The organism is Bradyrhizobium sp. ISRA430 (assembly GCF_029909975.1).
GTDB lineage: Bacteria > Pseudomonadota > Alphaproteobacteria > Rhizobiales > Xanthobacteraceae > Bradyrhizobium.
Map to the genome: position 1 here is coordinate 3,958,736 of NZ_CP094516.1, position 113,638 is coordinate 4,072,373.

Below are 113,638 nucleotides of genomic sequence, written 5' to 3' on the forward strand. Positions count from 1 at the left end.
ATGTCGTTGATCAACCCGGTGCGCGCGGCATGTTCGCGCGCGTCGCGAACGAACTCGCGCAAGCGCGCATCGATCCAGTCGCGGGCGGCGCGACCGCGCCGCAAGGGCAGTCCGGGCAGGTCGACCGGGGGCGCGACGATCAACTGCAGCAGTTGCCGGTACTTGCGACGCCATTCCGGCAGGTCCTGCGCGGGGATTCCCATGAGGCTGAAGATGAGCTTGAGCATCAGATCGCCGGTTTCGCGCAGGATGGTTACGTCGCCGCGGTTGCGCCACCTCTGCACCCGCGCCCGGATGACGGGCGCGAACAGCTCGCCGACGCCAGCCTGGGTCAGCCCCGTGGGCAGGAACGCCGCCTGGATCGCACCGCGCGCCTGCCGGTGCGCGCCGCCGTCCTGGGCGACCAACGTTCCGCCAAACAATTCGGGCGCGATATCTTCGATCAGCGCCGAGGACACGTCCTTGTGCCGGAGCAGTGCGATCGCATCCGGATCCAGACAGGTCACCATGTGTCCGGCAGGGCCGAAGTCCAGCCAGAAGTGGCTGCCCAGCGTCCGTTCCGCGCGCCGCAGCAGGCGCGGCAGGTCGCAGACGATGGCGGGAAGATGCCCGACCAAGGGGAAAGCGCCGGGCACGACCGGGATGTCGTGCCGCAGCCGATCTCGACGGTTCAGCGGGTTGAGCAGCATGTCCATCAGCAGCGCGGCGACGCAGCCGCTTCGGCGGTCTCGCCGGAAGGCCGCGCGACGCGGCTGTTCCCACCGTCGGCGTACGTCGGCACATGCGCCAGCATGCCGCCGTCGATGCACACTACTTGGCCGGTGATGAACGCAGCATCGTCGGAGAGCAGGAACGCCACCAGCGCGGCCACGTCCTCGGGGCGGCCGACGCGCGGCAGGAGCTGGTGCCGGCGCAGATGCCGTTGCATGCACTCGTCCAGCTTGGCCAAGAGTCGCTCGGTCATGATGAGACCCGGCGCAACCGCGTTGCAGCGGATCTGCGCATGACCGTACTGGGTGGCGAGCGAGGCCGATAGCATGTTCATCGCCGCCTTCGATGCGGCGTAGGACGTCAGCGCGGTGTCACCGCTGAGCCCCTGGCACGACGACATGTTGACGATCGCGCCACCGCCGCGGGCGATCATCCCTGGGATGGCCTGCCGGCAGCAGAGCAATGTGCCGCGCAGATTGGTTGCCATGGTCTCATCCCAGACCGCCAGGTCCAGGTCAAGGATCGCGCGGTCGCGCGGAGTCAGATGCATGGCGCCCGCGTTGTTCACCAGGAGGTCGACCGCACTGAAGTGCCGCTCCGCCGTATCGAACAGCGCAGCCACAGCCTGCGCCTCGGCGATGTCGATGGCCAGAGCCAGCGCGTGGCCCGCCTCGGCCGCGATTTGCGCGGTACACGCCGTGGCCGCCGATCCATCGATGTCGGCGACCACCACTCTGCCGCCCTCGCGCGCGATGGCGAGGGCGCATGCCTTGCCGATCCCGGCGCCGGCGCCGGTCACCACGGCCACCTTGCCTTCAAACCGTCCCATGGTGTCCTCCTGGATTGCGTTGGTCTCTCGCGGCATGCCGCTCCGCCTCCGCCGGAGAAGGCGCAGTGTCGGCGCTGGCGCGCTCGTCACCGCCAGCTTCGCTTCTGATGACCCGAATGGCGGCGACCGGGCACTGGCTGGCTGCGAGCCGCACGGCGGCGTGCAGCGCCTGCGGGACTGTCGCCCCGCACACTTCGGCCACGCCGTCCGGTTCGCGCTGGCGAAAAGTACCCGGTAGCGTCAGCACGCACTGTCCGCTGGTTCCGCACAGATCCTGGTCGACCACGACGCGCATCTCAGCCCCCTGCGCACGCAGCCGCACCGGCAGCGCGCGGAACGTCCTAAGGAACGCGGAGGGCTCCCGGGTCGGCAGCTCGGCCAATGCCAGCGTGGGGAAGCGCGCCTGAATCCGCGGCAAACTTTCGGCCAACTGCACCCGAGCCAGTTGCGCACCGAGGCAGAAGTGGATGCCGTGGCCGAAGCTCAGCATGATCTTCCCGTCGGTCGACATGCCGGGACTGGTGCCGTAGAACCGCGCGGGATCGAAGCGGTCGGGATCGGCGAAGGCGTCAGGGTCGCGATTGCCAGACGCGATCAGCACGCGCACGTCCGCGTTCTTCGGGATCACCACGCCGCCTAATTCGATGTCGCGCTGGGCGATACGCGGAATGGAGCTGAACATGGCGGGCGCGTCGCAGCGCAGGACTTCTTCGACGAATGCCTTCACCCCCATGGCGTCTCCCTGCAGCCAGTGCCGCTGTTCGGGATAGGCCAGCATCGCCAGGACCGCATGGTCGATGGTCGCAGCAGTGGTGGCGAAGCCACCCAGCAGCATGCCCCACAACATGCTGATCAACTCCGCATCTGACAGCGTGTCGGCATCATCGTCGTGTGCGCCGACCAGCATCGACACGATGTCGTGGCAGGGATCGGTGCGCTTGCGCTGTATGAGACCGCCGAAGTAGGCCTTCACTCTGGCACTGGCCGCGTCCGCCGCGGCGAGCCGGGGATCGCTGGCGTGGGGGCTCAGGCCTTCCAGAATGGCGCCGATGCCGGCGGCGAGCCCGAACATGTCGTCCTGGGGCATGCCAAACAGTTCGGCGAAGACCAGTATGGGCAAGGCCAGCGCGAATTCCCGATGCAGGTCGACGGCCTCCCCGCGCTCCAGCGCGGGCGCCATGCCGTCCAGCCGCGCTTCGACGATGCGCGCGATGCTCGGCCGCAGGTTGTCGATCTGGCGCATGGTGAAATCGCGCGAGATCAGCCGGCGCAGACGCGTATGCGTCGGTGGGTCCTTCATCGCTAGCGTGGAGGCCAGCAGATTGAGCGACAGGCTGGTCGCCGCATGCGGGAAATAGCGCGCCAGTTCGCCCGGCGCCGGTCCCCGAAACGCATCGCCCGTGGCCCTGAGGGCCCAGTAGATGTCGGCGTGGCGGCTCAAGAGAAAGAGGCCCGACGCCGCGCGATGCACCGGGTCGTGCTCGCGCAACCACCGCATGAACGGATACGGGTCGTGGATCCACGCCGGCGACGCCAGTTCGGCGAAGGCGTCCCGGCATGCTGCCGTGGTTTCTTGCACGTCCATCTTCGTTACCTGTTGGCTGGCTGATCTGAGCGGTGCACGGCGGGTGCGCCGGCAAACCGCGGACACGATCGCGTCCCCAGCGGCGTCCGCACATCACCAGAAAACCGGGAACTCCTCGAACCCGCCAGTGATGATCTCCTTGCGCAACTTCAATTGTTCGGGCGCGACGGCCAGGCGCAGCGCGGGAAAGCGCTGGAAGATCGAACCGAACACCGCCTTGAGTTCCAGCCTGGCCAGCTCCCCGCCGATACAGGAGTGCGGCCCGTAGGAGAACGCCAGGTGCGGCTTTTCCTGGCGCCCGATGTCGAAGATTTCCGGCTCGTCGAAATGGCGCGGATCGAACGACGTTGCCGGCAGGCCGACCAGCACCTTGCTCTCGGCGGGAATATGCACGCCCGCGATGGTCACGTCGGTTTTCGGATAGCGCATGATGCCGTCCCAGCCCGCGCCCGGCGGGTACATGCGCAGGATTTCCTCCACCGCCTTGTCCACCAGGGATGGATCGCCGACCAGGCGTTCGCGCTGTTGCGGATGGCGGAACATGGCCAGCAGGCCGCATTCGATCTGCGCGACGGTGCTCTCGTGCCCCGCCACCAGCATGCCTGCCGCCAGGCCGATGGCTTCTTCCTCGGTCGCCTTGCCCTGGTCGACCGCCGCGAGCAGATCCGTCAGCAGGTTGTCGCCCGGATCCTGGCGCTTGTCCCGCATCTTGTCGCGAATGTAGGCGCGCAGTTCTTCCCAGGCCGAGCGCGACGCCCTGCGCGGGCCGCTTTCATGCTGGTGCGTCATCACCTCGTCGGACAGCCGAGCGAAAAAGGCGTGATCCTCGTAGAGCAGGCCCATCAGGGCGCTGATGACCATGGCCGGAAGCGGAAACGAGAGGTGGCGCCGCAAGTCGGCGGGCTGGCGCTGGGCCGCCAGGTTCTCGAACAACTGCGCAGCGATCGCCTCGACATGCGGCGCCAGCAGCTTCACCCTGCGGCTGCTGAAGGCCGGCGCCACGAGCGTGCGTAACCGGACATGTTCGCCCCCCTCGTGCGAGACGAGCCACCCCGGCGAACCGAGAATCACCGAATCCGGGGTGAAAGCCGTCGGCGGCATTCCCGCCGGCCGGAACGCCGCGTCGGACAGCGCCGCCTTGGCCTCGTCGTAGCCTGTCACCCACCAGCCTTCGTGCCCGGACGGGAAACGCACGCGGTGTATCGGACCGTTGGCGCGTAGTGCCAACATCTCGGGCGAGGGCTCAATGTGATCGACGCGCCACATCGGCAGCATCGGGAGGGGTTGTTCGGACACGGTGGCACTTCACTCTCTAAGCGATGGAAGGGCGGAAGGTGCCCGCAGGCGCTGCGGTCACCGACTTTACGTGCGCTTGCGTTCACTTCTGTTGGTCGATGATGCGGCGAGGAAGGCGACCGAATCCTAGGGCGTCAAGTTGGCTTTAGCCAGCTACCGAATCTTGTAGTAGCCCCCTAAGCTAAGCGCCTGGTGCCGCAAAAATATGCGGAAACTCTGTCGCCACGCGCTACCATACGGAAACCTATTTCAGACCGGTATCCGCTCAGTTGGTTGACCTCATGCGCGTCTCAGAACACGGACCTGCAGCGCGATGCGCTGCTCGGCTCGCCATCGTGACCTCGCTCAAGGACAATCGGGTGGCGTTCCGCTCGCTGACCGAGAACCTGCACACGGCGACGCCCTCGGGCGAATTCCTATTCCGGGTGCGGCGCGCAAGCGCAGAGGGCGCTTTAATCTAGGAGCGTGTTGCAAGCCACTTGCGCACGTTCGCGTTGGCACCCGTGCCAAACTCGCGAAGCGCGTTCTCGTCGATGAAATACGCGGTCGCGGAATCCGGCGCGGCGCAACCTCGCCCGCCTCGGCTTCGTCATCGAACCCAAGGCCGGCTAGCTCTGCCAGCGCCCGCTTCAGACTCCGCGGGAGATAGGGGCCCCCTCGCTTGGGGACACGATGGCGTATTCGATCGCGGCCTCAACCTGATCGCGCGTCAGCGATGGAAAATCGTCGACAATCTCCTCGGCCGATTGCCCACGGGCGAGGGCGTCCACCATAGACGGGAACTCTCGTGTTCTTAATGATGGGTTGGTTGCGATCACCTCCGACTTGTACCCATCGACGCAGTTCAGACGATGAAGACGGCTTTTGAGGTCGGCGTCGATCTTGCCAAGATCAAGGACTAGTTCGCCAAAACGCGACTCGGTGCGCGTCGAAGGACAGCTACCGGATCGCTTCATACAAACGACCCCGGGTGAGATCTCTAAAGGTCCATGAATGCCTGGCTCAGCCCGCAGGAGAAAGCTACGGAAACACCAACCCAACAGCAGCTCGACGGACTGAAGCGGCTGAGTGGAATCGCCCGCGTCCCAAATAAATCCGAAGCCGTCACGTCAAATGAGGAAGCGGAAAAGCTCTACGGGAGCGACTAAAACTGGCAGTTTTCTCGCATATTGACTTGCGTCTATCTCGATGACCTCCAACGGAGAGCCTTCATGTACATACCAACCCACTTTCGAGATGACGACATCGAGAATATTCGAGCGACAATCCGCCGCGCCCGATTGGCCAACCTAGTCACAGCGACATCAGATGGGCCACTTGCGACGCCTCTTCCGCTCTTCCTCGATGAGAGCGAAGGCGAACACGGCGCGCTATACGGGCACCTGGCGAAGGGCAATCCGCAATGGCGCAGGGCCCCGATCGGAGAAGCTCTGGCGATCTTTACTGGCGCAGAGGCTTATGTGACGCCATCCTGGTATCCCAGCAAGCGACAAGCTGAACAAGTGGTGCCGACATGGAATTACATCGTGGTCCACGCCCATGGGTCGATTGAGTTCTTCGAGGATCCCACTCGCCTGCTTGAGGTTGTGACGCGTCTGACCAATATCCATGAGACATCACGTGCGACGCCCTGGGCCGTCAGCGATGCTCCCGCGGATTTCATCGCCGCCCAGTTGCGTGAAATCGTCGGCGTGCGCATCCCCATCACCATGATCGAAGGCAAACGCAAGATGAGCCAAAACCGCCCTGCGCCTGATCGCATTGGTATCGCCACCGGCCTAGCGGCGAGCAAACTGGCACGGGACCAGGAAGTTGCAGCTCTTATCTTGGTTCAGGACTGAGACGATAATGCGCATGACCAGCAGCGCCGGAGCCATCTTACATCTACAGCTCCCACAGACTCCAGCGGTCGGGCCATCAATTGCCTCGCGAAATTCACGAACGGAAACGCCAGCTCGGGCTTGCAGCACTGTGCAGACACCTGTCGGTATTCTGACAGAGGCACAATCTCGTGTCAGGTCCAGTACAACGCGCATAATAAGCGTTCAGACTTTCGAAAGCCGATCCGACTTTGCGGCTCCCCGCGCCGCCTGGGATGGCCATTGCTTAAAACAAAGCGATCCAGAAACAGAGCCACAGAGGCAGCAATGCTCACGCTCTCCAAACTCCCTCTCGCCCCGGAAGCAATTAGATTGTTGAACCAATTCGCGCACAAGTGCAAAAACTTGGAATCGAGACTCACGTCAGCGACATTTCGACATTTGCGAGCCGCGCAACTCAGTTTAGGAGCATGAGCAAGCAAGAGCGGCTGCGCTTGTATATGCAGGCCAATGATTTGTCCCCAGAAAGAACCGTCATCGTCATAGTGAGCAATATGCCAGTTGAGACAGAACTTGCCCGCAATCTCGGTCTCGTCAACGTATCAATCGTGGGATGATTTGTTTCCGAGGCGCGCTTCCGCGCGGCAGGGCCGGACTACATGATTCATGACCACCATAAATTATTACCAATTCTACAGAAGCATTGCTTTCTTCAACGCAGTTAGTGATTACAAAAGCATGACGGAAGATCTGCCGTTTGCTCGCTCCTGCTGTCCGCTTCGCGATTCGACATTCGAAGGGGTGAGCTCGGTGAGCGAGTTCTTTCGTCACTCGGCCCAACCATTGGCTCAGTTCGAGGACTCGCGCCAAATGCCACGATTCGTTTACTGCCCATTGTCGAGTACATGCTTGTGTTTCGCTTGGCACGATGCTTGCTGAAGATCATTTGTCCCAAGGGGCGAGGAAGAACTGCAAGGGCTTGGAAAAGCAACATGAGCACAAACGCTTTGATCGGAGGCGTCATTCCGAGCACCGATGTTGTGAAACGTGCAGCGCGCATCGGTGCCGAAGTCAAAAATATCAAGCTATCAGGCGACCTACCGGATCACACGATCGCCGCGATCAACAGCTTATTGCTCGAGCACAAGGTGATCTTCTTCCGCAATCAAGGACATCTCAATGACGCCGAGCATGAGCGCTTTGCCGCTCGTCTCGGAAAGCTAGTGCCACATCCGATGCTCGGTGCTACCAAGGGGATGGCGTCGCTCCTCGAACTGGACTCCACTCGCGGCGGCGGTCGCGCCGACGTTTGGCATGCGGATGGGACCTTCGCCGACGCCTATCCCAAGATTTTGGTCCTGCGGGCCGTTGTAATGCCAACGTTCGGAGGCGACACCGTGTGGTCGAACACAGCTGCCGCTTATCTTGGTTTGCCGCCGCCGCTACAACGGCTTGCCGAGGGCCTATGGGCCGTTCACAGCAACGTCTTCGATTACGCCGGGATCGCGCAGGTCCGCGAGGTCGACAAGAAACATTTTGACGAGGTGTTCACCAGAAGGGTTTTTGAGACCGAGCATCCCGTCGTACGCGTCCATCCCGAAACAGGCGAGCGGACGCTAGTGCTCGGCGCCTTGGTGAAGCACTTTATTGGAATCCGCAAATACGACGGACAAAAGCTGTTCGATCTGCTCCAGTCTCACATCACCGCGCCCGAAAACACTGTGCGCTGGAACTGGTTAGAGGGCGATATTGCTATATGGGATAACCGCGCAACGCAGCATTACGCGGTCAACGATTACGGGGACCAGCATCGCGTCGTGCGTCGGGCCACGATCGAGGGTGACGTGCCTGTCAGCGTCGATGGCCGGAGCAGTGTAACGCGCCTGAAGGTGACCGAATAACTGCACGTCGACGCCCAGCGCTCTCGCGTCTGAAAACCGAGAAAACCTGGTAATCGGAATTGTTTCGGGCAGACGCGGGAACACACTTTCCAACACGATATCTCAGCTCTTGCGCCAACTCGGCAGCGCCTAGGTTGACGCGCGCAACTATTTAGCGTCGACAAACAGTTTCGAGGAGACCTTGAGCATCACTGTCCTTCGCCAGCGGCCGGTACGTGGCCTTCACGTTTCAGTTTAGAAAATCCTCGATCCGTGGCCATAAAGCGCGCCAACATGGGGGCGATGAGTTTAGTCGGATCGACCACTTGACCACCCTGACGCGTAAGCGCTTCTGCATATGCAATGAGATCACGATGCACGGCCGCAGGCAGCTCCGTAGTCACTTTGACGGGCTTGTCGTCTGGAAGCTCTCCTATTTTGAGTTTTGGCATGTCGTCACCCTCTATACGGCGTAAGTATGAGGTCGTGATTGACAAGAACACGAACCGGGAAGCCAGGTCGCACGGTCAGAGTAGGCTGGATGCTGAGACTGCGGCGAACGACCTGCTGCCCGGTCTGGTTTAGTGAGTCCGAGGCGCCGTGTCGCAATGCCTGGATGATTGCACTGTCGTTGCTATTGGTGTCCGAGCCGGCACCCAGTTCGGTCCCGACGGCCAGAAACGTCGATAGTGCCGCAGCCTTGAACAACTCGCCCCAGTGATTGTCGACCTGATCTTCGAGACCTGCATACCCGGCAGTGTCAGCGCCAGGCTGCCGCTCGAGAACGATAGAACGTCCATTCGGCATGATCAGCCGTGTCCAGACGAGCAGGACGCGAGACTGGCCGAAAGTGACCTGGCTATCGTAGATGCCGATCAGACGCGCCCCCTGAGGGACAAGCAGAAAGCGGCCGGTCGGGGTGTCATATACGCTCTCGGTCACCTGGGCCGTAATTTGGCCTGGCAGGTCCGACCTGACGCCCGTGATCAAGGCTCCCGGAATGACCGTCCCAGCCTGCACCATATATGGTGAAGCCGGCCTGGTGACACGGTCAGGGCTGACCGTGCGACGGTCTACCGAGGCGCTCACGAAAGCAAGCTTTCGGTCCTGAGCGTTCTGCGCAGATGCGTCTTCGCCAGTGCTCGTTGCGTTCGGTGGCACGAAGCGATCGCTCCCAGCAGCCGCAGCGTCGGCGGGTCGCACGTCTCGCCCATTGGTCGCAGCGAACAAACGGCTGATGCGAGCGGCCTCGGTCTCTTGATCCTGGCGCTGCTGTTCCAGATTACCGCCGATGGTCGGCGACTGTCCTTGGGCAGCAAGGATTGGTCTGCCGAGGTCACCAGGGAGCGGCGGGCCAAGCTGCGGGGTTGGTTGCTGCGGAACGCCAGCGTAGTCCTTTGGCAGAGCCGTAATGCCATCGGCGACATTGCGATGGTCAGTGCTGTAGAGCTCATCGGCCGGCTGGCTTCGGGGACGATTGTTCTGCAGCGACCACAGGACCGCTCCACCGACCACAAGCAAGGCAGCCGCGCTCCCTGCCGCCAGGACTTTTCGGGACAACCGTGTCACGCGCGGATGCTCTGCTCTCAGGCGGAAGCTTTTGGACTGTTCCTCTTGTGTCTCCGGTGGAGCTGCTTGCTCCTGATCGTTTCCATTCTGAGCGTTCATGACGACGGTCTCCCGTCAGTCCTGACAATCCTGACCTTCTGCTGGTGCTCACCACCGAGCCGCAGTTCGGCGGCTGCGAACAGCCGATCAACGATCAACACGTTACTGTAGGCACGATAGTTGACGAGTTCGGTCTTGCCGTCGGGGCCGATGACAAAGAGCGGTGGCATCTCACCTTGCACGATGCCTTGCGGGAATTCGACATAGACCTTGCGGCCATCGTCATATACGGCGAGCGGCCGCCAGGGAGGACTGTCCCCTTCGATTGCGTAGCGAGAGATACGCTGCGCCGGATCCGGAAGAACGGGTTTCAGAGCGAGGGAGCGCGACCGCTCGCGGACTGTTTCGGGATAGTACCAGGCAACGGATGGCATGTATGGTCGCTCGCGGGAGCGGAGCTCGATGAGGTAGGTGCGCCGATCGGTATTGACGACCAGATTGGTCTCGATCGATGCGCGGGTCGGCTTGACCAGGATATGGACGCGTCGCGTGTCGCCGCTCCCGCTCTCGGTATCCCCAACGACCCAGCGTACGGTGTCTCCGGCCGCGATGGGCCCTGATCCCGTTAACTGCTCTCCTTCCTCGAGCGCGATATCCGTGATCTGCCCCGGTGCGGCGTAAATCTGATACAGCGCTCCGGGACTGTAGGCGTAGATTTGGGCTGCATTGAAATACCCCCGCTTGCGCGGTTCGACCCGGGCTGCGCTGTTTGCGGTCTCAACCCGCCCCACGGGTTCAGCGTCTTCCTTCCCTCCCGACTTGCCGCCGAGCGCCGGCTTCCAGAGGGGTGGAACATGAAGCGGTCGCGATCTGTCGTCGAGAGCCACTGGCGTCGCCGCCAACGGAGGAACTTCAGCGTCATAGCTGATCTCCGGCGGTATGTAGGTCGCGCACCCACCGAGCAGAGACGAACAAAGCAGAAGAGCGGATAGAAATGCACGCTTCGAGCTCACGAACTCGTGCCAAGCCGAATTGAGCCTGCTTTGCTGAAGGAAACATTTCGAATGAACGTCAGACGGCGTCTTGATCACTGACCCAACTCCTTTGACCAGTTGATGGCGCGAACATAGACGCCAAGGGGATTCTTGCGCAGACGTTCGGCATCGCGCGGCGTCTCGATCACGATCGTTAGGATTGCAGTCCAGCGCTCAGTCGAGCTCAACGAGCCGTTGTCGTAGATGCGCTGGGTCCACGCGACCCGAAAGCTTTCTGAAGATGCCCGAATGATGCTCGAGACGTCGACCGAGATCTGGGCCTTGCCCAGCTTGGCAAAGGGGTCGTTGTTGCGCGCATAATCGTTGAGCGCGGCGGCGCCGCGATCGGTCGTAAAATCATAGGCCCGGAGCCAGTTTTGGCGCAGAACAATGCCGTCCGCGGGCAGGCCTCTGACATCCTCGATGAAGCGCGCCAGATGGTAGGCGATCTGGGCGTCTGTGGGCTGATAGTCGATGTTCGCCGGCGCAACCCTTTGGGCCTGGCCGAGATGGTCGACTTCGACCACCCAGGGCGTGATCGAGCCCTGGCTCGATTGCCAAACCAGGCTACCTGCGAGACCGGCTGATAACATCAAGCAGCCGAACGCCATCAGGCGCCAGTTCTTAGCCTGCACGCGGGCCGATCCAATGCGTTCGTCCCAAACCTGCGCTGCCTTTTGGTAAGGCGTGATCGGCTCGGGCATGCGCCCGTAATGAACGGAAGGTCGTTTGAACATCGATAATGGCCCCCGGATCAGGTGATCGGCTTTGCTTCGCGTGGTATTCGGATTTGAGATGCGGCTGCGCGACCGCGGTAGAACAGCAGTGGTGCGTGTCAGCTCTCTCCCTGGGACAAATCGACGGAGGATCCGCTGCCGCCGTGATCTCCGGAGCGGACCGCGTGGCCAGCTGCCGAGGCACCATGCCGAATGGTCTGGGCGCGTTTCATGCGGCGCGCCCAGTCGGGCTGCCCTTCGGTCGAAGTGTTCGCGGCTTGCGCGCCGGCTTCCCCACCTCCGCCGGGCGCGGCAGCTGCACGACGCAACGGGCTCATGACAGCGGAAGCGCCCGCCTCCGCGACGCCAGCAAGACCACCGCTTCGATAGGCGGCTGATGCTCCGCTTATAACAGCGCCGCCACCGCGCGCGGCGCCTGCAATCGCGCCGCCAGCGAGACCAGCGGCGCCGGCGGCGACACCTGCGCCTGCCGCAATAATGCCGCCGGCAGCAAGGCCCGTTCCAATCGCGGCGCCGGCGCCGAGCTGCGGTCCGCCGGATACCAGGCCGTTTGCGATACCAGGACCAAAAATGCCGAGTCCCAACAGAGAGAGCGCAGCAAGGACCAGCGTCATTGCGTCTTCAATAGTCGGCTGAGCGCCGCCGAAGCCAACGGTGAACTGCGAGAACAAGGTCGATCCAATGCCAATGATAACGGCCAAGACCAGAACCTTGATCCCCGAAGATATGACGTTGCCCAAGACCCTCTCTGCCGCGAATGCGGTGTTGCCGAACAGGCCAAATGGAATGAGCACAAAGCCGGCCAGCGTGGTAAGCTTGAACTCGATCAGGGTGACGAAGAGCTGGATCGCCAGGATAAAGAAGGCGAGCAGCACCACGACCCACGCAAACAAGAGAACGACGATCTGGACGAAATTTTCGAAGAAACTGATGTAGCCCATCAGGTTGGAAATCGACTCGAGCAGCGGTCGGCCGGCGTCGAGTCCGACTTGGGCGATCTTTCCAGGTCGCAGGAAATCGGATGCAGACAGGCTTGCACCCGATGCTTTCAACCCAAGCCCCGCAAAGCTCTCGAAGACGATGCGCGCCAGGCTGTTCCAATTGCTGATGAGGTAAGCAAACACGCCGACGAAGAGCGTCTTTTTGACGAGGCGCGCGATGATATCCTCGTCTGGTCCCCAACTCCAGAATAGCGCTGCGAGTGTGATGTCGATCGCGGCAAGAATCGTTGCGAGATATCCGACGTCACTCCCCAGCAACCCGAAGCCGTTGTCGATGTAACGCGTGAACGTTTCCAGGAATTGGTCGATGATCCCGGTACCAGTCATGGCTTGCTCGCCTCAGGTGTCCCCGGTTGCGGATAACCTTGCGGGATCCGGCTCTGGTCTTTTGGGCCGGGCGCCAAACCTGCGGAATCATCTCGGCCAGGATCTGTGGGACCGTTCTTCTTGCCGAAGAAGCGACGCCGGTTTTCGGCCCAGACCTGTCTGCAATGCTGATAACCTGCCGTTTCCTCCGCAGTGACGCTGCGGCAGCGTGCGAGGTCAGAGCTGATTACATCTGTCGTCCGCTCCGCCTTCGGCGGCGCTGGCGACTCGTCGCCACCGCGAAGCTGAATCGTGCAGGCCGCGACCACTAATACGCCGATTGTCGTAAGCAGCGACAACGCCTTGAATGCCTTTACCTCAGTCATCAGTGGAACATCTGCACATTGGAGGATTGATAGCCCTGTCCAGGCGTCAGGAATCGTCTGAGCTGCTCTCGCCCCTGATCCTGGGCCGAGGCGCGCTGAGCCGCTTCGAGACTCTGCGCCCTGCCCTGCGCCGCCGCGGCCGCCGTGAGATCGGCAAGTTGTTGCGCTTGAAGCGCGAGGATCTGGTTACCGGCCTGAGTTGCCTGCAAGGTGCCACTGGCACTCTGGCTCGAGGTTACGAGGGCCGATGTCTGGATGCGATTAGTGTCGAGGTTGCCAACGATGCCTGCCTGGACACGAAGCGCGTCTTGCGTCGCGGCATAGGAATTCTGCCATCGCGATTGAGCGTTGGAGATCAGTAACTGGTTCGATTGGCTGCTGGTCGCTGGCGCGTAGCTGGTCGAGAACGCGCGATCGATCTGCTGGATGTCGTAGGCGATCCGCTGAGCCTGGGCCAGCAGTTGCTGGGTCCGCTGAATCGACGATTGCAGTTGCTGCAACGACGAATACGGCAGGTTAGCCAGATTCTTTGCCTGATTGATCAGCATCTGCGCCTCGTTCTGCAACGAGGTGATCTGATTGTTGATCTGCTGGAGTTCCCGCGCGGCGGTCAGGACATTCTGGACGTAGTTGTTGGGATCAAAGACGATCAGTGCCCGTGCGGGCGCCGTAACGCCAAGCACCAGCGCGAAGACGGCCGTAGTCGCCAATAGGCGAAGAGGTCTCATAGCGATTTCTCCAGATTGACGAGGTTGGGGATCAGGTCGAGGGCCCACGCGACGCCACGATGCTGGAGCCAGGCGGGCACGAAACCGTCGGGGCCATGTTCAGCGATAAGTTGCGTGATGGTGGCCTGGTCTGTCTTGGAAGAGGCTGCGGTGAATGCGAGCGCAATCTCACCAAGACCAAGTTCGAACATCCGGTTGCCGCGACGGGACTGACAGTAATAGTCGCGCTTTGGCGTTGCCCGGCTCAGAAGCTCGATCTGGCGGTCATTGAGGCCGAAGCGACGGTAAATCGCCGTGATCTGCGGCTCGATCGCTCGTTCGTTCGGCAGCAACAAGCGCGTTGGGCAGCTTTCGATAATCGCCGGCGCGATCGCGGAGCCGTCGATGTCCGAGAGCGACTGGGTGGCGAAGATGACCGACGCGTTCTTCTTCCGCAGCGTCTTCAGCCATTCCCGGAGCTGGCCGGCAAAATCCTCGTCATCGAGGGCAAGCCACCCTTCATCGACAATCAGGAGTGTCGGCCGGCCGTCGAGACGATCCCCAATCCGATGGAACAGATACGCCAGCACGGCCGGGGCCGCACTCGTGCCTATCAAGCCTTCGGTCTCAAACGCCTGGACCGAGGCCTCGCCAAGGCGCTCGAATTCAGCATCGAGCAAGCGGCCGGAAGGTCCGCCCAGGCAGTATGGTTGCAGGGCGCGCTTCAGGGAGTTCAATTGTAGAAGGACTGACAGGCCCGTCAGGGTGCGTTCCTCTCTCGGCGCCGAGGCAAGAGACGTCAGCGCCGACCACAGATGATCCTTGACCTCCGGAGTGATCTCGATCTTTTCCCGTGCGAGGATCGCGCCGATCCATTCCGTGGCCCATCCGCGCTCGGAAGGATCGTCAATCCAGGCCAACGGTTGCAGGGCAACGGGGCTTTCGTCCCCGCCAGACAGTGCGCCGCCGAGATCATGCCAGTCGCCATTCATGGCGAGCGCGGCCGCCCGGATTGAACCGCCGAAGTCAAACGCAAAGACCTGAGAGTTCGGATAGCGGCGGAATTGCAACGCCATCAGAGCCAGCAACACGGACTTGCCGGCGCCGGTCGGACCCACCACGAGGGTATGACCGACGTCGCCGACGTGGAGCGAGAAGCGGAACGGCGTTGAGCCCTCGGTCTTGCCGAACAACAGAGGAGGGCCCCTGAAGTGTAGGTCCCTCGCCTCGCCCGCCCACACGGCCGACATCGGAATCATGTGGGCGAGGTTAAGAGTCGAAATCGGAGGCTGCCGCACGTTGGCGTAAACGTGCCCGGGCAGGCCGCCGAGCCAGGCTTCGACGGCATTCACCGTCTCGATCATGCAGGTGAAATCGCGACCCTGAATGACCTTCTCGACCAGACGGAGCTTTTCATCGGCGGCACCGGGATCGCGGTCCCAGACGGTAATGGTCGCGGTGACAAAGGCCTGCCCGACCTGGTCCGACCCCAGTTCCTGCAAAGCCGCATCGGCATCGATCGCCTTGTTGTGGGCGTCGGTATCGAGCAGCGTCGATGCCTCGTTGGTCATGACCTCCTTGAGGATGGCGCCGATTGATTTTCTCTTCGCGAACCACTGGCGGCGGATTTTGGTCAGCAGCTTGGTGGCATCGGTCTTGTCGAGCATGATCGCGCGGGTCGACCACCGATACGAAAATGCCAGGCGATTCAGGTCATCCAGTATTCCCGGGGTCGTCGCGCCCGGAAAGCCGACAATCGTGAGAACCCGGACATCGGCTGAGCCCAGCATCGGCTCGAGCCCGCCGGTCAGCGGCTGGTCGGCCAACAGCGCATCGATGTACATCGGGATTTCGGGCACTCGTACCCGATGACGCTTGGTCGAGATCGTCGAGTGCAGGTAGGTCAGCGTGTCCTGATCATCGAGCCAGGCGCATTCGGGCATGAACCCTTCGACGAGTTGCAGCACACGGTTGGTTTGGTCGATAAACCCACGGAGGACCTCGCGCGCGTCGGCTCCGACGGTGCGGTCGCGGCCCTCGTAAAGCAGTTGCTCTGCCCTGGCGGCCCCTTCCTCTGGAGGCAGATAGAGGAAGGTCAGGAAGTAGCTGGACTCATAATGGGCACCCGCCTCCTCGAATTGAGCCCTGCGTTCCGCGTCAACCAGCGCAGACGCGACATCCGGAAAGGAGTTAGGCGGGTAGGTCCCCGCAAAATGACGCTGCGCTTCGACGAATACGGCCCAGCCTGATCCCAGGCGACGCAAGGCGTTATTCAAGCGACCCGCGACGGCGACGAGTTCAGCCGGCACTGCGCTATCCAGGTCGGGTCCGCGGAACTTTGCTGTCCGCTGGAACGAGCCGTCCTTGTTCAGGATGATTCCTTCGTCAACAAGGGCTGCCCAAGGCAGGAAGTCGGCGAGGCGCGCGCTGGAATGGCGATATTCGGCAAGGTTCAACATGACCGATAGCTCAGAGGTTGAGATGACTGGGAATGCGCAGATGTCGGCGCACCACATCGACGAAGGCGGGATCGCGCTTGGCGGCCCAGACGACGGCCATGTGGCCGATGAACCAGAGGACCAGACCCGCGATCCAGAGCCGAAGTCCCAGCCCCAGAGCTGCCGCAAGCGTGCCGTTGACGATCGCGACCGACCGCGGCGCGCCGCCCATCAGGATTGGCTCAGTGAGCGCGCGATGAACGGGCACGACAAAGCCTGCCACCTGATCATCCATCAGATCACCACGCCGCCGCCGAAGGAGAAGAACGACAGGAAGAAGCTCGAGGCGGCAAAGGCGATCGACAATCCGAACACGATCTGGATCAGCCTGCGAAAACCACCTGACGAATCCCCGAACGCGAGCGTGAGCCCGGTCACCACGATAATGATGACGGCGATGATCTTGGCGACCGGTCCTTCAACCGACTGCAAGATTTGATTGAGTGGCTGCTCCCACGGCATGTTCGAGCCGGCCGCCCATGCCGGCGCCGCTCCCAAAACCACCATGCCGAACACGGCCAACGATGCACCTCGAAGAAAACGCAATTGCCGACGCATGTCAGTCTCCCGCTGATGAAAGGCTGTAGTCGCCGGTGGCGCCAAGCCCGATGACGAGGGCGAGTTCAGCGAGGCGACGGTCAGCGCCGCGCCCCGCCAGCACTGCAACGAGGTTGATGGTCTCGGCGATCAGGGCACGCGGAACCGTGATGACGGCTTCCTGGATGAGTTGCTCAAGCCGCCGCAGCGCACCGAGCGCGGTGCCCGCATGAATTGTGCCGATGCCGCCGGGATGGCCTGTACCCCAAGCCTTGAGCAGATCGAGCGCCTCGGCACCTCGGACTTCGCCAATCGGGATGCGATCAGGTCGTAGGCGCAGCGAGGACCGAACGAGGTCCGATAGCGTGGCCACGCCGTCTTTGGTCCGGAGCGCTACAAGATTGGGCGCTTTGCACTGAAGTTCGCGCGTATCTTCGATCAGCACGACCCGATCCGTAGTCTTTGCCACCTCGGCCAGGAGCGCATTCGTCAGTGTTGTTTTACCGGTCGATGTCCCACCGGCGACCAGGATGTTCTTCCGTGCAGCGACCGCGCTCTTCAGGATCTTGGCCTCCTCCGAGGTCATGATCTCCTTGGCGACGTAGTGGTCGAGCGTAAACACTGCGACCGCTGGCTTGCGGATAGCAAAGGCCGGGGCGGCAACGACCGGAGGCAAAAGGCCTTCGAATCGCTCACCAGTTCCAGGCAGTTCTGCCGAAACCCGCGGCGCGCCGGCATGCACCTCGGCGCCGACGTGATGCGCAACCAGGCGAACAATGCGCTCGCCATCCGCAGCCGACAGAGTTTCGCCTGTGTCGATCAGGCCATTCGATAACCGATCGATCCACAACCGCCCATCTGGGTTGAGCATCACCTCTATGATCGTTTCATCTTCGAGGTAGCCGGCAATCGCTGTGCCGAGCGCGCTACGCAGCATTCGCGCACCGCGCGAATTCGCTTCCGATTGAAAGGAATGGACTGCCATCGTTCGCCCCCACCGAATGAGGACGCCCAAAGAGCGCCCTCAGATGGGGATCATTAGAAAATGCACCGATAGACTTGGCGCAACAACCGCTTTCAGTGATCGTAGGCTGGCGTAGAAAAAGGAAGACTGAGAACTGATATTTGACGGCTACTCAATCGTACCGGTCCACGGCGAGGTGTTGCTCACCACGCCGCATCGTCTTCCGCGGGTATGAGTATGACCGAATTCTCATACGAGCTTACTGACTCGACAACGTTGGAAACATTGGCCGGCACGAAGAACGGAATAGGCCTCGCCCATGAAGCTAGGTATCGGCCCCAAGGCAGCGCAAACCAGACCAACGCCGCGATCTGAAGTGCTATGTTGAGACCGAACGCGACTTGATAGGCTTGGACGGGCCTATGGCCACCATTCGCAGACCATTCCTCCAGGATCAGGCCAGTCCCGAATTGAGCCAAAAATGCCCAACCGAAGTGCAGGACGTTTAGGGCGCCATTGGCGCGACCAGCTAGCTCAGGCGGAAAGTAATCCGCTATCACCGCGAAGCTGGCCACAGTTGCCGTTCCGACAATGGCGACAACGGACCAGGGCACAATGGACGGCAGAGGTGCTCGCAAGATCAAGGCTAACTCAGCTGCGACAAACAGAACTGTTACCATCACTAATATCGTCTCCGCCCCGATTCCCCTCCGTTTGATGTAATGGACCGTCGTACCGAACAACCAGGCACCGCAGCTTAAGACGATCGACATCGTAAGAAGCTGTCGGACCAGACTTGCGCGATCAAGCCCCTCGACGTCTGTCAGCCATGGCGATGCCCACAAACCTTGCAGAGACCAGGCTGATCCAATGCAAGTCGCCGACAACGGTGCGATTCGCCAGAAGCGTCGATCGCCGAAAACGGAGCCAAGGGTGGCGTGCGCGGTTGATGGGACAATGGGTCGTTCAGGCACCATGACATAGATGAGAATGGCCGTCACACCCGTAGCGGCTGCCAGGATCTCAAAGAGCGGCCGCCAGCCCATCCAAGCGAGCAGGTGTTCGACCGGAGCCGTGGCGGTCACCGCTCCCAACGATCCCAGCATGACCATGTAGCCGTTCAGCAAGGCAACTCGTTCCCTGGGGAACCAAAGGATGATGGACTTCAGTCCTGCCGTGAGCGCCGCGGCCACGCCGAGCCCGATCATTGCACGCGCGATCAAAAGTGACAGGAAGCCGGTCGATACCGCGAACAACCCAGCGCCCACTGCTGCGAGCAAGAGCAGAACACTCTGGACGCGCCGCGGGCCAAAGCGGTCCAGCAATACTCCGACGGGGATCTGAGCCGCCGCGAAAACCAGGAAATAGACTGACGTCAGCAACCCGAGGTCGGCAGTCCCAAGCCCGGTATCCGAGCTGAGATAATTGGCGATCAAGGCGTTGATCGTTCGAAACAGATACGAAAGATAGTATCCAGCCGCAAAAGGGAGAAAAACGCGTGCGATGAGACGCCATGTCCCCGAGATCTGCATGCTGGCCCCTCTTGCTGTCAGCTCGTGCGAGCCGATAGCGCGACCAGATTTTCGTCAGTTCAGCTAAATCGCTGCGGGCGTAGGTTAGCGAAGAAAAAGAAGGGACCGGCGAAACGGTCTTTCTACATGGTTCAATCAAGCTTCTTCGGCCGCTTCCTGGCGGCGGATATCTTCTGGAATCTCGCGCAGAAAGCTTTGCCCTTTCTGCAAACGGCGCCCGAGCGCCTCGACAAATCCTTCAAAGCGCTCCCGACCCTTTGCCTGCGCGGCCGCCTGCGCGTCGTTGGGCAATGGCGGCGTTATTGTCAGCCAAAAGCGGATGAACAGGGCCAAGGTCTCGGCCATCAAACCCACGTCTCGCTCCAGCCTCTGCATCTGACGCGATAGCCGATCCAGGCGACGGGTAAACGCTGCCTCCCGCCTGTCCGCTCCATCCGGCGACAGAAACGAAGCAACGGCTGCCTCCACGATCGCAGACCGGGAAAGCTTTTTGCGATCGGCGAGGTCCGAGATCTGTTTCAGAAGCTCTGGCGGGAAGTAGACGTTCATCCGGTCGCGCATATTGCCTCAGAGCTCCATGCCGTCATTCGGGTCCATGGCAACCTGGCGGGCGACGCCACGCATCTGTTGGCGCATGAGCCGCGACTGACGGACGACATCCTCGTCATCATCAAGAACAACGGCAAATTCCTCTGCTGGCGTCGGTTCGATCGTCTCCTTGGCGATCGCAACGTGATCGGGGAGTTCGGGCTCACGACGGAGGCCGCTGTTCGCCGTGTCTTCCTCGACCTCGGCGGCCTTGTCAGTGTGACCTCCCGTCGGCTCCGGCGTTCCGAGCGATGACCATCCGTCCGTTCGCGATGATCTGCCAGCCCCCGCCGGATCGGGCGGCGGCAGAACCCGCTCGGTAAACCGCCGATCCTCATAGTAGCGAACCTTCTTTGCCCTTATCGGCGGCGTGCCCGCCACCATGACAATCTCGTCCATCGGCGGAAGCTGCACGACCTCACCCGGGGTCATCAGCGGCCTTGCCGTCTCCTGGCGCGAGACCATGAGGTGCCCCAGCCAGGGATTCAACCTATGACCGGCATAGTTCTTCATCGCACGCATCTCCGTCGCCGTGCCCAAGGCGTCGGACACACGCTTCGCCGTCCGCTCGTCATTGGTCGCGAAGCTGACGCGAACGTGGCAGTTGTCGAGGATGGCGTTGTTGGGCCCGTAAGCCTTCTCGATCTGATTGAGCGATTGCGCGATCAGGAAACTCTTGATGCCGTATCCCGCGATGAAGGCGAGCGCGGACTCGAAGAAATCAAGCCGCCCAAGAGCTGGGAACTCGTCGAGCATCATCAGGACTCGATGCCGACGGTCTCGGGCGTGCAGATCTTCGGTCAGCCGTCGACCGATCTGATTCAGTACCAGACGGATCAATGGCTTGGTCCGAGAAATATCCGACGGTGGTACCACGAGGTAAAGCGTCGTCGGGCGGCTATCTGCGATCAGATCGGCAATCCGCCAGTCGCAGCGGCGGGTCACCTGGGCCACCACGGGATCGCGGTAGAGTCCGAGGAACGACATCGCAGTGGACAGGACGCCGGAACGTTCATTCTCCGACTTGTTCAGGAGCTCGCGCGCGATCGAGGCGACCACAGGATGAGCACCCTGTTCGCCAAGGTGCGGCGTGGTCATCATCGCCTTCAGCGTCGCCTCGATCGGCCGCTTCGGATCGGAGAGGAATGCGGCGACGCCGGCCAGAGTCTTGTCAGCCTCGGCATAAAGGACGTGGAGGATGGCACCGACCAAGAGGGAATGACTGGTCTTCTCCCAATGGTTCCGCTTGTCGAGGGAGCCCTCGGGGTCGACCAAGACATCGGCGACGTTCTGTACGTCGCGAACCTCCCATTCCCCGCGCCGGACTTCGAGCAGCGGATTGTAGGCTGATGACTTTGGGTTGGTGGGGTCGAACAACAGGACGCGGCCATGCCGCGAGCGAAAGCCAGCGGTCAGTTGCCAATTCTCGCCCTTGATGTCGTGAACGATGGCCGAGCCGGGCCAAGCCAACAGCGAGGGGACCACGAGGCCGACACCCTTTCCCGACCGGGTCGGTGCAAAACACAAGACGTGCTCCGGTCCGTCATGGCGGAGGTAGTCACGGTCGAGCTTGCCGAGCACCACACCATCCGGACCGAGCAGCCCGGCCGCCCTCACCTCCTCCAGACCAGCCCAGCGCGCCGAACCATAGGTCTCGACATTCTTGGCTTCACGCGCCCGCCAGATCGACATACCAATCGCCGCTGCAATCGACACGAAGGTCCCCGACGCTGCTATGAACGCGCCCTCAACGAAGACTTGCGGCGCATAGGCGTCGTAGACAAACCACCACCAGAAGAAGACGGGCGGGTAGTAGACCTTGAAGCCTAACAGTTCGAACCAGGGCCGCCCAAGCTCCGGTTGCCAGGCGAGCCGCCAAGCCGTCCACTCGGTTGCTCCCCAGATGGCGAGCAAAACGATCAGGCCGACAACGATCACCTGTCCCCAGAGGATCTTGGTTCCGGACATCCCGAACGTCCTTCCGTAACTGAATTGGTGAGATACCTAGAGGCCGAGGTCGCGCTTGCGACCAAAACCCCATTCGATGCCGCCGCCGTCCTTCACGACGCCGGTGACGTGTTGGCCGAGCCGCTTTTCGAGTTCGCGCGACCAGGGCACGAGTTGGAAGCCGAGCCCATTATCGATCATGGCGAAGCGTCCCGAGGTGAGCGTCAGACGCTGGCGATACGTGCCCGCTACATGCTCCCCGGAGGCGGCGGCCACGTGAGGCAGGCCGGTGTCGGCCGAGACCTTTGCCGCCACGTCGTCCAGTTCACGTCGGCGCAGCGTGTTCAGGAGGTCGCGCTGCAAGATGATGCTTTGGCCCTGCCGTCGCGCCAGGCCCCCCTGGAACAGATGCTGGGTACGGGCTTCCATGGCGTCGCGGGTCTCGCGGCCGAATCCGCCCATGGCGAGCGGCATGCGGTGGCGTTCAACCAGCCGATGGTCGAGCCAGGTCGCGCCCTTCGCGCTGACCTGCTCGTGCAGATCGAGATCCGAGCGGGTCGCCAGCATCAGAGTCGGCCGCGGATCGCCGGCTTGACCGAAGCGTCGCACTTCAACGATACCGCCGATCGGCGGTGCATATTCAAATGCCTCGACCCCTCGGAAGCGCACGTGATGCGCGCGTCCGTCTGTTCCGTCGATCATGGCGTACGCCTCACCCGTCAGTTCGTCATGCAGTCCACGGTCGACCAGTCGTCCGATAATCTGGGACGTCGGCTGTCCACCTTCGATGACGAAGTCGGCAACGCCGCGCGCCTCCCCACGCTCGGTAAAGGTGCGGTGCATGGTCTTGATGATGTCGCCGCGCATGCCGAGGTCGCGCAAGCTGCGCTCGGCCTCGAGCCCAACCATCCATTCCCCAGGCGCGGCGGATGCGGCAAGACCCATCTTCTCCAGGTGTTGAAGGCGGCCAACCATCAGGCGTCGGATCTCAGGATCGGAGCTGCCTGGGTTCTCGGGGCGAAGATCGATAGTGCCGGTCTCATCGGCTGCCAGCCGGATCTCCCGATCGAGCCGCGTCCATCGTTCCGCCGTGACCTCCCTCTCCAGCGAATTGCGGATCTCGTGCTCCGGTTTTGAACCGAGTTCAATGGCGGCCAGTTCCTCGGCGCGTGAGCGCAGGCCCTGGCTGACGTAGTCGCGGGAGATCACGAGATCCGCCCCTTCCTCATCTATTCCCCGAACGAGAAGATGGACGTGAGGGTTGTCGGTGTTCCAATGATCGACGGCCACCCAATCGAGCCGGGTGCCAAGGTCGGTCTCCATCTGCTTGGCGAGATCGCGGGTAAAGGCCTTCAGGTCGGTCATGTCGCCGGCGTCCTCGGGTGAGACGATGAACCGGAAATGATGCCGGTCATCCTGGCACCGTTCTGCGAAAGCCGCGGTATCGGCGCGGTCGCAGCCCTCATCGAACATCTCGGCCCGCTCACCACTTCGGGTCACGCCATCGCGCTTGAGATATGAGAGGTGGGCGGTCAGTGGCGCTGAACGGAAGGCTCGCCCCTTGTGCCGGACAACACGCGCCTTCACCACAACGCGCCGTGTCGGGCTGAACAATCTGGCGCGGCTAAAGGCGAGGCGCCCGCGGCCAAACGTGGAGCGCCCATAGGCCACAGAACGCCTGCCAGCCGCGGCCGGCCCCGAGGTGTGTCCTGCTTTCTTCGCGGCGCGCAGCACCTGGTTGATGAAGCTCTTCGGCTTCGGCACGCGGGTACTGCGAATGCGCCCGGGTCGAATACGCAGATCGCTGTCGCCCACGCTCACGGCAGGGCCTCCCAACGATCCAAAGCGCACATGGTGCCGAAAATGCCTTTGATTGCATTCGTCAAAATGCACGGCGCGGCACGCGCCGCGACCGACCGGCACGGTAGAACGCAAGCCATGTCAATGGCTTGCGGTTCGACCGGCGAGCCCCTTTTATCTCGCCCTCTTAATCGGTCGTGTGTAAGCGTCCGACTCCCGCACGTCTTTCGCATATTCTGTTCTCGTTTCATTTCAGGTTCTCTGCTGCAGTGGAGAATCTCCGATGCCGCCTCGCTCCTGGGCAAAAGCCAACAATCCGTACTGGTCGACACACGTCGCGACCTGGTATCGCGGCCATCAGGACGCGGAGGAATATTGCCGCCGGCGCAAGCTTTCGATCGCGACATTTGAACGATGGATGCGCCATCTCGTTTGCGCGGAGGATCTGAGCAAACGCGCGGAATACTTGCGTAAATTGCGCAGCAAAGAGCTTGAACGGCAGGGCAAGAAGGGGCCATCGAAGCGACGCAAAAGGCCGCCGCGCTACCGCTACAGCGTGCGTACGAACAGCAAACCGATTGCACTTCGGGCGTTCTGGGGCATGCATGTCGAGGCGATGAACTGGAGTGGCATGGGGCATGCCGAGTACGCTGCGGCGCTCGGTCTGTCGCCGCATGCCCTGCGCATTTGGCGCGATCGCCTCGAAGAATCCGGCGACGAAATGGACTGGCGATCGTTGCTTCATCCGAGTGCCCGGGCTCAATTAAGCAGCGCTGCTAATTGCGCGCGGCGCAAATACCGCTTGACACCGCAGGCGGTGGATGGGCGGTCGAACCGGCGCCGCTTCAGCGACGAGCAGAAGCGGGCGATGGTGCAGGAGACGGAGAAGCCAGGGGTTGCCGTGGCGGAGGTCTGCCGCCGCCACGGCATCGCCACCAGCCTGCTCTTCCGCTGGCGCGTCCAGTTCGGTCTGAACGCTCGCAAGGCGCCGCAACTCGCGACGGTGACGCTCGCCGACGGCACGGCGAGTGAGCCGGCGGCGCTCACGGCCTTGCGCGATCTCGTCAAGGCGCCGGAAGGGATGATGGCGTTCGTACTGGATGATGGACGGCGCGTCCTTGCGCAAGCGGGCAGCAGTCCGGCGGAGCTGAAGCGGCAGTTCGCCGAAAGGGGGAAGGCATCATGATCGCTGTTCCGGCAGGTGTGAAGGTGCACCTCGCGCTTGGCCATACCGACATGCGCAAGGGTCTCGATGGACTTGCGACGTTGATCCAGGAACACCTCAAGAAGGATCCCTTCTCGGGCCATCTGTTCGTCTTCCGCGGGAAGAATGCTTCGCTTCTGAAGATTCTGTTTTGGGATGGGACGGGGCTGTGTCTGTTCACTAAGCGCATCGACCGTGCGACGTTCATGTGGCCACGCGCGGCGGAGCCTGGCGGTACGGTGACGCTGACACCTGCGCAACTCGCGATGTTGATCGAGGGCATCGACTGGCGTGCACCCGAGCGCTTCTGGCGCCCGCTTCTTGCAGGCTGAATCGCAAATACTAGCGCAATATAAGTCGAAGTTGCTTCTTCGAATCAGCGTGTTCGAGTAGATTCGGACATGCAGCTCGATCTCGACAATCTCCCGACAGAAACAGCACTTCTGCATCGCCTCGTTCGCGATATTGTCGGCACGATTGAACACCGCAACACTGAAATCGAGCGCCTGAAATCTATCATCAAGCAGTTGCAGCGCGCGCAGTTCGGCCGCCGCTCCGAGCGCCTCGATCCCGATCAGCTCGCGCTCGGTCTTGAAGATCTGGATGGCGATCTCGCCCGCGAAGAAGAGAAGCGTCCGCGCATCGCGGAGCAACAGGCCGAACGGTCTTCTCATCGCAAGCCGCTGCCAGATCATCTGCCGCGCACGGATGTGCGGCTCGACATTGGCGGCGTGATTTGCGCCTGCTGCGGCGGCGCGCTGCACGTAATCGGCGAGAGCGTGAGCGAGATGCTGGACTGGATTCCAGCACAACTGCACGTGATCCGCACCACCCGCTCGAAATACGCCTGTCGGACCTGCGAGACAGTGGTGCAGGCGCCGGCTCCGGAACGGGTGATCGTCGGCGGTGTCGCAACGCCGGCGCTGCTTGCTCAGGTATTGGTCAGCAAATACTGCGACCATACCCCCCTCTATCGGCAGTCGCAGATCTTCGCGCGGCACGGCGTCGATCTCCCGCGGTCGACGCTCGCTGGATGGGTCGGCGGCGCTTGCTGGTGGCTCGAGGCGTTGCACGACCGCATGTGCAAGAACGTGTTCGCCTCGGATCATCTGTTCGCCGACGACACGCCGGTTCCGGTGCTCGATCCAGGACGTGGACGCACCAAGACTGGACGTCTCTGGGTCTATGCCCGCGAGCAGCGCGGCTGGGGCGGACCGGAGCCGCCCGCGGCAGTTTATCTGTTCGCACCAGACCGCAGGGCCGAGCGTCCGGCTTCGCACCTCGAGCACTTCAAGGGTGTTCTGCACGTCGACGGCTATGCTGGCTTTGAGCCTTTGACTGGCAAAGGCGACGTCGTGCTCGCTGCATGCTGGAGCCATACGCGGCGACGATTCTACGAGGTGGCGCAGGCCACCAACGCGCCAATCGCGACCGAGGCGCTGCGCCGGATCGCCGAACTCTATGCCGTCGAAGCTGAGGTCCGTGGTCAATCGGCTGCGCATCGGCTTGCAGCACGCCGCAACCGATCGAAGCTCATGGTCGATGCCATGCGGCTCTGGTTCGAAACACAGATTCTCCTTGTACCAGGCCGTAGCACCCTGGCCGAAGCGATCCGCTACGCCCTCTCGCGCTGGGATAGTTTGACACGCTTCCTGCAAGACGGCCGCATCGAGCTCGACACGAACCCAGTTGAACGCGCAATCAGGCCTGTTGCCCTCGGACGCAAGAATCACCTCTTCGCGGGCAGCGATGGCGGCGGCCATCGATGGGCCGTTCTCTGTTCCTTGATTGAAAGCTGCAAGCTTAACGACGTCGAACCCTACGCCTATCTGCATGACGTGCTCACGCGGATGGTCGACGGACACCCTGTCAACCGGCTCGATGAACTGCTGCCGTGGGCTTGGAAAGCCGGGAATTCTGTCAAGAGCTGAGCGAAGTGCAGCGGCCGGACGCTTACGGTCGTGTCGTTGGCTTGCTCTCACCCATTTTCGCTTCCTTTCTCGTTTGCGACAAGGCCCGCTGCGCCACGCCATGACACGATGCGCCGCGATGGATCCGAGTCCTGATGCGCCGTGCAGTCTTCCGCGCTCGGCGACGGCACGTAGTCGCTGCAGCACGGCAGCGCGGACGCCGTCGCGGCGCATCTTTCCATCGGTGTGACGGAGCCACATCACAGGCAATCCGGCGCGATCGGCCGCCATCCGAAGATGCACCGTCGCAGGCAAGATAACGTGCGTTCCGTCGTATTTGTGCTGCACCAGTCCTCATCCGCCCGCGGCGGAGCTCCATGTTCAGGACGCGGCGATCACCGCGTCATTGGTCGGTCGTAGATCAAGTCGCTCATGCGTAAGCCCCGAGCAATTTGCGCTGCTTGGCAGTCCGCTCGGCGCGTCTCTCGGTCGCGGAGGCGTCCGGATCGCCGCAGTAGAACGTGCCGCTGGTCCACATGGCGTGCATGATCACGGCAAGCTTGCGCGCCACCGCGACCGTCGCCTTGCGGTGCGAGGACCGCTTCGCCAGCGCCAGCCCCCACGTCTTGACCTTGTCCTGCTTCTTGTAACGGGTCAGCAGCGCGCTGGCCGCCTCATACAGCGCCCGTCGCACGTCGCCGTCACCCGCCTTGCTGATCCGACCCTTGACGTCGATCGAGGAGCCGGACTGCCAGCGTCGCGAGGTCAGGCCAAAATACGCCGCCACGTCGCGCGAACGCCTGAAGCGCGAGGGATCATCGACCGCGGTCATAAAGCTCAGCGCTCCGATCGGACCGACACCGGGAATCTGCATGAACCGCCGGCACAGCTCGTGGCCGGCGACCAGGCGCACCACCAAATCGTGCAGCCGGCAGTACTCCTTCCACAGTGCCGCGCGCGCATTCAGCATGGCGTCGGTCAGCTCACTGACCAGCGCATCGCCCGCCACCGCTTCGCGCACGGCTTGCGCAAAGCCGCCGCGCCCGACCCGGTTCAGCCGGATGCCAAACACCTTCAGCGAGTGCCGGATCGCGTTCTCCAGGTCCAGAAACTTGCGCTTCAAATTGCGCCGGTGCGTCAACAACAGGCGCAGCCGGTAGCAGGCCTCGCTCTTGATATGCGCGCGTCTGAACCAGCCGGTGCGCATGATGTGGGCGATGCCGAGCGCATCCGCTTTGTCGGTCTTGTTGCGCTGCGCCTTCAGCGCTGCACGAACGTGGAGGGTCTCCAGGCACACCGCCGGCAGGCCGAGTTTTAACAGTTCCGGATGCAGCCAGGGCGACAGCGAGCCTGCCTCGTGGCCGAGCCGCCGCAAGCGGGAAAGATACGGCGTCAGCGCCGCCTTGATCGCGTCGGGATCGGTCACCACCGCCGTCTCCAGCATCAACTTGCTGGTGGCGTCCACCACGCAGATCGCTGTCTCGTCCATGCCGACATCCAAACCACAGAAGAATTCCATCGCTCGCCTCCCGCGTTGCTGAGGCGGCGCAGTTTGCGCGTTATTCATCGCGCAGACCACTTGCGCTGCTGCCGCAAGTCCCGGCGCAGCCCGATTACGGGCGGCAGTCCTGCCGTCGTGCGGTAAGCGTCCGAATCCTGCACCACTCTTCGATAGTGTGTTCTCGTTCCATTTCGGGTCCTCTGCTGCATTGGAGAATCTCCGGTGGGTCCAAAACATTTCCAGAACAAAGCCAGACGTGAATGGTGGTCGATTCACATCGAAGCCTGGCAGCGCAGCGGCCTTTCGCAGAGGGCGTATTGCCGTCGACATCGCTTGGACCAGGGGACGTTCGCGCGTTGGCTGAAGGCACTTGCTGGCGAGGAAGCTGCACGCAAGCTCGCGAAATATCAGACGGAATTGCGCCGAGAAGAACTGAAAGGAGGACCGAGAAGGACACTGCGGCAACGCTTCTCGATCAGCACGGACGTGCGTCATCGCGGTTTGCAAGCATTCTGGGCAATGCACGTCGAGGCGATGAACTGGAGCGGAATGGGTGCACGCGAGTGTGCCGCGGCACTGTCCCTGTCGCCGTACGCGCTGCGCAAATGGCGCCACCGGTTGGACGCCGGCAAGCTCGAAATCGACTGGCGTGCGCATCTTCACCCTTCAGCCCGCCCCGTCGCTAGCACTAGTGCCAAGGAATCGACCTCCCAAAGCAGCTTGACAGACGCCTCGAACGACGCTCCGACCATACCAGCGACGCGGGCCCGGCGCTTCTTCAGCGACGAACAGAAGCTGGCGATCGTGATGGAAACCGAGCAGCCGGGCACCACGGTCTCCGGCGTTGCCCGCAAGCACGGTATCGTCACGGGGTTGCTGTTCCGCTGGCGGGTAGAGTTCGGCTTTGCGCAGAGGAAGCGCGCAAAGTGTGCATCAGTCGCGCTGGCGGACGACACGACGGCCGCTCTCGTTCTACGACCGCCAGAAGGAATGATGGCTATTGGTCTGCCCGATGGGCGGTGTGTCTTTGCACCGATCGGCAGCGATCCCGATGTTGTGCGGGCGCGTGTTGAGAGCGGAGAAATCGCGCCATGCTGATTGTTCCTGCTGGCGTCAAAGTGCACCTGGCGCTTGGCTACACGGACATGAGGAAAGGCATAGATGGCCTCGCCATGTTGGTCCAGGAAGTGAAGAAAGATCCGTTCTCCGGTCATCTGTTTGCCGTCCGCGGCAAGAAGGCATCGATGTTGAAGGTCTTGTTCTGGTTCGGCAACGGTCTTTGCCTGTTCACCAAGCGGATCGACCAGGGTCGCTTTGTCTGGCCGGTAACGGCAGGTTACGATGGTTCGATCACGCTGACACCGGCGCAGCTTGCGATGCTGATTGAAGGCATCGACTGGCGCGCACCCAAGCGCGTGTGGAAGCCGGCCATCGCAGGCTAAATCGCAAAAGCCTGCATCGAACAAGGCGAAGTCGCTTTTTCGAATCGGTGTGTTCGAGTAGAATCGAACATGCAGTTCGATCTGACCAATCTTCCGCCAGACACAGCTCCTCTGCATCGCCTGGTTCGCGACATTGCTGCGGCCGTCGAGCACAAAGATAACGAGGTCGAGCGTCTCCAGTCGATCATCAAACAGCTTCAGCGAATGCAGTTCGGACGTCGTTCCGAGCGCATCGACCCAGACCAACTGGCGCTCGGTCTGGAGGATGTCGATAGCGATATCGGCCGCATCCGGGAGAGCCATCCAACGATCGTTACGGACAATCCGGATACGCCGTCGCGGCGCAAGCCGTTGCCCGCTCATCTGCCTCGCGAGGACGTCTTGCTCGATGTCAAGGACAGGGTCTGCGCTTGCTGTGGCGGAACAGTGCATGCCATCGGCGAGAGCGTCAGCGAAATGCTGGACTGGGTACCGGCACAACTTCGTGTCGTGCACATCACTCGTCCAAAGTACGCGTGTCGCTCCTGCAATAAAATGGTGCAGGCGGCCGCGCCGGAGCGGCCGATTGCAGGTGGGCTGGCATCGCCGGCGCTGCTCGCGCAAGTGCTGGTCAGTAAGTATTGCGACCACACTCCGCTTTATCGGCAGTCGCAAATCTTTGCCCGACTCGGTGTCGATCTCACCCGTTCGACGCTGGCCGGCTGGGTTGGTGGCGCGTGCTGGTGGCTGGAAGCCCTGCACGAACGATTGTGCAAGAACGTGTTTGCTTCCGATCATCTGTTCGCCGACGACACGCCCGTTCCTGTGCTCGATCCCGGCCGAGGACGGACGAAGACCGGGCGTCTTTGGGTCTATGCTCGCGAACAGCGGCCATGGTGCGGGCCTGAGCCGCCGGCCGCGGTCTATCTGTTTGTTCCGGACCGCAAAGCTGAGCGTCCGGCAGCTCATCTTGCCGACTTCAAAGGCGTCCTGCATGTCGACGGATATGCCGGCTTCGAGCGGCTCGCCATTAATGAAGACGTTGTTCTGGCGGCCTGCTGGAGCCACACGAGGCGCAAGTTCTATGAGGTAGCCGGGGCGACCGGATCGCCCGTGGCGACCGAAGCCCTGCGCCGGATCGGCACACTCTATGCCATCGAATGCCGTGTCCGCTGGCAGTCGTCGGCTCATCGGCTCGCCGAGCGATGGTCCTTCTCCAAGCCAGTCGTTCAAGCATTGCATTCCTGGCTGGAGATGCAGCTTCTCCTCGTCTCTGGCCGCAGCACGCTTGCCGAAGCGATCCGTTACGCGCTCTCGCGCTGGGAGGGGTTGACGCGATTCTTGCATGATGGTCGCATTGAGCTCGACACAAATCCGGTCGAACGCGCGATCAGGCCTGTGGCGCTCGGCCGCAAGAACCACCTGTTCGCCGGGAGCGACGGCGGCGGACATCGCTGGGCTGTCGCCTGCTCGCTGATCATGACCTGCAAGCTCAACGACGTCGAACCTTACGTCTACCTGCGTGACGTGCTGCAGCGGATTGTCGACGGACATCCCGTCAACCGTCTCGACGAATTGCTGCCGCGGACCTGGAGCTCCGAAGGAGCCCCCGCTACCACCGTCTGGGCAAAGCCAGACTCCCGCCAAACGGCGAACATGGGACCGTAGGCAATTGCAATAGTCGTCTTTTGTAACGATATTGCCTGACGGACCATAATTGCGATGTGATGGGGTTAAAGAGGTGACGCAGTCTTCCCGTAATGAGGCGGATGCCAAGCTGCTCTCCGAAGCCATTGCGGCGCTTCGTGAGTTGGTCTCACGCGCGCAAGACGCCACAGACGAGTCGTACGATGACGGCGAATCGGTTGATACTTGGAAGAGCGAGGAGTTCCGTGCCGCGATAGAGCGCGCCGAAGCGGTGATCGCGAAGGCGGAAGCTGCCATGGCAGAGCCCCGCACAAAGTAGGAGCTCGCCGAGTCGGCGCCTTGCCGACCAAGGGCGCTAGTCTCGTCAAGACATGACGTCATGTGCAGTCTCTGGACGCATACTCGTGGTCTCCCGGTCGCTAGTTCCCAAGGGCCAACTTCCAAGCCAACAGACTCTCGGTCGCGGCGATTTGCGACAGAATGCAGTTCGGGTCATTGCGGTAGATCCTTCAATAGCGCCTGCCCGAACACGTCGGCTGGTGGCCGATTCATTGCGAATGAGTCGCCGCGACTTGGCAGTTGACTTGCGAAGCCCCACTGTTTGCGAGCGTTTGCGATAGCGGTCGTTACCCGAAGGGCCGAGACACCCGCAGGGCGGTGAGGAGCGAAGCGACGAGTAGAGCGCGGACCGAAGGCATCGCCCGTATGCTATCAACACGTGCCACTTGCTCGGTGAAGCACGCCAAGGCTTGCGAACCGCACACTTGGTCATTGCGATACCTCCGAAGCCGATTGAGGGACGAACACGCCAATAGGCCGGGGGACCATGGGCGAAACATCGGACGCCAAGATTGCGGTCGTGACACCGCTCGACGGCATGAGCGCCAGCAACCGATCGCGCGTTTTCATTAGATTGGATCGCGTGACGAATAGTGTCGCAGCTGCTGATGGCTGTCCGCTGGACGTCCACCTCGGCGGCAGTTCGATGGCAAGCAGATTTGCAAGCTTTGCGACGTATGCTCGCGTCTCGTCTGGCAAAGGGCCGCCTGCGAGATGCTCTTCATAGCGACATGGTCCCGCGTTGTACGCGGCAAACACGCCAGGCGAGCCATACCGATCGAGCAGTTCGCGCAAGTAAGCCGTACCGGCCAGAATGTTGTCGTGCGGGTCGTAGGGATCGTTCCCGAGATGGTAGCGCTTGCGAAGTTCCGCCCAAGTCGCCGGCATGATTTGCATCAGGCCCATTGCGCCTTTCGGCGATCTGGCGTGCACGTCCCCAGCACTCTCGATGCTTTGGACTGATCGGATCCAGTTCGGCGCAATCGCAAAGCGTTGTGAAGCTTCATTGATGAAGCCAGCAAAGGAGCGAGCGGTCTGACTGATCGCCGGCTGGGCGGTTGATCCGCTCTGGGCCAAAGCAACACTGTCGAGCGCGGCCAGAAGAAGCATCAGGGGCACGACAGCACAAACGCGCGTGCCCAACTGAGCCAAGCACTCTGTCGCGCACGCGCTGGCCTTGCAGACCTTGATCGAGACGGAGGAATGATCCGGCAATCGATCGAACAAGGAAATAGCGCGGAGAACGCGTCGAATACGCACGATCACTCCTCCCACGTCCACACCGGCACCGCACGACCGATCACGCTGGATGCCCGAAGGAACCCAAAATACCGACCGTCAAGAGAGTCGTCCGACTGCCAGTTCATCAGAAACAGCTCGCCGTCGCCGACGACGCGGCAGCCCTGCCATTTCGGCAGCGGCCGGCCGCGTCCGTCGCGATCCCTCGCCTCGCCCACCGCGACGTCGTCGATCGAAATCGTGAGACCGGTTCTGCAAACACGCTGCCCGGGAAGGGCGAGCACGCGCTTCAGCATGGGGACGCCAATGGGCAAATAGCCGTTAAAGTCGAGGAATGTCGCAAGCGGTTCCGGCGGCTGCACGGCGACCAGCTCGGTGACATGTAAGCTCTCTGTCGGTCGTAAGCGATAGAGACCGATCGGCACGCTCGCGGATGCATTCCAGATGTAAAGCGGAAGCGGCTCCAGGACGATCGTCGCGACGAGCGCGGCAGCGAGCCCAATCGTCGCGGCCAGCATCATGAGGCGGCCCGTCATCGCATCACCCGTTGGCGATGGAGCCAGGCCTGATGGCGCGCTTTCGTATACGGGCGCGGGTTTTCGTTAACCGACAGGCGGTTTTGAACGTGATGCCAATGATCAGGCGCGACATCAGCGGGATCGATGCCGAGCGCCTCAACGGCATCGATCATCTGCAGCACGCGCTCGACCTTCGGCCAACCTGACAGGCGCAGCAGAATCTCACCGCCGGGTGTCACATAAGGAACGGTCGAGCAGCGCTGTCCCGGCGCCACCGCGCGCAAGATGTCGATGCGCGAAATGATCGTGCCAAAGTCGTTGGACGTCCAACGGACGAACGCAAAGATGCTGCCGGGTGCAAATGACAGGACACGCCGGTGACGATCGAGTTTTCTTTCCTTGACAATGCGACCGAACCGAATGCGGTTTTCGATACGCTTCTCGAGCCACAGCACTTCCACTTCTGTCAGATCGCTCATGCTGCCGCTCCCTGAAGCTCGAGCTGGGAGCAACGCGTTTTGGGAGCGGTGAAGTGCGTGTACGGTCTGTGAAGATCTGCGTGAGTGGCGGCCCGGCGTTGCCGGTCACACGTCATGCGCTTTGCGGCCCGGTCCGTTAGAAGAAATCCGAAGGATTTCTGGTTAGCCGGGGTACTGACCAGTGCCCCCTCGCCGGCCGCGCTGCTGCGAAAATGCCTCGCAACGATTCGCGAACGGAGCGCGCGGTGCGGTCCGGCGGTCGGCGGTGGAGGCGAATGATGGACTTCTATGCAGGGCTCGACGTGTCGCTGGAGGCGACGAACATTTGCGTGGTGGACGGCGACGGCCAGGTCGTCCGGGAAGCGAAACTCGATGCCGATCCGGACGCGATCGAGCTGTTCCTGGCGGAATGGGGCATGCGCCTGAAGCGCGTCGGGCTGGAAGCGTTCTCCTACTCTGCCTGGCTGTTCACGGCGCTCGCCGAAAAGGGCCTCCCTGTGACTTGCATCGAGACCCGGCATGCCAAGGCGGCGATGAACGCGATGTTGAACAAGACGGATAGGAATGACGCCAGGGGCATCGCCCAGATGATGCGGACCGGCTGGTTCCGTGCGGTCCATGTCAAATCGGAGAGCGCGCAAACGCTGCGGGCGCTGCTGGTCGGCCGCAAGGCGCTGCTCGGCAAGGTGCTCGACATGGAGAACATGATCCGCGGCCTGTTGCGCCCGTTTGGCTTGAAGGTTGGCGAAATCTCGGTCGGCCGCTTTGACGCGCGGGTGCGTGAGATGATGGCCGGGAAGAGGGATTTGGAGGCCATTGTCGCACCGTTGCTGGACGCTAGAAGCGCGATGCGGCTGCAGCTGGCAAAGCTGCACCGCCTGGCGCTGGCAGCGGCGCGCAGCGACAATGCTGTGCGGCGGATGATGACCGTGCCCGGCGTTGGCGCGCTCGTGGCGCTGACATTCCGCGCAACGGTCGACGACCCGGCGTGCTTCAAGAAGTCGACCAATGTCGGCGCGCATTTCGGCCTGACGCCACGGCGCTACCAATCGGGACAAACCGATCGCATCGGCAGCATCTCCAAATGCGGCGACGAGCTGACGCGGGCGATGCTGTATGAGGCGGCGATCGCGATCCTCACCCGCATTCCGAAGAACTTCAAGCTGCGACTGTGGGGCCTGCGGCTGGCCAGGAAGAAGGGTTTGAAGCGCGCGGCAACCGCCGTGGCGCGCGCGCTCGCCGTGCTGCTGCACAAGATCTGGACCAGTGGCACCACGTTCCGGTTTGGCGCCGGCGGCAAGCGCGGCCGGGTCGCTGCGGCGATCTAAGGGCCTCCGCAACCCGGCCGCTTCCACGCGCGCCTTTTCCTTCCGCCACGGCGGAGCAGCGTCTCCCGAGGAGACGGGGACTTGGGTGAGATCGCAACTTTTCTTGCCGGCGGCTTCATGCAGACGATTGAAGCCATCAAGCACGGCGCTGGTTAGCCTGACCGCCCATTCCTCAGATTTCGGCTTGTGGTGGCCATCGTGCCAACCACGGATGTTAGCGAGTTCTCCTCGACGAGCGAGTGGCTGCAAAAGGACGTGACGCGCACCAGGCGATGATGTTGACGATCGCGCAGATTTGCGCGCGATCGCGTTTTCGCGCGTGCATTGGCGATAAGAATCGCATTGCGGAGAAGCTTTGCGCGTGAGAGAGTCGAGGCATGAGGCGTCCTTGTTGCACGCGCAGCCGACTTGTTCACAACGTACTGATTCACAACAAGAAGTTAGTGTCAGTATGTTAGTAAAGTTAGATCGGCTGGAAAGCGCGGAGAAACAAGCTCTTAAGCTCGATTCCGGTCCCCGATAGCACGATGATCGGGTCCCCGATAGCACGAGGGTTGCGGTCCCCGATAGCACGAGCTGATTCACAGATTGTCCTCCGAATTTGGAATGAGACCGCGGCGGCGCAAGCGGGCCGTTAGGGGATCAGCAGGCGTAGGCGCGAAGTTCAGCCGCTCGGTGCCATCGGGATCGCGCGTGAGCACGAGCTGATAGCCAGGCAATGTCTGGCGCTGGACGATCTGGCGTATGTCGTAAGCAAAGTGCTTGAGCGGCGAGAGGATACCGGACTTGGCATGGAGATGCACAAGGTCAAAGCTCCAGCCGCCATCCTGGCGTCCACCGTGCTTGCGCACGAGCCGGTAGAGCCACCGCTCAAGCCCGCCCGTCAGATCGAAATAAGCGCCGTCGATGGTCAGCACGAGCGCGTCATCGATGACGCCGGCATAGAACCAATCAGGCAAGATCAATTCGAGACCAAATGGGCGGCCATTTGCATCGGCCGTCTCCTTCCACTCGTTGATCCAGGAGAAGCGGTGCCGCCGCCGCTCTGCCGGCTGACGGATCGACGTCAGCACGGTCGTTGACTGAAGTCTGTCAAGACCAGCCTTCAGGCGGTCATAGTCACGTGCACTGGTGCCACGGCCCACGAACGTCAAAATCTCGTAAGGCGTTGCAGCCATGAGGCGCGACGTCTTCAAGCCGGCGTCACGGGCTTCGACGATCTGGGAAGCAGCCCAGATCAGAACATCTGCATCCCAGATGGTCGCCATGCCACGCTCCGGCACGGCTTCGACACGAATTGCAATCGCGCCGGCGCGGAAATCGATTGGTACGATCCGCTTTGTTTTTGCGAGCGAGAAGAACGGATAAGCCATCAAATCCTGCGCGTCGCGGGGCGCAAGATCGCCGGGTAGCGCCCGAAAGAGCTCAAGCTGGTCGCGCTCAGAATGATGTTTGCGCCGCATGGTCACTGCTCTCACGCGGCAATCAGCGACGTTCCTGGCCCGCATACGGCCGCAGCGCCGGGTGCTTCTTGGCCGGCAGCACCGTTCCCTTGCCGGGATCGGACGTCGACGTCTTGGCGCCGCGGTCGGCCCATGCTTTCAGGTCATCGACGGCGTAGACGACGCGGCCACCGATCTTCCGATACGTGGGCCCAGTACCGTACGTGCGGTGCTTCTCTAGCGTGCGGCCGGACAGGCCAAGATAGCGGGCGGCCTCAGGTGTACGCAGGAATCGCGGGGGAAGACCGGCCATCGGATCGGGCATTTGAGAACTCCAGGAGGACAGCGCACCACGCCCGGCTAGGCCGGCGTGTGTGCGGTCATCATGGAGAAGCGCGATATCAGCAGGGGATGCCGAACATGGAGGGGACGATTTTCGGCACCCCCGGAGACTGCGCTACTCGTCCTTGCGCCCGGGCCGCAGGAGTTTGCGGTAACCACCGCGCATCAACTCGATGCCGCCTTGCACCAAGCGGATTGTTCGATTGCGCAAATCATGCGTCTTCCAGGCGCGATCGGGGATGCGCTTTTTGCCGAACAGCGCTTCGGCGATAATGCGATAGCTTCCGCCGGCGCTATGAGCATCGAGCGCGCGGATCGCGGCGCTCAAGCGTTCGCGCCGCTGTTTGGATAGCGTGTGAAATCCCGTACCTGGCACGCGTCCATTCATCGCGCGCCATAGTCTTCGGGCTGCATAGGCACGTGCGCCGAAATCGCCATCAAACGGCAGTTCGGCTGTGTATGACGCGTCGAGCACCGGCGGCTCTTTGAACCAGACACGGTGATCTACCGCACCGATGCGCAGCACGGCATGCCAGCCGTCGACAGCGCGGCGCACCTGGCCAGCTGTAAGGTCAAGCAGTGGCTGAGACGCCGACACGAGGTCGGCCGTCGAGGCAACCTTGACCGGAACGACCGTCGCTAGAACCTCCGGCGCCCAAAAGATCGTCTGCTCGTCGAACGACCTCTGCGGATCATGGGCGAAAGCAGATACCCCATTTCCTCCTGAATTCCTGGGTCACTGCACCATCTGGGCTGCTTGCGATCATCGCTTCGTACTCGCGTCGATAGCCTGCGTTACGACGGAGACATTCCCAGGCGATGTCGGTGACTTCCGCGTCTTGTAGGCTCTTGTAGGATTCCGGCGACCGCCAGTCGAATTCAGGCATTGCTTCCGCCCCATTGCATGCTGCTAACAGCGATTGCGCCGCAATAGGTATGAACGAGACGGTTGTAGGAAGCCCCTAGTTTGGCACCACGTGGTGCACCGGAATGACCGCCGATCAGCAAAAGAAAATAGTTCTGCCTGCAAGTCGCCAGCCGGCGATTTTCTTCTATTTGGAGCCAGTGCCACGTAGTAGGCGGCCCTGCTCGGTCAGCCATTTGGCCCGCGCAAGGTGGCTCTGATATGCGCTCCGCGCACGGTCCGGCTCTCGCTCGGGGTCCAAATGCAAGACCACTCGAGCCACTTCGCGCCAGTCCGCTCCCTCACCTTCGGCCTGCAGAAGGCGCATGTACGTTACGACATGCTGTTCGTCATAGGTTGTGAGCGTCGGCTCATTCGGCGCGACATCCGCGACGTCAGGATCTAGCGGCGGCTTCGACATCAAAGACGACAATATGCGCGAGATTCAAAATCAAATGGCGAGGCACCAGCATCGCTGGCTCGAACAATTCCCTGCTGTAGCATATGGCATGCCACCTGCTCGGGCGAGCGTTCAAGAAGCTGCATTTCCCACATTTTCCTCAATTAAGGCTCCGTCCGAGACCTAAAGCAACCAGCTCCGCGTATTATAACACGTAGCGCCAAAATACGCGATTGCTTCCTATCCTGCGGATGGACATTCGCAAGGTCTTTGGAGCAAACGCGCGTCGATTTCGGCTGGCCCTTGGCTTGAGCCAAGAGGCCGTAGCGGAACGCATGGGCGTCGACCGGGCCTTCGTGAGCAGCATGGAGCGAGGGCTCCAGAACGCGACACTGCTCACAGTCTGGCAGATTGCCCAAGCGTTGGGGGTCAGGCCGGCCGATCTGCTTGAGGAGAGGGTGTCCAAAGCTCGGTCCTGACTTTCCTGAGCCGGGCACGCGACCTTGGGAGTCCCGATGTGGACACTCGTTACGACTAGCGATCCAGCTTGCTGCAGCGCCAGCGATCAGCTTTCAAACAGGCGATGTTCCAGTGGGCGCGCGGAGTAAGCACCAGCACAATGGTTCAAGGGTCGATCCCTCGGCCGATGGAGGATCTGAAAAGCCCCGCCCGGCGGACCGGACGGGGCTTGATGGAGTGGGCTTACTCGCCGGTCTTGCGCGGCCGCGACCACAGAAGGGTGTAGCCCTCACCGCCTTCGTCGTCGAACAGGTTCGCGTAGATAGGCGCGTTGAACGAGGGGTCGTCGAGCTTGAGCGAGAGGTAGTCGCGGCCCTCCTCGGAACGCTTCGACCAGGCCGCGCCGATCTCCGCGCGACCCACATAGATGCGGTGGCTGGGAGCGTTGTCGTTGGATCGGTTGGTCTCGGCGACGATGCGGACGCCCTTGGCCTTCAGGCTCAGGGTCACGATCTCGCCCTGGAATTCGTTGCCGACCTTCTTGAAAGAACCGATGCTAGCCATGTCACTTCTCCTGTTGTGTTTCGAGCCCGCGACCACCGCGGCCTTGATGGCGGTCTAGGGCCGAGGACGATCGGCGACGCACCCGCTCGGGCCGGAGCGCAGCGGAGGACGTCGTTGTGGCGACTTTCTTGTCTCGCGAGGAATGGGCGAAGCCCAGGGGAAGAAAGTCGCATCAACGGCGTTGCGGCTCAGACGATCGAGGCGAAGCCGGTCTTCGGCCAGATCAAGCCATCAACGAGGCCACGTGCGTCCGGGTGCTGGACCACAATCCTAAGGAGAAGCGTCGCTATCTCGGTTTTGATGAACAAGAGTTCGGAACGACTCAGCGCGGAAAGAGAAACAATCTCCTGCAAAGGGCGGTATCGCCTCCCAAGAACGGATCGAGGTAACATCGCTCCGCCGCGGCTACGTGGGCCAGACCTTGCCGGCAGCTTGGTCGAGGCGCTCCGAGGAGGATAGCCTCTCCCGCGCTCAGGTTTCGATCATCGCCGTTCAACCGCGCCGATCTACGCGAACCTGCTCGACGACGAAGGCGGTAAACGGTCATCCCCTCGGGCCATGCGGCCGTAAGAACCGGTTAGGACGGATTAATCCACCACCCCGCCCGCCTCTAACGGGCGGGTCTCCACCAAAACCATCGAGCGCGTCCATGACATAACGCCAATGCAAACTGCGCCGAGGCAAGCGAAGACCTCACGCCAAGCCAGCGAAGGCACCCCGATCTGGGACAGGGCGAACACCACATGATAGCCTGCGACGGCGGCGGGAGCAGCGAATGCTGTGGCGATCGCGACGCGCAAGGCGGAGGACCGAGTAGCAGCAAACGCGACCTGGCTAAGGACGAGCGTCAGCGCACCGCCGGCGGTTGCGATAAGTAGCGCGCCAAGGAGGCCGGCGCCGCTCTGAAACGCAGTCATCCCGATACTCAGGGCGACGAAAAACGGCAGGGCATACACTGCGAGCGCGAAAATCGCCCAGCAGAATAGGCCGATGCCGAGTGTGTTGAGAACAAGTCCAATAGCGAGCATGGTGGTGGCTCCATGTGCATAGATGTACCAGTTGCGCCTTCCACCACCACCACGGCGCAACTCTGGATATGAGACCGAAACGAGGCGGAGTTGCGGCGCGTGCAACTCCGCCTCGATGGCTTGGACGCGAGATGGCCGCGCTCACGCGCCGCCGAACCTCCAGACGGGGATGCCAAGCCGCTTCGCCTTGTCGGCGAGGTTGCCCTGGATTCCCGTGCCCGGGAAGTGCATGATGCCGATCGGCAGGAGTTCGAGCATGGCATCGTTGCGCTTGAACGGTGCTGCCTTGGCATGTTTCGTCCAATCGGGCTTGAAGGCGATCTGGGGCACCTTGCGGGTGGTCGCCCATTTGGAGGCGATCAATTCGGCCCCCTTCGGTGAGCCGCCGTGGAGCAGGACCATGTCGGGATGCTTGGCGTGAACCTTGTCGAGACGATCCCAGATGAGGTGGTGGTCGTTGAAGTCGAGCCCTCCGGTGAGCGCGATCTTCGGTCCTGGCGGCAGCATGACCTCGGTCTCGGCGCGGCGCTTCGCCGCGATGAAGTCGCGGGAGTCGATCATCGCTGCGGTCAGCGTACGATAGTTCACTAGCGATCCCGATCGGGGGCGCCAGAATGAGCCGGTGTGAGTCTCAAAGCGCTCGATGGCCTGATCACGGAAGAGCTCCAGGCAGTTGCGGCGCTCGATCAGCGTGATGCCTTCCGCCGTGATGCGTTCGAGTTCGACCGATCGAACTTCGGAACCGTCCTGCTCGCGCTGGCTCTTCTGCTGCGCCTGTTCGTTGTCGTCAAGTTGACGCCCGATGCGGTCGACGGCACGATGGAACAGGTTGACGGTCGACCAGAGCAGATCGTCAAGGTCCGGCTCGAGCCGCGTGTCGCTCAACGTCGCGACCAGAGCATCGAAGATGTCGGCGACGGCGCCGGTTATGCTCTTGCCCTCGGGAAGCGGCCGTGGATCGGGCTGGTCGTCGAAGGGGCGGTAACCGAAGAGTTGCAATTCGGTAAGAACGTGTTCGGTCGCAGAAGCGGCATGCGGCGGTTCGATGTCGTCGTGGTCGGTCATGGAGGCGATCCTTTGCCGGATCGGCCGCGACCATCGCGGCCTTCGTGGCGATCACTCAGACGGCAGGCGGAACGGGCCAGAACCCAGAGCAGAGCGGAGGGCCGAAGCGCAGCGGAGGATGGCGGAGGCCGGCTATTTTGCTTCGCGATGCAAAGCGCGCTCGCCAGATGGCTAATGTGTCTTCTCGTCGCCGGCGCGCGGCGGAAAATAGCCGGACGCAGCCATTGCCGGCCCGAGCCGCTTGCCGTCCGATCGCCCTCTAGAAGGCCGTGGTCGCGACCTCTTCCGGCAGCGGCCGCACCGCGACCGGCCTGTCGACGCCATCGAATTGCCGGGGCTATTCCGCGGTTGCCATCGACGAATGCAGGAAACGGAGGACGTCCTCCGGTACGAGTTGCAGTAGCAACGCTGCTCTGAGGGCCTCGAGGCCGAAGATGTGCAGATCTTCATTGAAGTCGCCCAGCCGGGGCGACAATGCGATCGCTTCAATGCCGGCGGCTTCTGCGCGCTGGGTAAGAATAGCCTGTACGGCATCTCCGGCGGCGTCTGCGTCACGGGCGATATAGAGTCGGCGTAGGCCAGACGGCAGCAACATGGCTGAGAGGTGATTGGCCGAGAGCGCAGCGGTCATGGGCAAGGTCGGCAGTACATAACGCAGCGACAGCATGGTCTCGATCCCCTCGCCCGCAGCGAGCACGTCGTCCACCACGTCGAAACGAACGGCATTGCCGAGCAGGTCGCCCATGGCCCGCCGTGGCGTATCGATCGGAGCCTTGCCGAGCCGCGTGCGGTCAAATCCGTATGGATCGAGCCAGGTGCGGTGCACGCCGGTGATCCGTCCCTCGAGGTCCGTGACGGAGGCAATCATTGCGGGCCAGGTTTCGGTCGACGAATGCTCGTCCGGCCGGTAGTAGCAACGCGGGTGGAAGCGGAGGCTGCCACCATGGTGGACGCGGGCTATTCCGCGACGCTGCAAATATCTTTCAACCATCGTCCCTTCGATCGGGCTGGATATCGCAAAGAGCCGACGGGCGGCTTCCTGCGATCCGGCCGACACTGCTGGACGAACGGGTCTCGGGGGCGGTTGCTGCTCGGAACGAGGTAGCTTCAGAAAGCGCTTCGCCTCCTCAGCGGCCTCGCGGAAATCGCGCAAACCTCGGCATTCGCGGATGATGTCGAGGAGATCGCCATGCTCGCCGGTCGCCGCATCAGTCCACTTGCCGGCGGCGCCCTTCGGCGATTCCTGGAGTCGCACGAAGAGCGATCGGCCCGGCGTGTTGTGGACGTCGCCGACCACCCAGTATCGCCCCGCCCGCTTGCCATTGGAGAGATAGTGTCGGCACACCGCCTCGGCCTCGCGCGCGAGGCGACCTGCCAGTTCGGAGATATCGCGGGACATCACGCCGCCTCCCGCTCGCTGATGCGCGCAACCGGATAGGTGTCGAGCACCTTCGACAGGATCTCGGCGCCGCTCGCGTCCATGGGCACGAACATGCGCAGCTTCCAGGAGATGATCTCCCCAAAGAGACCGTACGCTCGCAGTCGATCGCGCATGGTGTCGGTGAAGCCCGACAGCTCGATGCGGTATGCGCCCATGACCCGGACACGGCGAAGCTGGAGGCCTTCGGCGAGGTCGAAGACGGTGCGCCCCTCCATCAGCGCGGCAAATACGGCGTCCGGCGTCAGCGCGGGCGCGTCGGCCGCAAGGACGCTTGCGACCCACGCGGCAGAAACCGTGCGTCCGATGATGCGTTCGCCCGCATCGGTCTGGAGCCGATAGACGCGGGTCGATTCGTTCGGTAGCCGCTTCCAGATCGGTAACAGCAAGCCCGCCACGACGTGGATCGTGCTTTCCGTGAACTCGGGCAGCTCGGCAAGCTCCGCCTGCCAGGTCAAGGCAAAGCGTTCACGATCCGCTTCGCTCCAATGACTTTCGGCCATGGTGGTCAAGGGGACCGTGTGCTGATCCATCGGCCGGATCAGACGGACGCGCCGCTCGATCTCGCCGTCATCGAGCATGACGCTCGCCGCGGGGACCTGCACGGCGGCTCGTCCCGAGCGCTCATTGACGAGCAGGACGGCCTGACGATCGGAAAGACGAGCAAGAGCGTCATCCAGGCTGACCGGACGATTGCGCTGGCGCTGCGTGATCGTGAGCAGCCTGGTCTCGGCGCCGGTCCCCGGATGGTCATAGATCGTCCGCCGGTCGGTGACGACGAAGCTCTCGGCACGGAGGGTTTCCAACCCCACGTCGTAGGTGCCGGATGCAACCGCGCCTTCGATCCGAGCGGTCAAGAGCTGCTCGAAGGCGGTGAACAGCACATTCTGTAGGTCGATGGTGAGCGCCAATAACCTGTTCAGAAAGGTCGTGATCGGCGGCAGGTCATCCCTGAGCCCATTGGCATCCATGAGCTTCAGACCGGTCGCATCCTCGAACCTTCCAAGCGAGCAGTCGTCGACCTTGCCTCGCGCGAGCAGCGTGTAGAGCTGACGCAACGCATCACGTCCGTACTGGCTTTCGAGATTGTCCTCGGGCCGGAACAGGCCCTGCCCTCCGGTCTGACGTTGGCCGCGCGTAATGGCTCCCAACGTGTCGAGCCGGCGGGCAATGGTGCTGAGAAAGCGCTTTTCGGCCTTCACGTCTGTCGCAATCGGACGAAACAGCGGTGGCTGCGCCTGGTTGGTCCGGCTGGTCCGGCCGAGGCCTTGGATTGCGGCATCGGCCTTCCAGCCGGGCTCGAGCAGGTAGTGGACTCGCAAGCGGCGATTCCGCGCCGACAGTTCGGCGTGATAGCTCCTCCCCGTGCCGCCGGCGTCGGAGAAAACGAGGATAGGCTTGACGTCATCCATGAAGCCTGAGGTCTCGGCGAGGTTGGCCGAACCGGCTCGGTTTTCGACCACCAGCCGGTCGCGCTTGCGCACGATGCGGCGCGAGCGGCCGGTGACCTCGGCGACCATGTCGGTGCCGAAGCGCTGGACGACCTGATCCAGCGCGCCGGGTACCGGCGGTAGCGAGGCAAGCTTGTCGATGAGGCGGTCGCGGCGTGCGACGGCTTCCCGGCTCTCGACCGGCTGGCCGTCGCGATAGACAGGCCGGGAGCAGAGGTTGCCCTCTGAATCAGTGAAGGGCTCGTAGAGCTGGACCGGGAAGGAATGGGCGAGATAGTCGAGGACGTACTCGCGCGGCGTGATGTCGACCTGGACGTCGCCCCACTCCTCGGTCGAAATTGCCGCAAGCCGACGTTCCATCAGCGCTTCGCCCGTCGACACGATCTGGATGACGGTCGCATGGCCAGCATCGAGATCGCGCTCGATCGAGCCGATCAGCGACGGCGTCTTCATCGAAGTCAGGAGATGGCCGAAGAAGCGCTGCTTGGCGCTTTCGAAGGCGGACCGTGCCGCGGATTTTGCCTGGCCGTTCAGCGTTCCGGTTTCGCCGGTGATGTTGGCGGCGCGCATCGCCGCATCCAGGTTATTATGGATGACGCTGAACGCACCGGCATAGGCGTCGTAGATGCGAACCTGCTCCGGCGTAAGCTGGTGTTCGACCAGTTCGTACTCGACGCCCTCGTAAGAGAGCGAGCGGGCCGTGTAGAGGCCGAGCGCCTTGAGGTCGCGCGCCAGCACCTCCATTGCCGCAACGCCGCCCTCCTCGATCGCTGCAACGAACTCGGCACGGGTGGCGAACGGGAAGTCGGCGTCGCCCCAAAGGCCGAGGCGTTGGGCATAAGCGAGGTTATGGACCGTGGTGGCGCCCGTCGCCGATACATAAACGACGCGAGCATTCGGCAGCGCGTGCTGGAGTCTCAAGCCCGCGCGCCCCTGCTGAGAGGCCGCCTGGTCGCCGCGCTCCCCCTTGCCCCCGACCGCATTCTGCATGGCGTGGCTCTCGTCGAAGACGATCACTCCGTCGAAGTCGGAGCCCAACCATTCGACAATCTGCCGGACACGCGAAAGCTTTTCGCCGCGCTCGTCGGTCCGTAGCGTGGCGTAGGTGGTAAATAGGATGCCTTCCGAAAGCCGGACCGGCGTGCCCTGCCGAAACCGGGACAGCGGCGTAACAAGCAGGCGCTCCATGCCGAGCGCGGACCAGTCGCGCTGCGCATCTTCGATCAGATATCTAAACTGTCTAGGGTGTCTCACCGCCTTTTTTGCTGTTGGCGTCATGGTTCTTTCTCCGGAATGGCAGGATGTTGGCGCGCTCGGCGCGCTGCGCTTCTTGCCTTTTGTGCAGGGCGCGGGCCTGTATGTGCTGGGCGAGGATGTGAGCGTTGCGGCTCTCCTCTCCCGCGCCTGCAAAGGCAGCCTCCACCCGCGCCCCTCTCGCTCTGCGGCCGGCCACTGCGCTCCGGAACTCCGCCAGCACTGCGGTTGCCCGATTGGCGGTGGCGCGACTGACGCCCGCCTCGATAGCCAGATTGACAACGGTGAAGCGGCCATCCGTCTTGACGGCGGAGCCGGACAGGAGACGCTGCATGGCTGCGCGAAGAGCCTGCTCAGTCGACTGGCTGACGGGCGCGGTCATGACGCGCCTCCAGCCTTGAGCGGGGCGACCAGCTTGCGCTTGCGATCGTTATCGCGCTGCAGGGCCTCGCGCTGGAAGCGCGGCACGCGTTTGTCCTGCAACAGAAGGTCCGCTTCGGCGATTGATGCCTCCCAGACCGGCAGATGCCGCTGGGTGATGCAGGCGTTCGGACAGCGGTCCGGTGCGCAGCGCGATAGAGCCGGGCCAGTCGGTCGCCCCTTGCCCTTGTCGAGGCACAGCGCCGTCGCCTGCTCGAAGAAGCAGTCGTTCAGATGGCCGACATGGAGCGTGCGGGCCAGATGGGCGAGCATCGCGCGCAGCCGTCCCATGTCAGCGATACGTCCGGGGAATGGCTCAAGTTCGCGCTGAACGCGATCGTACTCGGCAGCAAGGCGCGAGGCGGCAGGTCCGGCAAGTTCCTGGCCACGACAATGTGCCTCGTATTGGGCGACGACATCGTCGAGCTGGCCGAGCGCGCGCTCCTGCTCGACCTCCTGCCGGAAGCCTGATGCCGAGGAGCCCGCATAGCCGTCGAACATCGCGACTGAAGCGTGCTTGTACTGGATCTTGCCGGCGACCACGCCAAAGGGGCGATTGGCAATATACCAGGCTAGCGTGCGTCGGAACTGCCGGGTGGTGAACGACCAGGGCTGTCCATCGACGGTCGGGATCGCCGGTTCTTCCTCTCCGCCATAGTTCTCGTCGAGGTGGACGCGGAATCGGTTGATCTGGTTTACGATGCCGGGAATGCCCCGGCCGGCGGATCGGCTGCGACGATCGAGTGTAAGCCAGAGATCGTCCTCGTTGCGCTGCCGTCGATGCTGTGCGGCGAGACGTTCTGCGATGGCGACGGCGCGATCGACGGGTTCTATGGTGATCCACTCGGCGGGCTCTCCGCGTGTTCCGCGGTGCTTGTAGATCGTGCTGCGCAATGCGAGACGTTCGATCATGCCATCAGCGCTCAGCGAGCGGGCGACACAGCCGGGGCGCATGGACTGCACTTCGCCGTCACGCATGCCGGTCAGATAGGAGCAAAGCACATAGGCGGCCGCTTGCAGATGCTTCTCTTCTTCGGCAAGGCTCAGATGATCAAAGCGACCGCGCCAGGACAGACCGGTGTCAGGATCAATCGAGATTGCGCTGTCCAGTCCTCCCCGCTCGACTCCCAGTTCATCGACAGCCTGGAACAGGCGCAGCCGCGCTTCGTCACTCTCATAGATCGCGGTGTGGTTGAGGCCGCTTTGAAGTCCGATGAGCCGCATATTGAGGACTTCGCCCTTGAGCTTGCCGTCGGGCGAGAGCCTGCGGGCGGTGCCGCCGATCCCGGCCGGATCGCTCCAGACCGGAACGCCACGGGCCATGCGTCGCCGCCGATCGATCCATTCCGTCATGCTGGCGACCACGTCGGGCGTGCGGCCTCGCCGGGCGGCAAAGCGCGCCTCGAGCGCATCCAGTTCGGCTCGTGCCGCGAAGATGTCGGTTGAGAACAGATCGATGTATTTGAGCGACCAGTGCAGCAGCGCTCCGATCACCGGTTCGGGAATGCGTGGCGTCCGGTTCTCGTCGCCTCTCGGTCCGCAGCCGGCGACGCGATAGAGCGTGCGCCCGCCCCAGGGCAGGAAGCTAAGTCCGCCGCAGGTCAGCCAGGCGGCAAGACGATGCAGTTCAATGATCGGCTTCAGATACCGCGTGATCTGCCGGGCGCTCGTCGAGGTCGCCGCAACCAGCGACGATCGGTAGGCATCGATCAGATCCTGATTGATCATGGCGGCGTCGAAGCGGCCCCGTTGTTCCCGCACGAATGCCATAAAGCGGGCGAGATCGCGAAGAGCGACGCGCGCCGATGCGGGACGCAACCGGGGTCGTCCGTCGGACAGGCGTTCGTTGAGGCCAGCGTAGATATATTCCTTTGCGGTCAGGCGTTCGGCCGGGCAATCCATCCCGGAGAAGTCGAGTTCGTGGTAAACGTGGCGCGCGCGAGTCTGGAAGATTCCCGGCGCCATGTCCCAGCAGTCGTCACCGAACCGTGACAGGCAGCTGCGAGCCGTCCCGTCACGGAGCGGCATCGAGGCAAGCACGATATCGGTCGCGGAACGATAACGCGATCTGATGGAAAGGCGCGTGACGGGAGTCTGCTGGTTCAAGATGCATACGCCTCTGGCGGCATGTAGATGAGGTTGGTGTCGGGCTTCTCGGCCGCAGCGCGCGCTTCGGCTACGACTTGTGGCGGGAATGCCGGCAATATCTGTTCAACGATCCGGCGATGAGCTCGGCCGAACCGGGCTGCCCAGCTTCGTTCGTCCATCAGGGCGCGCTGACCGATCATGAACGTGTCGAAGGCGATCAGCGCCGGCAGCTTCCGGGCCGTGATCACGGCGTTAGCGCATTCGAGACATCCCCAGAACGGTGTAGGACAAGCTTCTCCCGGTTGCCCGAAGGGGCTGGCGTGGAAGCCGGCGCAACTTGCCAGCCAGACGTCCTGCTCGCCGTCGAGGAGCTCGCCGACCTGATCGGGTGGAACCGGCAGTCCCGACTCTTCCGGGCTGGCGCGGACCGCCTTCTCGATTGCCGGCGGCATGAGCTTCGGCTTTAGCGCCGAGTCAAGCGCATCTCGGAGTGCATCGGCGATCGTGTTCTCGTGGACGTGTCGCAGAGCCGGGATATCGGCATAATGACGCGCCGCGACTGCAATAGTGTGGCCGACGGCAAAGTCCTCAAGCTGCCCCTGCGTGTGCAGATAACGTTCTGCCTTCTGCGTCTTGCGTAACCGCGACAGCTCCAGATGAAGCGGGCTTCCGTCATCCGCGGTCAGGCCATGCCGGGCGACGAAGGCGAGAATGCTCCTCCGGCTGATCTTCGGACCGCGCAGGCCATATCCGTTCCACCACGCCCATAATGCGTCCGTTCCGAGGTAGCGGCGGGCGCGTTCGGTCAGACGTATCGCCTGCCGGATGATGCCGCCGGGTGTCGAACTGCCGCCATCACGGACCCGCAGTCGCTTCCATTCCGCACCTCGCGCGCGACGCTTGCGATACTCGATCTCGACATAACCGCGCGACGGATTACGCAGGCAATCGGCCTTCAGGCTCCTCAGGCACTCGATCTCCATGCCTGTCTGCAGCGACAGGGCGACGAGGAAGCCGATCAGGTCGATGCGTGTCAGATACAATTGACCATGCAGGTCCTCCGACGACAGAGCCGGCATCTTGCGGTTCCACAGCGCGCCTTTGAGCCGCCAGAACGTCGGATTGTGCGTGCCAAGCGATCCTTCTCTGGCGAGCAAAGCGATGACGTCGTCATGGTGGCGATGCAGCGCCGGGCATGCCTCGATATCGCCCCGGCGCGCGGGCATGGCCTCGTCGATAAGCACGCGCTTGGCAGCTTCGGCAACCTGATTGCGGGCGGCGGTCCTCAACGCGGCTGTGACACCGCTGCTGTAGGCATCGCGCGGGCGACTGCCTGCAAGCTCTCCTCGACCGAGCCAGGTCAAACGGTTTGCCAGCGCCTTTGGGAACCGGTCGGGTTCGTTCTCGACCGCAAGGCGCATGATTCCGATCAGTGGAGCGATCAGGCGGCGTACAGCAGCCTGGCTTGGTGTGTTCTGCTCCAGCCAGTCCTCGTAACGGTCGATCAGATCGGCCGTGACATCATCGATGCTGCAGAGTGTTATTGCGGCTTCGTCGAGGAAGCGCCAGAAGCGCCGTAAGTCGAGAACCTTGCAACGAACCGTGCGCATGACCGGCGCGGGACCCATTCCGCGGACAAGCTCCTGCAAGATCGGCGCAATGGATGCCGTGAACGACGGATGCGGCCACGACGACAGATCGAGCGCCAGCTCGCCGCCACCATCCACTCGCACGCGGAATCGTCGGGAATCGAGCGTCCGGACAACCGCTCCCGAACCGACTTCTGCATCCTCGTCGTCAAGATCGGGGAAACTCGCGCGACGACCGCGACCGCTCATGCCACGTCCCTGACGGATGCAACATCCAGTCCCCATTGCTCGACTGCCGCGTCGACAAGCGCCTGACTATCATCGAGATGATCGAGATAGATGTAGGTGCTCTCGATCCGGCTATGCCCCATCAGCCGTTGCAGCTTGAGCAGCGGATCGCCGATCAGGCGGCGATACGCGGGACTCATGCGCCCGGCGCGTTCTTCCAGCATCCAGCCAATCTGCTCGCGCAACAGCAGGGTCAGCATGTGGACCGCAAAGCTGTGGCGCAGCATGTGCGGCGTCACCTCGATGTTGATGCCGAAGCCGCGGCAGCGTGCGCTTGCGCGGCGGAACACCGCCTGCCACGAGGTCATCGGCATCGGCAGGCCGCCTTCGGTCAGCCACAGCGCCAACGGCTCCTTGCCTTGCTCATGGAGAAGCCGGCCGCGCTCTCCGGGATTGAGCCGATCGAAGCGGACGCGGCCATGATCGAGATGCAGCGATTGGCGGTCATGGCCGGTGACCATCATAGGCGCGTCGATCCGCATCCATGAGCGGCGCTCGCGCCAGCGCGCGAGAGCGTTCACCCGCTCCACGTCCGCATAGTCGCGTAGCCGTTCGAGCAGACGCGCCGGCAGCCGAACCTCCCGAGCCTTGCTGCCCTTGGCGGTTGCAGCCGCCAGCCGGAACGGGACAGAGCGCTGCCCTTGGTGCCGGTCCGGGGCTGGCAACTCTACCGTCAACAGGTGTGACGCCTCCTGCAACCTGAGACCGGTCGTCACCAGAAGCTCGGCGAAAAGGGCATTGCGCTCGCCGTTGCGTCCTCGCCACGTCGCGTCCTCCCGCCCATCGGGTAGTCGGCCGCGCAGACCGACATCTCGAAACAGCAGATAGCGGTCCAGCGACACGAAGCGCATGTCGCCGTTGCGGGCGGCTGTCTCGCGCGCCATGTTCGCCGCGACGCTGATCGCGCTTCCGTCCAGCGCGCGCGTCCAGGCCTGCCGATATGTGAACGGCGCCTTGGCGATCAGCTTCTCTTCGACAGCCCAGCGGTAAAGTTTGTCGAGAGCCGCGACGGCGCGGTTCCACGATGATGCCGAGATACGATGCGGCGGGGGCGACAGCCGGCGTGCCTCATGGAAGGCGGCGATATCGTCGCGATCTACCGACCAGACCGATTTGCCGTCACGCCGTTCGGCAAGGAAGCGCAGCCACACCACAATATCGCGCGCGTAGGCACGAAGGCTGTTCAGCGATCGCACGCCCATCGTGGGACAAGCCCGGAAGAAACGGTTGAGATCGTGATCGTAGCTGCCGTCATGTCCGAGGATGAACGGCATCCCGTCCACGAGGCCGGAGCTCTCCGCCCCTGCAATCACCTCTTCGGAAAGTTCATGAGTAACGCCATCGACAATGGCCGGGCGGCGCAATGCGCCAAGATCGGTAAAGTAAAGCTGCGGCATACGTTCTCAAAGCGGAGCGCCTTCGGCGCACTCTTTTTGTTTAGGATGCGAGGGGTTCCCCTCGCGCTCTCCCGCTCGCCGCGTGGCAGGGTTGCAGGACTTCGCCTGCACCCTTTGACTAGCTTGTGGTGGCGCCGCCGCGTCAAGCGTTGTCCTCGCTACGCTGCGGGAACGCTTGACTCGGACGTCTGAAGAGCTCCACCGCAATACCGGTGACGCCGCTCCATGCCTGATTCTGAGACAGGATCACACTGTTAGGATAAGATCAGCTTGTCGGACTTGCTGATCCAGACCGCGCGGCGGCGGCCCTTGAGCCAGTTGTCGAGCAGGACGCCGCCGACCTGCCGCCCCTTGCCCGCGCCGGTGCCATCGCCCAAGAACCAGCCGCGGCGAAAGCGGACGGCATTATCCGCGTCATCGCGCGCGGCGGCCACAACATCAAAGGTCGCGTCGACCGTCCAGGAGCCCGCGAGAAACTCAGAATGCGCCTCTCCGGCATAGATGACGCTCTCAAGCTGGGCGTCCGATAGAATGCTATCCACCACGAGGTTGGCCGGCAGGTGCGGACGGTAGGATGGCTTCGGTGGCGCAACGGACGCCATCGCCGCGGATTGCACGAGTTTGGTCGGGTGTGCGCACGATCCGGGAATACGGATCGACTGCAATCCATACTCCTCGTAAAGCGCATCGGTCAGCCGGGCGCCTTCCGGCGGCGACCATTCGACCGTCTCGTACGCAAGTTCGACACCTTCTGGTGCTGCGCTTATCGAAGAGGACGAAGAAATTGGTGCAACGGCGCCGACCGATCGTGACGTCGCTGGCCGCCCGATAGCCGCGATCTCCGATGGTGGGGCGACGGGCAGCCTTGGAGACACATGCTGGGTCACCCAACCAAGCAAGGTAGCGGCATCGGCCGCCACGCCTGGCGAGGCAGGAAAAGCCGTCGGATCGGCAGCGGGCAGCTTGTCGATCACAAGCAGCCGTGTGTCGATTTGTGTTCCGTGCTTCGCGTAGAGGGCGCCGTCGATTGCCGCAGAAAACACCACCCGCCCGCGTTCCTGGAGCCGCACAAAGGCATCTCGCCATGCCGGATTATCCGGCGCGAAGCTTGCGCCAGCGATGGCGACGAGGCGTCCGCCGTCGCAAAGACGCGCGAGCGCTGAAGCCATGTGGCGGAGAGCCGCATCCGCCATCCGTCGATCGACATTCGCCACCGGGGAGAACGGCGGGTTCATCAGGACAACGCTAGGTGTGACACTCGTATCAAGATGATCATCGATCTGAGCGGCGTCGAACCGCGTGACCTGAGCGTTGGCGAAGAGACGGCCGAGCAGCTCTGCGCGGGCCTCGGCCAGCTCATTCAATACCAAGTCGCCCCCGGCGAGCTCGGCAAAGACGGCGAGCAAGCCCGTCCCCGCGGAAGGCTCCAGAACGCGATCGACCGATGTAATGCCGGCTGCGGCGCATGCCGCCAGCCCAAGCGGGATCGGCGTCGAGATTTGCTGAAGCGCTTGGCTGTCCTCGGAACGCCGCGTGTGGGTCGGCAGACAGCTCGCGATCTTCGCGAGCATCGGCAGCATTGCTGCCGTCGAGCCGGCCTTGGCACGCATCGCGGGGCCGAACTTGCGAAGGAACAGAACCGTTGCCGCCTCGCAGACGTCATAGGCGGTCTTCCAATTCCAAACGCCAGCCGTGTCTGAGGCGCCGAACGCAGACTCCATGGCGCTACGCAGAACAGCGGCATCGATGCGACGGCCGCGTTCGAGCTCGGTCAGGACCTGTCGCGCGGCCCTGACAGCGGCAGAGGTGAGATTTGCAGCCGCACGCATGGAGAGCGGCGCGGCGGCGCCTCCGGCAAGAAATTCGGTCATGGCAGGGTTTCTTTCGGAGAGCAGGAATGGGTCGAACCATCAGGCGCTCTCCTCTGACCCCGACGGCTCAAACCCTTCCCGGCCTGGCTCTCCCTCTGAGCCCTCGCCCATAAGAATGGGGACCAGCGCTGCGCACCGGTCCCCAAGCAACCGCGGGACGGCCGGAGCCGTCCCGCTCTGTAATTTCACTCAGCCGCGTCGAGTTGCTGCGGATCTTCGTCGCCGCCGTTCTCCGGATCCTCGTCGTCGGCGAGAAATTCGGGCAGCGGGCCCGCTTCACCCTCCCGCTCCACTGGCGCCGCATTGAGATCAACGAGACGCAGCGGCTCCGGCAACCAGCCCGAGCCATCGAGTAGACGCTCGGCCTCCTTTGCCATCCCAGCCTTCTTCAGATGGTCGATCAGTTGCGCCGACGACTCGCCCTTGGCTTCCCGCACCGCCTCCAGAATGCGCGGCTTGGTAACCCGGCCGAGATAGTTGTCGACGGTCGGTCGCCAGCCGGCCTGCACCATGTCGAGCCCGACCGCGCGCGCCGGCACATCAGCCTGGTTGAGACGGGTGCGGACACCCTGAGCGGAGACGCGCCCCTGATTGTAGCGATTGGCGGGGCCGAAACGGCCGGCGGATGCATTACGCGGCCTCCTCGTCGACAGAGGCGATCGGCCGTTGCTGAAAGCCAAGCAGGAAATCGGCGGCCTTCGACGCCGCGCTCGCCGCCCGTACAACGGCGCGGTTGTCCTCACGCAGCACCTCCAGCCAGGAGCCGATATAGTCGGCGTGGCGCACGGTCGGCACGATGCCAAGTGAAGCACAGACGAACGCACCCGCCATCTCCGCGACCAGTTCCTCGCGCGCGTAAGATTTGGAGCCGAACGACCCCGAAAGATCACGAGCAAGCCGGGAAACAGCTCCACTCCAATGCGACAATTCGTGGAACGCGGTCCGATGCCAGTTGATCGGCTCGAAATACGCCGCTGGCGGCGGGACCTGCACAAAATCGCCGGTCGTATTGTAGTAAGCGCGCACTCCGCCAATCCGGAAGTCGGCGCCGGTTGCGGCGATCAGCGATTCCGCCTGCGGTTCGATCTGATCCGGTGGCGGCGGGACGACCGAGCCGGTGACGTCCTCGGGCAAGCCGTCACACTGCTCTATGTTGAAAACGGTAAAGCGCTTGAGAAACGGGATCGTGCCCGGCTCCTCCCCGGTCTCTGCGGTACGTCGACGCTCGTCCTCGGGAATGAAGCGATCCGCGTAGACAACGGTCGTACCTCGCTCTCCCTTCCTGACATGGCCGCCGAGCCCGAGCGCCTGACGAAAGGTCAGCCAGCTCTGGCTGGAGAAGCCGCACTCAATAACGGCACCCCACAAAATCAGCACGTTAATTCCGGAATATCCCCGCAGCGTCGAAGCATTGCGCGGCATGGCGAGCGGCGCCTTGATTGCCGCCGTTCCCCATGGCTGCACCCAAGGGATACGGCCGGCCTCCAGTTCTGCGATGATCTTGTCGGTGATTTCAGTGTAAAGGCTCGCCCGGTCATCGCCAACGCGAGCTCGTGTGTGTCTGGACATCGCGGTTCTCCACGACAGGCGCCGGAAGTCTCTCTCCCGACCTTCGACCCGTCACGAGGAACCCGGTCCGTACTCTCACTCTCAATCTCGATGACGGCGCGCGGCCGGAAGAGAGTTGCACGCGCGGTAGACCTCGAACCGAATGGGCCACGTGTCCGGCCCGTCTGGACAACCTGCAGCCCGATGCCGAAGATTATGAATCACGCCGCGCCCCCACCCGTCTGAGGGCCCACGGCGTCTAAGCGGCGAGGTGGTGGCGGGCGTGATCAGGAAGCTTTGTGCCCGAGGTGCACGGCTCCCGTCATTAATATGGAAGAGAAGCGTATGGGGCGGAGCCAAGCGGAGACCACTAAGGGTCGCGAGACCCGGCTAAGAGGCACCCGCAGGAGGGTCAGCATAGCGCCGACGCGTAGCGGCGGGACCCGGGACCGAGTGCAGTCGCGAGACCGGTTAAAAAGGCACCCGAGCTCGGGGCAGTGATAGCGACGCCGGAATGCAATGACGGCGGGACCCGAGAGCGAGTGCCTCCGGCGAGCGACTCAATGCGGATTCGCATCTCATTGGTATCAATTTTGCTTTTGTGATAACGTCTCACTCGTGCGCATGTCTATGCACGGCGTGGGCATGTTCACTGAGAGCCAATTCTTACAGAGGACGACATGGCCAAGAAAGCGAAGAAGGCAAAGAAGACCGCGAAGGCAGCTACCAAGAAGGTGGCAAAGAAGACTTCAAAGAAAAAGAAGTAGTCGTATCGGCTACTGATATATTGCCGCCTCCGGGTCGAAACCCGGATGAAAAGCGAGACCTCCCAAAGGATATGAAGCGTCCTTTGCAGCCGTTTGGTATCGCGGCACGCTAAGACAAGGCCGGGCCTTTGTGCAGGTGGCTGCTGCATAAAGGTCCGGTTTTTCGTTTCTGCCCCCGCGAGGGCGTGACTTGCTCGTGCGCGCGGGATCGAAGCCGCATGGCGTGCGCCGTTGAGGCGTGGAGAAGAAGGGAGTGTTCGAAGGAATGGAGCCTGCTGGTTATGGCTCTCACTTGCCCGGCTTACCGGTGTCGGAAACGACTGGACCAAAGCATGCCGGGAAACGTCTCGAAATCGGGCGCCGCAGCCCGGTGGAGAGCGCAGAGTAAGGTGTGCATGGTGAAAGCTGTATTGCCTGAATCCCAGTTTCCAGTTGCCAAAGGGCTGGCCGTAGCGAACGCGGCTGACACGCTATGCCACGCGGGGCAAATCGCACCGGCCAGTGCAATCTGCCACCAGTCCGCGTGGGACGACCACCATCCCTGGGTCAAGGAGACGAATGGGACACCTAAACACACCGCAACTTCCTACACACGCAACTACGGGATCGCCTGCAGCAGGCTCTTTCAAGGACCTGTATGGCGACGGAGCCGTCATAGTACCCAAATGCCCGGCGTAATGGCCGGGACAGCCGCCGCGAGGTGGACGATCGCGCGCATAAGGCCGGGTGACCGGACCGAAAGCGCCTCCGATCGGGGGAAGGACGATGCCGCTAAAAACGGCATTTGCAGTTCGCGTAGAAGAGATTCTTCGACGGAGAGGTTCTGCTGATGCAGGCCGCTACCATCCAGAGAAGAATTGAATCACTGCCGACTTTGTCGCGGTCGGGTATTCTGCCCCATCCTCCGTGATAGCGCGCCAAATCCAGGTCCAGGAGCGTGACATGCGGTATGCCAAGCCCATGCAGCAAACGCCAGAAATGATTGACGTGTCGCCCGCCTAAAGGCACGGCCGATATCGACTCGTCATCGACCAGGATTCCCTTGGCAGCGAGCAGCCGCGGCAATACGACTTCCTCGCTATCGCCCTGTCCGAGAATGACGAAGCGCGAGAAATAGAGCTCCGGAAACGCCTGAACGCCCTCGCGAACGAACTTGAGCGCTTCTTGATCTTCGGGCAGCTCGATGCGCTTGACCACAGTTTTGCGCCGCTTGTTTAAACGCATGTACCGGATGTTCTCAGGCGGCACACGACGCATCAACGAAGGCGAATGTGTCGCAAGCGACGCCTGAGCGTCCCGACCGGTCGCGAGCTGCTCCATAGCCCTGACGACGCGCCCGAGATAGTGGCGACAAGCTATTCTCAGGCTCCTCTATCGCAATCATCGTGAAGATGGCCAGCCTCAGCTTGTCGATGTCGAACGCCTCGGCCAATTCCCCGCTGAGGACTTTGGCACCGATGTCATGCATCCCAAGCACGATTGACAGATACAGGATTGATTGTTGTCCATCGCTCAGTCGCGAAAAATCGACGAATTGCTCGGGATCAGCGAGATAGTTGCCTATGTGCAAGCTGCCCCACTGTTCAGTCAACGCCGTCGTCATCCCCTCGATAGCGGCGTTGTCTGCAAGGGTTGAGCTGATCTCCGACGTCAAGCTCGAGACCTTGTCACGCTCTCCCGCCCAGTTCGCCGCGCGCAACGCCCGTCCCAAAAGCGCGTTGGCCGAATAGGAAATGGGCGCCGCCGGATCGCGACGCGCATGGGTTTAAGAGGCCGCCGCCGAGCTTGCGGCAGGGAGCTGACGAACTGAAGAGTTGCACGTGCTGTGCGGCTCAGTCTTCCCACAGCCATCCGCTGACCACGACAGCTGCAACCATCCCGGCGAGTTGGGCTACGATGAACGCCGCGACACCGCCGGGCGCGATGCCAGCGAACGTATCAGACATCGAGCGCGCCACAGTCACCGCCGGGTTAGCGAAGGACGTGGAAGCGGTGAACCAGTAGGCCGACGTGATGTAGAGGCCCACCGCATATGGCACTGCCTCGGATTTTCGAGCGACACACCCGAAGATGGTCAACAGAAGGCCAAAGGTGGCGACCGCCTCCGCGAGCCACTGGCCAGCACCAGTGCGCACCGTGAGCGAACTTTGCCACAGCGGCTGTTCAAACATGAGATGTGCAAGCCACACGCCGACCACCGCGCCTACAAGCTGCGCTGCAATGTACACGAGTGCGAGTGTCCAGCCGATGCGTCTCCTGATGGCAAATGCCAAGCTGACCGCAGGATTGAAGTGCGCACCTGAAAGCGGTCCGAAGATCAGGATCAGAACGACAAGGATTGCCCCTGTGGGGATGGTGTTGCACAACAATGCCAGCGCGACATTCCCACCGGCGAGCTTCTGGGCCATGATCCCAGAACCAACAACAGCAGCCAGAAGGAACGCCGTGCCGATAAACTCGGCGGCTACTTGTCGGCTCCCGTGGACCATCAGGTGGCCTCGGAGATGCGCGTGGCGCCTTCCATCTGCCCTATTTCACGGAGCTTGTTCTTGAGGGCAAGCTGGTCGAGCGACTGGATGGGCAGTGAGGCAAAAGCACCGATCCGCTGGTTTAGAAGCCGGTACGCTTCCTTGAAGGCCGAGGCTACCTCGGCAGGCGTTCCCTTGGCTTCCGCAGGATCAGCAATCCCCCAGTGGGCTGTTGTTGGATGACCCGGCCAGATCGGGCAGGCCTCCGCTGCTGCGTTGTCGCAAACGGTGAACACAAAATCGATCTTCGGGGCGTCAGCCTTGGCGAACTCATCCCACGACTTGGATCGCAGGTCGCTCGTCTCATAACCAAGGCTCTCCAAGAGCTGGATTGCATGAGGGTTCACCTGCCCCTTGGGCTGACTACCGGCGCTATAGCCACGGAGCTTTCCAGCCCCGACCTTGTTCAGAATGGCCTCTGCAAGGATCGAGCGGGCGGAGTTGCCGGTACAGAGGAAAAGAACATTGTGCGACTGATCCGACATGCCGACGCTCATCAGTTGCAGCAGCTCGGGGCGCAACATGCGGAGCCAGTGCTTGGCTTCACTGCCCGAATGGAGGCGCCCATGAACTTCCCGTCCACCTCGTGGGCCATAGCGTCCACGTCGATCCCTTTGCCCGCCAAGAACTCTCGCATATCTTCCACCGTGTAAATTCGGGTCGGCTCGATGGAAGGCTTCTCGAAGCCCACGGCCGTCAGTTTCGACGTGTACTCGTTCTCTTCGAGAGCGCCTGCAATGCAACCGACCCACAGCAGCATGTCCTTGCGAAGCTGCTCTGGGACAGCGCCCTTGGTCACCACGTCGGAGACAGCGAACCGGCCACCGGGCTTCAAAACGCGGAAGGCGTCACGCAGCACCTGGTCCTTGTCACCAGAGAGATTGATCACACAGTTGGAAATGATCACGTCAACCGAGTTGTCGGGCAACGGGATGCGCTCGATTTCGCCCTTGAGGAACTCGACGTTCTTGGCACCTGCCTTCTGCTGGTTCTCCCGAGCCAGCGAGAGCATCTCATCGGTCATGTCGAGCCCATAGGCCTTACCAGTGGGGCCTACACGTCGAGCGGATAGCAGCACGTCAATTCCTCCACCCGAACCCAAATCGAGCACCGTCTCTCCCTCTTTCAGCTCCGCCAACGCAGTTGGATTGCCGCAGCCCAACGAGGCGAGCACAGCGGCTTCCGGCAGCTCGCCCGTTTCCTTGTCGGAGTAGAGGTTGGAAGTGATCGGACTGGCCCCCTCTAACGCAGGTGTGCCGCAACAGGAGCCTACGCGCAGGGCTGCCTGGCTATACTTCTGGCGAACCGCTTCCTTGATGTCGGACATATGGGCCTCCTCGGTGACGCAGTGGTGTTCAGGCGGTGATCTTGGTTCGTTTGCGCGCGGGCTTACACTCGGCGGCAGGCCTGCAGGTGACACCGCCGCAGCAGTTCTCGGTCATGTAGGCCAGCAGCGCGTTCATGGTCTCGTACTTGGCGGTGTAGATCATGGAGCGACCTTCGCGGCGCACGGTGACAAGCCCAGCGATCCGCAGGCGGTCGAAGTGGAAGGTCAGGGTGTTCGGAGCGAGGTCGAGTGCTTCGGCCACGGCTCCCGCAGGCATCCCCTCAGGTCCGGCCTGTACGAGCAGCCGGTAGACATCCAGCCGATTGTCTTGCGCGAGAGCGGACAGGGCTGCGACAACATCCGATTTTTCCATATTTCAACGATTATGGAAATAACGTGACAAGTCAATCGTTATTTCGAGAACTATGGAAGTATTTAGGGTTCCTCATGAGCGGCCTTAGACGGCCGAACAGGGCGTCAGTGGGTACCACGGGGGTTGGACTGTGGAGACGAGCCCCAGCACCCAGAGCGCTACAGGGGCCGCGTGGGCCCTTCGATGCGGGACGGGCACCGGGCAGTCTGGCTTCCCAAGGGACGGGAACAACCATGCGTCTGCGCCATCCGCAGCGCGACGAGCCTCAACGTAGCTTAGGAAGCCCAAGCGTACGGCCTCGGGGTGGACAGGCACGACGCGCTCTGAAGCGTCCGCCTTGGTCCGCTTACCTCGTGCTTTCTTGGTCTCGAAATGGAGCAACGCCACGCCCGCTCGGCGTCAACCTTCACGTTGTCTGCTGATTCCGATGATCTCGCCCGGGTGTACCGATTTGATCTCGCCCAGGATTCCGAGATGATCTCGCCCACCATTCCGATTTGATGTCGCCCGGGGCGTGAGGCGTTCTGGCTGTCTGGTTTCTGGCATCGGCGAAGCCGCGTGGTCAATCTTGAATCGCGGCTCGACGGGCGGGTTTTTCTGTTGCTCCTGCTGTGGGCATGTGGGCAACGCCCTTCGCGTTGTCCAAGCGTAGCGGCATGTCCACAGCGCCACAGGCTCAGGCCTTTCGGTCGGGTTTGCGGGTTCGCCGCATGCTTTCGCCGTTGAGATCGATCCGGTGGGCGTTATGGACCAGGCGGTCGAGGACGGCGTCAGCGTAGGTGGGATCGCCGATCAGCGCGTGCCATTGATCGACCGGGAGCTGGCTGGTGACGATGGTGGAGCGGCGGCCGTAGCGGTCCTCGAGGATCTCCAGGAGGTCGTGGCGGGCCGCGGCGTCGAGCGGCTCGAGGCCCCAGTCGTCGAAGATGAGGAGATCGACGCGGCCAAGCGCGCGCAACAGGCGGGAGTGGCGGCCATCGCCGCGCGCCAAAGCAAGATCGGTGAACAGCCGCGGGACGCGCTGGTAGAGCACGGAGCGATTGTCGCGGCAGGCCTTGTTGCCGAGCGCTGAGGCGAGCCAGCTTTTGCCGACGCCGGAGGGCCCGCAGATTAGCAGATTGGCGTGGTCATCGATCCAGCGGCCTTCGACCAGCATCGTCAGCAGGCTGCGGTCGAGGCCGCGTGGGGTGCGGTAGTCGATGTCTTCGACGCAGGCCTCCTGGCGCAGCTTGGCGTATTGCAGCCGCTTCGACAGCCGCTTGTCGCGTCGCAATGACGCTTCGCGTTCGAGCAGCAGCGCGAGCCATTCGGCGTGGCCGAGGCTTGCGGCCTCGCCGCCGGCTTCGATGTCGGCGAAGGCCTTGGCCATGCCATGCAGGCCGAGCGCGTAGAGTTGATCGAGGGTCGGATGCGTAAGCAAGACGTGATCTCCTAATTGTAGTAGCGCGGCCCGCGGATGTTGGGATGAAGGATCGGCGCGTCGTCCGCGGAGCGCTTGGGTGAAGGACGCCGATCGAGATTGTTGGCAAGGATCGATTTGACCGAGCCGTAGGTGCGCGCGCCAATATCGATCGCCCGCATGGCGGCGGCATCGAGCCGCTCGTGCCCGTAGGATCGGGCGAGCCGGATGATGCCGAGACAGGCGCGGAAGCCCTGTTCCGGATGCGCGCGCTCGTCGAGGATCAGGTCGCACAGCGCCGCGGTGGCCGGCCCGATCGAGGCTGCGTCCTTACGGATGCGCTCGATAGTCCAGCCAGCGTAGCGCCGATGACTGGAGGCCATGTGCTCCGGCACCGTCGTGTGCTTGTGGTTGCCGCTCATGCGCTGATGCGCGGCGATCCGCTCACCCTTGTGGAAGATCTCGACGGTGCGAGCCGTGAAGCGCACCTCCACCTCGGCGCGGACGAAGCGATGTGGAACGCTGTAGTAATGCGCCTCGACCTCGACGTGATAATCGATGCTGACCCGGCAGATCCGCCACTCGGCGAACACGTAAGGGTTCTCCGGCAAGGCCTTGAGCGCGGGCCAATCGATCTCCTCCAACAGCTTGCGGCGGGTCACGCCGAGCCGCCGGATCGGCCGCTCCTCGTTGAGCCGGGTGAGCAACTCGGCGATCGCCGCATTGACCTCGGCGAGGCTGTGGAAGATGCGGTGGCGCAGCCGCCCGAGCAGCCAGCGCTCGACCATGAGGACCGCCTGCTCGACCTTCGCCTTGTCTCGTGGTCGTCGCGGCCTGGCTGGCAGAATGGCCGAGCCGTAATGCGCCGCCATGTCGGCGTAGCTGCGGTTGATCTGCGGATCGTAGAGGCAGGCCTTGATCACCGCGACTTTGGTGTTGTCCGGCACCAGCAGCGCCGGCACGCCGTTGATCGCCTCGAAGGCGCCGACGTGGCCGCTGATCCAATCGGCGAGCCCCTGCGTCCAGGTCGCCTGCGCGTAGGTGAAGCTGGAAGCGCCGAGCACCGCGACGAAGATCTGCGCGGCGCGCCGCTCGCCGCTGAGCCGGTCGATCACGACCGGCACGCCGTCACCGGCATAATCGACGAACAGCTTGTCGCCGGCCGCATGCGACTGGCGCATCGTCACCGACAGCCGGCCTTCCCAGGCGCGGTAGAGCTCGCAGAAACGCGAATAGCGATACCCGCCGGGCTCGCTTGCGATGTACTCCTCCCACAGGATCGACAGCGTCACGTGCTTGCGCCGGAGCTCGCGGTGCACCGCCGCCCAGTCCGGCTCCGCCTGCCGGCGATGGCCCCGCCGCGTGCCGGAACCCGCACCGGCGCTGGCGAACAGCCGGGCCTCCAGATCAGTGTCGGTGACGTCATCGGGCAGCGGCCAGGTCAGCCCCGATGCCTCGAACCGCCGGATCGTCAGCCGCACCGTCGAAGGCGCCGTCCCCAACCGCCGCGCAATCTCGCGGGTCGGCATCCCAGCCGACTTCAATCTGATCACTTCGCGCACATGGCGCATCGCAAGCCTCTCCGTCGGCATCCAGGTCCCCCTTCGCAAAGCCGAAAGGCGGGACCGTATCGGAGCCAGAAGAGGCCTCGTCACCCCGGGCGACATCATCCCGGAATGGTGGGCGAGATCATCTCGGAATGGTGGGCGACATCAAATCGGAACGGTGGGCGAGATCATTCCGGAATGGTGGGCGACATCGAGCGGAATCAGCACGTTGTCGGCGTTGAGGCGGCCTAGCTCCGCCTGCCTTGCTCCGGTGTAGAGCGCAAGCACAGGAAGCCAGAACCCGGCCGCTCCGTGGGCACCAAGGGGGAAGCGGTGTTCAGTGAACCGCGGTGCGTTGAAGAGGGACTGCAACTCTGCAATCTCAAACGACGTCCGCTCAGAGCGCTCCGTGGGCAGTCTCAACCTGCTGAAGGGGTCGGTCCACTGCACGTCATCAGGGATCAGGCCATTATCGCTAGCCCAGACACAGATGGCCTGCACGCTACCTAGTTGCTTGTTGATGGTCGCGGCGGTGATCCGTGGCGCCTCGGGGTGCTCCCTGGAGACCTTACGGATGTCAGGCCGGGCTCGTCTGCATGAGCAGGCGTTATCGCACCAGTTTCGCACCAGAAACGACCCAGCCGGGGCGCAACGAACGCGATCAGATTCAAACAAAAAGTCAGCAAAATCAACGAAGCCAATCGCTATCCCGCCGCTCATAACGGTCTGGTTCCTGGTTCGAATCCAGGCGGGCCCACCAGCGCAGCAGCAACAACAAAAAACAAGAAGAACAAGATCAAGCGCAGCTCGATCTGCAACGCTTCAGTCGAAGCGCTGCGGTGCCCCTGACGACATATCCGCCGGCAAACGGTTCATTTCAAACTGTCCGAAAGCCATGCCGCTCGAAGGCAGTCGCGGCGAGAGCAGTTGTGCTCTGTTGGCATGACGTACCCCGCAAGTCGCGGATGCATATGTCGTCTTCAATAGGTCCGAAAAATGCGTGCAGGTCAAGAAGTAGGCCCCACCCGCACGACGTTTGGAAACAGCCGATGATGTCAGTTAGCGCATGGTGATAAGGTACCCGGTACTCGACCAATCTTTGGAAAAGCGTCTTTGGATCCAGGCGATGGATCGGAGTCCCGTCGAGCATCGACTCGAAAATCACGGCTCATGGAACGGACCAAATAACACGCCTTTCGGATCTCGATTCAAGTCGGCGACGTATCGACAGCGTGTCGCCGCGATCGTGTGATTCCCAATTCAGGCAGGAAGTAGGAAGTAGGAAGTAGGAAGTCGTAGACCTCCGGGAGATGCCAGTGGGTGTTTCTTAGCCATTTTCGCTGAAGCTGCGTGAAAGCGGCCTCAATCGATGGCGGAACGAAGGTGCCGCTGTGGGGAATACTGGCAATCACCGGAACGGACGTTCCTGGCGCAGATTGCCCGACCCGATACAGCTGTGGGCAATTTGCTTCTGCTCCCCGATGCCCTCCGATGATCATGGTCATCTCATCGCGCCTCACATCAAGATAGCCGAGCATCGGCTCGGCGATCGCCGTCCAGGCGAGCGAATGCGGGGATAAATAGGCGCAGCCGGGCTCGTCGCTCTTGTTCGCCGCGATCCAGCGCGAACTCACGCATATGCGTCGCATTTCGTTGCCGAAAGCGGGAAAAGAGCAGCGAACGTAAGCTGGAGATGTATCAAAGTACATAATCTCAATGCTGATTTTGAGCAAACTCTCTGGGGGCTTCGAGATGAAGAGATTTCTGTCACTGTTGCTGCTCGCCCAATTCTTCTTTCTTTCCGGCGAGGCCATGGCGCAGGGGCTTCCTGCTCCCTCATACTGGAAGAATGAACGGGGTTCGGAACTGTTCGTTTGGTCCGCCAATGGCGGAGCAGTACAAGGGACTTTCACAAACCATGCTCAAGGGTTTGCGTGCCAGGGCATTCCTTATCCTGCATCGGGAGCCGTTAGTCCAGCCGGCTTGTATTTTGTTGTTACTTTTGCCCAATGCAATTCCTTCACCCGGTGGGTTGGAAAAATCAGCGGGTCTCAAATGCCGACATCATGGACGCTGTTCTACGTTGATAAGAACGGTAAGCCTGGCAAGTTGAAGGGCGCCGATACATTTACGCGCGTATGGTAGTTTTCAACCTTCGTGCGACATCGCGACCTTGACGTTTGCTCTCTCCGGTCTTGGGGCCCGGCTGCCTTTGAGATGAGTAAGCTCCTTTTCGCAAGTCTCCGGCGCTGTCCAGGGTCACTCAGCTTCGATGCTTGACAGCCCGTATGGTCTGCTGGAGCGGTCCGGGAATAACATCAAAAGGCCTCTCCCAAGATCCGAAAGGACAGTCTAAGCTTGCGTCCAGATTGCGGGACGATTCGTGCATTAGCATTGCTTTTCAGGGTCTTTTTGAAGCCGAGTGCGGGGTCCAGCAAGTGCCGCTAACATGTGCGGCATTAGTGTTGGTGCGTTTGGTTGGCGGATGTGAGTTTTCAGCTCTCGATACTTAAGATTCTCGCCGGCCAACGGGAGGGCCGGGCCAGTCTCGCTGTCCTGAAGCACTACTTGGCGGTGTTCTACACCAGCGGTCCGGAGTGGACGGCCCGTATGAAGCGATTGGCAGAGCTGGCGCCAAATCTCGATCTTTTCGGACAGAAGCTGGTTGCGCGAGAATCCGGGCAGTGGATCATAACGGAAGGCGGCCGGGCCTTTCTCGCTTCGCTGGAACAGGCAGCCTTGCTGGCTACTCAGGAGCGAGCGCTCGAAGAAACGACTGAGAAGCGTCTCCCAAGCAAGCTTCCCATGCTTCCCCTGACGCCCCAACGTCGCAGCGCCAGTCGCAGGCATCGCCGCCGGAAGCAGCCGATCGCGCAAGGTCGGTCGGCCTAACCGTTCCGCGAAGCTGGTTGCGATTGTCACTTTATTTGCACAGCGACAAGATCGCACGCGTAAATCGCCCTTACCGAGCCACTTTTAGAGATGCGCCAACTGTAATTCGATGACATCACCGTCCCATGCCTTCGCTTCATTGAACTCCTCATGATGACAAAGGGTTGAGAACGTCGTGCGCAAGCCATGGGCGCGATGTTCGGTCTTAGTGCAGATGCCGAGCGGACGCAGCCGATGACCGAGCGTCGCGTTTGACCGCGGTCAAAGTACTAGGCATTTCGAGCAATGGCTGCCGGCTCCGTTGCGATCGCCAGCTAAGGCGAACGCAGAAGCGCTGCCCCTCAGCTTGCTGCGTCACGCATTTGCCACGTACAGGCGCCAAGGGTAGCTGATCTCGAACATGAAGGCGCTTACGCCCGAGAGCAAAAGCAGCAAGCAGCAGGCCTGACGTCGCTGGAATCCCAATAGCCCTATGCCGCGCGGATAGGCAGCGCCCTCGCACCATCGACGACGATCAGGTTGCTGAGGTAATCGAGCGAACATTACGTACGACGCCGGCCGACGCGACGCACTGGTCGATCCGCTCGATGGCCGCGGAAACTGGCTTTTCCCACACCACGATCCGCCGAATGTGGTCGGCGTTCGGCTTGCAGCCGCACCGTAGCCAGACATTCAAGTTGTCGAGCGATCCGCTGTTCGTCGACAAGGTACGCGATATCGTCGGCCTTTATCTCTCCCCACCGAACCGAGCCCTTGTCCTCAGCATCGATGAGAAAAGCCAGATTCAGGCGCTCGATCGCGAGCAACCGGTCTTGCCGATGATGCCTGGCGTGCCGGAACGTCACACGCACAGCTACGTGCGGCACGGCACGACCACGCTTTTTGCAGCGCTCGATGTCGCCACGGGGTTCGTCATCGGCAAATGCTACAAGCGCCATCGGGCAGTCGAGTTTTTTGAAGTTCCTGAAAGAGATCGACACACAAATCCCTGAGGGGCTCGCTGTCCATATCGTCATGGACAACTACGCCACCCACAAGACGCCAAGATCAAAGCGTGGCTCGCTCGCCGACCGCACTATCATGTCCACTTCACGCCGACTTCGGCATCCTGGATCAATCAGGTCGAGCGCTGGTTCGCTGAACTCACTAGAAAGCAAATCCAGCGAGGTGTTCACACCTCCGTCAAGCAGCTCGAGGCCGACATCCATACCTTCATCGACCTGCACAACAAAAATCCGAAGCCCTTCAAATGGCCAAGTCCGCTGACCAGATTTTGGCTTCCGTCAAACGCTTCTGCCCCAAAGCCCACCAGACTTTATGTGGTGAACTTTAGATTCACGTGACTAGGGACGGTCCCATTTGGGATGTTCGCAAAACTCTTTCTCATCCAAATGGATATTAATGGAAGGAACGGATCGTAGTTCATGACGCGGCTCGGCCACGGTCGCGCAGAAGGCAAGCGCGTTTTGTCCGGTCCGCACATAGTCAGCGACTTCTCATGTGATCGCCTTCGCACCTCGCCATCTCTTAGTTCAAACGCGGTCGGCGCCCAAAGCCCCCGGCTCATCGATAGGACGCCGCTCAACGTTTGGTCACCAAGAAACTTCAAGCATCTCCATAATGCGACTCGCTGGCCCGCATTGCCTCACTCGGATCAAGCGAGATCATCCCGAGCCACCAGCGTGGAAGCAAGATCGCACCTCAGATGCTGCGGCACGGTCCATCTCATACGCCCATTGTCGAACGGCTTTGGCGAGCGACTGTCAGGCACAAGTCAATCCTAAGCGCACCGGAGAAACTGCCGTCTCAGGTCTATTTCAGGAAAAAAGCCCCCAGCTTTTGTCCCCCCGTCCAGGCGATGTTATCGTCCATCAGAGTCAAAGTTCACTGATTTCGGTGCCTCCAACTTAGAAATTCTGCGCCAGATGGGGGACAATGCGCAGACTCTCATGAGACCAACCTCAACTCTTAGTCGGCGAGGCGCCAGATGCGCCCTGAGATTCCTAACCAACGCGTTGGACAATACAGCATCGCGTCTCAACCTGGCGCTGTGCCTCGATTCTTCCGGTTGCCGACTGCCCTCTCCCAACCTGCTACGGCGCTTCACGCTCTATCCACCCTGCGTTCCGCAAGGCATATTGCCGCAAACTGCGCCGGGGGAGAATCGTGTCTTATTTCTCAGACAATTATTTGAGGCTGACATTTCCGTTAGCAGAGGGTGAGAGGCCTGGATTTCGCGAGGCCCAGCGCGGCGCTCTTTTCGCTATCGGTGCGCATTTCAGTGGTCGCAATGACGCGGCGATCATCACGATGCCGACAGGCGCGGGCAAAACAGCGGTCCTGCAAGCCAGTGCATTTCTGCTGCAAGCCGGCCGTGTCCTGGTGCTCACGCCAAGCCGGCTTGTGCGCGAGCAGATAGCCGAAGATTTCCAGAAGCTGGGCGTCTTGAAGAGACTTGGCGCCATTCCCGCCGACCTGCCTGAGCCCCGCGTCACGGCGACCGCGAGCCGCATCACCGCCCCCCTTCAATGGGAAGGTCTCCGGGAATTTGATGTCGTTGTCGCCACCGTACCAAGCGTCAGCCCGCACCTCGAACAGGTGCCGAAGCCGCCTGAAGATCTTTTTGACGTAATATTGGTCGACGAGGCGCACCACAGCCCGGCCGTGACGTGGACGGCGACGTTGAACATGTTTCCGAATGCTCGCATGGCCCTGTTCACTGCAACGCCATTCCGACGGGATGATCGGGAAATTCTTGGCCGGTTTGCTTACACCTACGATCTGAAGCGGGCTTATCAGGACGGGATCTTCGGGCACATCCAATTCGAGCTGGTGGACAACATCCCCGCCGGCGAGAACCGGCAGCAATTGGAGGACATCGCCATAGCGCGGGCGGCCGAGCGTAGGCTTGCGGCCGATAGAGCTGCCGGGTTCGATCATTTGCTTATGGTCCGCACCGATAGCAAGAGGCGCGCGGGCGAACTCGTCGAGCTTTACGAGGACCATACCAAGCTACGGCTCAAGCTGGTCCAGGGAACGCACTCCTTGAATCACGTGCGCCGGGTTCTTGCCTCGCTGGCTGCGAACGAACTCGATGGGATCGTTTGCGTGAACATGTTTGGCGAGGGTTTTGACATGCCTCGCCTGAAAGTCGCCGCCGTGCACTCGCCGCATCGCTCGCTGGCGGTGACATTGCAGTTCATCGGACGATTTGCGCGGACAGCAGGAGAAAGGCTCGGCGAAGCGACCTTCTTGTCAACGGCGTCGGGCGTGAAGGTCGAAGCGGAGAAGCTGTACTCGTCGGGCGCCGTCTGGGCCGAGATCATCCCTAACCTGAGCGCTGCCCGTGTTCAGCGTGAGGTCGAGGCGCGAGAGTTTATCGAAACATTCGAGCACGATGTCGGGACGATTCCGGACTTGTCGGACATGTCGCTGTACTCGCTGTCGCCTTACGCGCATGTGAAGATATACCGCCTGCGCGAAGCCTTCGACATCAACGCGGTCCCGAATTTCGGACCCGATAGGGAGATGATTTTCGGACGCGTGAGCGAAGATAAGGATTCAAGTGTCTACGTTACGCGAATGGTGTCGCCAGTCCCCTGGTCGACTGATGACGCCCTTGTTGACGTCGAGTACGATCTTTTCATTTTCTACTTCGATCCGGCCTCGTCGCTGCTCTTCATATGCGCGTCCTCGCGCGGCGATGGCCTTTATCGACGAATAGTTCGCGACCTAGTCGGCTATGACCCTAAAATTTTGGGGCTTTCGGAGATCAACCGCGCGCTTAAAGGCCTAGAACAGGCGCGCTTCTTCAACGTTGGCATGCGGAACCGTCAACATTCGAGCCTGGTTGAGTCTTACCGGATGCTGACCGGCTCTCACGTAGATGAGGCGATTCGCCTCGAAGATGCACGACTGTTTCACCGCGGCCATTGCTTTGGGAGCGCCCTGGAAAACGGCAATGAAATTACAATTGGCTTGAGCAGCGCATCCAAGATCTGGAGCAATACGTCTCTTAGCCTGCCGGAGCTCCTGGCTTGGTGCAAAAGCCTGGCGGGGAAGATCGTCGATGACCGAGCAGCAATAACAGGCAGCAATCTCGATCTGTTGCAGATGGGGGAGATTGTTGGTGAAATGCCCGCGAAAGCTCTGTGGGCCGAATGGGACAAGGACATCTATATCGACCCTCCAACGGCGAATTACGAGATTGATGGGCGGGCTTACGGAGATGCATTGACGCAGTTCGACCTGGTTGTCGAACACTCGGATCAACACGGCGCGATGCTGGTGCTGGAAGGGCCGAGCCTGGAGACCAGGATACAGTTCAAGATCGCCGAAAGCCCTCAATTCTCCTATGCGACGGAGGATGAAACGCGTGTCGAGCTTGCCTTTGGTCGCAATGGTGAAGACCTAGTCGATTACCTGAACGACAATCCATTGAACCTCATGCTGGAGGACTGGTCGCGGATTTGCGGCGAAGAACACTATCGCGCGCCTGCCGAGCCCTACGATCCGTTCAACCATGATCGCATCAAAGCCGTCGACTGGCCGGGCGGAGGCGTCGATATCACCGTTGAGTATGCTGTTGAGCGCGGGCGAGTGGTGCCCGCCTCAATCCAAGCTTTTCTGGAGCGTGAACTCAACATCGATGACAATACCATTGTATTTTGGGATCACGGGAGCGGAGAAGCAGCAGATTTTGTCGTTATGCAACAGACTGCGGACGGCGGCGTCAGCGTTACGCTGTACCACTGCAAAGGCGCAGGTGGCGATGCTCCTGGCAATCGCGTCGGCGACCTGTATGAGGTCTGCGCGCAGGCCGTAAAGTCCATCATCTGGTGCGATCTCCGGCGTCTCGTCGAGAGGCTGACGGATCGGCTGCGGCGTAAGAAGGGCGTCGCCAAACTCGTGCGGGGCAACGTCGAAACAATGTACGAATTTGCGAAGTGCCGCCCGGTCAGGTTCGGCATGGTCGTTGTTCAGCCCGGCGTTACCAAAGCAGGGCTAGAACCACGCCTCGCCGAGGTGCTCGCTGCAGCCAACTATCACCTGGTGCGGTCCGGCCACGCTGAACTGGAAGTTTGGGCTAGCGCTTAAAGAACGGCGAACGCGTATGCTGACATCTGCTGTCGGGCTCGTTCGATTGAAAGACTGCAACCCGCACACCGCAAATTCGCGCTCCCAATAGCCAACACGTTTCCGACCACGTCATCTGCGTGCATCAATCGGAAGAAAAAGAACGCGCCTTGGAGACGGTATAAGTCCGATTAGGTCGAAACAGCGCCACTTGGCGCGGCGCTGGCCTTATCCGCGGAGCCCGATTGGATCGCGTCGTCGCCTCCACTGGCTTCGAAGTATTTCTTTGCTTTGAGATGGTTCTGCAGTGCGACAGGTCTGTAGGGCCCGTAGCTCGTAAAATTACGCACCGACTTCATCGCGAGCCGCTCATAGACGGTGGGGTGAAGTTGTGCGGTATCGGGTACCTCCCGAACCGCCTTTGCCCACTTGAACGCCGTGCCGCCCATACCCACCATGCATTCATCGTGCATCATGCCGTCGGTCGACGGATATAGTCTTAGCAGGTCCTTGTCGACCATGACGCGGCCTGCCTCCGGAATCTTCTCGGTGATAAACTCCAGCATCCAGGCCAGCGTGATGTCCGAGAGGCGGGATTCGTTCTCGGGATAGCTTCCGCCGATATCGGAGTGATTGCCGGCGAACCAGATCTGATCGAACTGCTCCGGTTCACCCTGTCTATCCGGCCACTTTACGGTTCCGCTTCCTCCCCAGGGCACCCGCTTAAAGTCCTTTCGGCCTTCATCGATTGATTGCAAGTGCCGCGCGTATTGGATGTCGGATGGGAAATGCCGATCGTAAGCCCAGTCTGGAAAAAAGCGTTGCCAGCCGATCGCGGCCACGGCGTCCCAAATCCCGATGAAATAGGCGGAAGCCCCCGCGCCGCGCCCGACCTGTGAACAGTAGGCATCGCGGAACTGGAGCGCTCTCTTTTCCACTTTCGCGCCTTCCCTGGGCATCCCAAGCCAGTAGATGGAGGATACTGCGTCCTTGGCGACTCTCCTCAGTGAACTCGGATCCAGATTGATCGGCTGGCCATTCCGCTCCTTGGTCGGAATACCGCAGAGCTCGAGCACGCGTGCGAGACACCTGGCGGTGTAGGCGCCGCGGCTGAAACCGAACAGGTAGATGCGGTCTTCCGGCTCCCAGACGCCGACGATTGCGACGTAACAATCGATTATCTTCTTCGTAATGCCGAAGCCGAACATCTGCTGTACCGTCTCTTTCACCCCGTCCCAGCTGTTATTATGTCCAGGCACCGGCGTCCCAATACCGGGAATGTAGAGCGCTAACTGCTTCTTCGGGTCGATGATCGAATCAGGTCCGGTGCGCGTTGCCCGATAAAGTTTGTAGACGTTAGTGCGACTCTCGTCTGGCAGGAGACCGCCTTCGTTGCCCGTGCCATCCGCGAACACCAGGATGTTCTTAGCCATTTCGGTCTCCCTTTATCACGTGACGAGAGGTTCGAGGGATGCATCCGCGACGATGATGCCGGTCGCATCGGCGAAGATGGCAGCGACGTCCCTAGCCTTCTGACGGTATGCATCGTAGGTACTTTGGCCAACCAGCGGGATCGCCTCTGCCAGGCTCACGACCTGCCCCTGCTTGGCGGCCACCGCGGCAGCCTTGAGTTTCTGCTCGTCAGAACGGAGACCGGCAACAGCCGCATTGAGATCGGAAATGTTGGTCGGCGTCACCAGCTTGCCGCCGATATAGACGAGTTGGCTAAGTCCAACGATGCCCAGGATCGTGTCGGGAACAACGAACGTCGAAAGCTGGTTCACGCCTGCCGCGATCAAGCCTCCGATCACAACCAATCCGAAAATGAAGCTCTGGTAGCGATACACATCGAAGATGCCATCTGTGGAGAAGAAGTCACGCCAGGTCGCGTTTGACGGGTCGACGATCGTCTTGGCCATCGGAAGCCAATTGCGTCGCAGTAGCCAGGCCCGGTTTTCAGCCGACAGCGTGTTGCGCTGGCTATCAGTCCCCTTGGCTATAGTGGCGCCGACGCCGCTGATGCCCAGAAGCGTCAGGATCGATCCGGAGAGATCGACCAACGTTCCTGTCTGAAGCAGCAGTAGAGAGATCAGAGCAGCAACTGCAAGAGAGAAGGCCAGCGTCTGGAACGTCGACAGGCTTCCTTTTCCGTCCGCCCCTGCCGAAACCTGTGCGGGGTTCAACGCGCGCAGGAAGGATCCCAACGTGTGATCCTTTTTGCGGAGCGCGAAGGCCATCCAGAAGTAGAGGACCAGGACCTCGACAAGGACGGCGCCAATGCTGAACCAATACGGGCTGAGGCGGACGCTTACGGACGACACGCGCCAAGGAGACTGACCGACCGGGCTGTCGCAGGTATAAAGATAAAGATCGACCCTACTCCAAAACCAAGCCAGATCGTCTGCCATATTCAATGTGACAATTGTCTGGTCGGGCTCAAGCAGATGCTTCTTGACCAGCGTGTCCGATTCCGTCGCGCGGTGCGTGACGACGTCCTGCCGCTTGAAAAGGTAGGTTTCGTCTCCATAGTCGATGCCCGCGAAATAACGCACGCCATCGACAAATGGCGCACGCACGCCGACATCAACGCGCTGGTTGGTGGGCAAAAAGTTCGTGGCCAGCACGATTGGTGCGCCTACCGGATTGCGACCAGATCGAAGTTCGATGGCGAACTCTCCTGGCTTCACGCACTGCTTCTGAGGATCGCTCGGCGCGATCTGAGGGGCGCCGGCGCCTGTCGGCTGCGCTGGCTTTTGAAGCGATGGATCAGATCGCGGCTCGCCGGATGTCGATTGCGAGACCGCAGGGTTCTGTCCGTCACCTTGTGTCGGTTGAGCCTGCTGCACTCTCGCTGGCGAAGAGAGAAGCACGGTTGTCAGCGCAACGACGCAAGCAGCAAGGATGCGGGATCGAACCATTTGTTTCACCAGCGGGCAGGAACACCACCAGATCATTTACCCGTGGTTGTTGGGGCCACGCAAGCCAACTTCTACGATTCGCTTCCGTTTCTCCCCAAGTGAGCAATCGATCGAGCAGTCAATCGGTCCGCAGTCTCTCGAGCTCGGTTCGCGGTCTCGATCCTCGAGCTTCGCCACTGACCGAGCGAGTTATGAATATGAACTCGACGGCTGGAAACACCGCATCATAGACACCGACGAGCTTGGCGAGCGTCGCGACATTGGCGCCGCGAGCATGTCACGAGCTTCGGATCAATGTTGCGCATCCCGATTCGACAAAGTTTGGCGGCGGAAACAGGGGCCAATTTGCCGGAAATCTGCGTCATGTACGTGGTAGCGGAAGCAAATCCGAACAGGCGGGGCAGAAGGCATTTTGCGACGGAATGCAGCGGCGGGAGCGACATTCAATGCTTTCTCAAATGTCTATTCTCGGCCGAGCTGATCGCGGGCCGTTGAGGAGATCTGCATTGCGAGACTATCGACCCGGCCTCGCCAGGGACGAATTTCGATGACGAAGACGAAAGACCGTCACGCGGTCTCGGTTGACTGCTGTCACCTGCGTGGCGATTCGCCGGAAGCGTTTGACACATTCGCGGGAGCCCCGCCTGAGGTAAGCAATTGTGCTTGCTCCGCTCCGTAGAGGCATAAGGCTTCGTCAGGTCGAGCAGGTTCGTCGCCCCCCAAAATTAAATGGAAAGTAGGACCATGGCCACTTACCGAATCGATTGTGTTCATAAGCCGAACCGCATGAGTCGGCATGAGCACATCACGGATGTCGGCGGCCCCAAGCCCGAAGGCGGAAGATGGCGGGACAAAGTGGAAAATGTTGTTCGTTTTATCGAGAACAAGCAGCACCGGTTCTACACGCAAGACGGTAATTCGACCGCTTGGGTTGCCGTGCGAAAAAGCCCCTCGGGACGGAAATTCATTCAGACCCATGTAGACGGGGTCTGGACTGACAATCTGCTTGCCTTCGGCGAGTGCTCGACCTAGGCGCTGCGCCGATGGGCGCATCGGGCATACTTGAATGACGGCGGGCCCCTTTCCCGAGTGCCCACCGGCGAGGAGCTCCGCATCCGTTTGCGCGAGGGATCGACGCCGCACGGCCCTGTAGTACTAGGATAGAAATCGCTCAATCCGCTCTCGACCTCAGTAACCAGGCTTGAGCAAAAGTGGGGCTGACTTGAATCTGCACGAACTGAAACTGCTGCTGCAACGTCACTTCTCTGACGGGTTGGTGACAGTTGTAGGCTCGGGCTTGTCCTGTGCTGAGGGCTTACCTGGAATGGGTGCCCTCGCCGCCCATCTCCAATCGACAATCGAGACCGACCTGTCGGCGGATGACAAGCTGGTCTGGTCGGAATTGTCGCCACAGATCTCCGCCAAAGGCTTTGAAGCAGCACTTCTGGCAAGACCGCCAACCTCCACGCTTGAAGCCGCGATCGTCGCAAAGACTGCAGAACTGATTGCCCGACGAATGGAGGCGTTTTGGTTTCTGCACTCATCACGAGCGCGGCGACGGCAAAGCGCATCCAAAGCACGATGCGACTCGGGACTGCGTACCTCGATGTCGATTTTGCGGTACCACCGCGGGTGAACATGAAGTTTGTTGGCTCGAAGGCCGCTGAAAAAGATGAACCGATCCGCGACCCGGACGAGCTGGAAATATCGTGTAAGTGATCACTCAACCGAACGCTTAGTCTTCCGTGCCGATTGCAAAGCCCTAACCGATATCGACGTCCCCTCCCGGCAATAGCGAGGATGCCTTGATATCCTTCAGGCCGCTCGGTCTTCCTTGAGCTGATCAGCGGCCGTTTGGATGGCTCTATCAGGCTCCCATTCGGGGTAAGCGCATAAGGCGGTCACGAAATCGATGGTGTTGGCAAGATCGCTTTCTGCGATCAACGATGGGTTTTCGGCTGCACGCTCGTGTCCTTCTCGTTCATCGATTTGCGACCTGAGCTCGTCGGCTCGCGCGAGATATGCCTCTATCTCCGGAGCATAAACCGGTTTTGCGCCTTCTTCATCGGCAGACGTCCGCTCTTGTATGTGGCCAGGATCGCTGCGGCGGCATCGGGTCCGACGTCGAGGACGAGGTCGAGAAACGACCTGTCTCCGCTGCGCTCGGCAGCGGACAAGAGGTCGCCTTCGAGAGGGCGTCGCGTCTTGATTGGCAAGATGCCTGGAAGGCTGGCTAGGAAATCCGCCAGGGAGCGCATCCGTCAATACGTCACTTATACGGTGGGAATCGGCTGATGTACATTTCGAGGACTGCCGCCCTAAGGGGCAAGGATGGGTACCATTTCCTCGATATGTGCATCGATCCGCTCGAGAACCTGCCCAGGCACGACGTCGCGTTCTGGGAGAACTGACCACTTGTCGCGCACGGCCGCCGCGGTCTCAGCTACAGCCGTCACCACTGCCCCTTCCGGAAGACGGCTGCGGTTCGCGAAATTGCGCCAGCGCTCTGGAGTTAAAGCCTTGAATGACTTTTCGCCCGCAAGGCTCAATGCTAGACCGTCTTTCGGGATATACGGAACTGTTGAGAGCACGTCGTAGATTGGCGCCAACGTAGGCGTCCGTCCGTCTCCAGGATACAGTAGCGACCAATTCTTGAGATGCATGTCGCCGTTGCCCGTGATCGCGGTGAGCGCAAGACGGCGGACAAATTCGATCGCGGAATCGAACGAGACACCGCTGTTCAACGCCGCCGCAATATTGTGATACGCCGCACCAGTATATTTCTCGGACGGATAGCGGCCGAAGACTTGTGCAAAGTCCTCCATATGCACGCGCGCTCCATCGGCACCGCGATCGAAGCGACGGACAAGAAGCACTTTCCCCGTGGACATGGTGTTGAACTCTTCCGGAATGCCGGCGAAATCCGTCTTTTCGACGAGCTCGCGCGCAGGCACTTCCATCCCTAGCGCTTCCGCCAAGGCCAGGATCGCGAATTCGTTTTCCGAAAGTCCAATATGGGTGAGGGATGGAAATTTCGCGATGTACTGTCCTTGCTCATCGTCGACGGCGAGCGTGATCCCCCCTTCTTTTCCGGCATTTTTCATAACGGAGAGCTTCATCTGGACACCGGCGAGCGAAAAGCGCACCTTCTTCTTGCCCTCGGCCTCCGGGCCGGCTGGAACTGGCGTACCGTCACTTGGTAAGGCGCGCACCGCCCCTGGCAGGTTAGTCCCCAGCGCAGCCAAAAGATCGAAGTCGTTTCCAGGTCTTACTGACGCTGCGTGGTGCTTTTCCATCGCCTCGCGCAGTTTCTCTTCGGGCAGCAAGTTCGCGAAGAACGGCGGCAGCGCGCCGCGTATGGGTTTGGGATCCCGGCGGAGGCTGCCATCCGCCGAGCGAAGCGATAGGCTGAAGATCGGTGGGTTTTTCAAGCTCCGATACGCGGGCAAGAGATTGAATGCGTTGTAGTCGCCCGGCGTTCGGACGAGCGTGCCGACGGCAAGATCGTTTAATGAGATGTCGAGTGATCGGATACGTTCAGCCGCGAGGACAGGTTTATTCATGCTCCTGCACCTCAACGTCTGACATGAACGCAGGATGGTCATCATCGCCCGTAGCTGGCTGCAGCATTGATTGAATAGCCGGTACCATCGCTTGCGGAATCAGCATCATTTCCATGCCAAGGGCGCGGGCAACGTTGACGAGTGTCGTTGCGCGGGCTGCAGCGGTACCCGTTTCAATGTCACGATAGCGGGGTCTGCTAATGTTCGCCCGGAGGGCGATTTGCTCCTGCGATAAACCAGCAGCCATTCGTGCTCTTCGAAAGTGCAGACCAAGTTCCTTGAGCAGCGGGTTCGGGGTCGAAGGCATGGACACGTTCTCGGATCTTTAGGGACTAAATGATACGTAAACAGATCATTTAGCGCGGTCAAGGGGAAACTAAACAGATCTTTCTTGTCCATAATGATTCGTAAACATATCTTTCCGATGATGGTTCCGACGGCACCCGTCGTCTGAACTGTTGATCTGTCGCCAGATCGCTTTTTGCGCCTGACGTGATGAAAGACGTAGATCTTATCCGCCAAGGTCGACCAAAATTTCCATGGCGCTCGCGTGCATTGGTCGCGCAGCAATGGTCCGTCAGAGAACGAACCAATCCTGGAACGCGGTGCCTCGCTTTTATGGAACGCCAATCGAAAGCGGTCGGTAGATTGATCGTCCAAGTTCATCCATGACGCCGTCCTGGTGGCGTCGAGTCGTTTCCGTGAGGCGCCTTTGGCGCGGAGCAAGTCCGTATCACCAAGTCAATTCCAATGTCTCGCTTTCAATCATTTGAACAACAACGCTGCTACGATATAACTTTCAGGTTATTGGCCATCAGTGGAAGCAAACCGGGCGTCATGACCGGCCGCTGACGTGGCCACCTCGCAGTGCCGCAATGTGAGCGGCGTGGACTCAGCAACTTTTCTTCTATTCGCGTTGATATCCAATCCTACGACGCGCAATTGACGTGTTCCAATGCAACATCAACCGGAGCATGATGGTCGGATCGGCGGCACTCGACAGGCAAAGTTCGACGACCGCGTGATTCTCGTGACGTTTCGCCCAAGAAGCGACAGGCGATTACATAAGAGCCTCGCTCGCTTCAACCGTGAGAGTTGACGATGGGCCAATCGAAGGAGACGCTCCGCACCATGAAGCGACCTCGGAAGAATCGTGGCATGCCACCACCCGCGACGTTCGATATCGATTCGCTGCCGGGCAGCTCTAATTTAACGGCATTAGAGACGGCCTCCGTCATCCGGCGCACGCCTGGAGCTCTGGAGCTATGGCGGCGCAATCCGAACCATCCGCTGAAATGGCGCTACGTCGATGGCCGCCCGCTTTACCGTGTCGATGCGGTGCGCGACTATCTGGCCGGACGCGATAAGACAACTAAGTCGCCGCAGCCGCATAATGCTCGCGAAGACGGCCAAGCAATTCGGCCTTGATGGGATCGAGAGGATTCGTCCGCTGCAGTCGTACGATCTTCCCCGCCCGTTTCGCGCCGACCAACTCCGCGATGTAGTCATGAGCAGCTTCGAACGCCATCTTGCGGATGATCCACTGTTCGTCGTGATTGTAGACCTGATCGATTCCGCGCGGCTTTTGCCCGACACACAACCGCTGGATTTCGTTGTCATAGCCGCAGCGCGACATGATGGTTCGCAAGCTGCGCCTTAAGTCATGCATGGTGAACTTGGCGGCGCCCGCTTCCTTGACCAGGCGGTCGACCATCTTTGTGAAGCCCGACATCTGGCCGCCGGTCTTCGGTGACGGGAAAACATAGTCCGACGTCGCACGCTGAAAATGTTTCGCGGCCGTAAGCACCTCGTCAACGAGGTGAGTGCGCGGCACGTCGTGGTGGAGGCCCATCTTGGTCCATGCTGCATCGAAAGTGATGCGGTCATCCATGACGTGATTTTGCCACTCGATCATGGTTGGCTCGCTGCGGCGCGGTCCACCGAGTAGGCACATTCGTGTCAATAGCCCAAACGTCCCGAGCTTGCCGGATGCGTGCCAGACCTTGATGATCTCCTCGTCGGTCAGCGCCCGCCCCTTCGTTCGGCGCCCAACCCGCTGCGCGCGTGTCTCCTTGGGCGCACGAAAGCCGGCGAGCACGTTGTGCTCGACGTAGCCTTCGCCAACGCACCATTCGAGGAACGTATGCGTGTGCTTGCGCAAGTCCTTGGCTGCGCCGCGCTTACCGGTCTTGGCGATCCTGTCCACCGCTGCCATGATTTGCCGTCGTGTCAGCTCGGCGATGGCGAGATCGAAATGATCTTTCAGACCGCGTCGGAGTGCCGACATGGCCGGTTTCCAGTTGACGACCTGGCGCCCGGTCAGGGACATTTCGTAGGGGCCATCTTCAACGATCAGGATCGCCAGTGTGGTGCACTGCCGCTCAGCCAGCGCTCGCCGCTTCGCCTCGCGTTTGGCCTCATTGGGATCGACCCCAATGACCACCTCCCCAGCCACGACCGTGGCGGCCCTGCGCGCGGCCTTCTCATTGAATTTGGGCCATGCACCCAGCGTCTTGCGTTGGGTGCCTTTCGTCCCAGGCTTTGTGAACATGAAGACCCACGTCCGGCCACCAGTCGCGCGCATCCTGATTGCGAGCCCCGGCTGCTCTATATCGTGCAGATAGTGCTGCGACTTGCCCGGCGGCAGCGTTGCCGCACGGATCGCCGCGTCAGTGAGTCTCAGGTAGTTCGTCGTTCCTTCAGCTCTGGGAGCTTCTTCGCTCTTTTCCATAGTTTGTGCCCTTGCTCCTTGCGCCCTGGGACGGGTCGAGGCGCGCCCCTAGAAAAGGACCACAAGCCGTTCCCTCCACGTTCCCAGTTTTGCTGTGCCCAGAGGGAATTTCTCCGCAGGGCACAGCAGGGACATACAAAATGTGGTAGGGCCAGCCGAGGCCAATGATGGGCCGATATGGCCGCAAATGCCTGCTCTACAAGGATTTTTACAATCAGACTATGGCTGGATTAGGTTGACTACAGTCTACCGATTGTGGTTCACACGGGAGAGGTCCAAGGTTCGATCCCTTGTGCGCCCACCATTCAGCCTCCTGAACCATACCGGGTGCGGACAATCATCGACGCCAAGCGGTCGCTTGGTGGCCTTCGTGACGGCCCCCATCAAAATATCGAAAACAACCCCATGCAAAGTAGCCGGCGGCTGCCGGCATCACGGCTACGTCTTTTCCGAAGCAGCTTGACGCGTCGGGCAAAACAGCGGCACGATGCCATCATCCAAGGAGAGGCGCACGGCACCGGCGATCGGGCCGAGGTCGACCTCATTGCACCCTGGATTCCCAACTCACCTGGAAACGCCTTTCGGCCGAAACCTTGCTGGCTCCTTCCGTCGGGCCGGAAACACCGCATCGTCGGCTTAAGGGCGCATAGTTCAGCGGAGAGCGTTCGCTTCACACGCGAGAGATCCATGGTTCGATCCCATGTGCGCCCACCATTCAGCTTAGATTTCAAGAGTCGTTCCCTGCCGAAGCGTGCGAATGAAATCAGACACCAGACCGTCATAGTCTCGAACGGGCCCTTGTAAGTTCAGGGCATCGTGGTGAAAGCCGCATGGTAATCGTGCGGCGGACAGAGGCCGACGGCGTCCTCAATCTCCTACTTGAGGCTTGCCCGAAAAGAAATTGGCCAATTCCTCGGGTGGTACCGGCGGACAAGCACCATTGAGCCCGCGAAGGACGTCACTTGGGATCGGATCGACCGGATTAGGAAGCCAAACAACAAAGTACAGGCGTCCTGGGCGATATTTTTTCGGATCGTACGCGGCTGTGGAGCTTAATGGGCCGTTCAAGTGCCCAATGAACCAAGCTTTTCCAGGTAGGGATGTAAGTCCAATTTGCGGTACCGCTGCTGCATAATTGAAGCTGATGCCACCCCCGCGGGACGCTGTCTCAAATTTATTACTTCGATCGCCAAATTGGCCCTCGACGTTGGTGAACTCTCCGCCCCACGCGCGGAGAACAGCGTGCATAGCTGCGATCTTGACGTAGGGAGATGAGCTATTTCGAGATACCTGCACGAACTGCGCCAACAGCGCGTCTTCTATTTTTTGCCTTTCGAAGGTCGATTTCCATCTCAGCGATCGAGCGGCAGAAAGCATCCCCCGATATTCGGCGTTAGTTACTGATCCGAACGAACACTCATCCTGCTCATGATGCAATGGTATGACTGAAGAGAAGATGATGGTAATCAGTCCGGCAATTGGAAGCGCGAGCAGAATTGAAAGGACGATATTCTTGCGTGACCAGTTCATTATTCAACCTTCGCGGGAGGCTGTTAATTCATTCCTAAATCCGGAATATAGTGCGCATCAGTTGGCTTACTCGATAGCTCAATCGCCTATTTTTGGCCGCATGATCATGCTGTGCGGACAGACATAACGAGAACGCTGGTGGACCTCTCCTCATTTAAGGGAGCGCTCACTCCTTGAGTAATTTCCAAAAATCACGGTGTGCAAAACGTGTGCAGTCGTCGCCCGATCATCAAAATAGCCTATTACTATAGGCCGTTTTGAATACGCCTCCACCTTCACACGGAAGGGTCCATGGTTCGATCCCATGTGCGCCCATCATTCAGCTTAGATTTCAAGAGTCGTTGAAGGCTCCCTGCCGAGGCGTGCCGACGTCCGCTTTACCCCCGCGGGCAGAAATCAAGCAGCCGACCGACATAGTCAGCTAAGGGCCCAAGAGTCGACACCAGGGATTTGCGATCGACCCACAACCGGGGGGCTGGTCGCCTGGAACTTCCGCGACCGGAGGCTGTTGTAGCGCACAGAGGGTCTCGTGCATGGACGTGGTCGCGCACGTTCGCGGTTTGGATGCCGCTCCATCGGGCCGAATTTCTCCCGTGAACTCACACAACGAGTGGGACACGCTGGAGGAAGTGATCGTCGGAAGGCTTGAGGGTGCGGTCATCCCATCCGATCATCCGGTCGTCACCTGCAACATTCCGGGCATGGCAGCGCGTGCTCAGTCGCTGCTCGCAGGCTTTCGTTACCCAAGGATCATGATCGAACCGGCGCAGCGTGAACTTGATGGCTTTGTTGCGCTGCTACAGTCGCTGGGCATCGTCGTAAGACGGCCGGACGCTGTCGACCACAGGAAGCGCTTCAGCACACCGGGATGGTCCTCGCGCGGCTTCTGCAATTCCTGCCCGCGCGACAGCATGCTCGTGATCGGCGACGAGATCATCGAAACCCCAATGGTTTGGCCCTGTCGCTACTTCGAGACGCAGTCTTATCGTCCGATCCTGAAAGACTATTTCCAACGTGGCGCGCGGTGGACGAGTGCGCCCAGGCCGCAACTGTCGGACGAACTGTTCGACCCTGACTTTCGCGTTCCGAAGAAAGGCGAGCCGATCTCATACATTCTCACCGAATTCGAACCGGTCTTTGACGCTGCCGACTTCTTTCGCTGCGGGCGCGACTTGTTCGTGACCCGCAGCAACGTCACCAATGCGTCCGGCATTGAATGGCTGCGTCGTCACCTTGGCGACGGTTATCGCATCCATGAGATTGAGAGCCGCTGTCCGAATCCAATGCACATCGACACCACCATATTGCCGCTTGGGCCCGGCAAGATTCTGATCAATCCCGAGTACATAGACGTCGACCATCTTCCGGCTGTCTTGAAAGGGTGGGACATCCTCGTAGCTCCCGAGTCCGACCCAATCACCGATCCTGTACTCAGGATCACTTCACTATGCGGGAAATGGCTCAACATGAACGTATTGATGGTCGATGAGAAGCGCGTCATCGTAGATCCGCATCATACCGCAACGATGCGTGCGTTTGAAAATTGGGGATTCGAACCGATTCCCTGCAACTTCTTACACTATGCGGCGTTTGGTGGTGCCTTCCACTGCGCTGCTCTCGACGTCCGACGGCGTGGCACGTTGGAAAGCTACTTCTGAGCCGACTTCCAACAGGCCTCATCGCAGCATCTTCAGTCCGATGATGCCCAAAAGAATAAAGCCGATGCAGGCTAACCTAAGCAACGTCAGGGGCTCATTAAATAGATAGATGCCGAGCGCCGTGGTGCCAACAGCGCCAATGCCCGTCCACACCGCATAGGCCGTACCGACCGGCAGCGACTTAAGGGCGAGTCCGAGGAACCCAAGGCTGGCCGCCATAGCGACGACCGTGCCGATTGTTGGCAAAAGGCGCGCGAAGCCTTCCGTGAATTTGAGGCCGATCGCCCAGGCGATTTCGCACAGGCCAGCAATGAGCAGAAAGAGCCAGGCCATGGGAATACCTAAAATGCTTGAACCACGAGCAATCTCTCTCTTTCGATATGCTCCAAATCAATGCTTTGAAAATCTGCAGTAGGCATCGGGGCAAGCTGTCCCAAAGAGATCGAGCATTGCTCCCAATGCCGTCTTGGTCGCCCTGCGTAATTTCAACGCCGCATGCTAACGGCCTTACTGACGGGCTTGATGGGCGCCGGATTCATGTTCCACTGTTTGCTGAGGCTCGGTCGATCGCGTCAAACTCGGTCTCACTCAAGCGCCAGGCGAGTGCATCGAGATTGGCCCTGGCGTGATGAGGTTTGGTCGCGCCGGGGATGGGGATCACGCGACTGTCGCGCGCCAACAGCCAGTTCAGCGCGACCTGACTGATGCTGGCGTCGTGCGCGCGGGCAATTTCGGCGAGACACGTCAGCAGCGCTTTCGTGCCCCTGCTGTCCGACGGCCGCGTGAGGCGGCCAGACGCAAGGGGAAAATACGCGACCAGTGCCACATCGAGCTCACGGCAGGCTTCGAGCACGCCATTTGTTTCCGCTCCTCGTCGGAGCAGGCTGTAGTTGACCTGATTGGCGGCGAGCGGAACGCCTGCCCTTGCGAGGTGATCGGCGATGCGGCGCATCTGGTCCGCATTGAAGTTTGCCACGCCGACCGCGCGTGCCTTGCCGGACTTCACCGCTTCGACGAGCCCTTCGGCGAACCCTCCCACGTCGATCAGGGGCAACGGATAATGGACATAGTACAGATCGATTGTCTTGAGGCCCAGGCGCGCAAGCGAACCGTCCAGCGCGCTCATCAGGCGGCGCGGCGAGGTTCGGCCCGGAAAGGGAAGGAATTTCGATGCTATCACCGCGCGTGTGGGACCTGCGCGCAAGCAGTCGCCCACGACGCGCTCCGAGAAATAGATCTCAGCGGTGTCGATCATGCACGGGCCAGCGTCGTGAATGGTCCTGTATGTTTCCAACACGGCCCCACGATCGGCACGCCGCCACTTGTTCGTGCCGATGCCCAAGGGCAGCACATGGATGCCGGTTCGACCCAAGGGCCGCGTATCATGATCTGCGGGCATCGCTGGACCTCACACAAGGAGAAAGCGCCGTTGGCTGGTTGGCGTAATGGCGCTGGCGTTTCAAGGTTACGCCGTAGCGACTCTGGCCGCATCATCTTCTGCGGCTACGTCCTGCCGGCGCGCACGTCAAAAAGGCGGCCGCTCGGGCCGCCTTTTTCCTCGTCTTCGCGTCGAAAGGGATTACTGGCAGGGATGTAGCCGGCCGTCCGGACCCTTGAACATGGTGCCGGGCGTGCAGGCAAGGCTGTTGTGGGCGGCGTAGGTCTTCCAGTCGCGACCGCCATAGCCGTAGCCATAGTAGTTGTAGTTGCTATTGTCGAAGGCTCGGAAGGGGGCAGTTGCGATCGCCCCCGCGGTCGCGACGGCGCCGCCCACGACATTGCCGGCTACCGCAGCGGGCCCGGCAGGCCTGCGATACACTGTCCCGCTCGGCAAGGCAGCGTTGGCGTTACGGATCCGCTGGCTGCGGTAGGTCGCGTGACGCTGAACGTGGCGCTGGCCTTTAGCGAGAGTTTGGGATCCCGTGGTCTGGGCCTGAGTATGCCTCGCACCCTTGGCCATTGTACCCTCGGCCATCGCCGGGCTCGCGAGCGCGGAGACGACAATGGCCGCGGTGCCGAGGATGGCAAGACTTGCAGTCTTCAGTCCTGTCATTTGGACGCTCCCTTTTCTGTGATTTGTGACCGAGGCAAGCACCGAGGACCGACGGATGTTCCGCGCCGCTTCTCAAACCGATGTGATCGAGCACTTCAGTTTCCGGGAACTTGGGGAAGTCCGCTCAGGCGGCACAAGCTGACAAAATGTTCAGTAGGTTCTCTGGAGGAGGATGGCGGCTTCGGGGGTCAAAGGCGCATCGAGGAACCCAGCGGGTTGGATCCCCTTCACCCGCAACAGCGGACCTCAACGAGCCTCACTCTCAACGAGCCTCACTGCGGCCAATCCTTGTAGAGCGTGATGCCGATCATGATCAGCGAGCCGATTGCGACCGCCACCGGACAGATAAACGGCAGCTCTTCCAGCACGCCAATAACGACCGCCCGGACGCGGAGAGTTCTCTTCATATGCGCAAAGCGCCAGCCTGCCGCACCCATCGGACATCTCCGGTTGGCCCCCAGCAGTGGTGGTCTCACTCTTCAGCGCGAAGCGATCTTCGGCTATTGCCCATTCGGATGTATCTCTAGATCAAGGTGAAGGAACCCTTGCACGTCTCGCGTCGGCGTTGCTCTCAGACGGCGACGTTGAAGCCGACTTGGCTGCATCCCGGCCTTGGGCCAACTATGTACAGGAGACGAGACTGTCGGCATCGGGTAATGGCGCCAGCTTTGCTCCCTTGTGCGCCCACCATTCCTGACCAGCTCTTTAACGCCGGCGTCGTCATCGTCCGCGCAAGGCAATCACCGCAAGCGCATCGCTACGCAATCGACAGAATCTCGACCTCCTGATTGCCCGAACCGGCGACGTCGCCGACGGCTTTGCCGATCAGGGATTTTGCGACCGGAGAGACGAAGGAGATCGACCCGGCCTTTGGGTCCGCTTCATCCTCGCCGACGATGCGATACGTCTGCACGCGGCCGTCAGCCCGGCTGAACGTCACCGTGCTTCCGAAGGCAACGGTATCGGTCGACGCTGGATGGGGAATCACCTGGGCGGTGCGGAGCCTCTCGACGAAATAGCGCACGTCACGCAAGGGGACCGCCGACTGCCGGCGTTTTTCATTGACGTCTTCGATCTGCTGCGCGGCCTCATAGGCCTCGCGTGCTTGGCGAAGCTGCAGCTCCAAGGCCTGCAATCCCGATTGCGTCACCAGGTTGGGATGAGGCGAAATCGGGCGATCCGGCAACAGCGTCTCGGACGCGGTTTCGGCACTCTCTTCTTTGGTAAAGGCGACGCTCAATTCCAAGACCCCATCGACTGCTTTTGGGGATTGTAGCGAACCTAGATCTCGAGGTCGACGTATCGGCGCAGCTTGAAGACGATATCGGGCAGCGCTTGACGGAACCGTGTCGCGTCCCGGAACGTGGTCGAGAACGGCGCGAACGTGATCATGGCGTTCCAGTTCCGGTAGCCGTAGACCGTGATGGAGACACCGGACGCCGGAAAACCTTCTATCTTGCGCAACTCGCCGAGCACGAGATCGGCAATCGCTTCCGCAGGCAGCCGCCGCTTGCCGCCCGGTTGCGTCACGATTTGAGCCGGCGGCTCGATCAGTTTCGCGGGCGCAACTGCGCCATTGGACGCATCCTCGCGCCTCGGTGGCACCGCGTCAGCGATTTGCGCCGCCACCGCTTCCAGGCCATTCGTCGGCGCTGTTGGCGGGGCTTCGTCGAGAGGAGGCGGTTCGACGTTGTCCGCGCGCTTGCCGCCCCCCAGGATGCTGCTGATCATCGCCACAAGGCCAGCATCCTTCGCATCATCACTCATAACCGTCCCCTGGGCTTTGGCCTACTTTAGCACCGCGAGCGTAGACCGCCGCAAGGTATGCAGATCTGCATCTGACAAAGCTCTCCAAACCCGCGCTCTGACGCTCGATCGCGCCGGCGCCGTTGCACGATCCGCTACCGCTTATCGAACGGAATGTAGTGCTGGTACTGCCTCGGTACCGAGCTGCGATAGCGCGCCGGAACGGTGCCAGTGTCGATCGAATGATCGATCTCCTGCCGCAGCGTCATCTTCTTCTTCGCCGGCTTCTTCTCGGCGCTTTTCTTCGCACCGGTCGAAGGGCTTGAAGAGTCAGTGGTTGCGCTCGGCGGCGTCGCTGCCGCCGGCGCGGAGGTCGCCGCCGGTGCCGTGGTGGCCGCATCTGCCGGTGCAGTACCGCCCGCGGCAGGTGCGCTCTGAGCCAGCGCGATCGGGGCTTGCAGAACGAGGGCCAGCGCTGCCGTCGCGGCGAACAAATATGATTTTTGCATCAGAGCCTCCAAATGCCTGATCCGAGTGAGGGAAGCGTAGTCCCGCGGGATCAGCAAGTGCAAGCCGGGTCAGGATGGGCCGGAACCCGCACGCGAACTGTGCCCGAGATCACATAGCCGGGCCCCGCCTGCGTCATGATGGGCGTCACATCTGAACGCACCGGGCTCCGCGCGCAACAAAGAAGGTAAGACCGTGCATCGGGCGAGCCCCGGAAACGCTGACATGGCCCGCCAACCCGTACCCGAAGGAGATTGAAATGCGTCGTACCGTCCTGACCCTCGCGTCATTCGCTACGCTGCTTGCCGCGACATTCTCGGCGCCGGCACAAGCCGCAAACGACAGATACTGCCTGCAGGGCCGTAGCTGGGGCTATCCCGGTAACTGCCAGTTTGTCAGCTATCAGCAGTGTCTCGCCGCAGCCTCCGGTACGTCTTCCTATTGCGGCATCAATCCGCACTACGCGTTCGCGCAGCGCTACTCCTACTGATGATGCAGCGGCGTGCGCTCGCGAGCCTTCGCGCGCGCCACACGTCTTGCCGCCTTAGTCACTCCCACTCAGGCCGACCTCCTCCAGCCGCGCGGCGAGCCAGAGCGAGAGTGGCGGATCGATGACGCCGCCCACATAGACCTCCGACATCGTCACGTTGCGCTTTGCCAGCACGAGCAAGACGCCGGCCCAGTATGCGAACCAGATAAGCGGATCGGTCATCGCCTTCAGCTTCTGCTGATCGTGCTCCATTGACGTGTGATTGCTCGCCTTACGCACCTCGATGGCGAGCAGGTTGTTCGGGATCTCGCGCTGATGCACGACGATGTCGGGATAGATCGACTTGCCGAGATGGTCGTCGGTCGAGATGATCGTGCCGTGCGGCAGAAGCAGCGTGCGTTCGCCGAGCCGGTCATAATTGCAGTCGACCGCCCAGCCCCGAAATTGCTTCTCCAGATGCATGGCGAAGCGGTGGGTGATGGTGCGCTCGCCGACGTCCTTGTCGAGCAGAAAGGTCTCTTGCGCGTAGAAGTCCCGAAGCGCCGCCACCATCTTGTTCAGCTCGGTCTGCATCGCGCTCCTCGACCCCGGCGCTCTCCTCTAGCTGTCCCTACATCTGCACTTCGATCAGCCGCGGTCCGGGTTCGGCGACGGCTTCGGCCAGCGCCTTGTTGAACTCGTCGACATTGGTCACGGCGCGGCCGGGCACGCCCATGCCCTTCGCCATCGCTACGAAATCGAGGGTCGGCCGGTCGAGCCGCAGCATGTCGTTCGCGCGCTGGCCGGGCTCGCCCGCACCGACATTGTCGAACTCGCCGCGCAGGATCTGGTAGATGCGGTTGGCGAACACGATGGTGACGATGTTCAGGTTCTCGCGCGCCTGGGTCCAGAGCGACTGGATCGTGTACATCGCACTGCCGTCGCCGACCATGCAGATCACCTTGCGGTCCGGACAGGCGATCGCAGCGCCGATCGACAGCGGCGTGGAGAAGCCGATCGAGCCGCCCATGTTCTGCAGCCAGTCATGGGGAGCCGCGGCCGCCGTCGGCGGGAAGAAGCCGCGACCGGTGGTCAGGGATTCGTCGACCAGGATGGCATTCTCGGGGATCGCGCATGCGATCGCCTGCGCGATCGAGGCGAAGGTCAGCGCGCCCGTCGGCTTGACCAGTTCCTGCAAGGGCTGCGGCTTGACGTCCTTGGTGCTCGCATGCAGTGCGCCGGCGAGCGCTTCCAGTGCCACGACCGAGTTCTCGCCCCAGGAGGTCATGCGATGAACCTCGCAGCCCTCGGGCTTCAGCATGCTCGGCTTGTTCGGATAGGCGAAGAACGCCACGGGATCGTCCGCCTCGACCAGCACGATGTGACGGAACTTCTCCAGCATCGGCAGCGCCTGCTCGATCACATAGTGGATGCGATCGATCGAGAAGCGGCCGCGGCCACGCGCCATCTTCGGACGGAAGGTCGGGCCCATCACGGAGCAGCCGGTCTTGCCGGCGATGCGCTGGGCCAGCGCCAGCCCGTGCTCGGTCAGCGCGCTGCCGGTCATCAGCAACAGCGTGCCCTCGCCGTCACCGTGCAGGATCCTGGCGGCCTTCTCGACCGCCTGCGGCGAGTAGCTCGCCCGCTGCTTCTCGGCCGGCACCTCGGCGACTGCATCCGCCTCGTTCCAGGCAGTGTCAGCGGGCAGGATCAGGGTCGCGATCTGCGGCGGCGCGCTTTTCGCGGCGGCGATCGCCGCGGCGCCGTCGGCGGCAACCGATTTGGAGTCCGGCGAGGTGCGGACCCAGGACGACATCGGCCGCGCCAGGCCCTCGATGTCGGAGGTCAGCGGCGCATTGTAGCCGATGTGGTAGGTGGCATGCTGGCCGACGATGTTGACGATGCCGGAATTCGCCTTCTTGGCGTTGTGCAGGTTGGCAAGGCCGTTGGCGAGGCCGGGGCCGAGATGCAGCAGCGTCGAGGCCGGCATGCCCTTCATGCGGAAATAGCCGTCGGCGGCCCCCGTCACCACGCCTTCGAACAGGCCGAGCACGCAACGCATGCCCGGCACGCGGTCCAGCGCCGCGACAAAATGCATCTCGGACGTGCCGGGATTGGTGAAGCAGATGTCGACCCCGCCCTTGACCAGCGTCCGTACTAGACTTTCCGCACCGTTCATCATTCAGCTCCAGCAGCCGGTAATTTCCAGCGTTACGCCCCGATCAATCATTGTTTGCGCGTCTCGTCAAAGCAATAGCGGGGATGGCGGCCCTGCCCCGCGCGACGATGCGCCGTCTTGGCTAATGCTTTTCGGCAAATTGGCGCGGGTTGCGATTTGGTAACGCCAATCGTCAAGGGCGGCACCGCTCACGGGGCCGTGGCTTGCGGAACGGGCGCAAATATGGCCTCTGGTTGTATTGGAACGATTTTCATTTTGCTGGGGGGATACCATGAACCGGTTGTTTGCCGCGCCGATTGCAGCCGTCGCATTCCTGACGGCCGGAATGAGCGGCGCGCTCGCGGAAGAGTTCGATTCCCGCGACATCATGGGCGGCGGCCCGAACTTCTTCCGCGCCGGCGTGAGTGCAATCCCGCGCACCACCGTGGTCTATACCGGGACTTACGCACCCGGCACGATCGTGGTGAACACTGCGGAGCGGCGGCTTTACCTGGTGCTGCCGAACGGCCAGGCGCTACGCTACGGTATCGGTGTCGGCCGCGATGGCTTCCGCTGGGGCGGAGTGCACAGGATCACCGCCAAGAAGGAGTGGCCGGCTTGGACGCCGCCGGCGCAGATGCTGGCGCGCCGGCCCGACCTGCCGCGCCACATGAAGGGCGGTATCGAAAATCCGCTCGGCGCGCGCGCCATGTATCTCGGCTCGACGCTCTACCGCATCCACGGCTCCAACGAGCCGGAGACGATCGGTCAGGCCGTCTCCTCCGGCTGCTTCCGCATGACCAATGAGGACGTCACCGATCTCTACGGCCGCGTCTCGGTGGGCACCACCGTCGTGGTGCTGAATAACTAGGCGCAAGCGCGCGGCGGGAACCCGCTCGCCGCGTGGATTTGCGGTCTTGTGTGCGGCTTGCGAATACGGCAGCGTCGGATAACGATGAGCGCCCCTCTCCCGCCTTCGCCTGTCACACGCATCGCCCTCGTGGCGCTCGCAGCCCTAGCGCTCGCCGGTGACATCGCTACCATCGCGAGCGCGGGCGAATTGCCCGCGATCGCCTCGCGCCAGCGCACCGAGAAGAAGAGCTTTACCGACGGCGAGATCGTCGAGGGCTTTTTCAAGACCGCCTTCGGCGCCGAATACCATCTCGCCGGCCGCGTCGACCGCATCCGCAAGTTCGACGGGCCGGTGCGCGTCTATGCCGAGAGCGACCGCACCGACCGCAAGGCGCAGCTCGCCAGAATCGTGGCCGATATCGGCGCCCGCGTGCAGCATCTCGACATCGCCATGACCGACGCCAGCGAGGCTGCGAATGTGCGCGTCAAGCTCGTGCGCGACCGCGACCTCTATCGGACCATTTCAAGCTTCTACGGTGCGGAGAAGGCGCGCGAGATCCGCTCCTCGCTCGATCCGCAATGCTTGTCCGGTTTCCGCAAGAACGACAATTTCGAGATCGAGCATTCCGACGTCATCCTGACCGTCGACAACGGCGACTTCGTCTTTCTCGACTGCGCCTATGAGGAGCTCTTGCAGTCGCTCGGTCCGATCAACGACACCACGAGCGTGCCCTGGACCATGTTCAACGACAACGTCTCGATGGGCTATTTCGACGTCTACGACCAATACATCCTCAACCTGCTCTACGACCCCCGCATCAGGCCCGGCATGACCGTGCAGGAGGTCAGGGCGCTGCTGCCCGACGTGCTCGCCGATGTCAGGGCCTGGGTGAAGCGGGTGAACGAACTGAAGGAGTGAAGAGAAGGTGGCGCGAAGCGCCGGATGAGGGGATCTCTCCGCGAGCACTTCGTCGCGAGATGAGGTCGTGGAGAGAGACCCCTCACACCTTCCTCGCCTTCGTCATCAAGAACTGCTGGCGCATCACGTTGTTGCTGCGGTCAAAATACTCCGAGGTCAGCGCGTCGAACTCGGCGCGGAAGCTCCGCAGCTTGTCCGGTTCGTCCTTGTATTGGGCGACGAGCTTGATCACGGGGCCGATGGTTGCTTCCATCAGGCGGCGGAAATGTTGCGGGCTGAGCGCGGAGGGCGTCATCATGTCCATCTCGAAGCAAACATCCTTCACCTTGCCGGCAAGACGCTCGGCGACGATCTTCGGATCGCCCCACAGCACCGGCGAGGCCACGCCCTCGGGCGGCGGCACATGGCGCGCGATCAGCGCGAACATCCGACCGACATAGAGATGCGGCGGCCAGGTGGAGAAGGCGATGGTGCCGCCAGGCTTCAGCACGCGCAGCATCTCGGCGATGGCCACGTCGGGGCGCGGCGCGAACATGTGGCCGAACTGGCTGAGAACCACGTCGAACTCGGCGTCGCCATAGGGCAGGCTTTCGGCGTCGCCCTCCTTGAAGTCGACATCGAGGTTCACGAGCTGCGCATGTTCGCGGGCGCGCTCGATCAGGACCGGCGACAGGTCGAGCCCTCTCACCTTCGCGCCGCGGCGCGCCGCCGTGATCGCGACGACCCCGGTGCCGCATCCGACGTCGAGCAGCCTTTGACCGGCGGCAACGCCGGCAAAACTGACGAGCTTGGCCGCGGTCGGCGTCGTGAACACCTCAATCGGCGTGAACAGCGACCAGGCTTCTTTCTGGATCGCCTTGAAACCTGCAAACGGGTCGGACATGGAACTCTCCCTTCGCTTGACTCCCTCCTCCATGAGGCAAGCGACGGATACCGAAGGTTCAATGCGTGCCTGCGACACCCACGGCAGCTCACGTCATCTCGCGTCTGCGTACACTGTGGCGCGCGACACGCCGAGATGGGCCGCGATGATGTCCGAGGAGCGGCGGACCTGCATACAGCCGGCCTGACGCAATTCGCGCAGCAGAGTGCGGCGATCCTCCGTCGTCAATGCACGCGGCGTGGTGGCGCGGCGGGCGGCGAACCGGTCGATATGCGCGCGGATCGCCTCCGCGCCGACGGGGCTCAGCGACTCGCGCGGGCTGTTTTTCGCACCGACGCTGACGAACTGGCCGATGGCACTCTGCAAGCCCTGGAACAGCGTCAGGTCGACATTCAGACAGAGCGCGGCGACGTAGGCACCGTCCGCGTCCTTGATGCCGATCGAGGTGCTCTTGGCCTGCCTGCCGTCGGCAAAAGCGTTGGCGTAATTCGCGATCACCTGCGCGTAGTCGGGATCGGCGATGCGAGCCAGCCCAAGCTCGGTGGCGGGCTGGCCGACCTTGCGTCCCGACAGGTTGTTGTGAATGGCGAGGATCGCATTCTTGGGATGGGTGAGGTCGTGCAGCACGACTTCGCAGAACGGCGCGAAGGTGTCACCGAGCCCCTTCGCGATCTGCTCCAACTGCTCGAACAGCGCCTTGCGGTCTGCAGCGGCGCTACGCGACGTGGCGGGCTTGCGGCGGCTCATCGCCGTGCTCCTACTGCACCAGCTCGGCAACTGTCGTTGCGGCCTTCAACCCGGTGCCGGTGAGGACCGCCACGGTGGTCTCGCTCGCCTTGATGGCTCCGGCGCTCGACAGCTTGTCCAGCGCGGCCGCGGCGCTCGCGCTGGTGGGCTCGGCGAACAGTCCCTGCCGCGCCAGCCGGCGCAGCGCGGCGACGATGTCCTCCTCGCTGAGCGCAACGGTGCCGCCGGCGCTTTCACGCAGTGCGCCGATGATCTCGCGCAGGCGCAGGGGATGCTTGATGGCGGTGCCTTCGGCGATGGTCTTGTGCACCTCGCGCGGGACGGGCGTATCGACGCCGGCCTGAAAACTCGCATCGATCGGCGAGCAGTTCAACGGCTGGGCCGCGAACAGGCGCGGCAATTTTGCGATCTGCCCGGCCTTGAGCAGCTCGCGGAAACCGAAGGCGCAGCCGAGCAGGCTGCTGCCGGCGCCGACGGGGACGATGACGTTGTCGGGCGCGCGAAAGCCGAGATCCTCCCAGATCTCATAGGCGAGCGACTTGGTGCCTTCGAGGAAGAAAGGCTGCCAGTTGTGGCTGGCGTAGAAGGTCTGGCTCGACTGGCGGATGGCTTCGGCCTCCGACTCCTCGCGCGGGCCCTCGACGAGCTGCACTTCGGCCCCATAGGCGCGCACCTGCGCGATCTTCGCCGGCGACGTGGATGCAGGCGCAAGAATCTTCACGCGCATCCTGCCTGCGGCGCCGAGCCCGGCCATGGACGAGCCGCCATTGCCGGAACTGTCTTCCAGAATGGCGTCGACACCTATCTGCCGCAGGAAAGACAGCATCACCGCCGAGCCCCTGTCCTTGAAGCTGCCGGTCGGATTGAACCATTCGAGCTTGAAGAACGGGCGCAGCTCGCCCCACGCCTGCTGCACCAGCGGCGTGCAGCCTTCGCCGAGCGTGATCGGCTTTGCGATCTCGACCGGCAGCGCCGCCCGGTAGCGCCACAGCGATCGCGTGCGGCCGTCAATCTCATCGCGCGACAGCCCTGCCCCCGGCGTGACCAGCAGCGGCGTACGCTCGTCCGAGCACCAGCGCGGCTGATCCAGCGGATAGAGCTTGCCGTTGCGGGGGTCGATGTAGCTGGCGGACATGGCGTTCTCCCGAGAATCTGAACGATATGTCTGAATATAGACGTTTTGTCCAGATTGCCGGCGAGCTGGTCTGGATGACAACGCAGGATTCATCTTTTTAGAAAATGCTAATTATTTCAATAACTTGCACTGAACGCATCCGAGCGTCACGCGGCTGATCGGCGTCGGATGGGGCATTCAGGACACGCCCAACAATACCTATATGTCTAATGTCGAAAATGAACGGGCTCGTCACACGGTACGATTAACTTGTCCGTCGTGGCTCGCCGCTACAATATGAAAGATTAGGGCGCGTCGCCGGTGGACCCGGCAATGCGACTGAGCCAGGCCCGTCGGACAGGCGGGCCGTTGGCTTTTTGGGAGTTTGGTTATGAGCCGAGCGAACCGTACCGATCACATCCGCCTCACCTCCCATCCGGAGCCGGGCAGAAAGGCGGCTTTTCCGATTCACTGGGGTGCCCCGGAAGCACGCGAGCGCGGGCCGATCATCGGCACGGTGTCGCGGTCGCTGGATCGCAACGTGATCGGCAGCCATGGCGGCTCCTATGCGGTGTACCGGGCGCTCGCTGTCTCCGCAGGCGCGCTCGATCCGATCCGGCGTCCCGATCTCACCAACACATTTCCAGCGGCGACGATCGGGCCGTTCCCGCAATGGACCGACCCGACCAAGATCGTCGCGCTCGATCCCTGGGGGCATCTCGTCGCCGAGAATTTCCGCCAAGAAATCGCCGAGGGCGCCGACATCCGTCCGAGCATCGCGGTGACGCGTGCGCGGCTGGACCTGCCTGAGATCCGCGATGCGCTCGCCGCAAAGCGGCTGCGCGCCGACGGTGAGGTCGTGCACGCCAACGGCAGCGTGTCGGTGGTGAAGATTGCGATCGATCCGGTCTGGTATCTACCCGGCCTTGCGGCCCGCTTCGGCACCGGAGAGACCGAGCTGCGGCGGACGCTGTTCGAGCAAACCGCCGGCATGTTCCCCGAGCTCGTGACGCGGCCGGACATGAAGGTATTCCTGCCGCCGATCGGCGGCACCACCGTCTATTTGTTCGGTGACGTCAGCAAGCTGCCCGACCATCGCACCAAGATCACCTGCCGCGTGCACGACGAGTGCAACGGCTCCGACGTGTTCGGCTCCGACATCTGCACCTGCCGGCCCTACCTGATCCACGGCATCGAGGAATCCGCGCGCGGCGCGCAGGAGGGCGGGCTCGGGCTCGTTGTCTACAACCGCAAGGAAGGGCGCGCGCTCGGCGAGGTCACGAAATTCCTGGTCTACAACGCGCGCAAGCGCCAGGAGGACGGCGATGCGGCCGCCGCCTATTTCGAGCGCACCGAATGCGTCGCCGGCGTCCAGGACGCGCGCTTCCAGCAGCTTATGCCGGACACGATCCACTGGCTGGGCTTAAAGCGCATCGACCGCTTCCTGTCGATGAGCGACATGAAGTACGACGCGCTCACCTCGCAAGGCATCGACATCGTCGAGCGCGTGCCGATCCCGCCGGAGCTGATTCCGGCCGACGCCTATGTCGAAATCGCCGCGAAGAAGGCCGCCGGATATTACTCGACCGACGTTGCGCCCGAACAGGACGTGAATGGCGTAGTCGGGCGTTCGCTGGAGAAGTACTGACAACGTGATGGCGGACGCCACGGCGACAGAACGAGAGGCCCGTTCGCTGCTGACCGCAGAAGCGGTTCGCGCGCGGGCCGCTCAGATGCTCGAGCTCGGCCTCGGTGGCGGGCTCATGCATTTCACGATCGATCTCGATCGCATGGACAGCGTTGCCGAGGCCGTGGTTGCGGTCACGCGCAAGGCTTATCCGACACTCGATATTCCCTTTCATGCACGATGGCGGCATTTCGTGCTCGGCGGTGTCGACCGCTGGACGCGCCTTGCGGACGCCGCGGCGTGGCCGGATCGCGCCGCGCGTGGGCGCGCCGAGTTCGACCTTGCGATCATCAGCGTTCTGCTCGATGCCGGCGCCGGTGCCACCTGGCGCTACCGCGACGCTGTAACTGGACAAGACATCGGCCGCTCCGAAGGGCTTGCGATCGCGAGCCTCGACATGTTCGCAAGCGGCGCCTTCTCCGGCGATGCGCGTGCGCCGTACAGGGTCGATGCGGACGTGATCGCAAAACTGCCGCTCGGCTCGCTTCAGTCCGGCTTTCAGGTCACGGATGCAAATCCACTGCTTGGTGTCGAGGGACGCGCCGATCTGCTGCGGCGGCTCGGCAGGCTGGTGGCGCAGCGCGCGGAGATTTTCGGCTTGCGCGACACGCCGCGGCCCGGAGGGCTGTTCGATCGTCTGGCGGCACAGGCGACCAATGGCGCGATCGCTGCGCCCGTGATCCTGTCCGAAGTTTTGAATCAGTTCGGGCCGATCTGGCCGTCGCGGCTCGAGCTTGCGGGCCTTCCGCTCGGCGATTGCTGGCGCCATCCGGCGATCACGTCCGATGATGCGACCGCGGGCCTCGTTCCCCTGCACAAGCTGTCGCAATGGCTGAGCTATTCGCTGATCGAGCCGCTACAGCGTGCCGGCCTTGAGGTGACCGACATCGACGGCCTGACCGGGCTTGCCGAATACCGCAATGGCGGCCTGTTCGTTGATCACGGGGTGCTGCGCCTGCGCGATGCCGCTGATGCCGACCGCGCGCATGCGGTGGATTCGCTGCTCGTCGTGGAGTGGCGGGCGCTCACGGTCGCGCTGCTGGATCGTCTGGCAGGTAGCGTCCGCGCGAAGCTCGGCCGCAGTCCGGAATCGCTACCGCTTGCCAGCATCCTCGAAGGCGGCACGTGGGCCGCGGGCCGCGCCATTGCCTTCGCGCGCCGCGCCGACGGCGCGCCGCCGCTCAAGGTGATCAGCGATGGCACTGTTTTTTAACGCGTGGGTTCGAACGTATCGCATTGCGCATCGAGCAATTTCAGGAGCATCCCCTCATGGAAGGCGTCACGATCGTCGATCATCCCCTGGTCCAGCACAAGCTGACTTTGGTGCGGGACAAATCCATCTCGACCAAGTCGTTCCGGGAGCTGGTCAAAGAGATCGGCATGCTCCTGTGCTACGAGGTGACGCGCGACCTGCCGCTCGCCGACGTCGTCGTCGACACGCCGCTTGCGCGCATGCACTCGGCGAAGATCGCCGGCAAGAAGCTGGTCTTCGTTCCGGTGCTGCGCGCCGGCACGACCTTCGTCGACGGCATGATGGACCTGGTGCCGACCGCGCGCGTCGCGCATATCGGGCTCTACCGCGAGCCAAACACCTTCGCCGCGGTCGAGTATTTCTTCAAATCGCCGTCCGACCTCAGCGAGCGGCTTGCGATCGTGGTGACGCCGGTGGTTGCAACCGCCAACACCGCCGTTGCCGCGGTTGATCGGCTGAAGGAGCGCGGCGCCAAGGACATCCGCCTCGCCTGCCTGATCGCCGCGCCCGAGGGCCTCGAGCGCGTTCGCGGACTGCACCCTGACGTCCGGATCTGGACCGCCGCGATCGACGAAGGTCTCGACGAGAACGGATTTATCCTGCCGGGCCTTGGCGATGCCGGCGACCGCGCTTACGGAACGAGATAGCAGCCTCGGGAAGATCAGATCTTACCGCTGCCGCCGCAAATCCCTTTCAGCGCCTTCCACTCCGCGTCGGTCAACAGCGGTGGGCCGCTGGCGGGGCGGTCTTCCCTGGTCATGCGCGCGAGGCGGTCATCGGTCAATGGATGGCTCGACAGGATGGTGAAGCCGGAGCCGCCTTCCTTCCCGGTGATGCGGAACATCAGTTCGGCCGCGGGCTTGGGCGAGCGGCCGAGCGCGTGCATGGTCTCGATGGCGAAGGTGTCGGCGGCGGTTTCGGCCTCGCGCGAATAGGAGGCCTCGACCACGCTGCGCGAGGCAAAGATCACGGCGGAGGAGCCGGTGACGTCGCCGAACAACAGGCCGATCAGGAACGACGTGCCGCCGTTGTAGATCAGGCCGCGCATGTTGTCGTGATGCTTGAGATGGCCGAGCTCGTGGGCGAGGATGCCAGCGACCTCGTCCGGGCTATCGGCCTTGTCGAGCAGGCCCTTCAGCATGAAGACCTTGCCGCCCGGCAACGCGAAGGCATTCGGCACCGCGGTCGGCAGCACCGCAGCCGTCATGGACTCATCGAGACCGGCGACGTCGCGCAGGCGATTGACGAGCTTTGCGAAGGCCGCCTGCCCGGCCGCATCGTTGCAGGCGCCGCGGCCGAAGATCGTCTTCATCTGGACCTCGGCGGCGTCGCCGATGCGCCGCTCGATCGGCTTCGGCACCAGTGGTGCGAGGCGATCGGCGGCAAGCGGTACACCGAATAGCACGACGCAGACGATGGAGACGGCGGCGGCGAGCGACCAGCCGACAATCCTGGCCGTGCCGCGGCGTGTGGTCTGGTGCTCATCCAGCCGCGAACAGCGCGCGGTCAGCTCCGTCGCGAGCGACGCGTCGCGGATCTCGAGGCGTGCCAGGGGCGAGGCCGAGGTACAGGCGAGACGCAGGACTCCGGCCGGACTGTCGGCGCGGCGGATGTCGGCATAGGCCCAGCGCGCGATCGTTTGTTGGTCCTGCGCTTCGCCCTCTTCAAGGATCTCGAGCACGTCACTGAGCGTCAGCGTGACCCGCCGCCTGCGGCTCGAGACGCCGTCGAAGAAGATCGTCGGCTTTCCGGGCTGGGCCTCGGCAGACACGTCACTCACGACCTAGAATCCCGCGACATCGAGGCTATCGGCAAAGCCTTCACCGAGCGCGCTGGCGAGCTCGCCGCTGCCGCGCACGTCAGCCGCCGCGCCGATGTCATGCATCTCGACGGTCTCTAACACTTTCACCCAGAGATCGCGCTGGAGATAGACGCGCATCACGATATTGACGGCGAGCGCCAGGGCGAAGTAGCCGATCACCATCGTCACGAGCAACGGGATGTTCTTGGCAGGCCCGTCGGGTCCCAGCGCCTGCTCGACCGGCAGACCGCTGAGCTTGACGATGAGCGCGGTGGCCGCGGCAAGATAGAAGCCGAACAGGGTCGAGAGCAGCAGCCACCAGCCGATCACCTTCCAGTACAGGCCGTAGAACGCATCGTGCGGCAAATCCGAGGAGAGACTTACGCCGCCGATGCGGAGACCCGCGAGCCACCAGCGCCACTCTCGCGCCTTGAACTCGGAATAGAGAAACGGTGCCAGCGGGAAAATCACGAGCGCGATCGGCGTGAGCAGCCACAGCCACCAGCCGCGCTTGAAGAACTCCCAGCCGTCGCCTTCGAAATCGCCGGTGAGATCGCCATAGTGCGTGTGCCGCATCTTGTAGCGTTCCAGCGACGCTTCACGCCAGGGCAGCGCCAGACCAAGGGTCAAGAACACAAGCAAGCCCCACAGCATGGCACGGAGCGAATAGGCCCAGCCCGATCCGTCCATCCAGAACCGCACGCCGCGCCAGACCGTGCGGGTCAGGCGATAGCACCGGGCGCGGTAGATCGCGAATTGCCCGAAGGCGTAGAAGCTGATGAACAGCGGTGTCGAAGCAAAGCCCTGCCAACGCTCTGCCTCGATCGTGATCAGGAAATAGCCGAGATAGATCGGCACGAGAATCGCGAGCGCGAACAGGAAGCCGATCAGCAGCTCCTTGCCGCGCCCGGTATACTCGGCGGCATCGCCGTCGATCGACGTGTTCGACCACAGATGCCGCCGGATGTCGGTAACGAGCCAGAACCGGTAGAAGCCGAAGGTGACGAGTTCGAGCGCGGCGCCCTTCGTCGCCATCTTGCGGAACTCGGTGCGGTCGCCGGTGAAGTCGACCCGCGTCGGCGGCAGCGGCGGCGGTACCGGTTGGGGCGGGCCAATGGGGCTCCATTGCAGCTCGTTCACGACGGCAACCTCGGGATGCGGATCTGGTCGGCTCAAACTATAGATCAGAGGTTAGTCGATACCCAAGGCGACAGGGTTCGATTTAGCTCGATTTCAAGCGATTTCTTCCGCGATTCCACCCGACAAGGTGTGGGAGATCACGTTCGCCTGAAAGCGTGACCACCGTCCGACGTTCTCGCGAAGGTTGGATGTGGCAAAACTCTCCCTTGCCCCGACGCAGACAACGGGCTGTAATTGCAGGGGCAAATACCGCAGCGCAGAATTCAAGAAAAAGTCGCGCGGAGCAACGTCAGGGAGAGACGGCCATGCACGGGACCATCGAGAGCATCGCTAGTCACGATGCATTGCGCGCACGCGCCTTATCATTGCCGCTGGAGCAGTTCGATCCCGGCGACCCGGAATTGTTCAGGACCGATACGTTCTGGCCGTATTTCGACCGGCTGCGCAAGGAAGAGCCCGTGCACTACTGCAAGGACTCGATGTTCGGGCCGTACTGGTCGGTGACCAAATACAACGACATCATGGAGATCGAGACCAACCACGCGGCGTTCTCGTCGGCCGCGATGCTCGGCGGCATCACCATCCGCGACGTCGATCCGGAGCTGCGCCGGGAAAGCTTCATCTCGATGGACCCGCCGCGCCACAGCGCTCAGCGCAAGACCGTGGCGCCGATGTTCACGCCGACGCATCTCGACGAGCTCGCCCTCAACATCCGCAAGCGTTCGGCGGAATGCCTGGACAATCTTCCCAAAGGCGAGGTGTTCGACTGGGTCGATCGTGTCTCGATCGAGCTCACCACGCAGATGCTGGCGGTGCTGTTCGATTTTCCCTGGGAGGAACGCCGCAAGCTGACGCACTGGTCCGACGTTGCCATGACGATCCCGGGCCCGGATGGGCTCGTGCCCACCGAGGACGACCGGCAGGCGGTCTTGCTCGAATGCGCGCAGTATTTCTCCGCGCTCTGGAAAGAACGCAGCCAACAGCCGCCGAAGAGCGATCTGCTCTCGATGATGGCGCATAGCGATGCCACGCGTCACATGGATGCCAAGAATTTCCTCGGCAACCTCATCCTGCTCATCGTCGGCGGCAACGACACCACCCGCAACACCATGTCCGGCTCGATCTACGCGCTGAGCCAGCATCCCGAGCAATATCGCAAGCTGCGCGAGAACCCCGCACTGATCGACAGTTTCGTGCCCGAGGTGATCCGCTGGCAGACACCGCTTGCGCATATGCGCCGCACCGCGCTTGTCGATTTCGAGTTCCGCGGGAAGCAGATCAAGAAAGGTGACAAGGTCGTGATGTGGTACGTCTCGGGCAACCGCGACGAGGAGGCGATCGAAAAGCCCTACGAATTCATCATTGACCGCGCGCGGCCGCGGACGCATCTCTCCTTCGGCTTCGGCATCCATCGCTGCGTGGGCCTCAGGCTTGCCGAATTGCAGTTGAAGATCATCTGGGAGGAGATCCTGAAGCGCTTCGATCACATCGACGTGGTCGGCGAACCCAAGCGGGTCTATTCGAGCTTCATCAAGGGCTACGAGACGCTGCCGGTGAAGATTGCGGCGTGAGAACATCTCCCTCGCCCCGCTTGCGGTGAGAGGGTTGGGGTGAGGGGCTCCATCCGCGAACACGGTGACAGCCGATTCGTGGAGCCCCCCTCACCCGCCGCGCTTCGCGCGTCGGCCTCTTCCCGCAAGCGGGGAGAGGCGAAGAAGAAACGAGCTGGAGCAACCGTCCATGAACATCCAAACCCCGGTCAATGTGGACAAGGCCAAACGCATGCGCCGGGCACGCGAGGAGGCCTATGCGACGCCGCTGGCGCAATTCCACCCGGGCGCGCCGCGGCTGTTCCAGGACGACACGCTGTGGCCGTGGTTCGAACGGCTGCGCAAGGAAGAGCCGGTGCACTACTGCACCAACGCGCCGATCGAACCCTACTGGTCGGTGGTGAAATACAACGACATCATGCATGTCGACACCAATCACGGCATCTTCTCCTCCGACTCCACGCTCGGCGGCATCTCGATCCGCGACGTACCCCCCGGCTATGACTGGCCGAGCTTCATCGCCATGGATCAGCCGCAGCATTCGGCCCAGCGCAAGACCGTGTCGCCGATGTTCACGCCGACGCATCTGGACGAATTGGCAAAACTGATCCGCCAGCGCTCGCAGACCGTGCTCGACAATCTGCCGCGCAACGAGACCTTCAACTTCGTCGAGCGCGTCTCGATCGAGCTGACGACGCAGATGCTCGCGACCCTGTTCGACTTCCCCTGGGAGGAGCGGCGCAAGCTGACGCGCTGGTCGGACGTCTCGACCGCGCTGCCCAAGAGCGGCATCGTCGCGTCCGCCGAAGAGCGTCGCCGCGAGATGGACGAGTGCTACGCCTACATGTCGAAGCTGTGGAACGAGCGCGTCAACTCCGCGCCGCGCAACGATTTATTGTCACTGATGGCCCACAACGATGCGACGCGCTACATGGACCCCGACAACCTCATGGGCAACATCATCCTGCTCATCGTCGGCGGCAACGACACTACGCGCAACACCATGACCGGCTCGGTGTTGGCGCTGAACGAGAACCCCGAGCAGTATGACAAACTCCGCGCCGACCCGGCGCTGATCGATTCCATGGTGCCGGAGGTGATCCGCTGGCAGACCCCGCTTGCGCATATGCGGCGCACCGCGCTGGTCGACACCGAGATCGGCGGCAAGCAGATCAAGAAGGGCGACCGCGTAGTAATGTGGTACGTCTCGGGCAACCGCGACGAGGAGATGTTCGAGAAGCCGAACGAGTTCATCATCGACCGGCCACGGCCGCGCACGCACCTGTCCTTCGGCTTCGGCATCCACCGCTGCGTCGGCATGCGCCTCGCCGAGCTCCAGCTCCGGATCGTCTGGGAGGAGATGCTGAAGCGCTTCGACCGCATCGAGGTGGTCGGCGAGCCCAAGCGGATCTATTCGAGCTTCATCAAGGGATATGAGTCGCTGCCGGTAAGGATTCCGGGCTGACGTGCGCGAGGAGTGGCGAGCATTTGCCTGAATCTCCGCTGTCATGCCCCGCGACCCGGCTACGCCAAGGCTTCGCCGGGCTTGCGGTCTTGGGCCGCCGAAGCCTTAGCGAAGGCGGCAAGCGGGGCATCCAGCGCGCCGCAGCTTCTCCATAGCCCTCACCGCCTCTGGAATACTGGATCACCCGCCTTCGCGGGTGATGACAGCGGAGAGTGAGGCAATGAGCGCGTCGCTCCTGCCCCTCATTGCCCGGCTATAAAATTTCGGCATGACAGGTCGCACAAGATGCGAAGTGAGGACGGCGCGCTTCCGTTCTAAATCCCGCGTGAATTCGTTGACGGAGCGATCGGTGCGCCCCCTCGTCCCGCAAGCGGGGCGAGGCGAAGAAGGCATCGACCTTCAAGCGAGCCTGATGTCCCACAGGCCTTCCTTGCGGCAGGCCGCGACCTCGTCGCGCAGGAGCGCGGTGATGGCGAGGGATGCCGTCGAGGCGGGACGGTCGATCGGAGAAGCGAATATGAGCTCGCGCGTCATCGGCTTGGATACGGCCGCGGTTTCCAGCCGCCCGTCCGCGACCTCGTCATGCACCGACGAGGGCGGCAGCAGCGCGAAGCCCAGTCCCTCCTCGACGAGGCTGGTGAGCACGCGGAAGGAATCCGCCTCGAGCTGGACATTGAGCTTGATCTTGCGCTGGGCGGCCGCATGCTCGATCAGCGCGCGGAGGCCGTGCGAATGACTGGGCAGGACCAGCCGCTGTCGCAGCAGCCAACCCATGTCGACGCTCTTCTTGCGCGACAGGCCGCAGCCGCGCGGGCCGACAGCGACGATGTTGTCACGGCCGAGGCTCTGCACATTGAGATGCAGGTCGGCCGAGCGGCCATAGAGGATCGCAAGATCCATCTCGCCCCGATGCAACCATTCGACGAGATGGCCGCTATAGCTCTCGACGATACGCAGCGAGATTCCGGGAAAGGATTCGACGCAGCGCCGCGCGAAGCGCGCCGACAGCACGCAACTCACGGTCGGAACCAGACCGAGCACGACGTGGCCGGACGGCGGTCCCTTCGCCGACTGGATATCGTCGCGGATCTGGTCGATCTGGCGCACGATGCCGGAGGTGCGCGCCAGCAAGAGGCGCCCGGCCTCGGTCAGCACCATGCCGCGGCCGTTGCGGGTGAACAGCTCGGTGCGCAGCTCGTGTTCCAAAAGCTTGATCTGGCGGCTCAGCGCCGGCTGCGCCACGCGCAAGGTGTCGGAGGCCTTGCTCAGGCTGCCGAGCTCCGCGACGCAACTGAAGGTCCTGAGCTGCCGGAAATCCATGCTTGCCAATCTTGGAACGCTACTCCATACGCTATAGCAAATGAGCATAGGGGGCTGGCGTTGTTTTCACAACGCCGGAGGATTGGCCGGCGCTATTCTCTCAGCCAAAGCCCACGGGAAACGCCATGAGCCGAGAAAAACAGGACGAACACCACATCGAAGATCACGCCGATATCCGCGAAGCCGTGGCAAAGCTCTGCGCGCAGTTTCCCGGCGAATACTGGCGCAAGCTCGATCGCGAGATGGCCTATCCGAAGGCCTTCGTCGATGCGCTGACCGAGGCCGGCTATCTCTCGGTGCTGATCCCCGAAGAATATGGCGGCGCGGGTCTGAAGCTTTCGGCGGCCGCGGCGATCCTCGAGGAGATCCAGCGCGCGGGGTGCAATGGCGGCGGCTGCCATGCCCAGATGTACACGATGGGCACCGTGCTCCGGCACGGCAATGATGCGCAGAAGGCGAAGTATCTGCCGAAGGTCGCGACCAGCGAATTGCGTCTGCAAGCCTTCGGCGTCACCGAGCCGACCAGCGGCACTGACACCTCGTCCCTCAAGACGTTCGCCCGCCGCGAGGGCGACCACTACGTCGTGAACGGCCAGAAAATCTGGACCAGCCGCGCTGAGCATTCCGATCTGATGATCCTGCTCGCGCGCACCACTCCGAAGGAGAAAGCCAAGAAGCGCACCGATGGCCTGTCCGTGTTCATCGTCGACATGCGCGAGGCCCGCGGCAAGGGCCTCGAGATCCGCCCGATCCGCACCATGATGAACCACGCCACCACCGAAGTGTTTTTTACGGACATGAAGGTGCCCGCGGAAAATCTGATCGGTGAGGAAGGCAAGGGCTTTCGTTACATCCTCTCCGGCATGAATGCCGAACGCATCCTGATAGCCGCCGAATGCATCGGCGATGCCAAATGGTTCATCGCCAAGGCCTCGAACTACGCCAAGGAGCGCGCAGTGTTCGGCCGGCCGATCGGCCAAAATCAAGGCATCCAGTTCCCGATCGCCAAGGCCTATGCGTCGATGCGTGCGGCCGAGCTGATGGTGAAGGAAGCGACGCGCAAATACGAGGCCGGGCTCGACTGCGGCGCAGAGGCCAACATGGCCAAGATGCTGGCGGCGGACGCGTCCTGGGAAGCGGCCAACGCGGCCATCCAGACCCATGGTGGCTTCGGCTTCGCCGAGGAATACGACGTCGAGCGCAAGTTCCGCGAGACGCGGCTCTACCAGGTGGCGCCGATCTCGACCAACCTCGTGCTGTCCTTCATCGCCGAGCACGTGCTCGGCATGCCCCGCTCATATTGAGGTCGCATCATGGGAGCACTTGACGGGATCAGGGTGATTGCGGTCGAGCAGGCGGTCGCGGCGCCGTTCTGCTCGTCGCGACTGGCGGACGCTGGCGCGGAAGTCATCAAGATCGAGCGGCCCGAGGGTGACTTCGCCCGCGGCTATGACGCGGCGGCCAAGGGCCAGAGCAGCTATTTCGTCTGGCTCAACCGCGGCAAGCAGTCGGCGGTGGTCGATCTCGCCACCAAGGACGGCCGCGCCGAGCTGGAAAAGCTGATCGCGAGCGCCGACGTGCTGGTGCAGAACCTCAAGCCCGGCTCGATGGACAAGCTCGGCTTCTCCCGCGAGCGGCTTCTGAAGGACTATCCGAAGCTGATCTCCTGCACCATCACCGGCTATGGCGACGAGGGTCCCTACGCGCATCGCAAGGCCTATGATCTCCTGATCCAGGCCGAGAGCGGGCTTGCCTCGATCACCGGCAATCCCGACGGCGCCTCGCGCGTCGGCATGTCCATCGTCGACGTCGCGACCGGCGCCACGGCGCATGCCGCGATCCTGGAGGCGCTGATCGCGCGCGGCCGCACCGGCAAGGGCGCCGACATCCGCATTTCGATGTTCGACGTGATGGCCGACTGGTGCACCGTGCCGTTGCTCAATTCCGAGGCCGGCAATCCACCGAAGCGCATGGGCCTGCGCCATCCCTCGATCGCGCCCTATGGCGTGTTCACGTCCAGGGACGGCAAGGACATCCTGATCTCGATCCAGAGCGAGCGCGAGTGGAAGACGCTCTGCGCCGAGGTGCTCGACCAGCCTGCGCTGCCCAGCGATCCCCGCGTCGCCAACATGGTCGAGCGCGTGCGCAATCGTGACTTCACCGACAAGACGGTTGCCGATGCCTTCGCCAAGATGACGCGCGACGAGCTCTTGAAGCGGCTGTCCGACGCCGACATCGCGTTTGCCGAGGTCAATACCATGGCCGACCTCACCAACCATCCGCATCTGCGCCGCATCGAGGTCGACACGCCGAACGGCCGCGTCAGCTATCCCGCGCCCGCGCCGATCATCGTCGGCGAGACGCGGCGCTATGGTGCCGTTCCCGGCATCGGCGAACGTCACGAATCGAAGAAGTAAGTCGAAGAAGCAAGAGAGCGAGGCGTCATGACCGAGAAGCTCGACATCGATCACTTGCGGCAGTGGATCGGCCGCACCCAGGAGGCCACCGACACCGTCACCGCGCAGCTCGTCAAGGGCCTGCGCGCGACGCTGTTCCAGGAGGTCGGCGAGCCCAAAAAAGGTGACGCTGCGCCGTTTACGGTGCACTGGTGCCTGGCGCAGCCGGTATTTCCGATGTCGATGCTCGGGCCCGACGGCCACCCGACCCGCGGCGGCTTCCTGCCGCCGGTGCCTCTGCCGCGCCGGATGTGGGCCGGCGGCCAGATCGAGTTCCTGGAGCCGCTGCGCGTCGGTGACGAATCGACGCGCAGCTCGCGCATTGCCGATGTGCAGGTGAAATCCGGCTCGACCGGCACGCTGTGCTTCGTCTCGGTCGAGCACAGCGTGAGTTCGCCGCGCGGTGTTGCCATCCGCGAACGGCAGGACATCGTCTATCGCGAGATGACGAGCACGCAGGCCGCATCTGCGAAAGCCCCGCCCCCACCGCCGAAGGCTCAGCACCGCGAGGCGTACGTGTCGGATCCCGTGCTCTTGTTCCGCTACTCCGCGCTGACCTTCAACGGCCATCGCATTCACTACGATCGCGACTACGTCACCAAGGTCGAAGGCTATCCGGGCTTGATCTTCCACGGCCCGTTGCAGGCGGCGTTCATCGTCGAGATGGCCGCCAAACTGCGCGACGGCAAGGCGCCGAAGAAATTCACCTATCGCGGCGTGCAACCGCTGTTCGAGGGCTCGGAGTTCTCCATCAATGCCAATGACAGCGGCGAGAGCATGGAGCTGTGGACCGCGAACGCCGAAGGGCAGCCGACGATGAAGGGCACGGCGGTGTGGTGACGAATCCGGCGCCGCCTCCTCGTCATTGCGAGCGAAGCGAAGTATAGATCTGGACCCTCACCCTGAGGAGCGCGCGCTTCGCAAGGGCGAGGCCGAGAGCCGGGCCGCCAGCATCAACAAACAACAGGGGACGGAAACGATGTCCAAAAACGGCAAAGCGGCGAGCAAATCCGTCACCGTCAAGCAGGCCACCCTCGACCTGCTGCGATCCTTCGGCATCAACAAGGTGTTCGGTAATCCCGGCTCGACCGAGCTGCCGTTCCTCAGCGACTGGCCCGACGACATCGACTACGTGCTGGCGCTCCAGGAAGCGAGTGCGGTCGGCATGGCCGACGGCTACGCGCAAGCGACGCGCAATGCCGGCTTCGTCAACCTGCATTCGGCGGCCGGCGTCGGCAATGCGCTCGGCAACATCTACACCGCGCACCGCAACCAGACCCCGCTGGTCATCACCGCGGGCCAGCAGGCCCGTTCGATCCTCCCCTTGCAGGCGTTTCTCTATGCCGAGCGCGCGTCGGAGTTTCCGCGGCCCTATGTGAAGTACAGCGTCGAGCCGGCGCGGCCCGAGGACGTGCCGGCCGCGATCGCGCGCGCCTATTACACGGCGATGCAGCCGCCCTGCGGGCCGACCTTCGTGTCGATTCCGATCGACGACTGGGCGCATGCGACCGCGCCGGTCGAGGCGCGCAAGGTCAGCCGAGAAGTGGGCCCCGAGCCAGAGGCGATGAAAGCGCTGGTCACCGCGCTCAGTTCGAGCAAGCACCCTGCCCTCGTCGTCGGCCCCGGCGTCGATCGCGCCGGCGCGGTCGAGCTGATGGTACGCGTTGCCGAGAAAACCAAGGCGAGCGTCTGGGTCAGCCCGTTCTCGGCGCGCTGCTCGTTCCCCGAACGTCATCCGCAATTTTCGGGCTTCCTGCACGCTTCGCCGGCGCAATTGTCCGACGCGCTGCGCGAATATGATCTCATCGTCGTGATCGGCGCGCCGGTCTTCACCTTCCATGTCGAGGGCCACGCATCGATCTTCGATGGCAGCGCCACAATCTTCCAGATCACCGACGATCCGGATGCGGCCGCGGTGACGCCAGTCGGCAGCAGCATCATCGCCACCATGAAGCCCGCGCTCACCATGCTGCTCGACCTCCTGCCGCAGAGCAAACGCACCGCGCCGAAGGGCCGCACGCTGCCGCCGGCGCCACAAGCCGCCGATCCGCTGCCGGTGGAATTCCTGCTGCATTCGCTATCGCAGGCAATGCCGGATGGCGCGTCGCTGGTCGAGGAAGTGCCCTCGCACCGGCCGGCGATGCAGAAATTCATGCCGATGCGCGGCCAGGACAGCTTTTATACGATGGCGAGCGGCGGCCTCGGCTACTCGCTGCCCGCCGCGGTCGGCATGGCGCTCGGGAAACCTGCGCAGCGCACCGTCTGCCTGATCGGCGACGGCTCGGCGATGTATTCGATCCAGGCGCTGTGGACCGCGGCGCAGCGCAAGCTGCCGCTCACTGTCGTCGTCATCAACAATTCGGGCTACGGCGCGATGCGCTCGTTCAGCCAGGTGATGCAGGTGCCCAACGTGCCGGGGCTGGAGCTGCCGGGGATCGACTTCGTCAAACTCGCCGCAGGCATGGGCTGCGATGCGGTGCGAGTGACGAAGGCTGCGGAGCTCGAAGGCGCACTCAAGCGCGGCATGGCGTTCGAGGGCACGAGCCTCGTCGAGGTCGTGGTGGATTCGGCCGTGCCGCTGCTCTATGCGCAGAAGCATTAGGGGCGCAAACTTGCGCCACACGCTCAGCCGTCATCGCCCGACTTGATCGGGCGATCCAGTATTCCAGCGGCGGTGACTCGATACGGAGGCGCCGCGGCGTACTGGATGCCCCGGTCAAGCCGGGGCATGACAGCGTCAATCTGGCGACAGCAACGCCTATTTGGTTCCAAACTCTTCCCGCATCTTCGCCTGGATCTTGGCCATGCCGCCGATCCAGCGGTCGTAATTCTCGGTCTTCTTGCGCATGTAACCGAGCACTTGCGGATGCGGCAGGATCAGGAACGTCTCCTGCTCGATGCCGGCGAGCGCATCTTTGGCGACCTGCTCGGGCGTGAGGTCGCCGTCGCCGGATTGCGGGCCCTTCGGGATCGAGCGCAGCATGTTGGTGTCGACGCCCTGCGGGCAGAGGATCGAGACGCGGATGTTGTGCGCCTTGTGCGAGATCGCGAGATTTTCCGCAAAGCCCACGGCGGCGTGCTTGGTCGTCGAATAAGCCGGGCTGCCAACCTGCGACAGCAGGCCCGCAGCCGAGATCGTGTTGAGGAAATAGCCGCCGCCGCGCGCTTTCATCCGCGGCACGAGGTGCCGCGCCGCATAGACATGGGCCATGACATGGATCGCCCAGCTCCGCTGCCACGGCTCGTCCGAGGTGCCGCCGGCATTCGTCGATAGGGGATCGAAGCCGCCACCGATGCCGGCATTGGAGCAGAACAGGTCGATCGGGCCGAATTGTCGCTCGGTCTCCTCGATGACGTGGGCGATGTCCTTTTCCTGGGCGACGTCGCACTTGAAGGCGGCGCCGTTCACGGTCGCCGCCACCGCCCGCGCGCCGGCCGCCTCCATGTCCGCGACCACCACCTTGGCCGCGCCTGCGTGATGAAAGGCCTCGCACAGCGCCTTGCCGATGCCATTGGCGCCGCCCGTGACGACCACGACCTTGCCGGCCACCTGCATGCGACGTCTCCTCTTATTCTTATACCGCTTTTGGTCTTGCTCAGCTCAACACGAGGTCGAGCACCGCGGTATAATGGCACGCCGCGCCGGCCAAGACAAAGCCGTGCCAGATCGCATTCTGGAAGCGCAGACGCCGCCAGGCGTGGAAGATCACACCGAGTGAATAGAGCGCACCGCCCGCGAGGACGAAGCCCAGCGCCATCGCAGGCAGCGCCTTGACCACGGCGTCGTAGAGCATCAGGCCGCTCCAGCCCATGGCGAGATAGATGCCGATCGAGACGCGGTCGAAGCGGCCGGGCCAGGCGAGCTTCAGCACGATGCCCAGGATCGCCACGCACCAGACGCAGACGAGCAGCGCCAGCGCGAACACGCTGTCCTTCAGCTCCAGGATGAACGGCGTATAGGTCGCGGCAATCAGAAGATAGATCGCGGAATGGTCGAAGCGCCGCAGCACCCATTTCGCCGGCGACACCGGCCACAGGTTATAGGTCGCCGACAGCACCAGCATCGAGAGCAGGCCGGCGACGTAGATCGACACACCGACGATATCGACCGCGCTAGCATAGACCGCCGCGAGCACCACCAGGACGGTTGCGGCAATGATGCCGGCAAGCACGCCGATGGCGTGGATGACGCCGTCGGCGATCAGCTCGGCGCGATCGTAGTTCCAGCCGATCGCATCGGCTGCGGCATGAACCGAGCTGGACGCGAGTAGCTTCAATCTGAAGACAGTCATGGCAATCCGAAGGCGACGCTATAGCACTCTTATATGGGTCTTGCGGGCTCGGCGGGGAGTTCAAGCGCTGCTTCGCCGACAAACGCGGTGGAAGTATGAAGCTTGATTTTCGTCAGGCAGTTGCCACTTTTGTGACTAATCCATTTTGCGTACCCCGCCCGAGATCCCTCGTTCATATGGCATTCAGTTTTCAGGATATGGTCGAGGAGGCGCGCCTGTCGGCCCGGGCGCTGATGGACTATGGCGAGCACTTCTTCAATCCGACGGTGCGGCTCGGCGTCACCGGCCTGTCGCGCGCCGGGAAGACGGTGTTCATCACCGCCCTGATCCATGGCCTCACCCGCGGCGGGCGGTTTCCGGTGTTCGAGGCCTACGCGTCGGGCCGGATCGCGCGGGCGCATCTGGCGCCGCAGCCCGACGATGCGGTGCCGCGCTTCGCCTATGAAAACCATCTGCGCGCGCTGATCGAGGAGCGGCGCTGGCCGAACTCGACCGTCGACATCAGCGAGCTGCGCCTCGTCATCGACTACCAGCGCCAGAACGGTGCGGACCGGACCCTGACGCTCGACATCGTCGATTATCCCGGCGAATGGCTGCTCGACCTACCGCTGCTCCAGAAGAGCTACGAGCAATGGTCGGCGGAGAGTCTCGCGCTCTCGCGCGAGGCGCCGCGTGCGCATCTCGCCGCCGAATGGCATGCACATCTTTCGACCTTGAAGCCGGAGGCGCGCGAGGACGAGCAGGCGACGCTGACGGCCGCCAAGCTCTTCACCGGCTATTTGCGCGCCTGTCGCGACGAGCGCTTTGCCATGAGCCTGCTGCCGCCCGGCCGCTTCCTGATGCCCGGCAATCTCGCCGACACGCCGGCGCTGACCTTTGCACCGCTCGACGTGCCAGCCGGCCGGCAGGCGCCGGACGGCTCGCTGTGGGCGATGATGGTCCGCCGATTCGAAGCCTACAAGGACGTCGTGGTGCGGCCGTTCTTCCGCGATCATTTTGCCCGGCTCGACCGCCAGATCGTGCTGGCCGATGCGCTCGCCGCATTCAACGCCGGACCCGAGGCGCTGCACGATCTCGAAGCCGCGCTCGCCGGCATCCTCGACTGCTTCCGCATCGGGCGCAGCACTTTCCTCTCCAGCCTGTTCCGGCCGCGCATCGACCGCATCCTGTTTGCGGCGACGAAAGCAGACCATCTGCATCATTCCAGTCACGACCGGCTCGAGGCCGTGCTGCGCCGCGCGGTCATGCGCGCCGTGGCGCGCGCCGAAACCACCGGCGCGGAGATCGACGTGGTGGCACTCGCCGCCGTGCGCGCCACCCGCGAGGCGCAGGTCGCGCGTGGCCGCGACAGGCTGCCGTCGATCCTGGGGACGCCGGCGGCGGGCGAAAGCGCGGGTGGCGAGTTCTTCGACGGCAACACGGAAGTGGCAACTTTTCCGGGCGACCTGCCCGCCGATCCCGAGGCGCTGTTCAACGGCACCGATGCGTTTCGCGGCCTCTCGACGGCCGCCGCCGGAACGAGTGACTTCCGCTTCCTGCGCTTCCGCCCGCCCAAGCTCGAACGCGAGGGAACGGAAGAGCCGGCGCTGCCTCACATCCGCCTCGACCGTGCCTTGCAGTTCCTGATCGGAGACAAGCTGCTATGAACGACCGACCCCAGCAGCGGCGGCCGGCGACGTTCCGGCTGGACGATCCCGGCGTCGTCGTCACCGAAGCTGACGAGACGGGACGGATCAGTCGCGGCACGATCCAGATCACGCCGGAGCCCGATCCGTCGACAATGCCGGTGCAGATCGAAACCGCGCTTCCTGCGCGGCGCGGCTTGCCCTGGGGCGCGCTGTTCTGGTCCGGCGTCGCTGGCCTGACGCTGCTCGGGGTCGGGCTCGGCGTCGTCCATCTGATTGAGGATCTCTTTGCGCGCAGCGAGAGTCTCGGGATCATCGCCCTTGCCCTTGCTTTCGTCACCGCGCTTGCGCTCGCTGCCGTCATCGGCCGCGAGGCGTTCGGCCTGGCGCGGC

At 62.2% G+C, this 113,638-nt stretch carries 105 protein-coding genes, 1 tRNA gene and 5 pseudogenes (2 of these 111 cut by a window edge); 37 read left to right on the top strand and 74 right to left on the bottom strand.

Annotation, left to right across the window (positions count from 1 at the left end; all coding sequences use genetic code 11):
* From MTX21_RS18865 to MTX21_RS18885, 4 genes are all read right to left on the bottom strand, one after another.
* On the bottom strand, window positions 1–695 hold the 5' portion of the coding sequence (locus tag MTX21_RS18865) for a cytochrome P450 (RefSeq protein WP_280966267.1). The gene continues 649 nt to the left of window position 1, outside the view; the window shows 695 of its 1,344 coding nt (coding positions 1–695); the start codon lies at window positions 693–695; its stop codon lies beyond the left edge, outside the window.
* Complete coding sequence (locus MTX21_RS18870) at window positions 695–1,540, bottom strand: SDR family oxidoreductase (RefSeq protein ID WP_280966268.1); 846 nt, start codon at window positions 1,538–1,540, stop codon at window positions 695–697. Before MTX21_RS18870 ends, MTX21_RS18865 begins: the two co-directional genes overlap by 1 nt.
* Window positions 1,527–3,125, bottom strand: coding sequence for a cytochrome P450 (locus MTX21_RS40085; protein ID WP_348637479.1), 1,599 nt, complete (start codon window positions 3,123–3,125; stop codon window positions 1,527–1,529). The genes MTX21_RS18870 and MTX21_RS40085 overlap by 14 nt, the downstream gene beginning before the upstream one ends.
* Window positions 3,126–3,218: 93 nt before the next feature.
* Window positions 3,219–4,421 carry a cytochrome P450 gene (locus MTX21_RS18885; protein WP_280966269.1) on the bottom strand — a complete coding sequence of 401 codons (1,203 nt, stop codon included), beginning with the start codon at window positions 4,419–4,421 and terminating at the stop codon, window positions 3,219–3,221.
* 326 nt (window positions 4,422–4,747) lie between these two features.
* Between MTX21_RS18885 and MTX21_RS40090 the strand changes: the two are divergent.
* Window positions 4,748–4,879, top strand: a pseudogene (locus MTX21_RS40090) (recombinase family protein); the annotation flags it as partial.
* 171 nt (window positions 4,880–5,050) lie between these two features.
* Here MTX21_RS40090 and MTX21_RS18890 read toward each other — a convergent pair.
* Entirely contained in the window at window positions 5,051–5,377 is a 327-nt protein-coding gene (locus MTX21_RS18890; RefSeq protein WP_280966270.1) for a DUF433 domain-containing protein, read from the bottom strand.
* A 33-nt stretch (window positions 5,378–5,410) separates the two neighbouring features.
* Between MTX21_RS18890 and MTX21_RS18895 the strand changes: the two genes are divergently transcribed.
* The 4 genes from MTX21_RS18895 to MTX21_RS18910 all read left to right on the top strand — a co-directional run bounded on the left by MTX21_RS18895 (window position 5,411) and on the right by MTX21_RS18910 (window position 8,142).
* Entirely contained in the window at window positions 5,411–5,569 is a 159-nt protein-coding gene (locus MTX21_RS18895; RefSeq protein WP_280966271.1) for a hypothetical protein, read from the top strand.
* Between the two features lie 63 nt (window positions 5,570–5,632).
* Window positions 5,633–6,262 carry an FMN-binding negative transcriptional regulator gene (locus MTX21_RS18900; RefSeq protein WP_280966272.1) on the top strand — a complete coding sequence of 210 codons (630 nt, stop codon included), beginning with the start codon at window positions 5,633–5,635 and terminating at the stop codon, window positions 6,260–6,262.
* Window positions 6,263–6,711: 449 nt separating this feature from the next.
* A complete protein-coding gene (locus MTX21_RS18905; RefSeq protein WP_280966273.1) occupies window positions 6,712–6,858 on the top strand; it encodes a hypothetical protein in 147 nt (48 codons plus the stop codon).
* 375 nt (window positions 6,859–7,233) lie between these two features.
* Complete coding sequence (locus MTX21_RS18910; protein ID WP_280966274.1) at window positions 7,234–8,142, top strand: TauD/TfdA family dioxygenase; 909 nt, start codon at window positions 7,234–7,236, stop codon at window positions 8,140–8,142.
* 188 nt (window positions 8,143–8,330) lie between these two features.
* Here MTX21_RS18910 and MTX21_RS18915 read toward each other — a convergent pair whose 3' ends face one another.
* From MTX21_RS18915 to MTX21_RS18985, 15 genes are all read right to left on the bottom strand, one after another.
* Window positions 8,331–8,573: a DUF2274 domain-containing protein gene (locus tag MTX21_RS18915; protein WP_280966275.1), complete on the bottom strand. Its 243-nt coding sequence runs from the start codon at window positions 8,571–8,573 to the stop codon at window positions 8,331–8,333.
* Window positions 8,574–8,577: 4 nt separating this feature from the next.
* Window positions 8,578–9,789, bottom strand: a complete 1,212-nt coding sequence (locus MTX21_RS18920) for a TrbI/VirB10 family protein (RefSeq protein ID WP_280966276.1) — start codon at window positions 9,787–9,789, stop codon at window positions 8,578–8,580.
* Complete coding sequence (gene trbG / locus MTX21_RS18925; RefSeq protein ID WP_280966277.1) at window positions 9,786–10,820, bottom strand: P-type conjugative transfer protein TrbG; 1,035 nt, start codon at window positions 10,818–10,820, stop codon at window positions 9,786–9,788. Before trbG ends, MTX21_RS18920 begins: the two co-directional genes overlap by 4 nt.
* Window positions 10,817–11,500, bottom strand: coding sequence for a conjugal transfer protein TrbF (gene trbF / locus MTX21_RS18930; protein ID WP_280966278.1), 684 nt, complete (start codon window positions 11,498–11,500; stop codon window positions 10,817–10,819). Before trbF ends, trbG begins: the two co-directional genes overlap by 4 nt.
* A gap of 98 nt (window positions 11,501–11,598) precedes the next feature.
* On the bottom strand, window positions 11,599–12,828 hold the full coding sequence (trbL, locus tag MTX21_RS18935; protein ID WP_280971396.1) for a P-type conjugative transfer protein TrbL: 1,230 nt from the start codon (window positions 12,826–12,828) through the stop codon (window positions 11,599–11,601).
* Complete coding sequence (gene trbK-alt / locus MTX21_RS18940) at window positions 12,825–13,193, bottom strand: putative entry exclusion protein TrbK-alt (protein WP_280966280.1); 369 nt, start codon at window positions 13,191–13,193, stop codon at window positions 12,825–12,827. Before trbK-alt ends, trbL begins: the two co-directional genes overlap by 4 nt.
* Window positions 13,193–13,921, bottom strand: coding sequence for a P-type conjugative transfer protein TrbJ (gene trbJ, locus MTX21_RS18945; protein WP_280966281.1), 729 nt, complete (start codon window positions 13,919–13,921; stop codon window positions 13,193–13,195). Before trbJ ends, trbK-alt begins: the two co-directional genes overlap by 1 nt.
* Window positions 13,918–16,359 carry a conjugal transfer protein TrbE gene (trbE, locus tag MTX21_RS18950; RefSeq protein WP_280966282.1) on the bottom strand — a complete coding sequence of 814 codons (2,442 nt, stop codon included), beginning with the start codon at window positions 16,357–16,359 and terminating at the stop codon, window positions 13,918–13,920. The genes trbJ and trbE overlap by 4 nt, the downstream gene beginning before the upstream one ends.
* 10 nt (window positions 16,360–16,369) lie before the next feature.
* The gene (locus tag MTX21_RS18955; RefSeq protein WP_280966283.1) at window positions 16,370–16,633 is read right to left on the bottom strand and encodes a VirB3 family type IV secretion system protein; all 264 of its coding nucleotides are present in this window, start codon (window positions 16,631–16,633) and stop codon (window positions 16,370–16,372) included.
* Window positions 16,633–16,905, bottom strand: coding sequence for a TrbC/VirB2 family protein (locus MTX21_RS18960; protein WP_280970926.1), 273 nt, complete (start codon window positions 16,903–16,905; stop codon window positions 16,633–16,635). Before MTX21_RS18960 ends, MTX21_RS18955 begins: the two co-directional genes overlap by 1 nt.
* A gap of 52 nt (window positions 16,906–16,957) precedes the next feature.
* Window positions 16,958–17,920: a P-type conjugative transfer ATPase TrbB gene (trbB, locus tag MTX21_RS18965; RefSeq protein ID WP_280966284.1), complete on the bottom strand. Its 963-nt coding sequence runs from the start codon at window positions 17,918–17,920 to the stop codon at window positions 16,958–16,960.
* A gap of 182 nt (window positions 17,921–18,102) precedes the next feature.
* Window positions 18,103–19,431 carry an MFS transporter gene (locus MTX21_RS18970; protein ID WP_280966285.1) on the bottom strand — a complete coding sequence of 443 codons (1,329 nt, stop codon included), beginning with the start codon at window positions 19,429–19,431 and terminating at the stop codon, window positions 18,103–18,105.
* 135 nt (window positions 19,432–19,566) lie between these two features.
* Window positions 19,567–19,992 carry a CopG family transcriptional regulator gene (locus tag MTX21_RS18975; protein ID WP_280966286.1) on the bottom strand — a complete coding sequence of 142 codons (426 nt, stop codon included), beginning with the start codon at window positions 19,990–19,992 and terminating at the stop codon, window positions 19,567–19,569.
* Between the two features lie 6 nt (window positions 19,993–19,998).
* Window positions 19,999–21,987 carry a conjugal transfer protein TraG gene (locus MTX21_RS18980; RefSeq protein WP_280966287.1) on the bottom strand — a complete coding sequence of 663 codons (1,989 nt, stop codon included), beginning with the start codon at window positions 21,985–21,987 and terminating at the stop codon, window positions 19,999–20,001.
* Between the two features lie 36 nt (window positions 21,988–22,023).
* Window positions 22,024–23,787 (bottom strand): DUF3363 domain-containing protein, encoded by a 1,764-nt coding sequence (locus MTX21_RS18985; protein WP_280966288.1) that lies wholly within the window; start codon window positions 23,785–23,787, stop codon window positions 22,024–22,026.
* A 397-nt stretch (window positions 23,788–24,184) separates the two neighbouring features.
* Here MTX21_RS18985 and MTX21_RS18990 point away from each other — a divergent pair, with 397 nt between their 5' ends.
* From MTX21_RS18990 to MTX21_RS19000, 3 genes are all read left to right on the top strand, one after another.
* The gene (locus MTX21_RS18990; RefSeq protein ID WP_280966289.1) at window positions 24,185–24,952 is read left to right on the top strand and encodes a transposase; all 768 of its coding nucleotides are present in this window, start codon (window positions 24,185–24,187) and stop codon (window positions 24,950–24,952) included.
* The gene (tnpB, locus tag MTX21_RS18995) at window positions 24,949–25,302 is read left to right on the top strand and encodes an IS66 family insertion sequence element accessory protein TnpB (RefSeq protein ID WP_128956991.1); all 354 of its coding nucleotides are present in this window, start codon (window positions 24,949–24,951) and stop codon (window positions 25,300–25,302) included. Before MTX21_RS18990 ends, tnpB (MTX21_RS18995) begins: the two co-directional genes overlap by 4 nt.
* 69 nt (window positions 25,303–25,371) lie before the next feature.
* The gene (locus MTX21_RS19000) at window positions 25,372–26,901 is read left to right on the top strand and encodes an IS66 family transposase (RefSeq protein ID WP_280966290.1); all 1,530 of its coding nucleotides are present in this window, start codon (window positions 25,372–25,374) and stop codon (window positions 26,899–26,901) included.
* A gap of 409 nt (window positions 26,902–27,310) precedes the next feature.
* On the opposite strand, the gene MTX21_RS19005 is transcribed toward MTX21_RS19000, so the two are convergent.
* Window positions 27,311–28,399, bottom strand: a complete 1,089-nt coding sequence (locus MTX21_RS19005; RefSeq protein ID WP_280966291.1) for an IS110 family transposase — start codon at window positions 28,397–28,399, stop codon at window positions 27,311–27,313.
* A 204-nt stretch (window positions 28,400–28,603) separates the two neighbouring features.
* Between MTX21_RS19005 and MTX21_RS19010 the strand changes: the two genes are divergently transcribed.
* The 4 genes from MTX21_RS19010 to MTX21_RS19025 all read left to right on the top strand — a co-directional run bounded on the left by MTX21_RS19010 (window position 28,604) and on the right by MTX21_RS19025 (window position 31,768).
* On the top strand, window positions 28,604–29,479 hold the full coding sequence (locus MTX21_RS19010) for a transposase (RefSeq protein ID WP_280966292.1): 876 nt from the start codon (window positions 28,604–28,606) through the stop codon (window positions 29,477–29,479).
* Window positions 29,473–29,823 (top strand): IS66 family insertion sequence element accessory protein TnpB, encoded by a 351-nt coding sequence (gene tnpB / locus MTX21_RS19015; protein ID WP_280966293.1) that lies wholly within the window; start codon window positions 29,473–29,475, stop codon window positions 29,821–29,823. The genes MTX21_RS19010 and tnpB (MTX21_RS19015) overlap by 7 nt, the downstream gene beginning before the upstream one ends.
* A 69-nt stretch (window positions 29,824–29,892) precedes the next feature.
* Window positions 29,893–31,470 (top strand): IS66 family transposase, encoded by a 1,578-nt coding sequence (locus MTX21_RS19020; protein WP_280966294.1) that lies wholly within the window; start codon window positions 29,893–29,895, stop codon window positions 31,468–31,470.
* Between the two features lie 73 nt (window positions 31,471–31,543).
* Window positions 31,544–31,768 carry a hypothetical protein gene (locus tag MTX21_RS19025; RefSeq protein WP_280966295.1) on the top strand — a complete coding sequence of 75 codons (225 nt, stop codon included), beginning with the start codon at window positions 31,544–31,546 and terminating at the stop codon, window positions 31,766–31,768.
* Between the two features lie 449 nt (window positions 31,769–32,217).
* Here the strand turns inward: MTX21_RS19025 and MTX21_RS19030 are convergent, their stop codons facing one another.
* From MTX21_RS19030 to MTX21_RS19040, 3 genes are read right to left on the bottom strand one after another with little or no spacing between them, the layout of a single operon-like run.
* On the bottom strand, window positions 32,218–33,048 hold the full coding sequence (locus MTX21_RS19030; RefSeq protein WP_280966296.1) for a lytic transglycosylase domain-containing protein: 831 nt from the start codon (window positions 33,046–33,048) through the stop codon (window positions 32,218–32,220).
* A 2-nt stretch (window positions 33,049–33,050) separates the two neighbouring features.
* A complete protein-coding gene (locus tag MTX21_RS19035; RefSeq protein WP_280966297.1) occupies window positions 33,051–33,563 on the bottom strand; it encodes a S26 family signal peptidase in 513 nt (170 codons plus the stop codon).
* Window positions 33,560–34,024 (bottom strand): DUF2840 domain-containing protein, encoded by a 465-nt coding sequence (locus tag MTX21_RS19040; protein WP_280966298.1) that lies wholly within the window; start codon window positions 34,022–34,024, stop codon window positions 33,560–33,562. Before MTX21_RS19040 ends, MTX21_RS19035 begins: the two co-directional genes overlap by 4 nt.
* A gap of 278 nt (window positions 34,025–34,302) precedes the next feature.
* Here MTX21_RS19040 and MTX21_RS19045 point away from each other — a divergent pair, with 278 nt between their 5' ends.
* Window positions 34,303–35,352, top strand: a complete 1,050-nt coding sequence (locus MTX21_RS19045; protein ID WP_280966299.1) for an IS110 family transposase — start codon at window positions 34,303–34,305, stop codon at window positions 35,350–35,352.
* Window positions 35,353–35,933: 581 nt separating this feature from the next.
* Here MTX21_RS19045 and MTX21_RS19050 read toward each other — a convergent pair.
* From MTX21_RS19050 to MTX21_RS19070, 5 genes are all read right to left on the bottom strand, one after another.
* Entirely contained in the window at window positions 35,934–36,815 is an 882-nt protein-coding gene (locus MTX21_RS19050; protein WP_280966300.1) for a replication initiator protein A, read from the bottom strand.
* A gap of 22 nt (window positions 36,816–36,837) precedes the next feature.
* Window positions 36,838–37,119 (bottom strand): helix-turn-helix domain-containing protein, encoded by a 282-nt coding sequence (locus MTX21_RS19055; RefSeq protein WP_008561544.1) that lies wholly within the window; start codon window positions 37,117–37,119, stop codon window positions 36,838–36,840.
* A gap of 132 nt (window positions 37,120–37,251) precedes the next feature.
* Window positions 37,252–37,662, bottom strand: coding sequence for a DUF2285 domain-containing protein (locus MTX21_RS19060; protein ID WP_348637480.1), 411 nt, complete (start codon window positions 37,660–37,662; stop codon window positions 37,252–37,254).
* 166 nt (window positions 37,663–37,828) lie between these two features.
* Window positions 37,829–38,023 carry a DUF6499 domain-containing protein gene (locus MTX21_RS19065; RefSeq protein ID WP_280966301.1) on the bottom strand — a complete coding sequence of 65 codons (195 nt, stop codon included), beginning with the start codon at window positions 38,021–38,023 and terminating at the stop codon, window positions 37,829–37,831.
* A gap of 165 nt (window positions 38,024–38,188) precedes the next feature.
* Complete coding sequence (locus tag MTX21_RS19070) at window positions 38,189–38,461, bottom strand: DUF2285 domain-containing protein (RefSeq protein WP_280966302.1); 273 nt, start codon at window positions 38,459–38,461, stop codon at window positions 38,189–38,191.
* Window positions 38,462–38,691: 230 nt separating this feature from the next.
* On the opposite strand from MTX21_RS19070, the gene MTX21_RS19075 reads away from it, so the two are divergent.
* Complete coding sequence (locus MTX21_RS19075; protein WP_280971099.1) at window positions 38,692–38,919, top strand: helix-turn-helix transcriptional regulator; 228 nt, start codon at window positions 38,692–38,694, stop codon at window positions 38,917–38,919.
* Between the two features lie 223 nt (window positions 38,920–39,142).
* Here MTX21_RS19075 and MTX21_RS19080 read toward each other — a convergent pair whose 3' ends face one another.
* The 22 genes and pseudogenes from MTX21_RS19080 to MTX21_RS19185 all read right to left on the bottom strand — a co-directional run bounded on the left by MTX21_RS19080 (window position 39,143) and on the right by MTX21_RS19185 (window position 64,655).
* Window positions 39,143–39,463, bottom strand: coding sequence for a DUF736 domain-containing protein (locus MTX21_RS19080; RefSeq protein ID WP_280966303.1), 321 nt, complete (start codon window positions 39,461–39,463; stop codon window positions 39,143–39,145).
* Window positions 39,464–40,050: 587 nt separating this feature from the next.
* Window positions 40,051–40,491, bottom strand: a complete 441-nt coding sequence (locus tag MTX21_RS19085) for a hypothetical protein (protein WP_280966304.1) — start codon at window positions 40,489–40,491, stop codon at window positions 40,051–40,053.
* Window positions 40,492–40,632: 141 nt separating this feature from the next.
* Window positions 40,633–41,556, bottom strand: a complete 924-nt coding sequence (locus tag MTX21_RS19090; RefSeq protein WP_280966305.1) for a DUF2493 domain-containing protein — start codon at window positions 41,554–41,556, stop codon at window positions 40,633–40,635.
* 337 nt (window positions 41,557–41,893) lie between these two features.
* Entirely contained in the window at window positions 41,894–42,955 is a 1,062-nt protein-coding gene (locus MTX21_RS19095; protein WP_280966306.1) for a toprim domain-containing protein, read from the bottom strand.
* Window positions 42,955–45,672 (bottom strand): annotated as a pseudogene (locus MTX21_RS19100) (strawberry notch family protein); the annotation flags it as partial. The gene MTX21_RS19095 and the pseudogene MTX21_RS19100, both read right to left, overlap by 1 nt.
* A gap of 13 nt (window positions 45,673–45,685) precedes the next feature.
* The gene (locus tag MTX21_RS19105) at window positions 45,686–46,081 is read right to left on the bottom strand and encodes a hypothetical protein (protein WP_280966307.1); all 396 of its coding nucleotides are present in this window, start codon (window positions 46,079–46,081) and stop codon (window positions 45,686–45,688) included.
* The gene (locus tag MTX21_RS19110) at window positions 46,078–48,084 is read right to left on the bottom strand and encodes a hypothetical protein (protein ID WP_280966308.1); all 2,007 of its coding nucleotides are present in this window, start codon (window positions 48,082–48,084) and stop codon (window positions 46,078–46,080) included. The genes MTX21_RS19105 and MTX21_RS19110 overlap by 4 nt, the downstream gene beginning before the upstream one ends.
* A gap of 137 nt (window positions 48,085–48,221) precedes the next feature.
* On the bottom strand, window positions 48,222–50,045 hold the full coding sequence (locus tag MTX21_RS19115; protein WP_280966309.1) for a hypothetical protein: 1,824 nt from the start codon (window positions 50,043–50,045) through the stop codon (window positions 48,222–48,224).
* Window positions 50,042–51,481 (bottom strand): site-specific integrase, encoded by a 1,440-nt coding sequence (locus MTX21_RS19120; protein ID WP_280966310.1) that lies wholly within the window; start codon window positions 51,479–51,481, stop codon window positions 50,042–50,044. The genes MTX21_RS19115 and MTX21_RS19120 overlap by 4 nt, the downstream gene beginning before the upstream one ends.
* A 161-nt stretch (window positions 51,482–51,642) precedes the next feature.
* A pseudogene (locus tag MTX21_RS19125) lies at window positions 51,643–53,352 on the bottom strand (strawberry notch-like NTP hydrolase domain-containing protein); the annotation flags it as partial.
* 185 nt (window positions 53,353–53,537) lie between these two features.
* Window positions 53,538–53,960 (bottom strand): annotated as a pseudogene (locus MTX21_RS19130) (DNA-binding protein); the annotation flags it as partial.
* 22 nt (window positions 53,961–53,982) lie between these two features.
* Window positions 53,983–54,921: a zincin-like metallopeptidase domain-containing protein gene (locus MTX21_RS19135; RefSeq protein ID WP_280966311.1), complete on the bottom strand. Its 939-nt coding sequence runs from the start codon at window positions 54,919–54,921 to the stop codon at window positions 53,983–53,985.
* Window positions 54,922–56,438: 1,517 nt separating this feature from the next.
* On the bottom strand, window positions 56,439–56,891 hold the full coding sequence (locus MTX21_RS19140; RefSeq protein ID WP_280966312.1) for an ATP-dependent endonuclease: 453 nt from the start codon (window positions 56,889–56,891) through the stop codon (window positions 56,439–56,441).
* A 13-nt stretch (window positions 56,892–56,904) separates the two neighbouring features.
* Window positions 56,905–57,366, bottom strand: coding sequence for a hypothetical protein (locus MTX21_RS19145; RefSeq protein ID WP_280971397.1), 462 nt, complete (start codon window positions 57,364–57,366; stop codon window positions 56,905–56,907).
* Between the two features lie 133 nt (window positions 57,367–57,499).
* Window positions 57,500–58,156 carry an MIP/aquaporin family protein gene (locus tag MTX21_RS19150; protein WP_280966314.1) on the bottom strand — a complete coding sequence of 219 codons (657 nt, stop codon included), beginning with the start codon at window positions 58,154–58,156 and terminating at the stop codon, window positions 57,500–57,502.
* Window positions 58,156–58,680 carry an arsenate reductase ArsC gene (locus MTX21_RS19155; RefSeq protein WP_280971100.1) on the bottom strand — a complete coding sequence of 175 codons (525 nt, stop codon included), beginning with the start codon at window positions 58,678–58,680 and terminating at the stop codon, window positions 58,156–58,158. Before MTX21_RS19155 ends, MTX21_RS19150 begins: the two co-directional genes overlap by 1 nt.
* A gap of 11 nt (window positions 58,681–58,691) precedes the next feature.
* Window positions 58,692–59,522, bottom strand: a complete 831-nt coding sequence (locus tag MTX21_RS19160) for an arsenite methyltransferase (protein WP_280966315.1) — start codon at window positions 59,520–59,522, stop codon at window positions 58,692–58,694.
* Between the two features lie 28 nt (window positions 59,523–59,550).
* Window positions 59,551–59,895 (bottom strand): metalloregulator ArsR/SmtB family transcription factor, encoded by a 345-nt coding sequence (locus MTX21_RS19165; protein WP_280966316.1) that lies wholly within the window; start codon window positions 59,893–59,895, stop codon window positions 59,551–59,553.
* Between the two features lie 676 nt (window positions 59,896–60,571).
* A complete protein-coding gene (gene istB / locus MTX21_RS19170; protein ID WP_280964598.1) occupies window positions 60,572–61,315 on the bottom strand; it encodes an IS21-like element helper ATPase IstB in 744 nt (247 codons plus the stop codon).
* Between the two features lie 11 nt (window positions 61,316–61,326).
* A complete protein-coding gene (gene istA / locus MTX21_RS19175) occupies window positions 61,327–62,865 on the bottom strand; it encodes an IS21 family transposase (RefSeq protein WP_280971017.1) in 1,539 nt (512 codons plus the stop codon).
* A 141-nt stretch (window positions 62,866–63,006) separates the two neighbouring features.
* Window positions 63,007–63,561 carry a hypothetical protein gene (locus MTX21_RS19180; RefSeq protein WP_280966317.1) on the bottom strand — a complete coding sequence of 185 codons (555 nt, stop codon included), beginning with the start codon at window positions 63,559–63,561 and terminating at the stop codon, window positions 63,007–63,009.
* Between the two features lie 488 nt (window positions 63,562–64,049).
* Window positions 64,050–64,655: a hypothetical protein gene (locus tag MTX21_RS19185; RefSeq protein ID WP_280971422.1), complete on the bottom strand. Its 606-nt coding sequence runs from the start codon at window positions 64,653–64,655 to the stop codon at window positions 64,050–64,052.
* On the opposite strand from MTX21_RS19185, the gene MTX21_RS19190 reads away from it, so the two are divergent.
* From MTX21_RS19190 to MTX21_RS19205, 4 genes and pseudogenes are all read left to right on the top strand, one after another.
* The gene (locus tag MTX21_RS19190; RefSeq protein ID WP_280971409.1) at window positions 64,654–64,986 is read left to right on the top strand and encodes an avidin/streptavidin family protein; all 333 of its coding nucleotides are present in this window, start codon (window positions 64,654–64,656) and stop codon (window positions 64,984–64,986) included. The genes MTX21_RS19185 and MTX21_RS19190 overlap by 2 nt on opposite strands.
* 429 nt (window positions 64,987–65,415) lie before the next feature.
* Window positions 65,416–65,733 carry a hypothetical protein gene (locus MTX21_RS19195; protein WP_280971101.1) on the top strand — a complete coding sequence of 106 codons (318 nt, stop codon included), beginning with the start codon at window positions 65,416–65,418 and terminating at the stop codon, window positions 65,731–65,733.
* 491 nt (window positions 65,734–66,224) lie between these two features.
* A pseudogene (locus MTX21_RS19200) lies at window positions 66,225–67,066 on the top strand (IS630 family transposase); the annotation flags it as partial.
* An 833-nt stretch (window positions 67,067–67,899) separates the two neighbouring features.
* Window positions 67,900–70,830 carry a DEAD/DEAH box helicase family protein gene (locus MTX21_RS19205; RefSeq protein ID WP_280966320.1) on the top strand — a complete coding sequence of 977 codons (2,931 nt, stop codon included), beginning with the start codon at window positions 67,900–67,902 and terminating at the stop codon, window positions 70,828–70,830.
* A gap of 170 nt (window positions 70,831–71,000) precedes the next feature.
* On the opposite strand, the gene MTX21_RS19210 is transcribed toward MTX21_RS19205, so the two are convergent.
* Window positions 71,001–72,242: a DUF2235 domain-containing protein gene (locus MTX21_RS19210; protein WP_280966322.1), complete on the bottom strand. Its 1,242-nt coding sequence runs from the start codon at window positions 72,240–72,242 to the stop codon at window positions 71,001–71,003.
* A 15-nt stretch (window positions 72,243–72,257) separates the two neighbouring features.
* Window positions 72,258–73,727, bottom strand: coding sequence for a hypothetical protein (locus MTX21_RS19215; RefSeq protein ID WP_280966323.1), 1,470 nt, complete (start codon window positions 73,725–73,727; stop codon window positions 72,258–72,260).
* A 744-nt stretch (window positions 73,728–74,471) separates the two neighbouring features.
* Here MTX21_RS19215 and MTX21_RS19220 point away from each other — a divergent pair.
* Together MTX21_RS19220 and MTX21_RS19225 are read left to right on the top strand one after the other, a co-directional pair.
* Entirely contained in the window at window positions 74,472–74,759 is a 288-nt protein-coding gene (locus MTX21_RS19220) for a DUF3892 domain-containing protein (protein ID WP_280966324.1), read from the top strand.
* Window positions 74,760–74,949: 190 nt separating this feature from the next.
* On the top strand, window positions 74,950–75,363 hold the full coding sequence (locus MTX21_RS19225) for a hypothetical protein (protein WP_280966325.1): 414 nt from the start codon (window positions 74,950–74,952) through the stop codon (window positions 75,361–75,363).
* Between the two features lie 682 nt (window positions 75,364–76,045).
* Here the strand turns inward: MTX21_RS19225 and MTX21_RS19230 are convergent.
* Window positions 76,046–77,290: a type II toxin-antitoxin system HipA family toxin gene (locus MTX21_RS19230; RefSeq protein WP_280966326.1), complete on the bottom strand. Its 1,245-nt coding sequence runs from the start codon at window positions 77,288–77,290 to the stop codon at window positions 76,046–76,048.
* Entirely contained in the window at window positions 77,283–77,597 is a 315-nt protein-coding gene (locus MTX21_RS19235; RefSeq protein WP_280966327.1) for a helix-turn-helix transcriptional regulator, read from the bottom strand. Before MTX21_RS19235 ends, MTX21_RS19230 begins: the two co-directional genes overlap by 8 nt.
* A 794-nt stretch (window positions 77,598–78,391) precedes the next feature.
* Here MTX21_RS19235 and MTX21_RS19240 point away from each other — a divergent pair.
* Window positions 78,392–78,718, top strand: coding sequence for a hypothetical protein (locus tag MTX21_RS19240; RefSeq protein ID WP_280966328.1), 327 nt, complete (start codon window positions 78,392–78,394; stop codon window positions 78,716–78,718).
* On the opposite strand, the gene MTX21_RS19245 is transcribed toward MTX21_RS19240, so the two are convergent.
* On the bottom strand, window positions 78,663–80,021 hold the full coding sequence (locus tag MTX21_RS19245) for an integrase arm-type DNA-binding domain-containing protein (protein WP_280966329.1): 1,359 nt from the start codon (window positions 80,019–80,021) through the stop codon (window positions 78,663–78,665). The genes MTX21_RS19240 and MTX21_RS19245 overlap by 56 nt on opposite strands.
* 640 nt (window positions 80,022–80,661) lie before the next feature.
* On the opposite strand from MTX21_RS19245, the gene MTX21_RS19250 reads away from it, so the two are divergent.
* Window positions 80,662–80,735: transfer RNA gene (locus MTX21_RS19250), tRNA-Val, on the top strand.
* 153 nt (window positions 80,736–80,888) lie between these two features.
* Here MTX21_RS19250 and MTX21_RS19255 read toward each other — a convergent pair.
* Entirely contained in the window at window positions 80,889–81,551 is a 663-nt protein-coding gene (locus MTX21_RS19255; RefSeq protein WP_280966330.1) for a hypothetical protein, read from the bottom strand.
* Window positions 81,552–82,084: 533 nt separating this feature from the next.
* On the opposite strand from MTX21_RS19255, the gene MTX21_RS19260 reads away from it, so the two are divergent.
* Entirely contained in the window at window positions 82,085–83,209 is a 1,125-nt protein-coding gene (locus MTX21_RS19260) for an amidinotransferase (RefSeq protein WP_280966331.1), read from the top strand.
* An 18-nt stretch (window positions 83,210–83,227) separates the two neighbouring features.
* Here MTX21_RS19260 and sugE read toward each other — a convergent pair whose 3' ends face one another.
* The 7 genes from sugE to MTX21_RS19295 form a co-directional block, all read right to left on the bottom strand.
* Window positions 83,228–83,542 (bottom strand): quaternary ammonium compound efflux SMR transporter SugE, encoded by a 315-nt coding sequence (gene sugE, locus MTX21_RS19265; protein ID WP_280966332.1) that lies wholly within the window; start codon window positions 83,540–83,542, stop codon window positions 83,228–83,230.
* 202 nt (window positions 83,543–83,744) lie between these two features.
* Entirely contained in the window at window positions 83,745–84,551 is an 807-nt protein-coding gene (locus tag MTX21_RS19270; protein ID WP_280971398.1) for an aldo/keto reductase, read from the bottom strand.
* Between the two features lie 237 nt (window positions 84,552–84,788).
* Entirely contained in the window at window positions 84,789–85,262 is a 474-nt protein-coding gene (locus tag MTX21_RS19275) for a hypothetical protein (protein ID WP_280966334.1), read from the bottom strand.
* Window positions 85,263–85,534: 272 nt separating this feature from the next.
* Window positions 85,535–85,669 (bottom strand): hypothetical protein, encoded by a 135-nt coding sequence (locus MTX21_RS19280; protein ID WP_280971399.1) that lies wholly within the window; start codon window positions 85,667–85,669, stop codon window positions 85,535–85,537.
* A 350-nt stretch (window positions 85,670–86,019) separates the two neighbouring features.
* The gene (greA, locus tag MTX21_RS19285; RefSeq protein ID WP_280971102.1) at window positions 86,020–86,502 is read right to left on the bottom strand and encodes a transcription elongation factor GreA; all 483 of its coding nucleotides are present in this window, start codon (window positions 86,500–86,502) and stop codon (window positions 86,020–86,022) included.
* Between the two features lie 41 nt (window positions 86,503–86,543).
* Window positions 86,544–87,029 (bottom strand): hypothetical protein, encoded by a 486-nt coding sequence (locus MTX21_RS19290; RefSeq protein WP_280966336.1) that lies wholly within the window; start codon window positions 87,027–87,029, stop codon window positions 86,544–86,546.
* A 134-nt stretch (window positions 87,030–87,163) separates the two neighbouring features.
* Window positions 87,164–87,517 carry a hypothetical protein gene (locus tag MTX21_RS19295; RefSeq protein WP_280966337.1) on the bottom strand — a complete coding sequence of 118 codons (354 nt, stop codon included), beginning with the start codon at window positions 87,515–87,517 and terminating at the stop codon, window positions 87,164–87,166.
* Window positions 87,518–87,774: 257 nt separating this feature from the next.
* Here MTX21_RS19295 and MTX21_RS19300 point away from each other — a divergent pair, with 257 nt between their 5' ends.
* Window positions 87,775–88,005, top strand: coding sequence for a DUF3551 domain-containing protein (locus MTX21_RS19300; protein WP_280966338.1), 231 nt, complete (start codon window positions 87,775–87,777; stop codon window positions 88,003–88,005).
* A 54-nt stretch (window positions 88,006–88,059) separates the two neighbouring features.
* Here MTX21_RS19300 and MTX21_RS19305 read toward each other — a convergent pair whose 3' ends face one another.
* Both MTX21_RS19305 and MTX21_RS19310 read right to left on the bottom strand, forming a co-directional pair.
* On the bottom strand, window positions 88,060–88,578 hold the full coding sequence (locus MTX21_RS19305) for a hypothetical protein (RefSeq protein WP_280966339.1): 519 nt from the start codon (window positions 88,576–88,578) through the stop codon (window positions 88,060–88,062).
* A 37-nt stretch (window positions 88,579–88,615) separates the two neighbouring features.
* Complete coding sequence (locus MTX21_RS19310; RefSeq protein ID WP_280966340.1) at window positions 88,616–90,163, bottom strand: acetolactate synthase large subunit; 1,548 nt, start codon at window positions 90,161–90,163, stop codon at window positions 88,616–88,618.
* 271 nt (window positions 90,164–90,434) lie between these two features.
* Between MTX21_RS19310 and MTX21_RS19315 the strand changes: the two genes are divergently transcribed.
* Together MTX21_RS19315 and MTX21_RS19320 are read left to right on the top strand one after the other, a co-directional pair.
* Window positions 90,435–91,013 carry a L,D-transpeptidase gene (locus tag MTX21_RS19315; RefSeq protein ID WP_280966341.1) on the top strand — a complete coding sequence of 193 codons (579 nt, stop codon included), beginning with the start codon at window positions 90,435–90,437 and terminating at the stop codon, window positions 91,011–91,013.
* Window positions 91,014–91,097: 84 nt separating this feature from the next.
* Window positions 91,098–91,913 carry a DUF2927 domain-containing protein gene (locus MTX21_RS19320; protein WP_280966342.1) on the top strand — a complete coding sequence of 272 codons (816 nt, stop codon included), beginning with the start codon at window positions 91,098–91,100 and terminating at the stop codon, window positions 91,911–91,913.
* 82 nt (window positions 91,914–91,995) lie between these two features.
* On the opposite strand, the gene MTX21_RS19325 is transcribed toward MTX21_RS19320, so the two are convergent.
* The 3 genes from MTX21_RS19325 to MTX21_RS19335 form a co-directional block, all read right to left on the bottom strand.
* Entirely contained in the window at window positions 91,996–92,796 is an 801-nt protein-coding gene (locus MTX21_RS19325; RefSeq protein WP_280966343.1) for a class I SAM-dependent methyltransferase, read from the bottom strand.
* A gap of 93 nt (window positions 92,797–92,889) precedes the next feature.
* Window positions 92,890–93,543, bottom strand: coding sequence for a helix-turn-helix transcriptional regulator (locus tag MTX21_RS19330; RefSeq protein WP_280966344.1), 654 nt, complete (start codon window positions 93,541–93,543; stop codon window positions 92,890–92,892).
* 10 nt (window positions 93,544–93,553) lie between these two features.
* Window positions 93,554–94,678 carry a threonine synthase gene (locus tag MTX21_RS19335; protein ID WP_280966345.1) on the bottom strand — a complete coding sequence of 375 codons (1,125 nt, stop codon included), beginning with the start codon at window positions 94,676–94,678 and terminating at the stop codon, window positions 93,554–93,556.
* A gap of 370 nt (window positions 94,679–95,048) precedes the next feature.
* Here MTX21_RS19335 and MTX21_RS19340 point away from each other — a divergent pair, with 370 nt between their 5' ends.
* From MTX21_RS19340 to upp, 3 genes are read left to right on the top strand one after another with little or no spacing between them, the layout of a single operon-like run.
* Entirely contained in the window at window positions 95,049–96,305 is a 1,257-nt protein-coding gene (locus MTX21_RS19340) for a GTP cyclohydrolase II (RefSeq protein WP_280966346.1), read from the top strand.
* Between the two features lie 7 nt (window positions 96,306–96,312).
* Window positions 96,313–97,557, top strand: coding sequence for a URC4/urg3 family protein (locus MTX21_RS19345; RefSeq protein WP_280966347.1), 1,245 nt, complete (start codon window positions 96,313–96,315; stop codon window positions 97,555–97,557).
* A 56-nt stretch (window positions 97,558–97,613) separates the two neighbouring features.
* Window positions 97,614–98,243 (top strand): uracil phosphoribosyltransferase, encoded by a 630-nt coding sequence (upp, locus tag MTX21_RS19350; protein WP_280966348.1) that lies wholly within the window; start codon window positions 97,614–97,616, stop codon window positions 98,241–98,243.
* A 14-nt stretch (window positions 98,244–98,257) separates the two neighbouring features.
* On the opposite strand, the gene MTX21_RS19355 is transcribed toward upp, so the two are convergent.
* On the bottom strand, window positions 98,258–99,376 hold the full coding sequence (locus MTX21_RS19355) for a M48 family metallopeptidase (protein WP_280966349.1): 1,119 nt from the start codon (window positions 99,374–99,376) through the stop codon (window positions 98,258–98,260).
* A gap of 3 nt (window positions 99,377–99,379) precedes the next feature.
* On the bottom strand, window positions 99,380–100,537 hold the full coding sequence (locus tag MTX21_RS19360) for a YjgN family protein (RefSeq protein WP_280971103.1): 1,158 nt from the start codon (window positions 100,535–100,537) through the stop codon (window positions 99,380–99,382).
* A 305-nt stretch (window positions 100,538–100,842) separates the two neighbouring features.
* Here MTX21_RS19360 and MTX21_RS19365 point away from each other — a divergent pair, with 305 nt between their 5' ends.
* Both MTX21_RS19365 and MTX21_RS19370 read left to right on the top strand, forming a co-directional pair.
* Window positions 100,843–102,108 carry a cytochrome P450 gene (locus MTX21_RS19365; RefSeq protein WP_280966350.1) on the top strand — a complete coding sequence of 422 codons (1,266 nt, stop codon included), beginning with the start codon at window positions 100,843–100,845 and terminating at the stop codon, window positions 102,106–102,108.
* 169 nt (window positions 102,109–102,277) lie between these two features.
* Entirely contained in the window at window positions 102,278–103,552 is a 1,275-nt protein-coding gene (locus tag MTX21_RS19370; RefSeq protein ID WP_280966351.1) for a cytochrome P450, read from the top strand.
* Between the two features lie 399 nt (window positions 103,553–103,951).
* On the opposite strand, the gene MTX21_RS19375 is transcribed toward MTX21_RS19370, so the two are convergent.
* Window positions 103,952–104,872 carry a LysR substrate-binding domain-containing protein gene (locus tag MTX21_RS19375; RefSeq protein WP_280966352.1) on the bottom strand — a complete coding sequence of 307 codons (921 nt, stop codon included), beginning with the start codon at window positions 104,870–104,872 and terminating at the stop codon, window positions 103,952–103,954.
* Between the two features lie 125 nt (window positions 104,873–104,997).
* Between MTX21_RS19375 and MTX21_RS19380 the strand changes: the two genes are divergently transcribed.
* The 4 genes from MTX21_RS19380 (at window position 104,998) to mdlC (ending at window position 109,930) form a co-directional block, all read left to right on the top strand.
* Window positions 104,998–106,176, top strand: coding sequence for an acyl-CoA dehydrogenase family protein (locus tag MTX21_RS19380; protein WP_280966353.1), 1,179 nt, complete (start codon window positions 104,998–105,000; stop codon window positions 106,174–106,176).
* 9 nt (window positions 106,177–106,185) lie between these two features.
* The gene (locus tag MTX21_RS19385; protein ID WP_280966354.1) at window positions 106,186–107,289 is read left to right on the top strand and encodes a CaiB/BaiF CoA-transferase family protein; all 1,104 of its coding nucleotides are present in this window, start codon (window positions 106,186–106,188) and stop codon (window positions 107,287–107,289) included.
* 27 nt (window positions 107,290–107,316) lie between these two features.
* Window positions 107,317–108,168 (top strand): MaoC family dehydratase N-terminal domain-containing protein, encoded by an 852-nt coding sequence (locus MTX21_RS19390; protein ID WP_280966355.1) that lies wholly within the window; start codon window positions 107,317–107,319, stop codon window positions 108,166–108,168.
* A 139-nt stretch (window positions 108,169–108,307) separates the two neighbouring features.
* On the top strand, window positions 108,308–109,930 hold the full coding sequence (gene mdlC / locus MTX21_RS19395; RefSeq protein ID WP_280966356.1) for a benzoylformate decarboxylase: 1,623 nt from the start codon (window positions 108,308–108,310) through the stop codon (window positions 109,928–109,930).
* A gap of 156 nt (window positions 109,931–110,086) precedes the next feature.
* On the opposite strand, the gene MTX21_RS19400 is transcribed toward mdlC, so the two are convergent.
* Window positions 110,087–110,884 carry an SDR family oxidoreductase gene (locus MTX21_RS19400; RefSeq protein WP_280966357.1) on the bottom strand — a complete coding sequence of 266 codons (798 nt, stop codon included), beginning with the start codon at window positions 110,882–110,884 and terminating at the stop codon, window positions 110,087–110,089.
* Between the two features lie 40 nt (window positions 110,885–110,924).
* A complete protein-coding gene (locus tag MTX21_RS19405; protein WP_280966358.1) occupies window positions 110,925–111,620 on the bottom strand; it encodes a hemolysin III family protein in 696 nt (231 codons plus the stop codon).
* A gap of 176 nt (window positions 111,621–111,796) precedes the next feature.
* On the opposite strand from MTX21_RS19405, the gene MTX21_RS19410 reads away from it, so the two are divergent.
* A complete protein-coding gene (locus MTX21_RS19410; RefSeq protein WP_280966359.1) occupies window positions 111,797–113,266 on the top strand; it encodes a YcjX family protein in 1,470 nt (489 codons plus the stop codon).
* Window positions 113,263–113,638: the start of a TIGR01620 family protein gene (locus MTX21_RS19415; RefSeq protein ID WP_280966360.1), read on the top strand. Its footprint extends 653 nt past the window's final position; only the first 376 of its 1,029 coding nucleotides appear in the window; its start codon is at window positions 113,263–113,265; its stop codon lies beyond the right edge, outside the window. Before MTX21_RS19410 ends, MTX21_RS19415 begins: the two co-directional genes overlap by 4 nt.

Coding starts and splice junctions, on each gene's coding strand:
- MTX21_RS19055 (WP_008561544.1), bottom strand. CDS start 37,119: ATGCCCGATCCGATGGCCGGTCTTCCCCCGCGATTCCTGCGTACACCT.
- MTX21_RS19245 (WP_280966329.1), bottom strand. CDS start 80,021: ATGGAAAAGAGCGAAGAAGCTCCCAGAGCTGAAGGAACGACGAACTAC.
- MTX21_RS18870 (WP_280966268.1), bottom strand. CDS start 1,540: ATGGGACGGTTTGAAGGCAAGGTGGCCGTGGTGACCGGCGCCGGCGCC.
- MTX21_RS18920 (WP_280966276.1), bottom strand. CDS start 9,789: ATGAACGCTCAGAATGGAAACGATCAGGAGCAAGCAGCTCCACCGGAG.
- MTX21_RS19085 (WP_280966304.1), bottom strand. CDS start 40,491: ATGCTCGCTATTGGACTTGTTCTCAACACACTCGGCATCGGCCTATTC.
- MTX21_RS18980 (WP_280966287.1), bottom strand. CDS start 21,987: ATGTCCGGAACCAAGATCCTCTGGGGACAGGTGATCGTTGTCGGCCTG.
- MTX21_RS19005 (WP_280966291.1), bottom strand. CDS start 28,399: ATGGAATTCTTCTGTGGTTTGGATGTCGGCATGGACGAGACAGCGATC.
- MTX21_RS19410 (WP_280966359.1), top strand. CDS start 111,797: ATGGCATTCAGTTTTCAGGATATGGTCGAGGAGGCGCGCCTGTCGGCC.
- MTX21_RS19140 (WP_280966312.1), bottom strand. CDS start 56,891: ATGCGTTTAAACAAGCGGCGCAAAACTGTGGTCAAGCGCATCGAGCTG.
- trbE (WP_280966282.1), bottom strand. CDS start 16,359: ATGTTGAACCTTGCCGAATATCGCCATTCCAGCGCGCGCCTCGCCGAC.
- MTX21_RS19370 (WP_280966351.1), top strand. CDS start 102,278: ATGAACATCCAAACCCCGGTCAATGTGGACAAGGCCAAACGCATGCGC.
- MTX21_RS19280 (WP_280971399.1), bottom strand. CDS start 85,669: ATGAAGAGAACTCTCCGCGTCCGGGCGGTCGTTATTGGCGTGCTGGAA.
- MTX21_RS19260 (WP_280966331.1), top strand. CDS start 82,085: ATGGACGTGGTCGCGCACGTTCGCGGTTTGGATGCCGCTCCATCGGGC.
- MTX21_RS19180 (WP_280966317.1), bottom strand. CDS start 63,561: ATGAGCGGCGGGATAGCGATTGGCTTCGTTGATTTTGCTGACTTTTTG.
- MTX21_RS19255 (WP_280966330.1), bottom strand. CDS start 81,551: ATGAACTGGTCACGCAAGAATATCGTCCTTTCAATTCTGCTCGCGCTT.
- MTX21_RS18900 (WP_280966272.1), top strand. CDS start 5,633: ATGTACATACCAACCCACTTTCGAGATGACGACATCGAGAATATTCGA.
- MTX21_RS19315 (WP_280966341.1), top strand. CDS start 90,435: ATGAACCGGTTGTTTGCCGCGCCGATTGCAGCCGTCGCATTCCTGACG.
- MTX21_RS19345 (WP_280966347.1), top strand. CDS start 96,313: ATGGCGGACGCCACGGCGACAGAACGAGAGGCCCGTTCGCTGCTGACC.
- MTX21_RS18890 (WP_280966270.1), bottom strand. CDS start 5,377: ATGAAGCGATCCGGTAGCTGTCCTTCGACGCGCACCGAGTCGCGTTTT.
- MTX21_RS19300 (WP_280966338.1), top strand. CDS start 87,775: ATGCGTCGTACCGTCCTGACCCTCGCGTCATTCGCTACGCTGCTTGCC.
- MTX21_RS19165 (WP_280966316.1), bottom strand. CDS start 59,895: ATGGAAAAATCGGATGTTGTCGCAGCCCTGTCCGCTCTCGCGCAAGAC.
- MTX21_RS19330 (WP_280966344.1), bottom strand. CDS start 93,543: ATGAGCCGCCGCAAGCCCGCCACGTCGCGTAGCGCCGCTGCAGACCGC.
- MTX21_RS40085 (WP_348637479.1), bottom strand. CDS start 3,125: ATGGACGTGCAAGAAACCACGGCAGCATGCCGGGACGCCTTCGCCGAA.
- MTX21_RS19220 (WP_280966324.1), top strand. CDS start 74,472: ATGGCCACTTACCGAATCGATTGTGTTCATAAGCCGAACCGCATGAGT.
- MTX21_RS19185 (WP_280971422.1), bottom strand. CDS start 64,655: ATGGCCTCGCCGGAAAGAAAGAAGAATTGGGCGAGCAGCAACAGTGAC.
- MTX21_RS19190 (WP_280971409.1), top strand. CDS start 64,654: ATGGCGCAGGGGCTTCCTGCTCCCTCATACTGGAAGAATGAACGGGGT.
- MTX21_RS18910 (WP_280966274.1), top strand. CDS start 7,234: ATGAGCACAAACGCTTTGATCGGAGGCGTCATTCCGAGCACCGATGTT.
- MTX21_RS19325 (WP_280966343.1), bottom strand. CDS start 92,796: ATGTCCGACCCGTTTGCAGGTTTCAAGGCGATCCAGAAAGAAGCCTGG.
- MTX21_RS19075 (WP_280971099.1), top strand. CDS start 38,692: ATGGACATTCGCAAGGTCTTTGGAGCAAACGCGCGTCGATTTCGGCTG.
- MTX21_RS19210 (WP_280966322.1), bottom strand. CDS start 72,242: ATGGCTAAGAACATCCTGGTGTTCGCGGATGGCACGGGCAACGAAGGC.
- MTX21_RS19385 (WP_280966354.1), top strand. CDS start 106,186: ATGGGAGCACTTGACGGGATCAGGGTGATTGCGGTCGAGCAGGCGGTC.
- MTX21_RS18895 (WP_280966271.1), top strand. CDS start 5,411: ATGAATGCCTGGCTCAGCCCGCAGGAGAAAGCTACGGAAACACCAACC.
- mdlC (WP_280966356.1), top strand. CDS start 108,308: ATGTCCAAAAACGGCAAAGCGGCGAGCAAATCCGTCACCGTCAAGCAG.
- MTX21_RS19215 (WP_280966323.1), bottom strand. CDS start 73,727: ATGGTTCGATCCCGCATCCTTGCTGCTTGCGTCGTTGCGCTGACAACC.
- MTX21_RS19235 (WP_280966327.1), bottom strand. CDS start 77,597: ATGCCTTCGACCCCGAACCCGCTGCTCAAGGAACTTGGTCTGCACTTT.
- MTX21_RS19090 (WP_280966305.1), bottom strand. CDS start 41,556: ATGACCGACCACGACGACATCGAACCGCCGCATGCCGCTTCTGCGACC.
- MTX21_RS18975 (WP_280966286.1), bottom strand. CDS start 19,992: ATGCGCGACCGGATGAACGTCTACTTCCCGCCAGAGCTTCTGAAACAG.
- MTX21_RS19065 (WP_280966301.1), bottom strand. CDS start 38,023: ATGCCTGAATTCGACTGGCGGTCGCCGGAATCCTACAAGAGCCTACAA.
- trbF (WP_280966278.1), bottom strand. CDS start 11,500: ATGTTCAAACGACCTTCCGTTCATTACGGGCGCATGCCCGAGCCGATC.
- sugE (WP_280966332.1), bottom strand. CDS start 83,542: ATGGCCTGGCTCTTTCTGCTCATTGCTGGCCTGTGCGAAATCGCCTGG.
- MTX21_RS19115 (WP_280966309.1), bottom strand. CDS start 50,045: ATGAGCGGTCGCGGTCGTCGCGCGAGTTTCCCCGATCTTGACGACGAG.
- MTX21_RS18905 (WP_280966273.1), top strand. CDS start 6,712: ATGAGCAAGCAAGAGCGGCTGCGCTTGTATATGCAGGCCAATGATTTG.
- tnpB (WP_128956991.1), top strand. CDS start 24,949: ATGATCGCTGTTCCGGCAGGTGTGAAGGTGCACCTCGCGCTTGGCCAT.
- MTX21_RS19230 (WP_280966326.1), bottom strand. CDS start 77,290: ATGAATAAACCTGTCCTCGCGGCTGAACGTATCCGATCACTCGACATC.
- MTX21_RS19340 (WP_280966346.1), top strand. CDS start 95,049: ATGAGCCGAGCGAACCGTACCGATCACATCCGCCTCACCTCCCATCCG.
- MTX21_RS19135 (WP_280966311.1), bottom strand. CDS start 54,921: ATGTCCAGACACACACGAGCTCGCGTTGGCGATGACCGGGCGAGCCTT.
- MTX21_RS19390 (WP_280966355.1), top strand. CDS start 107,317: ATGACCGAGAAGCTCGACATCGATCACTTGCGGCAGTGGATCGGCCGC.
- MTX21_RS19120 (WP_280966310.1), bottom strand. CDS start 51,481: ATGCCGCAGCTTTACTTTACCGATCTTGGCGCATTGCGCCGCCCGGCC.
- MTX21_RS19275 (WP_280966334.1), bottom strand. CDS start 85,262: ATGACAGGACTGAAGACTGCAAGTCTTGCCATCCTCGGCACCGCGGCC.
- MTX21_RS19045 (WP_280966299.1), top strand. CDS start 34,303: ATGGACTTCTATGCAGGGCTCGACGTGTCGCTGGAGGCGACGAACATT.
- MTX21_RS18955 (WP_280966283.1), bottom strand. CDS start 16,633: ATGGATGATCAGGTGGCAGGCTTTGTCGTGCCCGTTCATCGCGCGCTC.
- upp (WP_280966348.1), top strand. CDS start 97,614: ATGGAAGGCGTCACGATCGTCGATCATCCCCTGGTCCAGCACAAGCTG.
- MTX21_RS18990 (WP_280966289.1), top strand. CDS start 24,185: ATGCGCCATCTCGTTTGCGCGGAGGATCTGAGCAAACGCGCGGAATAC.
- MTX21_RS19050 (WP_280966300.1), bottom strand. CDS start 36,815: ATGCGGCGCAAACATCATTCTGAGCGCGACCAGCTTGAGCTCTTTCGG.
- MTX21_RS18970 (WP_280966285.1), bottom strand. CDS start 19,431: ATGCAGATCTCGGGGACATGGCGTCTCATCGCACGCGTTTTTCTCCCT.
- MTX21_RS19320 (WP_280966342.1), top strand. CDS start 91,098: ATGAGCGCCCCTCTCCCGCCTTCGCCTGTCACACGCATCGCCCTCGTG.
- MTX21_RS19000 (WP_280966290.1), top strand. CDS start 25,372: ATGCAGCTCGATCTCGACAATCTCCCGACAGAAACAGCACTTCTGCAT.
- MTX21_RS19105 (WP_280966307.1), bottom strand. CDS start 46,081: ATGACCGCGCCCGTCAGCCAGTCGACTGAGCAGGCTCTTCGCGCAGCC.
- MTX21_RS19400 (WP_280966357.1), bottom strand. CDS start 110,884: ATGCAGGTGGCCGGCAAGGTCGTGGTCGTCACGGGCGGCGCCAATGGC.
- MTX21_RS19070 (WP_280966302.1), bottom strand. CDS start 38,461: ATGTCGAAGCCGCCGCTAGATCCTGACGTCGCGGATGTCGCGCCGAAT.
- MTX21_RS19295 (WP_280966337.1), bottom strand. CDS start 87,517: ATGCAAAAATCATATTTGTTCGCCGCGACGGCAGCGCTGGCCCTCGTT.
- trbB (WP_280966284.1), bottom strand. CDS start 17,920: ATGGCAGTCCATTCCTTTCAATCGGAAGCGAATTCGCGCGGTGCGCGA.
- MTX21_RS19310 (WP_280966340.1), bottom strand. CDS start 90,163: ATGAACGGTGCGGAAAGTCTAGTACGGACGCTGGTCAAGGGCGGGGTC.
- MTX21_RS18960 (WP_280970926.1), bottom strand. CDS start 16,905: ATGGTGGTTTTGGGAGCGGCGCCGGCATGGGCGGCCGGCTCGAACATG.
- istA (WP_280971017.1), bottom strand. CDS start 62,865: ATGCGCCATGTGCGCGAAGTGATCAGATTGAAGTCGGCTGGGATGCCG.
- MTX21_RS19335 (WP_280966345.1), bottom strand. CDS start 94,678: ATGTCCGCCAGCTACATCGACCCCCGCAACGGCAAGCTCTATCCGCTG.
- MTX21_RS19380 (WP_280966353.1), top strand. CDS start 104,998: ATGAGCCGAGAAAAACAGGACGAACACCACATCGAAGATCACGCCGAT.
- MTX21_RS19240 (WP_280966328.1), top strand. CDS start 78,392: ATGGGCCAATCGAAGGAGACGCTCCGCACCATGAAGCGACCTCGGAAG.
- trbK-alt (WP_280966280.1), bottom strand. CDS start 13,193: ATGACTGAGGTAAAGGCATTCAAGGCGTTGTCGCTGCTTACGACAATC.
- MTX21_RS19365 (WP_280966350.1), top strand. CDS start 100,843: ATGCACGGGACCATCGAGAGCATCGCTAGTCACGATGCATTGCGCGCA.
- MTX21_RS19110 (WP_280966308.1), bottom strand. CDS start 48,084: ATGGCGCCGGGAATCTTCCAGACTCGCGCGCGCCACGTTTACCACGAA.
- MTX21_RS19290 (WP_280966336.1), bottom strand. CDS start 87,029: ATGAGTGATGATGCGAAGGATGCTGGCCTTGTGGCGATGATCAGCAGC.
- tnpB (WP_280966293.1), top strand. CDS start 29,473: ATGCTGATTGTTCCTGCTGGCGTCAAAGTGCACCTGGCGCTTGGCTAC.
- MTX21_RS19160 (WP_280966315.1), bottom strand. CDS start 59,522: ATGTCCGACATCAAGGAAGCGGTTCGCCAGAAGTATAGCCAGGCAGCC.
- MTX21_RS19035 (WP_280966297.1), bottom strand. CDS start 33,563: ATGACGGGCCGCCTCATGATGCTGGCCGCGACGATTGGGCTCGCTGCC.
- MTX21_RS19405 (WP_280966358.1), bottom strand. CDS start 111,620: ATGACTGTCTTCAGATTGAAGCTACTCGCGTCCAGCTCGGTTCATGCC.
- MTX21_RS19150 (WP_280966314.1), bottom strand. CDS start 58,156: ATGGTCCACGGGAGCCGACAAGTAGCCGCCGAGTTTATCGGCACGGCG.
- trbJ (WP_280966281.1), bottom strand. CDS start 13,921: ATGAGACCTCTTCGCCTATTGGCGACTACGGCCGTCTTCGCGCTGGTG.
- MTX21_RS19040 (WP_280966298.1), bottom strand. CDS start 34,024: ATGAGCGATCTGACAGAAGTGGAAGTGCTGTGGCTCGAGAAGCGTATC.
- MTX21_RS19305 (WP_280966339.1), bottom strand. CDS start 88,578: ATGCAGACCGAGCTGAACAAGATGGTGGCGGCGCTTCGGGACTTCTAC.
- MTX21_RS19020 (WP_280966294.1), top strand. CDS start 29,893: ATGCAGTTCGATCTGACCAATCTTCCGCCAGACACAGCTCCTCTGCAT.
- MTX21_RS19375 (WP_280966352.1), bottom strand. CDS start 104,872: ATGGATTTCCGGCAGCTCAGGACCTTCAGTTGCGTCGCGGAGCTCGGC.
- MTX21_RS19095 (WP_280966306.1), bottom strand. CDS start 42,955: ATGTCCCGCGATATCTCCGAACTGGCAGGTCGCCTCGCGCGCGAGGCC.
- MTX21_RS19080 (WP_280966303.1), bottom strand. CDS start 39,463: ATGGCTAGCATCGGTTCTTTCAAGAAGGTCGGCAACGAATTCCAGGGC.
- MTX21_RS18915 (WP_280966275.1), bottom strand. CDS start 8,573: ATGCCAAAACTCAAAATAGGAGAGCTTCCAGACGACAAGCCCGTCAAA.
- MTX21_RS19155 (WP_280971100.1), bottom strand. CDS start 58,680: ATGTCGGATCAGTCGCACAATGTTCTTTTCCTCTGTACCGGCAACTCC.
- trbL (WP_280971396.1), bottom strand. CDS start 12,828: ATGACTGGTACCGGGATCATCGACCAATTCCTGGAAACGTTCACGCGT.